General features: G+C 61.1%; 104 protein-coding genes, 1 tRNA gene and 3 pseudogenes (2 of these 108 cut by a window edge). 42 read left to right on the forward strand and 66 right to left on the reverse strand.

Going from position 1 to position 114277, the window contains the following annotated elements; genetic code table 11:
* A protein-coding gene (locus ACZ5Y5_RS08775) for a serine O-acetyltransferase (RefSeq protein ID WP_464810507.1) crosses the window boundary here: on the forward strand, positions 1-303 show its 3' portion. 129 nt of this gene lie to the left of the window's left edge; 303 of the gene's 432 nt are visible here — the last part of the coding sequence; its start codon lies beyond the left edge, outside the window; it ends in the stop codon at positions 301-303.
* A 316-nt stretch (positions 304-619) separates the two neighbouring features.
* On the opposite strand, the gene ACZ5Y5_RS08780 is transcribed toward ACZ5Y5_RS08775, so the two are convergent.
* Genes ACZ5Y5_RS08780 through ACZ5Y5_RS08795 form a run of 4 tightly spaced genes read right to left on the reverse strand, consistent with a single transcriptional unit; the run spans position 620 to position 4647 of the window.
* Positions 620-1426: a CpsD/CapB family tyrosine-protein kinase gene (locus ACZ5Y5_RS08780; RefSeq protein ID WP_464808268.1), complete on the reverse strand. Its 807-nt coding sequence runs from the start codon at positions 1424-1426 to the stop codon at positions 620-622.
* 25 nt (positions 1427-1451) lie between these two features.
* On the reverse strand, positions 1452-2891 hold the full coding sequence (locus ACZ5Y5_RS08785; RefSeq protein WP_464808269.1) for a Wzz/FepE/Etk N-terminal domain-containing protein: 1440 nt from the start codon (positions 2889-2891) through the stop codon (positions 1452-1454).
* Complete coding sequence (locus tag ACZ5Y5_RS08790) at positions 2888-4051, reverse strand: transporter (RefSeq protein WP_464808270.1); 1164 nt, start codon at positions 4049-4051, stop codon at positions 2888-2890. Before ACZ5Y5_RS08790 ends, ACZ5Y5_RS08785 begins: the two co-directional genes overlap by 4 nt.
* 17 nt (positions 4052-4068) lie before the next feature.
* Positions 4069-4647, reverse strand: coding sequence for a polysaccharide biosynthesis/export family protein (locus tag ACZ5Y5_RS08795; RefSeq protein WP_464808271.1), 579 nt, complete (start codon positions 4645-4647; stop codon positions 4069-4071).
* A 224-nt stretch (positions 4648-4871) separates the two neighbouring features.
* On the opposite strand from ACZ5Y5_RS08795, the gene ACZ5Y5_RS08800 reads away from it, so the two are divergent.
* Positions 4872-6344 (forward strand): tetratricopeptide repeat protein, encoded by a 1473-nt coding sequence (locus ACZ5Y5_RS08800; RefSeq protein ID WP_464808272.1) that lies wholly within the window; start codon positions 4872-4874, stop codon positions 6342-6344.
* A 48-nt stretch (positions 6345-6392) separates the two neighbouring features.
* Here the strand turns inward: ACZ5Y5_RS08800 and ACZ5Y5_RS08805 are convergent, their stop codons facing one another.
* The 4 genes from ACZ5Y5_RS08805 to ACZ5Y5_RS08820 form a co-directional block, all read right to left on the reverse strand.
* Positions 6393-7223, reverse strand: a complete 831-nt coding sequence (locus ACZ5Y5_RS08805) for a SurA N-terminal domain-containing protein (RefSeq protein WP_464808273.1) — start codon at positions 7221-7223, stop codon at positions 6393-6395.
* Positions 7224-7285: 62 nt separating this feature from the next.
* Positions 7286-7993, reverse strand: coding sequence for an exosortase-associated protein EpsI, V-type (gene epsI, locus ACZ5Y5_RS08810; RefSeq protein WP_464808274.1), 708 nt, complete (start codon positions 7991-7993; stop codon positions 7286-7288).
* Positions 7990-8883, reverse strand: coding sequence for an exosortase V (gene xrtV, locus ACZ5Y5_RS08815; protein WP_464808275.1), 894 nt, complete (start codon positions 8881-8883; stop codon positions 7990-7992). Before xrtV ends, epsI begins: the two co-directional genes overlap by 4 nt.
* An 87-nt stretch (positions 8884-8970) precedes the next feature.
* The gene (locus ACZ5Y5_RS08820; protein WP_464808276.1) at positions 8971-9207 is read right to left on the reverse strand and encodes an XrtV sorting system accessory protein; all 237 of its coding nucleotides are present in this window, start codon (positions 9205-9207) and stop codon (positions 8971-8973) included.
* A gap of 348 nt (positions 9208-9555) precedes the next feature.
* On the opposite strand from ACZ5Y5_RS08820, the gene ACZ5Y5_RS08825 reads away from it, so the two are divergent.
* Positions 9556-10212: a PEPxxWA-CTERM sorting domain-containing protein gene (locus tag ACZ5Y5_RS08825; protein ID WP_464808277.1), complete on the forward strand. Its 657-nt coding sequence runs from the start codon at positions 9556-9558 to the stop codon at positions 10210-10212.
* On the opposite strand, the gene ACZ5Y5_RS08830 is transcribed toward ACZ5Y5_RS08825, so the two are convergent.
* Together ACZ5Y5_RS08830 and ACZ5Y5_RS08835 are read right to left on the reverse strand one after the other, a co-directional pair.
* Positions 10178-10714, reverse strand: a complete 537-nt coding sequence (locus ACZ5Y5_RS08830) for a retropepsin-like aspartic protease family protein (RefSeq protein WP_464808278.1) — start codon at positions 10712-10714, stop codon at positions 10178-10180. The two genes, ACZ5Y5_RS08825 and ACZ5Y5_RS08830, sit on opposite strands and share 35 nt — an antisense overlap.
* Positions 10715-10791: 77 nt before the next feature.
* A complete protein-coding gene (locus ACZ5Y5_RS08835) occupies positions 10792-11649 on the reverse strand; it encodes a hypothetical protein (RefSeq protein WP_464808279.1) in 858 nt (285 codons plus the stop codon).
* A gap of 281 nt (positions 11650-11930) precedes the next feature.
* Here ACZ5Y5_RS08835 and ACZ5Y5_RS08840 point away from each other — a divergent pair, with 281 nt between their 5' ends.
* Positions 11931-12188 (forward strand): hypothetical protein, encoded by a 258-nt coding sequence (locus ACZ5Y5_RS08840; RefSeq protein WP_464808280.1) that lies wholly within the window; start codon positions 11931-11933, stop codon positions 12186-12188.
* Positions 12189-12434: 246 nt separating this feature from the next.
* On the opposite strand, the gene ACZ5Y5_RS08845 is transcribed toward ACZ5Y5_RS08840, so the two are convergent.
* Positions 12435-13058 carry a PEPxxWA-CTERM sorting domain-containing protein gene (locus ACZ5Y5_RS08845; protein ID WP_464808281.1) on the reverse strand — a complete coding sequence of 208 codons (624 nt, stop codon included), beginning with the start codon at positions 13056-13058 and terminating at the stop codon, positions 12435-12437.
* A gap of 160 nt (positions 13059-13218) precedes the next feature.
* On the opposite strand from ACZ5Y5_RS08845, the gene prsK reads away from it, so the two are divergent.
* Both prsK and prsR read left to right on the forward strand, forming a co-directional pair.
* Positions 13219-15348, forward strand: coding sequence for an XrtA/PEP-CTERM system histidine kinase PrsK (gene prsK / locus ACZ5Y5_RS08850; RefSeq protein ID WP_464808282.1), 2130 nt, complete (start codon positions 13219-13221; stop codon positions 15346-15348).
* Between the two features lie 2 nt (positions 15349-15350).
* Positions 15351-16712 (forward strand): PEP-CTERM-box response regulator transcription factor, encoded by a 1362-nt coding sequence (gene prsR, locus ACZ5Y5_RS08855; protein WP_464808283.1) that lies wholly within the window; start codon positions 15351-15353, stop codon positions 16710-16712.
* Positions 16713-17388: 676 nt separating this feature from the next.
* Here prsR and ACZ5Y5_RS08860 read toward each other — a convergent pair.
* Positions 17389-18282: a UTP--glucose-1-phosphate uridylyltransferase gene (locus ACZ5Y5_RS08860; protein WP_464808284.1), complete on the reverse strand. Its 894-nt coding sequence runs from the start codon at positions 18280-18282 to the stop codon at positions 17389-17391.
* A gap of 342 nt (positions 18283-18624) precedes the next feature.
* On the opposite strand from ACZ5Y5_RS08860, the gene ACZ5Y5_RS08865 reads away from it, so the two are divergent.
* Positions 18625-19302 (forward strand): choice-of-anchor E domain-containing protein, encoded by a 678-nt coding sequence (locus tag ACZ5Y5_RS08865; RefSeq protein WP_464808285.1) that lies wholly within the window; start codon positions 18625-18627, stop codon positions 19300-19302.
* A gap of 321 nt (positions 19303-19623) precedes the next feature.
* Here ACZ5Y5_RS08865 and ACZ5Y5_RS08870 read toward each other — a convergent pair whose 3' ends face one another.
* The 5 genes from ACZ5Y5_RS08870 to ACZ5Y5_RS08890 all read right to left on the reverse strand — a co-directional run bounded on the left by ACZ5Y5_RS08870 (position 19624) and on the right by ACZ5Y5_RS08890 (position 22158).
* Positions 19624-20253: a lytic transglycosylase domain-containing protein gene (locus tag ACZ5Y5_RS08870; RefSeq protein WP_464808286.1), complete on the reverse strand. Its 630-nt coding sequence runs from the start codon at positions 20251-20253 to the stop codon at positions 19624-19626.
* Positions 20241-20825 (reverse strand): S26 family signal peptidase, encoded by a 585-nt coding sequence (locus ACZ5Y5_RS08875; RefSeq protein WP_464808287.1) that lies wholly within the window; start codon positions 20823-20825, stop codon positions 20241-20243. Before ACZ5Y5_RS08875 ends, ACZ5Y5_RS08870 begins: the two co-directional genes overlap by 13 nt.
* A complete protein-coding gene (locus tag ACZ5Y5_RS08880) occupies positions 20818-21042 on the reverse strand; it encodes a helix-turn-helix transcriptional regulator (protein ID WP_464808288.1) in 225 nt (74 codons plus the stop codon). The genes ACZ5Y5_RS08875 and ACZ5Y5_RS08880 overlap by 8 nt, the downstream gene beginning before the upstream one ends.
* 329 nt (positions 21043-21371) lie before the next feature.
* Positions 21372-21989: a DUF2285 domain-containing protein gene (locus tag ACZ5Y5_RS08885; RefSeq protein ID WP_464808289.1), complete on the reverse strand. Its 618-nt coding sequence runs from the start codon at positions 21987-21989 to the stop codon at positions 21372-21374.
* Positions 21958-22158 (reverse strand): transcriptional regulator domain-containing protein, encoded by a 201-nt coding sequence (locus tag ACZ5Y5_RS08890; RefSeq protein WP_464808290.1) that lies wholly within the window; start codon positions 22156-22158, stop codon positions 21958-21960. Before ACZ5Y5_RS08890 ends, ACZ5Y5_RS08885 begins: the two co-directional genes overlap by 32 nt.
* A 239-nt stretch (positions 22159-22397) precedes the next feature.
* Here ACZ5Y5_RS08890 and ACZ5Y5_RS08895 point away from each other — a divergent pair, with 239 nt between their 5' ends.
* The 10 genes from ACZ5Y5_RS08895 to ACZ5Y5_RS08940 all read left to right on the forward strand — a co-directional run bounded on the left by ACZ5Y5_RS08895 (position 22398) and on the right by ACZ5Y5_RS08940 (position 29703).
* Entirely contained in the window at positions 22398-23135 is a 738-nt protein-coding gene (locus tag ACZ5Y5_RS08895) for a LuxR family transcriptional regulator (protein WP_464808291.1), read from the forward strand.
* A gap of 81 nt (positions 23136-23216) precedes the next feature.
* Positions 23217-23816, forward strand: coding sequence for an acyl-homoserine-lactone synthase (locus ACZ5Y5_RS08900; RefSeq protein ID WP_464808292.1), 600 nt, complete (start codon positions 23217-23219; stop codon positions 23814-23816).
* Between the two features lie 12 nt (positions 23817-23828).
* Positions 23829-24695: a phytanoyl-CoA dioxygenase family protein gene (locus ACZ5Y5_RS08905; RefSeq protein ID WP_464808293.1), complete on the forward strand. Its 867-nt coding sequence runs from the start codon at positions 23829-23831 to the stop codon at positions 24693-24695.
* Between the two features lie 5 nt (positions 24696-24700).
* Entirely contained in the window at positions 24701-25303 is a 603-nt protein-coding gene (locus ACZ5Y5_RS08910) for a GntR family transcriptional regulator (protein ID WP_464808294.1), read from the forward strand.
* A gap of 154 nt (positions 25304-25457) precedes the next feature.
* Positions 25458-25577 carry a benenodin family lasso peptide gene (locus ACZ5Y5_RS08915; protein ID WP_464808295.1) on the forward strand — a complete coding sequence of 40 codons (120 nt, stop codon included), beginning with the start codon at positions 25458-25460 and terminating at the stop codon, positions 25575-25577.
* Between the two features lie 76 nt (positions 25578-25653).
* A complete protein-coding gene (locus tag ACZ5Y5_RS08920) occupies positions 25654-26307 on the forward strand; it encodes a lasso peptide biosynthesis B2 protein (protein WP_464808296.1) in 654 nt (217 codons plus the stop codon).
* Complete coding sequence (locus ACZ5Y5_RS08925) at positions 26307-28088, forward strand: asparagine synthase-related protein (protein WP_464808297.1); 1782 nt, start codon at positions 26307-26309, stop codon at positions 28086-28088. Before ACZ5Y5_RS08920 ends, ACZ5Y5_RS08925 begins: the two co-directional genes overlap by 1 nt.
* A gap of 86 nt (positions 28089-28174) precedes the next feature.
* Positions 28175-28657: a hypothetical protein gene (locus tag ACZ5Y5_RS08930; RefSeq protein ID WP_464808298.1), complete on the forward strand. Its 483-nt coding sequence runs from the start codon at positions 28175-28177 to the stop codon at positions 28655-28657.
* A gap of 186 nt (positions 28658-28843) precedes the next feature.
* Positions 28844-29194, forward strand: coding sequence for an MbcA/ParS/Xre antitoxin family protein (locus tag ACZ5Y5_RS08935; RefSeq protein ID WP_464808299.1), 351 nt, complete (start codon positions 28844-28846; stop codon positions 29192-29194).
* An 8-nt stretch (positions 29195-29202) separates the two neighbouring features.
* Positions 29203-29703 (forward strand): RES family NAD+ phosphorylase, encoded by a 501-nt coding sequence (locus ACZ5Y5_RS08940; protein WP_464808300.1) that lies wholly within the window; start codon positions 29203-29205, stop codon positions 29701-29703.
* A 196-nt stretch (positions 29704-29899) separates the two neighbouring features.
* On the opposite strand, the pseudogene ACZ5Y5_RS08945 reads toward ACZ5Y5_RS08940, so the two are convergent.
* Positions 29900-30067, reverse strand: a pseudogene (locus ACZ5Y5_RS08945) (ATP-binding protein); the annotation flags it as partial.
* Positions 30068-30859: 792 nt separating this feature from the next.
* On the opposite strand from ACZ5Y5_RS08945, the pseudogene ACZ5Y5_RS08950 reads away from it, so the two are divergent.
* Positions 30860-31242: pseudogene (locus ACZ5Y5_RS08950) on the forward strand (secondary thiamine-phosphate synthase enzyme YjbQ).
* A gap of 71 nt (positions 31243-31313) precedes the next feature.
* Positions 31314-32192: a 3'-5' exonuclease gene (locus ACZ5Y5_RS08955; RefSeq protein ID WP_464808301.1), complete on the forward strand. Its 879-nt coding sequence runs from the start codon at positions 31314-31316 to the stop codon at positions 32190-32192.
* Between the two features lie 271 nt (positions 32193-32463).
* On the opposite strand, the gene vapC is transcribed toward ACZ5Y5_RS08955, so the two are convergent.
* From vapC to ACZ5Y5_RS08970, 3 genes are all read right to left on the reverse strand, one after another.
* A complete protein-coding gene (vapC, locus tag ACZ5Y5_RS08960; protein WP_464808302.1) occupies positions 32464-32856 on the reverse strand; it encodes a type II toxin-antitoxin system VapC family toxin in 393 nt (130 codons plus the stop codon).
* Positions 32853-33047, reverse strand: a complete 195-nt coding sequence (locus tag ACZ5Y5_RS08965; protein WP_464808303.1) for a type II toxin-antitoxin system VapB family antitoxin — start codon at positions 33045-33047, stop codon at positions 32853-32855. Before ACZ5Y5_RS08965 ends, vapC begins: the two co-directional genes overlap by 4 nt.
* A gap of 373 nt (positions 33048-33420) precedes the next feature.
* Positions 33421-34446, reverse strand: a complete 1026-nt coding sequence (locus tag ACZ5Y5_RS08970; RefSeq protein WP_464808304.1) for an IS110 family RNA-guided transposase — start codon at positions 34444-34446, stop codon at positions 33421-33423.
* Positions 34447-34708: 262 nt separating this feature from the next.
* Between ACZ5Y5_RS08970 and ACZ5Y5_RS08975 the strand changes: the two genes are divergently transcribed.
* A complete protein-coding gene (locus ACZ5Y5_RS08975; RefSeq protein WP_464808305.1) occupies positions 34709-36916 on the forward strand; it encodes a TonB-dependent receptor in 2208 nt (735 codons plus the stop codon).
* Here the strand turns inward: ACZ5Y5_RS08975 and ACZ5Y5_RS08980 are convergent.
* Positions 36904-37464: a tyrosine-type recombinase/integrase gene (locus ACZ5Y5_RS08980; protein ID WP_464808306.1), complete on the reverse strand. Its 561-nt coding sequence runs from the start codon at positions 37462-37464 to the stop codon at positions 36904-36906. The two genes, ACZ5Y5_RS08975 and ACZ5Y5_RS08980, sit on opposite strands and share 13 nt — an antisense overlap.
* Positions 37465-37788: 324 nt before the next feature.
* Positions 37789-38778 (reverse strand): hypothetical protein, encoded by a 990-nt coding sequence (locus tag ACZ5Y5_RS08985; protein WP_464808307.1) that lies wholly within the window; start codon positions 38776-38778, stop codon positions 37789-37791.
* 594 nt (positions 38779-39372) lie between these two features.
* Here ACZ5Y5_RS08985 and ACZ5Y5_RS08990 point away from each other — a divergent pair.
* The 3 genes from ACZ5Y5_RS08990 (at position 39373) to ACZ5Y5_RS09000 (ending at position 43340) form a co-directional block, all read left to right on the forward strand.
* A complete protein-coding gene (locus tag ACZ5Y5_RS08990) occupies positions 39373-40047 on the forward strand; it encodes a hypothetical protein (protein WP_464808308.1) in 675 nt (224 codons plus the stop codon).
* Between the two features lie 987 nt (positions 40048-41034).
* Complete coding sequence (locus ACZ5Y5_RS08995; protein WP_464808309.1) at positions 41035-42291, forward strand: IS701 family transposase; 1257 nt, start codon at positions 41035-41037, stop codon at positions 42289-42291.
* Between the two features lie 527 nt (positions 42292-42818).
* The gene (locus ACZ5Y5_RS09000) at positions 42819-43340 is read left to right on the forward strand and encodes a hypothetical protein (protein WP_464808310.1); all 522 of its coding nucleotides are present in this window, start codon (positions 42819-42821) and stop codon (positions 43338-43340) included.
* A gap of 197 nt (positions 43341-43537) precedes the next feature.
* On the opposite strand, the gene ACZ5Y5_RS09005 is transcribed toward ACZ5Y5_RS09000, so the two are convergent.
* Positions 43538-43999: an acyl carrier protein gene (locus ACZ5Y5_RS09005; protein WP_464808311.1), complete on the reverse strand. Its 462-nt coding sequence runs from the start codon at positions 43997-43999 to the stop codon at positions 43538-43540.
* Between the two features lie 133 nt (positions 44000-44132).
* On the opposite strand from ACZ5Y5_RS09005, the gene lepB reads away from it, so the two are divergent.
* From lepB to ACZ5Y5_RS09025, 4 genes are all read left to right on the forward strand, one after another.
* Positions 44133-45077 carry a signal peptidase I gene (gene lepB / locus ACZ5Y5_RS09010; RefSeq protein ID WP_464808312.1) on the forward strand — a complete coding sequence of 315 codons (945 nt, stop codon included), beginning with the start codon at positions 44133-44135 and terminating at the stop codon, positions 45075-45077.
* Positions 45078-45593: 516 nt separating this feature from the next.
* On the forward strand, positions 45594-45881 hold the full coding sequence (locus tag ACZ5Y5_RS09015; protein ID WP_464808313.1) for a hypothetical protein: 288 nt from the start codon (positions 45594-45596) through the stop codon (positions 45879-45881).
* 535 nt (positions 45882-46416) lie between these two features.
* Entirely contained in the window at positions 46417-46704 is a 288-nt protein-coding gene (locus tag ACZ5Y5_RS09020; RefSeq protein WP_464808314.1) for a barstar family protein, read from the forward strand.
* 748 nt (positions 46705-47452) lie between these two features.
* Entirely contained in the window at positions 47453-48199 is a 747-nt protein-coding gene (locus ACZ5Y5_RS09025; protein WP_464808315.1) for a hypothetical protein, read from the forward strand.
* A gap of 322 nt (positions 48200-48521) precedes the next feature.
* On the opposite strand, the gene ACZ5Y5_RS09030 is transcribed toward ACZ5Y5_RS09025, so the two are convergent.
* From ACZ5Y5_RS09030 to ACZ5Y5_RS09040, 3 genes are all read right to left on the reverse strand, one after another.
* Entirely contained in the window at positions 48522-48809 is a 288-nt protein-coding gene (locus tag ACZ5Y5_RS09030) for a hypothetical protein (RefSeq protein ID WP_464808316.1), read from the reverse strand.
* A 113-nt stretch (positions 48810-48922) separates the two neighbouring features.
* On the reverse strand, positions 48923-49399 hold the full coding sequence (locus tag ACZ5Y5_RS09035; protein WP_464808317.1) for a hypothetical protein: 477 nt from the start codon (positions 49397-49399) through the stop codon (positions 48923-48925).
* A gap of 248 nt (positions 49400-49647) precedes the next feature.
* Complete coding sequence (locus ACZ5Y5_RS09040) at positions 49648-51681, reverse strand: DUF3857 domain-containing protein (protein WP_464808318.1); 2034 nt, start codon at positions 51679-51681, stop codon at positions 49648-49650.
* 682 nt (positions 51682-52363) lie between these two features.
* On the opposite strand from ACZ5Y5_RS09040, the gene ACZ5Y5_RS09045 reads away from it, so the two are divergent.
* From ACZ5Y5_RS09045 to ACZ5Y5_RS09065, 5 genes are all read left to right on the forward strand, one after another.
* The gene (locus ACZ5Y5_RS09045) at positions 52364-52825 is read left to right on the forward strand and encodes a ferritin-like domain-containing protein (RefSeq protein ID WP_464808319.1); all 462 of its coding nucleotides are present in this window, start codon (positions 52364-52366) and stop codon (positions 52823-52825) included.
* Between the two features lie 150 nt (positions 52826-52975).
* A complete protein-coding gene (locus ACZ5Y5_RS09050; RefSeq protein WP_464808320.1) occupies positions 52976-53272 on the forward strand; it encodes a hypothetical protein in 297 nt (98 codons plus the stop codon).
* Positions 53273-53357: 85 nt separating this feature from the next.
* Positions 53358-53699: a hypothetical protein gene (locus ACZ5Y5_RS09055; RefSeq protein ID WP_464808321.1), complete on the forward strand. Its 342-nt coding sequence runs from the start codon at positions 53358-53360 to the stop codon at positions 53697-53699.
* Between the two features lie 96 nt (positions 53700-53795).
* On the forward strand, positions 53796-54194 hold the full coding sequence (locus tag ACZ5Y5_RS09060; RefSeq protein ID WP_464808322.1) for an MbcA/ParS/Xre antitoxin family protein: 399 nt from the start codon (positions 53796-53798) through the stop codon (positions 54192-54194).
* The gene (locus ACZ5Y5_RS09065) at positions 54194-54877 is read left to right on the forward strand and encodes an RES family NAD+ phosphorylase (RefSeq protein WP_464808323.1); all 684 of its coding nucleotides are present in this window, start codon (positions 54194-54196) and stop codon (positions 54875-54877) included. The genes ACZ5Y5_RS09060 and ACZ5Y5_RS09065 overlap by 1 nt, the downstream gene beginning before the upstream one ends.
* A gap of 30 nt (positions 54878-54907) precedes the next feature.
* Here the strand turns inward: ACZ5Y5_RS09065 and ACZ5Y5_RS09070 are convergent, their stop codons facing one another.
* The 5 genes from ACZ5Y5_RS09070 to ACZ5Y5_RS09090 form a co-directional block, all read right to left on the reverse strand.
* A complete protein-coding gene (locus ACZ5Y5_RS09070) occupies positions 54908-55108 on the reverse strand; it encodes a hypothetical protein (RefSeq protein ID WP_464808324.1) in 201 nt (66 codons plus the stop codon).
* 86 nt (positions 55109-55194) lie between these two features.
* Positions 55195-57303 carry an Atxe2 family lasso peptide isopeptidase gene (locus ACZ5Y5_RS09075; protein ID WP_464808325.1) on the reverse strand — a complete coding sequence of 703 codons (2109 nt, stop codon included), beginning with the start codon at positions 57301-57303 and terminating at the stop codon, positions 55195-55197.
* A 17-nt stretch (positions 57304-57320) separates the two neighbouring features.
* Positions 57321-59909, reverse strand: coding sequence for a TonB-dependent receptor domain-containing protein (locus ACZ5Y5_RS09080; protein WP_464808326.1), 2589 nt, complete (start codon positions 59907-59909; stop codon positions 57321-57323).
* A gap of 85 nt (positions 59910-59994) precedes the next feature.
* Complete coding sequence (locus ACZ5Y5_RS09085) at positions 59995-60987, reverse strand: FecR family protein (RefSeq protein WP_464808327.1); 993 nt, start codon at positions 60985-60987, stop codon at positions 59995-59997.
* Positions 60980-61528: an RNA polymerase sigma factor gene (locus tag ACZ5Y5_RS09090; RefSeq protein WP_464808328.1), complete on the reverse strand. Its 549-nt coding sequence runs from the start codon at positions 61526-61528 to the stop codon at positions 60980-60982. Before ACZ5Y5_RS09090 ends, ACZ5Y5_RS09085 begins: the two co-directional genes overlap by 8 nt.
* Positions 61529-62195: 667 nt before the next feature.
* Here ACZ5Y5_RS09090 and ACZ5Y5_RS09095 point away from each other — a divergent pair.
* A complete protein-coding gene (locus tag ACZ5Y5_RS09095) occupies positions 62196-62360 on the forward strand; it encodes a hypothetical protein (RefSeq protein WP_464808329.1) in 165 nt (54 codons plus the stop codon).
* Positions 62361-62796: 436 nt separating this feature from the next.
* On the opposite strand, the gene ACZ5Y5_RS09100 is transcribed toward ACZ5Y5_RS09095, so the two are convergent.
* The 12 genes from ACZ5Y5_RS09100 to ACZ5Y5_RS09155 form a co-directional block, all read right to left on the reverse strand.
* Positions 62797-63015: a DUF2274 domain-containing protein gene (locus ACZ5Y5_RS09100; protein ID WP_464808330.1), complete on the reverse strand. Its 219-nt coding sequence runs from the start codon at positions 63013-63015 to the stop codon at positions 62797-62799.
* Positions 63016-63025: 10 nt separating this feature from the next.
* Positions 63026-64255 carry a TraB/TrbI/VirB10 family type IV secretion system protein gene (locus ACZ5Y5_RS09105; protein WP_464808331.1) on the reverse strand — a complete coding sequence of 410 codons (1230 nt, stop codon included), beginning with the start codon at positions 64253-64255 and terminating at the stop codon, positions 63026-63028.
* The gene (gene trbG, locus ACZ5Y5_RS09110; protein WP_464808332.1) at positions 64252-65112 is read right to left on the reverse strand and encodes a P-type conjugative transfer protein TrbG; all 861 of its coding nucleotides are present in this window, start codon (positions 65110-65112) and stop codon (positions 64252-64254) included. The genes ACZ5Y5_RS09105 and trbG overlap by 4 nt, the downstream gene beginning before the upstream one ends.
* A complete protein-coding gene (trbF, locus tag ACZ5Y5_RS09115) occupies positions 65109-65933 on the reverse strand; it encodes a conjugal transfer protein TrbF (RefSeq protein WP_464808333.1) in 825 nt (274 codons plus the stop codon). Before trbF ends, trbG begins: the two co-directional genes overlap by 4 nt.
* A 3-nt stretch (positions 65934-65936) precedes the next feature.
* Positions 65937-67238 carry a P-type conjugative transfer protein TrbL gene (gene trbL / locus ACZ5Y5_RS09120; RefSeq protein WP_464808334.1) on the reverse strand — a complete coding sequence of 434 codons (1302 nt, stop codon included), beginning with the start codon at positions 67236-67238 and terminating at the stop codon, positions 65937-65939.
* A gap of 116 nt (positions 67239-67354) precedes the next feature.
* Positions 67355-68140: a P-type conjugative transfer protein TrbJ gene (trbJ, locus tag ACZ5Y5_RS09125; protein ID WP_464808335.1), complete on the reverse strand. Its 786-nt coding sequence runs from the start codon at positions 68138-68140 to the stop codon at positions 67355-67357.
* Between the two features lie 11 nt (positions 68141-68151).
* Positions 68152-70602 carry a conjugal transfer protein TrbE gene (gene trbE / locus ACZ5Y5_RS09130; protein ID WP_464808336.1) on the reverse strand — a complete coding sequence of 817 codons (2451 nt, stop codon included), beginning with the start codon at positions 70600-70602 and terminating at the stop codon, positions 68152-68154.
* Positions 70596-70871, reverse strand: a complete 276-nt coding sequence (locus tag ACZ5Y5_RS09135) for a VirB3 family type IV secretion system protein (protein WP_464808337.1) — start codon at positions 70869-70871, stop codon at positions 70596-70598. The genes trbE and ACZ5Y5_RS09135 overlap by 7 nt, the downstream gene beginning before the upstream one ends.
* Positions 70868-71203 carry a TrbC/VirB2 family type IV secretion system protein gene (locus ACZ5Y5_RS09140; protein WP_464808338.1) on the reverse strand — a complete coding sequence of 112 codons (336 nt, stop codon included), beginning with the start codon at positions 71201-71203 and terminating at the stop codon, positions 70868-70870. Before ACZ5Y5_RS09140 ends, ACZ5Y5_RS09135 begins: the two co-directional genes overlap by 4 nt.
* Before the next feature lie 2 nt (positions 71204-71205).
* The gene (gene trbB, locus ACZ5Y5_RS09145; RefSeq protein ID WP_464808339.1) at positions 71206-72219 is read right to left on the reverse strand and encodes a P-type conjugative transfer ATPase TrbB; all 1014 of its coding nucleotides are present in this window, start codon (positions 72217-72219) and stop codon (positions 71206-71208) included.
* A gap of 126 nt (positions 72220-72345) precedes the next feature.
* Positions 72346-74376 (reverse strand): conjugal transfer protein TraG, encoded by a 2031-nt coding sequence (locus ACZ5Y5_RS09150; RefSeq protein ID WP_464808340.1) that lies wholly within the window; start codon positions 74374-74376, stop codon positions 72346-72348.
* Between the two features lie 201 nt (positions 74377-74577).
* A complete protein-coding gene (locus tag ACZ5Y5_RS09155) occupies positions 74578-75573 on the reverse strand; it encodes a HEPN domain-containing protein (RefSeq protein ID WP_464808341.1) in 996 nt (331 codons plus the stop codon).
* Between the two features lie 298 nt (positions 75574-75871).
* On the opposite strand from ACZ5Y5_RS09155, the gene ACZ5Y5_RS09160 reads away from it, so the two are divergent.
* Positions 75872-76996: a hypothetical protein gene (locus ACZ5Y5_RS09160; protein WP_464808342.1), complete on the forward strand. Its 1125-nt coding sequence runs from the start codon at positions 75872-75874 to the stop codon at positions 76994-76996.
* On the opposite strand, the gene ACZ5Y5_RS09165 is transcribed toward ACZ5Y5_RS09160, so the two are convergent.
* The gene (locus ACZ5Y5_RS09165) at positions 76935-78317 is read right to left on the reverse strand and encodes a methyltransferase domain-containing protein (RefSeq protein WP_464808343.1); all 1383 of its coding nucleotides are present in this window, start codon (positions 78315-78317) and stop codon (positions 76935-76937) included. The genes ACZ5Y5_RS09160 and ACZ5Y5_RS09165 overlap by 62 nt on opposite strands.
* 422 nt (positions 78318-78739) lie before the next feature.
* Between ACZ5Y5_RS09165 and ACZ5Y5_RS09170 the strand changes: the two genes are divergently transcribed.
* Both ACZ5Y5_RS09170 and ACZ5Y5_RS09175 read left to right on the forward strand, forming a co-directional pair.
* On the forward strand, positions 78740-80101 hold the full coding sequence (locus ACZ5Y5_RS09170) for a sulfotransferase family protein (RefSeq protein WP_464808344.1): 1362 nt from the start codon (positions 78740-78742) through the stop codon (positions 80099-80101).
* A 170-nt stretch (positions 80102-80271) separates the two neighbouring features.
* Positions 80272-81672 carry a hypothetical protein gene (locus tag ACZ5Y5_RS09175; RefSeq protein ID WP_464808345.1) on the forward strand — a complete coding sequence of 467 codons (1401 nt, stop codon included), beginning with the start codon at positions 80272-80274 and terminating at the stop codon, positions 81670-81672.
* 116 nt (positions 81673-81788) lie between these two features.
* On the opposite strand, the gene ACZ5Y5_RS09180 is transcribed toward ACZ5Y5_RS09175, so the two are convergent.
* From ACZ5Y5_RS09180 to ACZ5Y5_RS09190, 3 genes are all read right to left on the reverse strand, one after another.
* The gene (locus ACZ5Y5_RS09180) at positions 81789-82880 is read right to left on the reverse strand and encodes a hypothetical protein (RefSeq protein WP_464808346.1); all 1092 of its coding nucleotides are present in this window, start codon (positions 82878-82880) and stop codon (positions 81789-81791) included.
* 46 nt (positions 82881-82926) lie between these two features.
* Entirely contained in the window at positions 82927-84189 is a 1263-nt protein-coding gene (locus ACZ5Y5_RS09185) for a polysaccharide biosynthesis/export family protein (RefSeq protein ID WP_464808347.1), read from the reverse strand.
* Positions 84190-84299: 110 nt separating this feature from the next.
* The gene (locus tag ACZ5Y5_RS09190) at positions 84300-85508 is read right to left on the reverse strand and encodes a glycosyltransferase family 4 protein (protein WP_464808348.1); all 1209 of its coding nucleotides are present in this window, start codon (positions 85506-85508) and stop codon (positions 84300-84302) included.
* Positions 85509-85708: 200 nt separating this feature from the next.
* On the opposite strand from ACZ5Y5_RS09190, the gene rfbC reads away from it, so the two are divergent.
* The 4 genes from rfbC to rfbA are packed head-to-tail and all read left to right on the forward strand — an operon-like array spanning position 85709 to position 89159.
* A complete protein-coding gene (gene rfbC / locus ACZ5Y5_RS09195; protein WP_464808349.1) occupies positions 85709-86275 on the forward strand; it encodes a dTDP-4-dehydrorhamnose 3,5-epimerase in 567 nt (188 codons plus the stop codon).
* A 4-nt stretch (positions 86276-86279) separates the two neighbouring features.
* Entirely contained in the window at positions 86280-87350 is a 1071-nt protein-coding gene (gene rfbB, locus ACZ5Y5_RS09200; protein WP_464808350.1) for a dTDP-glucose 4,6-dehydratase, read from the forward strand.
* Positions 87350-88234 carry a dTDP-4-dehydrorhamnose reductase gene (gene rfbD, locus ACZ5Y5_RS09205; RefSeq protein WP_464810508.1) on the forward strand — a complete coding sequence of 295 codons (885 nt, stop codon included), beginning with the start codon at positions 87350-87352 and terminating at the stop codon, positions 88232-88234. Before rfbB ends, rfbD begins: the two co-directional genes overlap by 1 nt.
* 31 nt (positions 88235-88265) lie before the next feature.
* Entirely contained in the window at positions 88266-89159 is an 894-nt protein-coding gene (gene rfbA, locus ACZ5Y5_RS09210; protein ID WP_464808351.1) for a glucose-1-phosphate thymidylyltransferase RfbA, read from the forward strand.
* Between the two features lie 46 nt (positions 89160-89205).
* Here the strand turns inward: rfbA and ACZ5Y5_RS09215 are convergent, their stop codons facing one another.
* From ACZ5Y5_RS09215 to ACZ5Y5_RS09285, 15 genes are all read right to left on the reverse strand, one after another.
* Positions 89206-90327: an AGE family epimerase/isomerase gene (locus tag ACZ5Y5_RS09215; RefSeq protein WP_464808352.1), complete on the reverse strand. Its 1122-nt coding sequence runs from the start codon at positions 90325-90327 to the stop codon at positions 89206-89208.
* A 29-nt stretch (positions 90328-90356) separates the two neighbouring features.
* Positions 90357-91607 carry an HAD-IIIA family hydrolase gene (locus ACZ5Y5_RS09220; protein WP_464808353.1) on the reverse strand — a complete coding sequence of 417 codons (1251 nt, stop codon included), beginning with the start codon at positions 91605-91607 and terminating at the stop codon, positions 90357-90359.
* Between the two features lie 34 nt (positions 91608-91641).
* Entirely contained in the window at positions 91642-92724 is a 1083-nt protein-coding gene (locus ACZ5Y5_RS09225) for a GHMP family kinase ATP-binding protein (RefSeq protein WP_464808354.1), read from the reverse strand.
* Positions 92705-93664 carry a GDP-mannose 4,6-dehydratase gene (locus ACZ5Y5_RS09230; RefSeq protein ID WP_464810509.1) on the reverse strand — a complete coding sequence of 320 codons (960 nt, stop codon included), beginning with the start codon at positions 93662-93664 and terminating at the stop codon, positions 92705-92707. Before ACZ5Y5_RS09230 ends, ACZ5Y5_RS09225 begins: the two co-directional genes overlap by 20 nt.
* 24 nt (positions 93665-93688) lie before the next feature.
* The gene (locus ACZ5Y5_RS09235) at positions 93689-97879 is read right to left on the reverse strand and encodes a glycosyltransferase (protein ID WP_464810510.1); all 4191 of its coding nucleotides are present in this window, start codon (positions 97877-97879) and stop codon (positions 93689-93691) included.
* Between the two features lie 418 nt (positions 97880-98297).
* Entirely contained in the window at positions 98298-99632 is a 1335-nt protein-coding gene (locus ACZ5Y5_RS09240; RefSeq protein WP_464808355.1) for a WcbI family polysaccharide biosynthesis putative acetyltransferase, read from the reverse strand.
* A 59-nt stretch (positions 99633-99691) separates the two neighbouring features.
* Positions 99692-100948 (reverse strand): class I SAM-dependent methyltransferase, encoded by a 1257-nt coding sequence (locus tag ACZ5Y5_RS09245; protein WP_464808356.1) that lies wholly within the window; start codon positions 100946-100948, stop codon positions 99692-99694.
* Positions 100949-101099: 151 nt separating this feature from the next.
* Positions 101100-101861 carry a glycosyltransferase family protein gene (locus ACZ5Y5_RS09250; RefSeq protein ID WP_464808357.1) on the reverse strand — a complete coding sequence of 254 codons (762 nt, stop codon included), beginning with the start codon at positions 101859-101861 and terminating at the stop codon, positions 101100-101102.
* A gap of 2 nt (positions 101862-101863) precedes the next feature.
* Positions 101864-103429 carry a hypothetical protein gene (locus ACZ5Y5_RS09255; RefSeq protein WP_464808358.1) on the reverse strand — a complete coding sequence of 522 codons (1566 nt, stop codon included), beginning with the start codon at positions 103427-103429 and terminating at the stop codon, positions 101864-101866.
* Positions 103426-103803 (reverse strand): HAD family hydrolase, encoded by a 378-nt coding sequence (locus ACZ5Y5_RS09260; protein ID WP_464808359.1) that lies wholly within the window; start codon positions 103801-103803, stop codon positions 103426-103428. Before ACZ5Y5_RS09260 ends, ACZ5Y5_RS09255 begins: the two co-directional genes overlap by 4 nt.
* A 98-nt stretch (positions 103804-103901) precedes the next feature.
* Positions 103902-104843 (reverse strand): WcbI family polysaccharide biosynthesis putative acetyltransferase, encoded by a 942-nt coding sequence (locus tag ACZ5Y5_RS09265; protein WP_464808360.1) that lies wholly within the window; start codon positions 104841-104843, stop codon positions 103902-103904.
* A 171-nt stretch (positions 104844-105014) separates the two neighbouring features.
* Complete coding sequence (locus ACZ5Y5_RS09270; protein ID WP_464808361.1) at positions 105015-107081, reverse strand: glycosyltransferase; 2067 nt, start codon at positions 107079-107081, stop codon at positions 105015-105017.
* A gap of 30 nt (positions 107082-107111) precedes the next feature.
* Positions 107112-107771, reverse strand: a complete 660-nt coding sequence (locus ACZ5Y5_RS09275) for an ABC transporter ATP-binding protein (RefSeq protein WP_464808362.1) — start codon at positions 107769-107771, stop codon at positions 107112-107114.
* Positions 107768-108574 (reverse strand): ABC transporter permease, encoded by an 807-nt coding sequence (locus ACZ5Y5_RS09280; RefSeq protein ID WP_464808363.1) that lies wholly within the window; start codon positions 108572-108574, stop codon positions 107768-107770. The genes ACZ5Y5_RS09275 and ACZ5Y5_RS09280 overlap by 4 nt, the downstream gene beginning before the upstream one ends.
* Positions 108574-109758, reverse strand: coding sequence for a KpsE/RkpR family capsule polysaccharide export protein (locus ACZ5Y5_RS09285; protein ID WP_464808364.1), 1185 nt, complete (start codon positions 109756-109758; stop codon positions 108574-108576). Before ACZ5Y5_RS09285 ends, ACZ5Y5_RS09280 begins: the two co-directional genes overlap by 1 nt.
* 645 nt (positions 109759-110403) lie before the next feature.
* Between ACZ5Y5_RS09285 and ACZ5Y5_RS09290 the strand changes: the two are divergent.
* Positions 110404-111117: pseudogene (locus tag ACZ5Y5_RS09290) on the forward strand (IS256 family transposase); the annotation flags it as partial.
* A gap of 231 nt (positions 111118-111348) precedes the next feature.
* On the opposite strand, the gene ACZ5Y5_RS09295 reads toward ACZ5Y5_RS09290, so the two are convergent.
* Positions 111349-111422, reverse strand: a tRNA-Gly gene (locus tag ACZ5Y5_RS09295).
* Positions 111423-112018: 596 nt separating this feature from the next.
* Between ACZ5Y5_RS09295 and ACZ5Y5_RS09300 the strand changes: the two genes are divergently transcribed.
* The gene (locus ACZ5Y5_RS09300) at positions 112019-113356 is read left to right on the forward strand and encodes a hypothetical protein (RefSeq protein ID WP_464808365.1); all 1338 of its coding nucleotides are present in this window, start codon (positions 112019-112021) and stop codon (positions 113354-113356) included.
* Here the strand turns inward: ACZ5Y5_RS09300 and ACZ5Y5_RS09305 are convergent.
* Both ACZ5Y5_RS09305 and ACZ5Y5_RS09310 read right to left on the reverse strand, forming a co-directional pair.
* Positions 113330-114055: a class I SAM-dependent methyltransferase gene (locus tag ACZ5Y5_RS09305; RefSeq protein WP_464808366.1), complete on the reverse strand. Its 726-nt coding sequence runs from the start codon at positions 114053-114055 to the stop codon at positions 113330-113332. The genes ACZ5Y5_RS09300 and ACZ5Y5_RS09305 overlap by 27 nt on opposite strands.
* Positions 114028-114277: the final stretch of a glycosyltransferase family 2 protein gene (locus ACZ5Y5_RS09310; protein WP_464808367.1), read on the reverse strand. It continues 764 nt past the right edge of the window; 250 of the gene's 1014 nt are visible here — the last part of the coding sequence; its start codon lies beyond the right edge, outside the window; the stop codon is at positions 114028-114030. Before ACZ5Y5_RS09310 ends, ACZ5Y5_RS09305 begins: the two co-directional genes overlap by 28 nt.

The following is a 114277-nucleotide window of genomic DNA, read 5'->3' on the forward strand; positions in this document are numbered from 1 at the left end:
GAACATCAGGGCGGGATTGTCGTGCATGGTGCAAGTCAGATCGGCGACGACTGCATCATTCGGCAAAATTGCACTCTCGGCATCAGGCGGCTTACTGAACTTGACCAGGCCCCCACATTGGAAGCAGGCGTTTCCGTCGGCGCGGGGGCCGTTATCATGGGCGCAGTCACGCTCGGGGAGGGCTGTGTGGTGGGCGCGAATTCAGTCGTCCTATCCGATGTTCCTCCAGGGGCTCTCGCGGTTGGCGTTCCGGCGCGGGTCGTCGGGCGTCCCACTCGAGAGCAGACTAGGATCGTCAGGTGAGAAAGCTGCTGCCCCAGCCGCACGCAACGGCGAATCGTGCCCAATTTTCTGTGCGCGTCATACCGTAAGGCAAAACGGCATATTTTCGATTGCCGCCGACCAAAGAGTGTACAAGATGCAGCTGCGAGCTATGCTCATTCAGGTGTCGGAACTCCGAGCAATAATAAAGTGGAAGGTGGCAACATCGTCTGCGGGCCCGCCCGGGCTTTGAGATGATTTGGAGCCAGCTGGGTAGTATGGCTTCGCCAAGATTTGCTTCGATTAGAACGCGGCGACTCTTCTTTCCGTCGACTAATCAACAGAACCTGCCATCACATTAGCTATAATAAGCCGCATAGTCGCCATAGCTTCCATAGCCAAAGCCGTAATCATCGCCAGCAACGCCTCCATGATAACGATTGAGCACCGTACCCAGGCAGGGAGCGGGGTGCAGCACGTCGATCGTATCGCTGACCTGCCGAGCTGTTGTTTTCCCTTCCTCCACTACCAACAGATAGGCATCGATCTCGCGGAGAATGATCGCAGCATCATCATTGGCGAAGGCAGGCGGCAGGTCGCAGATGCAGATAACATTTTCGGGCAGGCTGCGCATGGCTTTGACCAGCGTTTTGAAACGGCCGCCCGCGAGCAATTCAGCGGAAGGCTCTTCACTGCGGAACGAGGGGAAGATGGTCAGACGAGTACCGACCACTTCGCGCGCAGCATCGTCGAGACTCGTCACCTCGCCAGCCAGAAAGTTGTTGATGCCGAGCCCCTCCTTGATGTCGAAAGTCTCGGCGATCGACCCCCTGCGCAAATCCAGATCGAACAGCAAGGTGTGAGTGCCGGGAATACGCGAGAGAGAGGCAGCCAGATTGGCAGCCATGAAGGATTTCCCCACGCGCGGCGTGGCTGATGTCACTCCAATGATCTTCCACTTGCGCGCCTGCGTGATTTTCAGAACCTGAGCGCGAAGGAGATTGAAAGGCCGGGAGCGGCTGTCACGACTGTTGAAGCCGAAGACCCCTCGTTTATCCCAGTCGAGCTGTTCCAGCGGTTGGGCCGTTCCTTGCTGCGAGAAAATCTCAGCCGGTGAGAGCGGCTGCTCCTCCGGTTCATTGTTCCAGGCGTTCGACTTAGACACTAGCAATTCCTACTGCGAAAAGCTCTTAGACGGGCTGCTTTTTCCAGAACAGCAACCGGCGTGGCTTGCCTTGCTGCGACAGGACCGGAACGACGGCAAGCGGCGGCGCGCCGACCAAAGACGTGAGTGTTTTGACGCTCCTGATCGGACGCAAAATCAACTCGACGAGCAGCGCGAGAACCAGGCCAACTGCCAGGCCGCCGAAGATGCCGCCCAGGACGATCATGCGCCGGTTCGGCTTGTCAGGCGAATCCGGCGTCACCGGCGGATCGACCAAGGTCAGCCGCTCCCCTCTTTGTTCGGTTGTCAATTTGGAGACAGAGCGAGCATTGAGAAGGGCGCTCGAGACCTTTGCCAGGTTCGCCCTGAGCACATCCGCCCTTGCCTGCAGCTGGGCGACCTGCTGTGCGACCGCAGGACCGCGAGCCTGCGCGGCAGCCATTGTCGCGGCTCGCGCCCGCTCTACGGACCGGGCCTGACTGAGCTGACCGATGGCGGCGTTGTTTGCGGCGATCTGCCGCTGCACTGTTGCAGAGACGCTATTCGCCTGAACAGCAGCCGCTGCGGTTTTGGCGGCGGAAAGGCGGCTTTCCGCCAATTGCACATCCGGATGATTATCCGCATAGCGAGCGCGCGCCGCTGCAAGCTGCGCTTGCGCAGCGACGACGTTAGCGTCGCTCTCCACTGCCGCCGATCCGGTCTGCGCTGCCAGTTCTGCATTTTGACGCTTCAGCTGTGCGATCTGACCTTCATAGTCACCCCCGCCGCCCAGGCTGAGCATGCCTAGGCCGCCTGCGCTCGCCAGTGCTGCGCCATTTTGCCCTGTGATCCTGTTGATCTGGGTCTCCAGCGCGCTGACCTGCGATTGAAGACTGCTTTCCTGATCCTCCAGGAAATGCACGTTGGTTTCAGCCTGCCCTTGCGTTGCCGAGGCATCAAGCTTCAACAGGCGATCGACGAAGGTCTGCGCGACAAGCTGGGCTTGCGCTGCCTGAGGATAGTCGAAGGTAAGCGAGAAAGCGATCGAGCCTTTGTTCCGTCCCTGGCCGGCCGAAGCGATGTCCGCATCGACCGCACGGATATCCGTTGCGGCCCGCATTTTCTCGACCAGCTCGGACAACGGCTGGGAGCGGCTGGCCGCATCGTACAGATTGTTAGCCTGAATGAGCCCGACAAGGTCAGGTCGGCTCAAAATCTGCTGCCGGATTTTCGCCATCCGACGGTCGATCACCTCTCCGAGCGGCGCGTCCGCTTCCATCGGCAGATCCTGCGATTCGACGAGCAAAATAGCCTTTGCCTGATAGGAGCGCGGCAGAAGGAAGGCCGCTGCCAGTGCGAGAACGCTCGCGATGACGAAGGGAATGATGATCAGCCAGCGACGCTGCCAGAAGATGATCGGAAGACTGCTGAGAAAGCCGGAAGACTCTTCCTTCTCCTCTGTCATGGGCAGCGGATGTTCGTTCATCTCAAATCTCCAAAGCGCACGGCTACGCCAAGCTGCCCGCCTGCGTCGGCCTTCCTGGCAAGTCCGCCACCGAAAACGTCGCGATAGAAGGCGCTGGCTGTAAGCCGTACCCGCTGCCGGATCTGGCGCTCGTAACTGACGCTGCCTCGCACATATTCATTGGCGTTCGCAGCATTGGCTTGCGAGTTTTTCGTGGTGCGATAGTCCGCAGCGAAGCCGAGCGTGCCATATTCGCTGAGGCGATAGCGATAGGTTGCGCCGCCACCGGTTTCGATTTGTGTACCGAGGGTTCCGGTTGGCAAGACAGAGCGTCGTCCGGTCAGGCACAGCGTTCCCCGCGCATCCTTGCGGCAGAGCGACAAATTGCCGGAATAGGTGATTGTCTCGCCCGCGCCTTCCCGGTCGATGAAGGAAGCGCCGATCGCTCCCGAGGCCGTCCAACGAGAATCAAACTGCGTCGAGATCGTCGCTTGCGGGGAAAGGATGTGCGAATCATTGCCGGCGATCGCATAATTGTAGCGCGCGTCGGTTAACTGAACGCCGACCTGAGTATTTTGCGACAGCCGGCGCGAATAGGACAAGGTTGCGCCATAAGCCTGATAATCTCCAATTCCCGATATCCCTGAATAGGAGCTATCGAGAAAAAAGACGCTGCCGCTGACCAGATCGCGCTCCGACAACGATAAAGACAGGTCGCCGCCCAGGTTGAGCGATTGACGACGCGCGCGCGTGCCAAACAGGCCTATGTCGGTTCCTGGAACGATCGAAGGGTCCTCTCCTTCGACCGCGCTGCTGCCGGGGAGTAAAGCGCTCTGGTAAGAGCCGATAACAGCGCTGGTATAAGCGAGGTTCAGATGGGTGCTGAGCCGTTCGGATGGCCGCAAGCGATAGTCCGCTTTCGCCTCGTAATTTTCGATCCGTGAGTAGTGATCGAGATATTGCTCAAGCGCTGCCACACCAGACAGCGTCAGAACACTCCGTTCCCCTACCAATCTGAAAACAGGCCGAACCTCTAGCTGGGCTGAGCCACTGTCCGTATCGCGCCCGCTCGCGGAATAGGGATTGGTGGAATAGCCAAGACGCGCCGAAACATCGGCTCCGAAATAGTGTTCATCGGCCTGTGCGGCGAGAGGCGTCGCGCATGCAATCACACTGGCCACATGCAAAATGGCCCCTTTCACGGAACGATCACCGTGTCGCCGCTTTCCAGTTGTGGCAGGCCCGCAAGATCACGCGAACTGGGCGATGCCTTCATGATATCGCTGAGCCTGACCTTGAGCACGACGAGGCCATCGCCGGATTTCCGCAGGATAGCCACATTACCGACGTCCGCGAACTCGGCCGGCCCGCCGGCCATGGTAAGCGCCTCGAGCACATTGACATATCGACCGGCATTGAACGCCCCGGGCGTCTTCACCTTCCCAGCGACGCTGAACTGCAGGCCACTCGGAGCCCTTACCGAGACCGTCACCTGGGGAACCGCTTCGCGATATTGCGACCGCAGCCCGCGCGAAATCACCTCTTCAATGTCTGCAGGCAATTTGTTGAGCGCATCGATCTGACCCACAAGCGGAAAAGAAAAAGTCCCGTCGGGCAGCACCTTCACGGCCCGCTGCAGCCGCTCTTCTCCCCAGACATAGATTTCCAGCTCGTCGCCAGGATTGATCCGGTAGGCCTTCAATTTAGGCGCCGCCGAGAGTCCCCCCAAAGTCGTCTGGGCATGAACGGGAGCGGCCGCTTGCACGGCGAGCAGCATGCAAAATACTGAATTGATCGCCCACCGATGCATGTTAAAGCCCCCAATAACCCTCAATGCCTGGCCTCAGCCTATATAGCAGAAACTGAGCGATACAAGATCGACAGGCGTACCAAAGTTATACACAGTTTGATTAACGAACTTGTCATGTCTAACGATCGACGGAAAGGCTCCAGCTTCGGATCGGCACCGAATCGATCGGAAGTGTTTGGATGGATTGCCCTATGATTTCTTCGCCCTTCAGGCTTGCACTCGCGGGTCTGTTGCTCTCCGCTGCGCTGGCTGGCTGCAGTTCAAAGGATCAGCAGGCCCAGGCGGCGGCGGCACAGGCTGAAACAGAATATCAGCAAGGGCGGTATAAGGCGGCGCTTCAAAGCATCCAGACTGCTCTTGGGGCACGTGATGATGTGAGCGACTATTGGCTCATGGCAGGGCGCATCTCTCTGGCGCTGCAGGATTATGCCGGCGCCTTCTCCGCTTTCCAGAATGTCTACCAGATGGACCGCAGCAATATCGAAGCGCTGCGCCAATTATGCCAGCTTGGACTCAACGTTCAGCGGCCGGATCTGGTCGATGATTATGCCGATCAACTGCTTCTTCTCAATCCGGGCGATCCGATGCCGCTCGTCATGAAAGGCGGAGCAGCGCTGCAACGGGCCGATAGCGTCAGCGCGCTCGACTTTGCCGAGAAGGTTCTTGCGGCCAACCCCGCCGATCTCAACGCACTCATCCTCAAAGGCCAGGTTTTAGCCTCCAGGGGAGAGGATATGGCTGCCGCCCGGATCATTGAGCCGACGATTGGCTCAGGGGGAGATCCGGCGGCGCGCCTGGACTTGCTTCGCCGCATCTATAAGAAAAGCGGTGATCAGCGCGCCTATGAACGGGTGATGCGCATGCGCGCCCAGACGAACCCAGATGAGCGGCAAGCGCAACTGGACTGGGCCGACTGGCTCTACCAGACGAACCGGTCGGATGAAGGCCTCCGCGTCCTCGAACGGCTCATGAAGAAGCGGGCGCATGACGCGGATCTTTCCAGCCTCATCGTCGAGCTCTGGCTCGATGCCGGGCCAAAGGCCCTCTCATCGGCTCAGATCATGGACGGCAGGAATGTTTCGGTGGAGATGAAGGCGGCCTTTGCCCGCTATGCCAATGAGACCAACCGGCCGCAGCTGGCGATCGCCCTGCTCAACGGTGGTCTGGCTTCGGCTACCCCGTCGCCGGCCAATTCGGATGCGTTGGCGAGCCTTGCTTATGCTCTCAGCCTTCATGGCAGGAAGGAAGAGGGCCAGAAGATCATACAGGATGTGCTGGAACGCGATGAGGGGCAACCGCTTGCCCTGCTGACGCGCGCCCGGCTACGCCTTGCTGCAGGAAAGCTTCCGGGTGCGCTCGCCGACGCCCGCAAGCTGGTGGCGGACAATCCGCTCAACCCGACCGCGCGCCTACTTCTCTGCACCATATTGCTGCAGCAGAAGGAAGATATTCTGGCGGAGAGCAGCTTGCGCGAGGGGCTGCGCGCTCTTCCCGACAGCGTTCGTCTGGCAAGCCGCCTCGCCTCCCTCCTCGCTCGCAGCGGACGAAAAGATGACGCGCAATCCATCGTGCGCGACTTTGGCCGGGCAGCTCCCGTGAGCCCTCGCGCCCGGGAGCTGATGTCCCAATATCAGGTCACACTTCCCTCCCCATCCGCAGCCTGAGCCAAGGGCTGCGGATGGGGATGTGAGCGCGATACCGGCCGCGCCGACTTACTTCTTCGGCTGAGCCGGGGCGAAGCCCGCCTGATAGTCGATCTTCGCCGACGTGCGAGCATCGGTAAGTTGCTTCTGCATCACCTTGGCGATCGCCTGGCGGCGCAGCAGTTCAACTGCAGCCGGATTGGCCTGCTGCACCGGGGTTGGCGTCGCTTGCGCCGAGGTAATCACGCGCGCGACCAGCTGGCCGTTCTCAGGCATGATGAAGGGCTCCCCTGCCGGCAGCGTGCCGATCTTGTTCGCTGCATCGGGCGGGATCATGGCTGTATCCAGCTTGCCCTTGACCCGCGCGAACTGGACGTTCGCCGTCGTCAGGGTTGCGGCGATGGCATCGAGCGAATGGGCCGGTTCGAGCTGCTGCAGCACGGCGGCGTTGCCGGGGGGCGCAAAGATGATCTGATCGACATCATAGCTTTTGCGCCCGTTGAACAGTGTCGGATTGGTACTGATGAATTTGCTGACCTCTCCGGTGTTGGGGAGTGCAATGTTCTTCGCGGCCTTGCTCGTCAGCAGATTGATGGCAAGCATGTCTTCGGCCCGGCGAATCTGCTCCAGATAGACAGGAGACTTGTCGATCCCTTCCGCCTTCGCCTTCTGCACCAGCAGCTTGCGGTCGATCACACGCTGCAAAAGCTGAGCCATGATCGCCTTCTTGTCGGCATCAGGCGGGATCTGCGCGCCCTGGAGCTCGGCATTGAGATCCTGCTGCGTGATCTCTTCGCCATTGACCACAGCGACGACCTGACCTTCGGCCTTCTTCTGACAACCAGTCGCGGCAAACAGCAGCAATCCGGCACTTATAATGAGCTTTGCGTTCTTCGACATGCTCGCTTCCTAAACAGCCCGGCGCGGTGCGGAGGGCATGGTTGATATCGTCCTGGCCAGGCTCATGGCTGACCCACCAGAATTTCCTTCATATGAGTGCCGACAGCCTGAAACAGATCGGCTGCAAAGCCGCCGAGCAGGTCTCGTGCATCATCCGGGCTCACCGTGGATATGCGAACGAGCACGCCGTCCGGTATCGTTCCTTTCAGATTTTCCTCGATTACGCCAAGCTTCTGCTCTGACCATGATCGGGGAAAGCTCTGCCCAAGCCGCGTCCAGTAGATCAACTGCTCTCGGCGTAGGCCGCCTTCCGCCACGATGTAGCGCGAAGGGATGGCGAGACCGGAAGTCAAGGCTGTCCGCTGATCCTCCACCGTCGCTAGCCGGAAACCGCTCGCAGGATAGCAGACTTCCGGGCGGTGGACCTGAATCATGCCACCTTGCGATCCGCCATAGGCGATGAGCAGCATCACAGCGGCCCCATCAGCGCGCGAATAGACGCGCGTCAGCAGCTGCTGATAGGTCCGGTCGCGCAGCTGATCGGCGGGCGGCAGCACAAGGCCGCTGCTTGTCTCGAACGTCCAGCGCCCCAGTCTGGCAGGCACAAGATCCTCAAGCTTCGCCGAGCCAAGCGTGCCCTGACGGTGGCGAGGCTGGAGGAGCAAGGCCGTTGCCGCAGCGGCCAGCAGCCCCCCGCCCAACAGCAATTCACGGCGCGTTGGCTTCGCAGCGGCGATTGCGGCGAATCTTGCCTTGCTGTTGGCAGTCATGCAGCCGCTCCATCCTTCGCCCAGCGCTTGCGCAAGGGGGTGGCGATCCAGTCGAGCGCAAAGATGCCCAGCAAAGCGGCTGTAAACATCGTCATGCCTGCCAGGTCATGGAAGAAACCCTGCCCCGCCGCTTCGCCAAAATGATAGGTGATGAGCAGGAGCAGCAACACGCGCACCAGATTGGCGGCGATCGCGATCGGCACGATCGCGCAAAGCATGAGGAGCATATAGCGCCAGTTGCTCCGATGCTTGATGTAGCAATAGAATAGTCCCAGCGCCGTGAGGCTCAGCAGCGAGTTGAGACCGGCGCAGGCGGCCGCCACCAGCATCTGATACTGACCAAGCTGAATGGTCACGCCCGAAGCTGCGATTGGGTAGCCAAGCGCATGCAATATGTCGACAGACCATTGTGAAATGGCAATCTTCAATGGCTGCGTCAGCGCCGCAAACAACGTGTCCGGGGGCGGAAAGACGAACAGCAGATAGACCAGCGGGAATGCAATCTGCCTCAGCGAAGCCCAGCCGAAACAGGCATAGGCGACAAGGATAAGCGCGGCGTAGAGAGCGAAGCCTTCCACCTCAATGATCGAGGTAATCCGCGCCAGCGTGAAGAGGATGAGAATAGGCGCGAGCAGCGCCGCCGACAGCGACAGGCGCCCGGGCTTCGCCGCTTCGCGCATGGCCGGCCATCTGCGGGCGATGAGCCACAATCCTGTCGCCAGGACAAGCGGACCATGCGCGCCCTGCTCTGTCGACCAGCTCTCCCGGGCAACATCAAACATGGTCGGCACAAGGAATGCCGCAAGGGCAATGACAAAGAAAAGGCTCAACTGAACACCGACGGGAGACCGCGAGGCGAGCTGCTGTGGATCCGATGTCTTCAGCAACATGCCGACATCCCAACGCGCGCGCGACCATCCACGGTCATGAGGATGTTCATCGTGAAGGCCCCGCTCCTGCGCATACTGCAGACCTGATCAGCGCTGCAGCGGCTTGAGCACGACCCAGCTGTAGCCGAGCGTTGCAACAAGGGTGACGATCGCGAACAGATGGAGATCTTTATTGCCCAGAAAATTGGCGATAGCGCAGCCCAGCGCCGGAGGGGCATATTGATAAAGATGGTCTCTGGGTTCCTCAGCAGTGGACCGCTGAAGAAACAGCACGACCAGCCCCGCAAATATCGCGAGGGTCAGCCAGTCATAAACGGTCTCCACTTAGCCCCCAATTCCGACAGAATCACCCAGCCCATCGCAGGTCATAGGATATATGGCCATCAGTCGTAAATGCCCCCTTAACTAGCCATGAGGCGCGATTTAGCTAATTCCCCCATATCGGTTCTCCATCTGAGGATAACTCGAAGCCTTTTTTACAGAAGGGCACAGGCACCGCGTCCGGCCTGATGCTTGCCGCAAGGCGTGCTCCCAGAACATCACCAAGCCCGATACACAATAACGCAGCACCGGTCGCGGGTATTTACCATCAAACATAGTAAACGGCTGCAAAAAGACAATTTTTCTTAGTCTTAGGCTCGCTTTCTCTTAAGAATCGAGCTAAGCGGCGGCATGAACAGTTCGGAACTGGCAATCTGGCACCGGGTGCGTCGTGAGCGGAAGCTCCTTGCGGTTGGTTTGGGGCTGACCGTGTTCGCCGCATCTGCCATACCGACCAATGTCCGCGCGGTGTTCCTGGATGACGGCCATCGGCTTCCCCCCAAGGCATTTGTGGCGCGCACGACACCCGGGCGCGTGTCTTCGAGCGTTATCGGCCCCGCCTCCGCCGAGCTGTCGACCGGCGAGGGAGTAGCAGCTGCGACCGGGCTTCCTTTCGCCGCGCCTCCGGGCAATCCCTTGGCTGAGAATACGCCGCCCGCCGTGCCACTGATCGACGAGATCTTCCCTGATCTGGGCAGCGAAACCGGCGCAAACCCATTGGCGGTAACAGGGATCAACCAGCCGGCGCCTGGCCGTCTCGTAGCTGCGCCCAATTTTGTGCCCATCAGCGGCGGCGTTGCCGGTTCCCTGCCGTCTGGTTCGACCACACCGGCTGAACCCGAACCTCCGACGGACCCCGTTTCGGCCGTCCCCGAGCCGGGAAGCTGGGTCATGCTATTGCTTGGCTTCTTCCTGATCGGCGGCACCCTGCGCCGCAGGAGCGAACGGACTCTACGCGAGCCACTGGCCGCCTTCAACCGAAGTGCAGTTCGTCGCCCGACAACGTGATGGGGCCAAGACGCGAGAGAAGATTCTGGCCAAGCAGCGACACGCCAAGGCCGCGCTCGATGATCGCGGCCTCGACCTGATCGACATCCCGGCCAGCGACTTCGACACTGCCGAGCACGAGAGAACGAACCTCCGATGAACCAGCGGCCGTTTCCATATGCTGGGTCACGCTTGCGCCATTGGCCGCAATGCCGATCCTCCGAGCGTCCGCCGGAGTGAGGACCACCATCGTGGCGCCTGTATCGACCAGGAACCGGACAGCAACGCCATTCACGCGTGCGGTGACATAGAAAAGCCCGTCGTCGGACCGGCGGAGCCGCTGGCCACGTGAGGAACCCAGCTGGTCGCTGCCGGGCGCAGATTGCATGCTGGTCACGCGCGCCACATGGGCCGATGGCGGCGGCCAGGCGGCGCCAGCGCCTGTCTCACCCGGCTCGGCCGCCCAGGCGCAGGCGATGCCCGCAACGGCTGTGATCATCGAAAAGGTGGTTGCGATGTGCATGGCCACATCTGTGGCCGACAACCTCCCAATAGCTGGTAGGCAGGCGTGGCTAATAGCGTGTTAAGATTGTTTCAGGTCTATGCCGCGGCCTGTCGACGCGCGCGCCTGCGCGCATGGCGTTGATGGAGACGCTGTGCAGCAGCGCCGAGCAGAAGGAGCAGACCCATCGAGAACCAGAAGGTGCTGTCGCGCCGATAGGGCCAGCTCATAGCCGCGGGCGATCGGAACAGCAGATAATGGTCAGGCGCTACCGTGAAACCTGCTGACCGATAGAGATGGATCAGCTCGCCAGGCAGCGCATTTTTGCGCAGGATTCCTGCCTGGACCCGCGCGGATGATGTTGCGCTCAGATCGGACTCGTTCGGCAGTTCGATCCAGAAGCGGACCGGTGCGCCGTCGGCGCCCGAAGCAATCACAGGCGCAACGCGTAGCTCCTGGCTCATAAACCACAGGTCTTCCTTCAGGGCAGCCGATCGGTTCTGAAGGACCTGCCCGTGTATGACAACCGGGCCCTCGCCAAAGCGGGCACTCGGATCAGCTGCGTCAACCTGACGGACCGGCCCCCTCCCCTCCGGCAGAAAAGCGATCTGGCCCAGGCAGAAGAGGGAAAGGGCAAAGCAGGCGGCGGCCGAACCTAGCAGCCAGCGGAAATAGCGATTCGACGCCCAATCGGGGTTGCTCCTGAACGCAGGAGCCGCCTTTCGAAGGCGCTGATCAATGAGCAAGGGGATGCCGGTCAGCAATGCTGTGAAGACGAGAAAAGTGAAAGCTGGACGGTAAGCGCCAAAAAGACCGAACTGCCATTCGGCGGATAGAGCAATCAGGCCGCTATAGCTGGCAGCCTGCCACAGGAAGGTCAGCGATATGACAAGCGACCAGGCGAGATACACGGCCGGTCGGACACGCGGCGCCTTGCGAACAGTGTCGTTATTCATGAATTTCCCCCAGTTGCGCTCGGGGATCAAAGCCTGTTTGAGGCAGCAACCACGGAACGCGGCAGCTCCTCACGGTAGTAAAGCGAGCCACATCAACGGCCGCGACATATGCCCCTGACATACTCTCTGACTGACCCATGCTGCCTTTGCTCAAACTAAGTAACGGCGGTGAAGCTGCGCCCATCATCTTGGTGTTGAACATGAGAGCTACTCCATTTTACAATATTGAAAGCATTCTCAGGCTATCGCTATAGTGGCATCTGCCGCAGTGGGGATTGAGCGTGAAGGCCAGTTTCAGCCAGAGAGTGTTGGCCATTCGAGCAGCAGACTCATCGACCGATGGCAAAGTTGTGACGATTTTCTTCGGGACGCATAAAGTGTCCTGCCGCGCACTCAGCGTAAACAAAACCCCTCGTTCCCTGCTCCTGCTCGGCACCGCTGACAACGGGGACGATATTGTGGTGGACGCGGCTGAGTTGCTGGCGATCAGCATCGAAGCCCGCTCAGACGGTAATCCGCACGGCAATTGCCAGTTGTAGGGCGCCTAATGTTCTGCCGTTCATAATCAGCCCCGCGTCCATGTCGCGCGCGATGAGCCATCCAATGGATCAACGCCCTTACAAGCAATCCTTGACCTTCAGGCGGGTCAATATCGGCACTCTTCAATCGAAGGAGCCTCAACCATCAAGCCTGCCTTGCCGTGAGAGCGCGCCGATGCATCTAAACATGATGCATCGGCGCGCTGTTTTCTGGATGCACTCGTCCAAGGGCTCAGATGCTGATCCTTACGCGGCAGCCAGTGCAAGCGCCCGCCGACGACGCGAACGCAGCGCACCACCCATCATCGCGAAGCCCGTCAGCATCAGCGCCCAGCTCATCGGCTCCGGCACAGCGGTCGCGCTGAAGGAGAACTGGCCAAGATAATCGCTCGTATCGCCACCCGGGGTGGACGAGTGCGCGCTCACCAGGTTGAAGAAGGGATAGCGACCCCAGGAGAAGCTCTCCATCTTGTACAGGGTGTTGTTCACGATCGTCGAGGTCGGGTTGAGGACCGAAGGGCTTACGCTGCTTCCGAACACGCCCGAAATCGACGCACCATCGGCGAAATTGAGCGTCAGCTTGTAGAGCGGGTCCGTCGAATAGCCTTCACCCATGATCACGAACGCATTGGTTCCAAGCGCCGTGGGATCCGCCACGGCCTGGTCCGCCGGATTGAGCGTGGTGCCAAAGGGCTGCTGCAGAAACAGGGTATAGTAGCCATCGGCAGAAGAGGTATTCCACACGCGGCCCGTCGCGGGGCCAGTTACCGACGCGACGCTGTCGATCTGCGCGCTTGTGAGCAGCGCAGCCGCATCGGCAGCGTGGGGCGCGGCGATGGCGGCCAGTCCGGCAATAACATATTTCAGCATGGCTTTTCCCTTATGCGTATATCCAACGATATGGAAAGCAACATCCATGCCAATGGCGGAAAACTGCGCTTTTCTAGAAAGTTGCGCGCCAAAGTGTAACGCTGGCTGACAGTTTGGCGCCAGCAGGTCCCGTACGAAGCAGCGCAAAAAGGGCGGTCAGATGCCGCGCTTGGAAGAAGAGATGCGTCAAAAAGCTGTACTGGCTGCTCTTGCCTACTCAACCCAGCCCTTTATGCATTTGACCATGGCATCTTTCACCTATTGGGTTCTGGCGGTCGTCGCTATTGGCTATTCGCTGCTTGCAGTCTGGCGCTATTCTGTCGAACCGGGTAACAGACGCGCGCACTTCCTCGCCTTTGCTTTTCTCAGCATGGCGATTGCCGCTGCCGCCGCGCTGATCGACCGGCTCGAACTGATCGCCTTTCGCGAACTGCTCCGCAATTTCGCCTGGCTCGCCTATATTCATGTCGCGACCCGCCTCGCCACCTCTGGCCGGCAGCATCACTGGCTCCTGCGGTTCGAAATTGCGCTTGGGCTGCTCCTGCTCCTCTCCGCCTTTGCAACCATCGCACCATTATTGGGGCCGGGCGGCCTTGTCGCCGCCCCCACGGTGATTGTCCTGGCGGTCGCCTTCAGGTTGGGATTTTCCCTGCTGGCCATCATCTTTGCGCACAATCTCTATCGTGCGACACCGGCGGACAATTCGGGATTTCGGCTCATCCTGATAGCTGTGGGCATTCTGTGGGCCTGTGACGTCAATCTCTATACGCTCACTCTGCTGGGTTATGACCATACGCCCCTGCTCCTGGTAGGCCGCGCGATGCTATCGCTTCTGTTGCTGCCCGTCTTCGCGCTGGCCGCCCGCCGTAGAGAAAGCTGGCAGATCTCCCTGTCGCGGAAGGCGACATTTCAGTCGCTCACGGTCGTCAGCCTGGGCGGCTATTTCGTCCTGATGTCGGTCATTGCGAGGACTGCCGCGCTGCTCGACAGCGACTTTGGCACCATGGCTGCCCTTTGCGCTGGTCTCGGGGTCACCGCAATGGGCGCCTATCTGCTTGTCTCGGCCCGTGCGCGAGCATGGCTCAAGGTGATGGTCACCAAACACCTGTTCCAGCACCGCTATGACTACAGAAGCGAATGGCTGCGGTTCAGCTCGACGATTGCCGGAGAACCGGGCGACACGATGGCCCTCGAACAACGGGTGGTCAAAGCCACGGCTGACATTATGGAGGCAACAGGCGGCCTCCTGTTCCTCGCGGACAACCCGAACTCCCACTATCTCGCCGGGCGCTGGAATTGGGCTGGGCCCCTACCCGCAGATGAAGAACTCCACCTTCCCGACGATCTTGTTTTCCAACTCCAGAGCGGCCGGGTGCTTACCGCCGCAGAGTTCGACGCGGAGAGATCTGAGGGCTTACAGCAGGCGGAGACCTGGTTACGTAACGAGGCGTGGGTCGCCATGCCGCTCATCCATGCGCAAGCCCTGATCGGTCTCGTGATCCTGTCAAGGCCCATCGTACCGCGAGAGCTTGATTGGGAAGATTTCGACCTCCTGAAGCTTATCGGCCACCAGGCAGCCGTCCACATCGTGGTCTCGCATAATCAGGCGCGACTGGAGGAGGCGAGCAGGTTTGACGAATTCAACCGGCGCTTTGCCTTCATCATCCATGACGTGAAGAATGTCGTCAGTCAGCTTTCGCTCCTTGCAAGCAACGCCCGGGAGCATGGTGCCAATCCCCAGTTCCAGGCGGATATGGCAGAGAGCCTCTCCAATGCCGTTCATAAAATGAATGGTTTGCTGTCGCGGCTTGCTACTGACCGCTCGGTCCCCTCTTCGCCGGCGCACTCTATCCCGGTCCATGAGCTGCTGCGTGATGTAGCGAAAGAGAGAGCGCGCCAGCATCCCGTCATGCTCGACACAGTGGAGGATATCTGGGTGGTGGCGAATAAAGAGAAATTGGCGACGTCCCTTGAACATCTGATCCAAAATGCCATTGAGGCGAGCGACGCCACATCGCCGATTTACCTGTCATCTCGGGCACAAGACGGAAAAGGCTTCATCGGCGTCGCCGATCGCGGCCACGGCATGTCAGCCGAATTCATCCGCAAGCATTTGTTCAAACCTTTTGTGTCAACAAAGGCGGGCGGCTTTGGTATCGGCGCCGCAGAATCCAGGGCTTTGGTGAACAGCATGGGGGGAATATTGACGGTGAACAGCGCCGAAGGTGAAGGATCGCTCTTCACAATAGCTCTGCCCTTGTCCCAGGAAGGCGGCAAAGAGCAGGCATGACCATGGCTGATCCGGCAATCAAGCCCAAGCTCCTCATCGTTGAGGATGACGCTGACCTGCGGCGCCAGCTTCAGTGGGCCTTCTCCGAATACGAGGTTTTCGTCGCGGGCGATCGCGAGGCTGCGCTTTCGGCGCTCAAGAGTGAGCGCCCCGCTGTTGTAACTCTAGACCTTGGGCTGCCGCCCGATCCTGATGGCACCTCCGAGGGATTCGCCACGCTTGAAGCCCTGCTCGCGCATAGCCCGACAACCAAGGTGATCGTCGCCTCGGGCCATGAAGCACGCGAAAGCGCGCAGACGGCGGTCGCCCTCGGAGCCTATGACTTCTACGCCAAGCCGATCGAGATCAACGATCTTAAGCTGATCATCAAAAGGGCCTTTCACCTTCATAGCCTCGAAGAAGAGAACAGGCAGCTGGCCGAGCAGGCGTCCAACCAGAGTGCCGATGGCGTCATCACCGCTGCGCCTGCGATGCTGGCGGTCCTGCGCACTGTCGAGAAGGTCGCGGCCTCCGACGCCTCGGTGATGCTTCTCGGCGCATCGGGCACAGGCAAGGAGCTTCTTGCACGGGCTATCCACGACAAAAGCCCGCGCAAGCGCGAGAATTTTGTCGCCATCAACTGCGCGGCCATCCCTGAGACCCTGCTCGAAGCCGAGCTCTTCGGCCATGAGCGCGGGGCGTTCACTGGCGCTGTGAAGACCAATGTTGGGAAGATCGAAATGGCCCAGGGCGGCACCTTGTTCCTTGACGAGATCGGGGACGTGCCGCACGCGATGCAGGTGAAGCTTCTTCGCTTTCTGCAGGAGCGTGTGATCGAACGAATCGGCGGTCGCAAAGCCATTCCGATCAATGCCCGGATTGTGACGGCGACCCATCAGGACCTCACCACGCTCATGCAGGACGGGCGGTTCAGAGAGGATCTCTATTATCGGCTTGCCGAGATGGTGATCCGCATTCCCTCGCTTGCGGAACGCCCCGGCGACGCCGTGCTGCTGGCGAAGCATTTTCAGCGGAAATTCCGAGCCGCAAAGCAGGGTCAGGCAAAGGGGTTCACGCCTTCAGCGCTGACCGCGCTGGGGAACTGGCCCTGGACCGGCAATGTACGCGAGCTTGAGAATCGGGTGAAGCGCGCGATGATCATGGCAGATGGTCCGCTGATTACGCCCGCCGATCTCGATCTCAATGAACCCGCCGATGGCGAGATGAAGGATCTAAAGACTGCCCGGGAAATCGCGGATCGGGCGGCCCTGGCGACCGCACTTGCGAACAATGACGGCAATATGTCTGCCACAGCGCGCGAGCTCAACATCTCCCGGCCGATGCTATACCATCTTCTGAACAGTTATGGCATGTCGAAGAAGTGAACCGCGTCGCCTCGACCGTCGCACCGCCTTGCCCCTGAGTTGCGTTTCGAAACTAGGGTGGGAGAAATTGGTCTCAATCAGCTGTGAACTCGCGTTGATCTAGCCGCCGCCCTGCGGGAATCACTGATGCGCTTGCGAAACATTGCTAGCTGCAGCGGAAATGGCCGCTCGGTGGGGCGGCCATCCAGGTCGTCAGCTTATAAGGACCTGCCGCGTGCCGGCCTCCAACAGCTAGGCGATCACCGCTTTGCCTGGCACAGCATCGAAAGCGGCGAGAATCGAACCAAGGTCAATGCCTGGACACCCAGTTCGGCGGTCCTGAGGAGCGCGAGATTTTTAAGGTGCTATCACCCTCGGCAACCAAGCAAGCACCTCCGGACAAAACAGAGTAGACGCCCCGCAGGAGCTGGACGAACTCTCCCGGCTGCGTGCGTCGACGCGCGCGTTTGGCATCAATTGATTCTGCCGACCCAACAGATCACCACAGCAATTGTCTCGCATTTGAAATGCGAGACAATTGCTCCATGAGAGTGGAGCCGCCGATCGGCGGCTCGGACCAGATGCTTGGGTACCTGCCCCCAAGTTCTGCAACTTCGTTGGACATCGCTTCTCAAGCGACGCCCCCCGCACAACGGAGCGGAAATTCTCCAGAACTCCATTATTCAACTCTCTACGGCTAGGCAGCCCGCTCAAGCCTCGAAGATTGCAGCTCCGCAACCGCGAAGCGACGGAGCTGATCTCCGATGTCAGCCCGCTCGAAAGCAAGCGCGATATTGGCTTCGATATAGCCGGCCTTCGACCCGCAGTCGAAGCGGCGGCCGTCGAAGGTGACGCCGTGGAAGGGTTGCTGGCCGATCATCGACGCCATGGCGTCCGTCAGCTGGATCTCGCCGCCTGCGCCCTTTTCCTGAGTTTCTAGGATTTTCATGACCTCCGGCTGCAGGATATAGCGGCCGGGCAGGATGAGGTTGGAAGGGGCGGTGCCCGGAGCAGGCTTTTCAACCAGGCCCTTTACTTCGGTCAGCGCGCCGTCTCGCTTGCCCGGATCGATCACGCCGTAGCTGGGAGTTTCGGACATCGCCACTTCGAGCGCGCAGACCAGATTGCCGCCTACCTGATTATAAGCGTCCACCATCTGCTTGAGGCATCCCCTGCCCGGCGCACCCTTCATGAATTCGTCGGGCAACAGGATAGCGAAGGGTTCGTCGCCCACGATTTCGCGGGCGCACCACACGGCGTGGCCAAGGCCCAGCGGCTCCTGCTGACGCAGGAAGACGGCGTTGCCGGGCGCCAATCTTGTGCCATCCAGGGCGGACAGGTCCTTGCCGCGTTCGCGCTGCGTCGCTTCGGCCTCGAAGGCCATGTCGAAATAATCCTCGATCGCGCCCTTGCCGCGACCGGTGATGAAGATCATCTGCTCGATGCCCGCCTCGCGCGCCTCATCGACGGCATATTGGATCAGCGGGCGATCGACGACCGGCAGCAATTCCTTGGGAACGGACTTGGTTGCGGGCAGAAAGCGCGTACCGAGACCTGCAACAGGGAACACGGCTTTGCGTATCGGCTTCATCAACTCCCCCTTCTCCCAAATACGTTAATATGAGTGTCTGCATCAGACTAACGCCGTTTCGAACATCTCACTTTATAAAATTCGACCGAGCTTGCCTGAGCCGTTCGCATGTCTGAAGCAGCTGGAACCGGTGCTGCCGAACCAAAGTTCTGACCTAGCGACCTCGACGACACCTCGTCTCAAAGAAACGCCAACCTGCGACACAGGCTTGTCCAAGAACCAGGCGTCAACAGGCATTACACTTCCGCCGTTGAGCACAAGGAAAAATGGCGGAAATCCGCACTTGGCACGGTCGTTGCTTCTACCCAGATAGCAGACAATTCTGTCTGATGGGGCAATGTAATGAAGAAACTGCTAATGCTCGCTGCAGCCTTCACCGCGACGGTGACGTCGGTGAATGCAAACGCCGCTCAAATCATTCAGTCCAACACCTTCTCGGCAGCGCCGAATGGCACCAACGCAACTGTTTCGGTAAATCAGTTCGACACTTCGTTGGGCATCTTGGACAGCATCACGCTGCTATTCTCCTCGAATTTGTCGGTTTCCGGAACGCTCAACAATGGCTCCGGCGCATCACATGACTACCTGCTCACTCCGGGCGGAACCGCCACCGCGACAGCGAGTGGTTTCAACATCTTCGAAACTCTTTCTGCGCCAAGCACGACGCTCACCGTCGCACGCAGAGCTTCACAGCCCTTCCCAACTTTGACGGCGTCCGCGTCGGGCGTCCAGCAAGAGCTCACCAGCGGTTTCGCTCCCTTCCAAGGCAGTGGATCGGTCGACCTGAGCTTCAACAACATTTCTCGGTCTTTGACATTCTCTCCCACCGCAAATTCGTCCCTTTCTAACTTGAGCTGGCTTTTCGGCGGGACCTACACTCTCACGTACAACTATACTGAGGCGTCGATACCCGCAGTCCCCGAACCTGCAACTTGGGGCATGATGCTTCTGGGCTTCGGCATGATTGGCTTCGCTGCTCGCCATCGTCGGCGCCACAAGACCGAACTTAAGTTCGCATAAGCATTCCTTCACAGGAAGAAGGGCCGCCGCTTCGCAACGAGCGGCGGCCTTACTCTTTGCAGGGACGGCGCGGTCCCGAGGGCTGCGCCCGACTTTCCGCAGCCGACGCAGCAGGAGCCACTGACTGGCTCAGAAGCTGAAAGCTTCCTTCGCATAGGAGCCGCATCTGCCGACGACGATGTCACCTGGCAGTTGGGAAGCTCTAATCTGCTCCGCATAGCGAGCGACCGATTGTCGAATTCGATGATTGCCCAGCAACTTCCCATTCAGGTCCTGCTGCTCCCGAATCAAGATTCCTCTACGTAGGCGCTGCACGCGCCATTAGCGGCGTGCGCAAAAGGCGAAGAGCCTGTCCGGAGTCCGCTCCGGGTCTTGCAGATGAAACGCGTCGCCAGCGCCGTCAGCCCATCGGAGCGCCACAAACAGCGCTTGCGGCGGTTGCGCATGGGGATGTGCGGGCAAGCTGAAGGAGGTTCCCGTCACATCAGCAACATAGGCACGAGTTTCACCCGGCAAGGGCCGCCCTGAAGCAAGGGAGGCAGCATAGCGCGCCGGTCCGGCATTGTAGGCGGCGAAAAGGCCAGGGTAGCCAAAGCGATCGTACATTGCGCGCAGATAGGCAGTCCCCGCCAGGATGTTCTCGCGCGGATGATGCGGATCGCTTCCCAACCCAAGCGCCGCCCGCATCTCCCGCCACGTTCCCGGCATCAGTTGCATCAGGCCCATCGCCCCTGCACGCGAAGTGATCGGACGTCCGCGCAACCTGGTCATGCCGCCGCTTTCCGCACGCATCACTTGCTCGATCCAGGCGACCGGCACACCAAACCGTTCCGAGGCCTCGGTGACTTCGGCGCTCCATCGTGACACCGGATCGGCAGCCGCTATGTTGGCGGCGGCAGGCGAGGCGACCAGGAGGGAGGCGAGAAGCGGAAATGCCCTCAGCGCAGCCACAGCGGAAACGCTCTGCCAATGACATCGCGTGCCTGTGTCGGCCCGAAATAGCGCCCGTCGAACGAGCTTTCGGACGCCGACATGAGCAGCAATAGCGCGCGATCGTCAAGGCGGACACAACCCCGCCAGGCAGGGAGCGGCCGGCCCGCAGCATCGGCCGCGCGCCGCAGCGCGACCGGCCTCCCGTTCACGGTGATGGTGCGATCGGCCGCGCAGATCCTGTCGCCCCTTGCGGCGGCAACACGCTTTACCAGCGGCACGTTGGAGGGCAGGTAGCGGCGGCGTGCCGCCAAGCTCCGGGCCCGGGCCGGCGGCCAGGCAACCGCCATTTCGCCGCGCATTGGCGCAACGCCTGGCGACACCAGATAGAGGCCAACCGGCGCGCTAGCGCTCGCATTCCAGATCAGTCGGGGTGCTGGCGGAAAAACAATCGTGACGCCCAGCCCGGCAATGCCTACGCCCACCAGGGCGGCGCGCCGCTGCAACCGTCTGCGACGGGCACGCTCCGCGCTGCGGACTTCGAGCCAAGCGAACAGAGGCAAAGGGCGGTGGTGAGCTGCCGCCTTAATCATGGCCGCCTCCACGCGTGCGGCCCACCGACCATCTTTCGATATCGTCGATGTGATAGCGCCATGTGCGGCCGTGCAGCCGACACCTGGGTCCCCCACCCGTCCGGCGCAGGCGCTTCAGCGTCGAGTAGGCCAGCCCGAGGTGAAAGGCGGCCTGCTTGGCAGTAAGGAAGGGACAGGTTTTGCGTGCGAACTGCGCCCGCAGTGCGGTGTCGTCCATGCTGTCAATCCTATGAATTTCCAGCGCCTGCTGCGCCGGGATGGGACGCGCAGTCTGGATCGCATGAGGCATGTCCGACACGGTCGGAAATCAATGGGGGCGAATTGCGACCCGCTGTAAGCGTTCCCTCCAGCCTGATCGCGGTCGCGCTTGTTGTACCGGGCGATGAAAAACCTTGGCACTGGCGCCCAGGCCAGGCGCCCCGCTGGCTTCGGACGTCGCTCATAGCGCCCGATGCCGAGACTTTGAGAAGACGCCAGGCAGGCTGCTTCCCCTACAATTTTTGTGTTTGGTGGGGGCGGTGCGCCAAGAACAAGCGCAGGCTCAGGCTAATGCCGCCGCAGGAGCAGACGATAGCCCCCGCTTGCCATTGTCCGGGCGGCCTTCACCAATCGGCGGACCCGCTGGCGTAGATAGTCGGAGTGGCCCTCCCATCCGGACCGAACGGCATCTGCGCCAAAAAGGTGGGTAGCGATCTCGCGCTGGCTCGCCCCTGCGGCGCGCGCATCCTGAACTCGCAACAGGAGCAGGCCCTTTGAAATCGCGGGGTCCGCCGGATAAAGGGCCGCGCGAAACCGCCCGGTCCGCACAAGGTCGAGAAATCGTTCCAGGGTGCGCAAGCGGCGGCGCGCCGCAGCGGCGCCCCAGATGTCATAGCGGAGCAGCACCGCCCCCGAGGAACCGCCCAGGCTGCCGCCGATGATATCGAGCCTGAGATGCCGATGACCATCCGTCAGGGACGCATATTCCCGCCCTGCAGCATCGGTCGCGATGCGCAGCCAGGGCGCGAGCAGCGCCAACTCGATGCCATCGTCGGCGGGTACGGAATGTCGTTCAACCGAAACCGGCAGCGCTGTGGGATCCCAATCGGCATGCCAGATGATCTGCGCCTCCGTTGCCGGGAGGGCGGGACTTTCAGCGAAAGTGCAACCCCCAATTGGAAGCATCGGCCAAGCCGCAGGTGACCTGGCTTGCCTTGGCATGCCAGGCGACATAATCCGAATTTCTTCGCAGCCATTCCCACATCAGTCCGGCCCGGTCGATGCGGCACAGCGCGGCATAGGCGGCAGGATCCCGCCAGTCCTCTCGAAAAGGAGCGCGATCTGCGGCAGTCATGCATTGCCGGCCATCTGGCGCGAAGCGCGGCTGAGCGTGCATTCCGCCCCGCCTCTCCACGCAATGCTCAGACACAGCCGTCCTATGCCGAATCGCGAAAAAGCATGATAGGACAAGAGGCTGACACAATCTGCCTGCAGGCGGCGTGAGGAACCGCCGGCTGGCAACAGCCAAAGGGAAAGGTCGGCTGGGGGACTGACGGCAGCTTGAGATGCCGCCCGTAGCCGGAGAGCGTGCAGATGGGCATGCTTCACGAGGCGATGCAGTTCTACCACTGCATCAACAAGGCAGCGACGCCGGCCGATATCGCCGAGATCATGACGGACATCACCCAGGCGCTTGGCTTTCAATATTTCGCGCTGACGCAGCATGTCGCCGATCCTGGACGACAAGCTATCCACATTCACAATTATCCCGAGCCCTGGGCCGACATCTACGCGGCGGACAGGCTCAGTCTCTCCGATCCTGTGCACCGCGCGTGCGACCGGACTAGCTGGGGCTTCCAATGGGCGTCTATTCCAAGCTTGGTCCCCATGAGCCGCAGGGACAAGGAGCAATTGCTGCGCGGCCGCAAGGCGGGAATCGGCGACGGATTTACCGTGCCGGCCGGGGTAAGGGGAGAACCGCCAGGCTCCTGCACCTTCGCCAATGCGAGCAACGTCCCCCTGCGGCAGGACATGCTCTTCGTCGCGCAACTGGTAGGCTCCTATGCCTTTCACATGGCGCGGCAGCTCATATCGGTGAAGTCCGCTTCGACCGGCACGGTGACGATCACCGATCGGCAGCGCGACTGCGTGCGCTGGGCAGCGCGCGGCAAGGGCGACTGGGAGATCAGCCAGATATTGGGTATCAGCAAGGAAACGGCGACGAGCCATGTCAAAGGGGCCTGCGCTCGCTACCAGGTCAACAAGCGGATCGCGCTCATCGGCCCGATGCTGGACGATGGAACCCTCACGATCAGCGATCTCTTTCCCTGACGAAATCCCCATTTCTGGTGATTCCCGCGACTCGCCGCGGTTGCGCACCCTCGATCGCTCACGACCCAGGGAGCGAACCCCATGTTGCACATTGTCAAAGAGCCGTTCCGTCCCGTCCCCAATGCGGTGCTGCGTGCCATGTTCTCGGCGCGCAAGTCTGTGTTCGTCGATCTTCTCAAATGGAATGTTCCGGTACTCGACAAGCGGTTCGAGGTCGATCAGTTCGATGACGAGCATGCGCGCTATGTCATCCTGTCCGAGCGGGACGGCAGCCATCTTGCGTCCGCGCGGCTGCTGCCCACGACAAGGCCGCACATTTTGGCAAGCTTCTACGCCGCGCTGTGCGACGAGGCGCCACCCCAAGGGGCCGACATCTTCGAGATCACGCGCTTCTGCCTCGATCGCAATCTCCGGGCGGCGGAACGGCGGATGGTCCGCAATCGCCTCGTGACGGCACTTGCCGAGCATGCCCTGGAAAACAGGATCGGCCGCTATGTCGCTGTCGCCGAACTCAGCTGGTATGAGCAGATCCTCGCCTTCGGCTGGCAGTGCCGCCCGCTGGGGCCGCCGCGGCTGCTTGATCGCTCCATGCTGATCGCCTTGGAAATCGAAATCGCTGGCGACACCCTGGCGCGGCTCGCAGAGGCAGGCATTTACGACCAGGCGCCATTGGCAGCCTGAGGGAGGATGATGATGACCGCGTATACTCCCATCCATTCCGCTGCGCCAGGTGAGCAACTGAAAAGCGAGGGCTGGTGCATCATCCGCCAGGCTCTTCCCCCCACAGTGATAGCCGCACTCGACGCCGATCTTGCGCCGCGCTTTGCCCAAACGCCATTCAGCACGGGCGCTTTCTATGGCGAGAAGACAAAGCGCTTCGGCCGCATTCTCCACCGGTCAGGCCAGGCGGCTGCGCTGGTTCAACATTCGTCGATCCTCGCCATTGTGCAGGAAATTCTTGGCCCCTGGTGCGACTGCATCCAGCTCAATGTGGGCCAGGCGATCGCCGTCCACCCAGATGCGCCAGCGCAGGCGCCGCATAGAGATCAGGATATGTGGCAGGCACCCAAGGGAGAGGCTGAATATCTGGTCAATGTCATGTGGCCGCTGACGCCTTTCACTGCGGAGAATGGCGCAACCCGGCTCTGGCCGGGCAGCCATGGTCCCCAAGCTCTGTTGGACGAAGGCGCAGGGGAGCCTGTGGTTGCGGAAATGGCGCCTGGCGACGCGCTGCTGTTTCTCGGCTCGACCCTTCATGGGGCAGGCGCCAACCGCACCGACAAGCCTCGACGCGGCGTCGTCATTGGCTATTCGCTAGGCTGGCTCAAGCCCTATGAAAATGCATGGCTTGCCTATCCCCCAGACATCGCGCGCAACTTTTCGCCAGAACTGGCGGCGCTGGCAGGCTATCGCCAGCATCGCCCCAATCTCGGCAATTTCGAGGGGCAATGCCCCTCAATTCTGCTGACCGGCGACCCCAACCGCCCTCTGGCCGCCATCGACGCGCTGCGTCCTGAACAGCAGGCGATGGTCGAGGCTCATGCCAGGCAGCAAAGCTAGCTCAGGTGAGCGCCGGCCCCACCTCCGAACGCGTTCACCAGGGGCTCAGGGAGCTGATCATGGCGAAACGCTATCGGCCCGGCGCTCGCCTGGAGCCTGCCGAACTCACCAGCCTCCTCCTCGCCAGCACCACGCCGGTCCGCGAAGCCCTGAACCAGCTGGTCGGCGAAGGCTTGGTTGAGACCCGCAGCGGCGGAGGGTTCCATGTTCCGCTCGTCGACGAGCCTGGCCTTAAGGATCTTTATGCCTGGTCGGGCGAGATCATCCAGCTCGCCCTCCGGGCCATCCATCTGTCCAAGCTTGCAGCCATTCAGCTTAGATCTGAGGACAATGTTGCTGCGGCAGCGACCTTCCTGCTCCAAGACATTGCGACCGCTTCCGTAAATCGGGAACATGGGTCGGCGATGACGCGGATCAACGCGCGCCTCTTCGCTTCTCGCCTCGGCGAGCAGCAGATTTGGGACGATGCCGAGAAAGAAATTGGCGCGCTGGCCGAACTGGCGCGGCGGGGAGATGTCCCTGGCTTGCGGCAAGCCTGCTCCGCCTATCATCGCCGCCGCATCCGGACGACAGCCAAGCTTCTCCACCACCTCTATCGCGAAGAATGACAATGCGGCTGGCTGCTGGCCCGGCGCTCGAACCCGGTCTGAGCCCTCCCCCTATATTCGCGATGTCGGATCCGTATCAATTTCAGATAGCCTCCCGCATTTCCTAGGTTGTGATCGCTGCAGCTTTTTGCAGTCAAGCCAAGGAGTGCACATCATGGAACGCAATGATGACGTGATCGAACTGGGCGCAATCAGCGTCGAGACAAAAGGTCCTGGCGGCTTTACGGGCGACGTGGGCCTCAACGAGATCCAGGCCGGTCTTTCGAACGACTGACACAGGGTGGCGTGCAACCTCTGGGCTGCGCGCCACCATTTTTGCGCCTGACGATTAAGCTGCCGGGGATTGCGCCATGACGGGTTTCGCTCTGCGCGAAGGTCTCAGTTTCTGCTGCACAGAAGGCCACGCTGTGTTCCTTGATCTCGAGGCGGACCGCTATTTCGGCCTCAAGCCAGCGCTGGATCAGGCTTTCTCGGCCGTGATCGAGACTGCGGAGCCCGGTGGAGAGGCGGTGCGCGCGCTCATGGCCGCAGGGATCCTTGTGCCTTCAGCCCAGAGGGTGCGCCCCACTCCCTGTTCCCGCGCCGGGCCTGCCACCCCTCTCGTGCTCGAGACGATGCGGGGTTCGGCACCCGATATCCTCAGCGCCTTGTTTCGGCAAATCCTGTGGCGGGCGCGCCTCCGCTCGCTCCCATTCGCACAAAATGTCCGTGTGATAGGGAACCGCAAACAGGCGCTGCGCCCTGGCCTCGCCCGCCCTGCGGTCGTCGCCCGTCTCCACCATGCCTTCCGTGCATCGGCAAGGATCCTGTCGCCGCGCGACCAGTGCCTGGCGACGTCCTTCTCCCTCGCCGCCTGGCTCATCGAGCGTGGTATCCGGCCTCACCTGATCCTGGGCATCAAGCTCAATCCGTTCCAGGCACATTGCTGGGTGGAAGTCGAAGGGACCGTCATCGGAGACGAGCCTGAACATGTGCAGCCATTCACACCCATCTGGATCGAGTGATGCAGAAGTTCCTCGCCATTCTCCGCCCTGATGGGCGACAGGATCGTCCCGTCCGCATCAGCGACGCGTTAGCCCAGTTCCCTGGTTTCTCGGTCTTGGTTGAGCAGAGGGATTTCTGTCTTGCCGCCAGTGACGGCACCCCATCACAGATTCTCGGCAAGGGGAAAGCGGCCCTGATCGGGCAGGCATTTCGCGCAGGAACAAGTGAGCCCGCACGGCTGCATCCGGACTTTGCCGATCTGCCCGAGGACCGGGCGCTGCGGCAGCTGTCGCAGGAGCTCTGGGGCAATTTTCTGCTTCTCATGCGGGACGAGCCAGGCTCGGGCTTTCACATCATCCGTCCGCCCTTTGGACATCTGCCCTGCTTCTATAGCTGGATGGGCGGGCAACTGCTGCTCGCTTCCGACACCGACTTGCTGAAACTTGCCGGCTGGTCTCCCGCGGGTCTTGACTGGGGGGCCATCGCACGGCGCGTTGCCCTGCGAGACATTCCCTCAACCCGAACCTGCTTGGAGGATGTGCATGAACTGCGCGGCGGATCGCGCCTCCATGTTACAGGCGGCGCTGTCTCTATCACGCAGACCTGGACACCGTGGGACCACGCTGGGCGCGATCGATGGGTCGAACAGCAGGAGGATGCAGTGGACTGCGTTCGCCAGGCCATATCCACCGCGATCCGCGCCGCAACCGTCGGGGCAAAACGCGCCCTCCTCATGCTGTCAGGCGGCATTGATTCCTCTATCCTCGCCGCCTCGCTCGGCACACATGGCTGTCCCTATACCTGCCTCAATCTGACAAGCGCCGGGGCTGCCGGCGATGAGCGAGCCTATGCCCGCGCGGTGGCCTCGCACCTGGGCGTCCGGCTCATCGAAGCGCAATGGGATGTCACAACCGTCGATATCTTCCGTTCTGAGGCGCGCAATCTGCCCAATCCGATTGCCCGCAGCTTCATGCAAGGCACCTGTCGCCGTCTCGCCCAGGCCGTAGAGGCGAGCGAAGCCGACCTCACCCTTGATGGCGGCGGCGGCGACAATATGTTTTTTGCGCTGCGATCGGTGGCGCCCGTCACCGACGCGCTGCTCTGGGGACGGAGCATCGCGCAATGCTGGTCCACAGCTCGGTCGATCGCAGAGCTGGCGCAGGTCAGCATGGCGACGGTGTTGCGGCGCGCGGGGGCGCGCGCATTCCGTTTTTCCCCCGCCTATCGCTGGCAGGTCGAGCATAATTTTCTCGCGCCTGACATTCTCCAGAGCGAGGATCTCCAGCCGCGCCATCCCTGGATTGAGCCTCCAAGAGGCGCAGAAACCGGAACAGCCGCGCACATCGCCCTCCTCACGGCCGCGCAGGGATGGGCGGAGGGAAATGATCTTCACAGCCCCGTACGTCATCGCTCGCCGCTCGCCTCGCAGCCGGTGGCGGAAGCCTGTCTCAAGGTCCCAAGCTGGTGGTGGTTCAAAGAGGGAATCAACCGCATCATCGCGCGGGACGCGTTCCGTGAACGGCTCCCGCCTGCGATCCTAGAACGCAAGGCCAAGGGAAGTCCCGACAGCTATATCGGAGAGATCTTCACCGCCAATCGACACCATATACGCTCGCTGCTGCTCGAGGGCGCTATGGCGCGCGCTCATCTTCTCGACCTTCCCCGGCTCGAACATGCCTTGGCAAGCCAGGAGTTGGTTCAAGGTACCGACTATCACCGCATCATGGCGCTTGCCGATGTAGAAGCATGGATTGCCGCACAGGGTTCCCCGCCGGAAAAGGCCAGGGTCGCGGCCAAATGATCGGCCAGAAAAGGGAGGACACAAGGCCCCAGCCCAAGGCATCCCGACAGTTTCCTTGATTTCGCGGGCTTGCTAAGATCGGCCAGATGATCGGCGAACAGCCTGATGAAAACCCTAGCCGCATCGAGCCTACGCGGATCGAAACGTTAAATGGAGACTTGCCCGACCCGACTGCCGAGGTAGCGGCCAACGCAGAGCGCCTTGGGCGTTCGCTCCATCCTACGACCGCTTCGAACCTGGCCAACCTCATACGGTTGATGAACACCTATTACAGCAATCTGATCAAAGTCCACAACACACGTCCGCCCGACATCGAGCGAGCACTGGGGGGCGCAAGGGACGAAGGGCAGCGCGATCTGCAGCAGGAAGCCGTTGCCCATGAACTTGCGCGATCTGTGCTCCGCCAGTTGCCCCGAACGCAAGTGTTGATCATGTCCGGTTACGCCGATGCTACCGGCATAGACCCCGACCTGCCACGCCTGACGAAGCCTTTTCGTCAGGCGGATTTGCGCGCAGCTCTTCTCCAACTGTCAAACGCTTGCAGCAATTCAGCTCTGGCTTCTTCGTAGAAATCGGAGGAGCGCGCGAGCGGCGAGCGGCCAGGCCTCGGCACATTATGTTAACAAAAGGGCGGGAGGTCACTCTTCCAAGTTCCTCTGAAAAGCGAGCAGAATGTCAGCGCTCGCGATGCCACCCTTGCATGCCTCTCTTTCTGACGCTAAATTGCGTCAAAATGATTGCGTCTGGATTGTTATATGGGCCTGCAAGAATATGCTGATCACGGGCTTTTTGCCCCCAGCAAAATCGCAACGGCATTCCGCACGACCAGCGAGGAAGTTGCTCGTTCGGCGGGCTTAGGTCGCGACGCCGTTCAACGTAAAGAGAGGCTGCGATCCGATAAAACCCAGCGGCGCCTGAGGGAAATGGTCGAAATAATAACCAAGACCAGCCCTCGCTTCGGATCTCCTCTGATCGCTTATGCCTGGTACAGGGCTGAGCCACTGTCGGGATTCTCCGGCCAGACGGCGATGCAGCTCGTGCAAGCCGGGCGGGCAAACGAAGTTCTGGAATATATCGACGCCATCGACGCAGGCGTTTACGCCTAACCGCCCCCATGCATTATCAAGGCAAGCTCTACCGGGCGCTGAACCCGATCTATGCACGCGAGCCACTTTCAGGCCGAGGCGCTGCGTCATACGGCGGCCGTTTTAACCCAAAAGGAACTGTCGCTCTCTACCTTGCAACCTCATTTCAGACCGCCATCAGGGAGGCAAACCAGGTCGGCGATCTCCAACCCACGACCATCGTCGCCTATGATGCCGATATCGAGAATATCTTCGACGGGCGCGATTCTGCTGAATTGAATAAATTCAACATGACCCTGGCCGGGTTATCCGACCCGAGCTGGCGCGACCAAATGAGGGCTACCGGAAAGGCCCATACCCAAATCTTCGCCAAATCCCTCATCTCCGAGGGTTTCAACGGCTTGCTTGTTCCCAGCTTCGCTCGCGGGGCCAGCGAGGGTGATGTTAATCTCGTGCTCTGGAAGTGGAGCAATCGACCACCGTCGAAGATCACGCTCATCGACGATGACGGACGCCTGGACAAGATTTGAACTTCAGACTTGGCCTGCTGCCGGTTCGGCGGACACTGAGATAGGCTCAATCGGGCTACACCAGCTTCTCGTGCGAAATCTATGGGACTGAGATAGCCGAGGGTCGAGTGCCGCCGGATCTCACTCGAAGCCGTCATTGTTGATTACCGTTGAGAAGTGACCCGGGATTTCCACCGCGAAGTGACCCGCCTGACGGTTATGTTTCCGATGTCATATGTGGGTCAAGATGCGGGTTTCTCCTTTCTGGGTTTAGCTTGGCGGGCAGAGCTGTTTTGAACCCGAAGCCGTCATTGCCGGTCTCCAGTATATGGCAGTGATGGGTGAGCCGATCTAGGAGCGCGGTGGTCATCTTGGCGTCAACGAATCTCCTTTCCTACATGAGAACAAATGTGGAACATGCCTGCCAGGAAAGGAGTCGGCAATGGTGATTATCGACGGTTCGTTCTTGCTTGGGGTGGCGGCCATCCTGACGAGCATCGCAACCCTCTGGCGGACGGCGAGGTCAAAAAAATAGGTGGGCAGCCCCATCCATGCGTCAGCCGTAGAGCCAATGCATGGATGGGTCGACCCACTCTGTGAACATCGGCATGGGGAATTCAATTATGGGCCGCGCCTTCCGCCACCGCTTTGGTGAAGTGCGCCGTTGGTCCGGCGCATTGTTGTTGGCATTATCGAGATTCCAGATTCTGTTGTCATGACCCAGCTCGAGCTGGGCGCGCTTTATACGGGCTTGGCCGGGTGACAACAGAGGTTAACATGAGACCGCTGAACAGCGGCACCAAGCCAGTTTGTTTGGAAGATGAAAGAGGGCGGGGCTGGCACAGCTCTGCTCCGGACGGTTAAGCTCGCCGTCGCGCCTTCCCGGGAGAATTTCTGACCAATTGCGATACCGCCCATGATGATCAGATTGTCGCTATGTCCCTGATCCGGATCACGCCGGTCAACGTCGCTCTGCCTCTGGACCATCATATAGTGTCGCTGGCTTAAGGGGAATGCCGTCCATCTCCCTCCGCTGCTGGCAGATTAGACTGAACGGACAGCCTGACGCCGTGCATGCGCACGGCACCGAAAGGGCGACACCGACGCAATCGCCTAGGCTCAGATCAAGCGCTTCCTTGACCAAGAAGTTCATTCTACATGCGCAAGCAGCTCCGCGATACGCTTCTTCTTTTTCGAGATCACCAGCCGGATCATAGATTGGGCTAAGGCTGCGGCATCAAAGAAGGGCTGCTGCCCCTCTTCTGTCAGCACATCTCGGCCTCGCTTCTGATCCAGGAGAATGCGGCGTCGGAAGTCCGCACCGATCTGCAAGCCTGGTTTGAACGGGCCGTACCTGAGGATCCCAACCTCTACGCACATGACGATGAGGGTCTCAACGACATGCCAGCGCATATCCGCAGCGCCCTCACGTCCGTCCAGCTCTCCATTCCGGTTTCGGGCGGTCGACCTGCCCTTGTCACGTGGCAAGGCATCTACTTGTTCGAGCATCGCAGGCGCCCGCATAGACGTTCGATTGTGCTGCACCTCATCGGCGAGTAGGCGCTCCTGCGAGGCCCCACTCGAAGTTCGTCCGCTTCCCTGAGTTTACTGATTATTCTATCAAGCTGACGATGAGCCACCTGTCGCTTGATGAGCACGCCCAAGCTGCCGAGATATTGTCGGGCCATTCCGACTATCGCGTGTTGCGCCGACTGGTACCGTTGACGAAATTTCATGACGGCCCGTCGCTGGGACGCTGTCGCGTAGGGGTAGCATTAGACGTGGAAACGACGGGGCTCAACCGAGACACCGACCACATTATCGAGCTTGCGGTGCAGCGCTTCCGCTTTGATGAAGCTGGACGTATAATTCAGGTGGGCACCGCACGTGTCTGGCGCGAAGATCCTGGCATTCCCCTGGAGCCGCGGATCACTCAGCTCACAGGCATCAGCGATGAAGATCTCGCCGGCAAGATGATCGACGAGATGGAAGCTATCGAGATATTAAGCTCGGCTGACATTATCGTGGCGCATAATGCCGCTTTTGATCGCCCCTTCATCGAAAAACGCCTGCCAGCTGTCGCCGGCAAGCCATGGGCTTGTTCTATGGCAGAGCTGGACTGGCTGGAGCTTGGCTACGACGGCCGGGCTCTTGCGCATCTGGTCGCCCAGTGTGGCTGGTTCTATGAAGGACATCGCGCGGAGAACGACATATTGGCCCTTCTCTATCTGCTGGCGCAGGGCTGTGCTGATGGCGAGACGATCCTCACTAAGCTTATCGCCTGCTCGGAAAAGCCGACCTACCGAGTCAACGCGATTGACGCGCCATTCGATGCCAAGGACCGCCTCAAAGCGCGGGGCTACCGTTGGGACGGGGCACTGCGCTTCTGGTGGAAAGACATTCCCGAATGTGATCGTGAAGCCGAACAACTTTGGCTGCTGAGCGATGTCTATGCGGGTTTTGGCGAACCCGCGTTCCTGCCCGTCAGCGCGGATCAACGCTACCGCTAGCCAAAGCTCGATCAGCGGCCCGGCATGTCCATCTGAGGCCAAGCAGAATGCGCCGCATCGACTGGATCCCGGCAGCCGTGGCGCTGACAGAATGTCGCGGCCCCCAGCGCCGGCCGGGCGGCTCTTGGCCGATTCCGGAATGACGGTTTGGCGGCGGGCGACTCAGGAAAGCTGCCTTGGCTTGCTCGAGAAACCCGCCGCGCCGCACACGACCACGGTCCGCCGTTTGAAACAGACTGGGCGAGTTGTCGCCGGACAGCCGGCAAGGATTTCAGTATACGGACTCAAGCCCCAGATGTTCGGTAAATGGATCAAAGTCACGGTCGCTATGAAGCAGGGCCAGGCCAGCTTCGATACATCGGGTTGCGATCAACGTGTCGATCGTCTTGCGAACAGTGACACCTAGCCCCCTGAGCGTGCGGAAATTGCGAGCTGCCCGCACTGCGATATCTCGGCCGCCGATCTCGATCATTTCGAGTGATCCAAGTAGGCGATGGCCCTGATTGAAATCGCGCTCGCTGGTGAAGCCTTGCAACACCTCGACCAGAATGAGATCACCGATCAACAGCGGCTGTTTGCCGAGCAGTGAATCAAGCAGGTCCGCCTGCGGAGAAGCCGTGCCGCGGAAGAAGTCGATCCAAACGCTCGAATCTACAAGGATCATCCGTCGATTCGCATAGTATCGAGATTCCCTTCCCAGGCGAGCTTGCCGCGAGCGCCCCGAAGTTTGGCCTGCGACTGGAGCGTAAGGAGCAACCTTAACCCCGCCTCCACCGCCTCGCGCTTTGTTTTCAAGCCAGTGGCACGAAGCGCCTTGGTCATAAGATCATCGTCGATCACGATATTGGTCCGCATAATGTGTATCCTTTTCCCGATTCATACACATAACGCATGTTGGACTGCGGATCAATCTGATCAGGCAGATTCGCTCAGGCCCGGCCCCACCCGCATCTGAACGAACGACCGTGTGTGGACGCCCCACCGGATACAAGGGGGTATTCGGGAGATTTTCGCGCGCAGGTGCAGGTGCTTCCGTGTGTCCGGCCTGTTGATGCAACCATCATCACGGCTGCTGGCCTGTATGGAGATCGCGGATCGGATCCAGACCGGTTTCGCGCGCTCGAAGCGCCTGGTCATTTCACTGGTTTTCCCGACCCCGTCTTCTGACCGTTGCGCCATACCTCTCTACTGACCTTCCTTGCGTCCCTGACGCCTCAAGCTTTGACGGTCACACCGCCGCAGCTGGAGCTCTGTAGGAACCGCCGTGGGCCATCAATGCCCAGACGGTTCTCGCCATCTTGTTCGCCAGCGCGACGGTGATCAGCATGCGTGGCTTGCGCGCCAGCATGCCGGCCAGCCATGCGCCAGCTTTATCAGGATTGCGCGCCGCAACCTTCGTCACCGAGCTCGCGCCAATGATCAGAAGCCTGCGCAAGCTACGCTCGCCCATCTTAGTTGTCCGCCCGAGGCGCTCCTTGCCACCGCTGGAGTGCTGTCGGGGTACGAGACCGAGCCAGGCCGCGAAGTCGCGCCCACGACGGAAGGTGCTGGCCGCGGGCGCCAGCGCCACCAGTGCGGTGGCGATCACCGGGCCGACGCCGGGGATCGTCATCAGCCGCTTCGCTACGGGATCAGCTTTCGCACGGTTCGCAATTTCGCGGTCGAGCAGGGCGATCTGCGTCTGAAGCGCTTCCAGCCCTTGCGCGATCACGACCAGCACGGGTCGCGCCTGAGCCGGAATGTCGGATGCAGGATCGCCGACGATCTCGACCAGCTTGCCGACGTGCCCGACACCCTGGCGAACGATGTAGCCGAACTCGGTGAGATGGCCGCGCAAGGCGTTGATCAGTTGGGTGCGCTGGCGCACGAGCAGGTCGCGAGTCCGGAATACGACCGCCGATGCCTGCGCCTCCGCGCTTTTGCCTTGAACGAACCGCATCGTCGGGCGCTGTGCTGCCTCGCAGATCGCTTCCGCATCAGCCGCGTCGTTCTTCTGCCGCTTGAGGAACGGCTTCACGTACGCGGGCGGTATTAGCTTCGTGTCGTGCCCCAATGCGGCAATCTCGCGCGCCCAGTGATGAGCACTTGCACATGCCTCCATCGCCACCGTGCACGACGGCAACGTCGAGAAGAACGCCAGGACTTCGTCACGCCGCAGCTTCTTGCGGACCATGACCGCGCCGCTCGCATCCGCGCCGTGAATTTGAAAAACCGATTTGGCCAGATCAATGCCGACTGTGCTAACCTCACCCATGGACGCCTCCTGCAGTGGTGCTTCAACACCTCCACTCTGGCACATCGATGCCGTCAGGGGGCGTCCACCCCAACGGTTTCAGGAATGAGGTAACGGCACTGTCATGGCAAAAAGTGGCGCTCAGCCGAACGGCCGCTGATCGGGCTCGATCAACCGCGATGACCCGCGATCGCCAGAACCGATCCAGAGCCAGACTGGCTGCGAATGACTTGCATTAGTATATTTGATCCATTAGCGCGCGCAGCAAACTAGGGGTTTGTTCATGCGCATCATCAGTTCTACTCTGCTCTCTACGACAGCACTGTTCTTGGCCACCACCGCAAACGCGCAACCTGTGTCTGAAGCCGAGTCCGAAGGACCGATCGTCGTCACTGCCGCCCGGAGTATTCTGCCCGCAAACGCACTGCCGCTGACGATTGATGTGGTGAACAAGGAGACGCTCGACCAGCAGCTCGCGATTTCCGGTTCGGTAACCGACGCCGTAGCAACCTTGACACCATCCTTCTCGCCCACCCGCCAGAAGCTTTCCGGCGCGGGCGAAACCCTGCGCGGTCGTTCGCCTCTCTACGCGATCAACGGCATTCCGCAATCGACCCCGCTGCGCGACGGCGCCCGCGACGGCTTCACCATCGACGGCTTCTTTATCGACCGGGTTGAACTGATCTACGGCTCCAACGCGCTACAGGGCATCGGCGGCACCGGCGGCATTGTTAATCAGGTCACGGTCGGCGCCCCGACCGAAGAGGGCCTAGGCGGCCGGGTTCTGTTGCAGGGCACGGCCGACAACAGCTTCCACTCCAACGGACTCGGCTGGAAGGCCGGCAGCCTGTTCCAGTATAAGGCCGGCAATTTCGACGCGACGATCGGCGCCACCTATGAAAAGCGCGGCGTATTCTATGACGGCCAGGACCGCCGCGTTGGCCTGAACCTGACGCAGGGCGAGACGCAGGACTCGCGCACGACCAATGTCTTCGCACGCCTTGGCTACGCGACTTCAGCGACCGGCCGGATCGACCTGATCGCCAGCCGCTTCGAGCTGAAGGGCGACGGGGATTTCGTAGCGGTCGCGGGCAACCGCAACGCCGGCCTGCCGACCAGTGCGGTCCGCGGCGCTCCTCCGGGCGATCCGGCCGCCAACCGCACCGAAAGCATCGCGCTGTCCTACACCGACACTGATCTGCTCGGCGGCAATTTCATCAGCCAGATATTCTTCAACCGCTCGCACGATACGTTCGGCGGTGAGATCGCGCCGATCGCGACCTTCCAGGACCCGGCTCTCGCGCCCGTCAACACGCTGTTCGACCAGTCGCAAAACCGCTCGCGCAAAGTCGGTGCGAAGTTCAGCTATGAGCGCGCGATGCCGGGCTTCGAGGCACTCACCGCGACTCTTGGCTTCGACGCTCTGTGGGACAAGACCGAGCAGCGGCTGATCGCCACGAACCGCGTCTGGGTGCCCCCGGCCGAGTTCCGGAGCCTCGCCCCCTTCGCCCAGGCCAATCTCAAACTGCTCGACGGTCTGGTGCGCATCGCTGGTGGCGCGCGCTGGGAAAATGTCCAGATCAAGATCGACGATTATCACACGCTGGCGTCAACAACCTTTGTCGCTTGCTCCGCTGGCCTGCCGGCCGGGACGCCTTGCGGCACGTCGACCTATGGCGGCGTCGCCGTTGCGGGCGGCAAGCCCCAGTTCGACGATCTTCTGCTGAATGGCGGCGTCATCATCGAGCCATGGCAAGGCATCCGCGCCTACGCCAGCTATGCCGAGGGCTATACCGCGCCGGACGTCGGCCGCATTGCCCGCTCCGCCAATCTGTCCGGCGTCGACATCGACAGCTATCTCGCCATTGAACCGATCGTGTCGAACAACCGTGAGATCGGCGTCGAAGCGAAGCGCGGCCCAATCGACGCATCGGCCACCTATTTCTGGTCGTCGAGCGACAAGGGTCAGCTCCTTGTCCCCGGCCTCGGGCGCAACTTCGACGTGCAACGTCAGCGCATCGAGATCGAGGGCATTGAAGTCAATCTGCGCAGCGAGACACCGATCGAAGGATTGAAGCTCGGCATCGGCTACGCCCATATCGAGGGGCGCTACGACAATAACGCCGATGGCGTGGTGGACACCGATCTCGACGGCGTGAACATCTCACCCGATCGCGTCAACCTGTCTGCCACCTTCAATCGCGGTCCGGTTTCGGCGATCCTGCAGACGCAATATTTCCTGTCGCGCACCTTCCATGCCGATCCGGGGCTGACGCAACCCGACCGGCGCAATAATTTCGGAGGCTATCACGTCACCGACGCCAGCCTCCGCTATCAGACCGGCTTCGGCGGGCTGCGGCTGAGTGTGCAGAACCTGTTCGACAAATTCTACATCGACTATAGCAGCGACACGCGGCTGCCGACCGACAACCTCGCTTATTTCGCGGGACGCGGTCGCACCTTCACCCTGAGTTGGGATTACAGTTTTTGAGGACGCTCGACCTCCTGCATCGCTGGCTTGGCGGATTGATCGGCCTTGTTCTGGCGGTGTTGGGATTTTGGGCGCCCTGCTGGTGCATAAGGACGCCTGGATTCTGCTGCCGCATGCATCCGACGCTCAGGTGCAGTATATTGGCGCGTGCTAATGTGGTTTGTATGATCGGTACGGCTAGGGAAGGCGTGATCCTCCAGGGCGCCGCCCCTCAATTCCAGCCATCGCAGCAGGCTGGTACGGGCATCGTCCATCAGTTCGAACTGAACAGGTCTCCCCGTCTTTTGCTGAACGACGATAGCCCGCGTCCGAATTTTCCGGTCACAAACGATGTCGCCGATCTTGATCTTCACCAGGTCACAGCCGCGCAGCTTGCTGTCGATGGCGAGGTCGAAGAGCGCGCGATCTCGGATCCGTCCATTCTGATCAAGAAAGAAGCGGACTGCCCAGATTTGACGTGGTTTCAGCGCACGCTTTGCACCTACCTTGCGCCCGGCGTTCCACGACACTCGTTCGCGTGCGGCGGGATCAAATTCTGATAATCCCATGACACTTCTCCTCGGGCCGCGATGGCCCGACCGCACAACGCTCGAAGTTAGGTCGACCCTTATCGGCCATTCAACAGCCGATTTTCCGTTCCCAGCTGCGGCTCGTCCGCTTCCCCGCCCTGGATGCCCATGATGGCCGATTCCAGAACGACCGGTCAGCGGCAAGCGACTCAGGACAGCTGCCCTTACCCTTGCGAAGGAAGCCATCGGGCAGCAGGCGACCAGCTTCAGACACCTATTTCCGTTGCTTCACGCCCCAAAAGCAGACGAAGACGGGCGCAAGGCGAATCCGATCAGGGGATTTGATGGACTGCCACGGACATTCTAGCGGTTGGAACTCCCTCTTTCGGCAGCTTTGGTCCAGTTCGTCATATCGAGCCAGTCTCTGGGCGGGATCAAATCGCTCACCGACACTCTTCCAACCGTGATCGACTTTGCATCAAGGTGCCCAACGGAACTGACGTAGCGATTTGAACTCTTCAGCAGCAAACCATCAGAGGTGCGGCACTCCCTCGTATCCCCCTCGGAGGCATCAATGGTCACGCGCCAACCGCATCGACGCCCAAGCAATGCGTCATACCCAATCAACGGCCGATCCGCCGACCACATGGAAGGAGGCGGCCCCGCCTCTGTCCGATGAACGTTCAGGGTCTTGAAATTCCCCTTCTCATCCTTCTCGAAGGAAACGGTAGCGTTGCTCCACATGACCCGCTGCCGCAGCTTCTCTCCGCTGGCATCTGAAACAGATTCAATGTGGCCCAGACGGCGAATCGTCTGCCGGACGCCCCGGCCGTTCCATTCATTGCCTTCAAGGATAACTTGGTCATTGGGCTGTGAACCGCGCTTCCCATCACCGGCATCAAGCCATCTTGACCAATCAAGCAAATCGCGCGGAATAGCTATCTCGTCCGGCTCAACCCGCCGCCGCGTAAGGGACACAACCCTGGACTCGCTAATCTCCACGCCTCCGGAGCCGATTTGCTTTTGCCACAAGATGACGCCGTCCGTCGTGAGGCACTTTTCGTGCGTCACAGGATCATGATAGAACGACCAGACAGTGCATGGCTCGCCGAGCACCTTATCTGTCTGGTCGGTCTGGCGAACCTCCACCGGCGAAGCAGTCACCGCACCCCACACTGAAAATCCCCGGCGCACAGCTTCAGAACCAGAGAAGCTGATCGATGCCCCCGATTTTATATCTGAAATCGAAGTATGTTCGCGCCCGTTCTCGACGACGTCCTCTCTAAGCAAATTGGCCGACCGATAGACCTTGACCTTATAACCGTGACTCTTCTCCCAGCCTTGACCTTCCATGACCGCAACTTAATCGACGGCGGCTGGAGTGGCGAAGATCGCATTCGCTGGTTGTCGAAAATGGATAACCTTGTCCTTGGGCCAGACCTCATAACGAGCGTCTCTAACAAAGGACGAGGCACCGTGCTTCTCAAAGAGCAGAGAACTGTCACAGGCGGAAAGGAACAATAGCAAGGTCGCTGCTAGTGGTCGTGGTGTCATGCCCGTCTCACCTCAGCAAAATGCAAAGTTTTCATCCCTCAGCCAATATTGATGCCAGAACGAGGGCTGCTAATCCCGGCTAACCGCCGTCAACATCTCGAAAGCCGCCCGTCCGCAATCCACCCGGCATCGTCGCTCCCTGCCCGCGAATCATCCCGTGCCGCCGATAACCTGCTGGTCGGTTTCGCACTTAAAAGCCGCCCAGCGGCAGCCGACCAAAGCCAGTCATTCAGTAGCTAAATTTCGACACTCCGAAGTAGACATTGAAGGGCGGGCGGTGCGCTTGTGTCGCTGGTTACCGCCGAATAAACGGGATGGATGAATATTCACCCAAGGCTTCCTGCGCTTACTCTCTTCGCTATCATTGTGGCGGGAGGATTCGGGATCGCGCGCATGGCACTCTTCCGCCACGACTTGCTCGGATTATCGAGCATCATTGTCGCGTTGGCTCTAACGGCGGTCTACAAACGTCTTGCAACTTCGAAGCGTCCTGATTTCCGCGGGGCCATGGACAATCCCCAGTCGAAATGGCCAATCCAACTCGCTTCAGCGGCGACTGACAGCTTTGAAATTTTTTTAGGCCGACCGGAAGGCTATATCGGTTATACCGATTACACCGCGATGAGTGTCGATGTTAATGATGATCTAGCAGCGCGAGAGCCCGCTCAACAGTATGCGCTATTGGGCTTCGGTACTGGTTTTCTTCAAGAAGTCTGGAGCAGGCTCCCTGAAGTTGAAGGATCCGGCCGCATCCTTTTCCGTGTCTTCGATGCCTCTCAGCGTCACACGGAATCGATCGGCTGGTTAGCTTATCTCCAGCGGTCCGGCACGGACAACGCGCCTCCCTCCACTGAAAACCTTCGTTCGGTCGTCCGATCCGTTGCATCGGCCGTTGTCTCCAAAGGACCGATCACAATGAAATTCTGGGACAAAGTGCACAACAAGCGGAGCGAAAGCCTTGATGCAAGTGGCGCATCGCCTGAAATGCTTAAGGAATGGACAAGCATCTATGAGACGGCGTTTGTAGAGGGGCAGCAACAGGCGCGCGGTGCAGCCGTTATAACTTAAGCCAATCTAATCGGGATCGCGGCTCTCCTGTACTTGCTGCCGGAAAGCTGACGGACGGGAATCCACCCCTCCTAGGGCACAAGGTCGGTAGGAACGTCACCGTCAAGAACCGTCGGGCAGCAGGCGACTAATTTCTGTCGTAGGTTGTGGTATTTCGCGCCGCTGTTACCGGCCAGTGTCGATCCTCTCTTTACGGTCCAGCAACCTCACGCACCGTAGCTGTCAGTTATGAATAGACTCAGTCAGTTGTTGCCGGTCGCGAGCATCTTAGGCTGTGGGGTGGCTCAGCCACCTCCCCTTGCAGCATTCGGCATTGGCCTATCAATGACTTGCTTGAGCTTTTGGATGGGTCGCAAATGGCCTGATCCTAAACCGACATTTGTGCCGGTTATTTCTCGGCCCGACGCTAAAACTCTACATGAGGAACGGCGCTCAATCGCCTTCGTCGCCGGAGCGATGATTGTAGGCGGCTTGATATGTCTATTCCTTTTGCCGCCAATCCTGCCCGTTACCATGTGGACCTTTTTTTGGCCTCCGATGGGCGCTCATGTCATTGGGCAAGGGGTCGGAACTCTCATTTTGGGATGGATCGCTGCACCTAAGGACGTTGCAGAGCACAATGCGTGGTTGGCAAAAATGGGCAGCAACCCTCACCGCAACTAATCTTTGTCCGCTTCCTACATGTATTTGTTGGAAACCCGACCTTCCGCAATCCACCCGGCATCTTCGCTCCCTTCCGACGAATGCCGCTATGCTTGGGATAACCTGCTGGTCCGCTGCGGGCTTGGAAAGCCGCCCAGCGGCAGGCGACCAAAGTCAGCCGTCTAGCCTGTTGCTGGTGTATCCCAATTTGCGACGGAAAAATGCGTCGGCGGCTTCAACCGCGCATTTTGCTCCTAGCACTACTTTGGCAGAAGTATGATTTTTGGGATTCCCTTGGCGTGAAATGCGTGATTCATGGGGAGCCAGCTTTGACGGAGGCTGGCGATGGACGAGGATTGGCAGGCGGACCTTGAGCGGTGGCTTGCCCCGTATCTGGAGGGGCTGGGTAACAAGACGCGGCGTCGGATGTGTCCGGCCTATATCGCCGGTCTGATTGGGCCGGGTGATCGCAAGAGCATCCAGCCTATGGCGGCCCGCTCGGAAGCCATCGCTTATGATCGGCTGCATCATTTCATCGGGGCAGGTCTGTGGGACAGCGCGCCGCTGGAAGCGACCTTGTGGAGCCAGGCGAACGAAATGGTCGGCGGTGACGGAGCCTGGCTGATCATCGACGACACCGCGCTGCCGAAGAAGGGCAAGGCGTCGGTTGGCGTCGCACCGCAGTACGCCACGGCGCTGGGCAAGAATGCGAACTGCCAGACGCTTGTGTCGGTGACGCTGGCCTCGGGCGAAGTTCCAGTCATGCTGAGCTTGCGCTTGTTCCTGCCGGAAAGCTGGACGAGCGATGTTGCGCGCATGGACAAGGCCGGCGTGCCTGCGCCCTTGCGTGAGTATCGCACGAAGCCAGAGATCGCGATTGAGGAGATCGATCGAGTTATTGCGGCCGGGGTGCGCTTCGGCTGCGTGCTGGCCGATGCCGGTTATGGGTTGTCCGCTCCGTTCCGGCAGGCGCTGAGCGCGCGCGGCCTTTGCTGGGCCGTCGGCATTCCCCGGCACCAAAAGGTCTACCCGGCCGACGTGCAACTGATCTTCCCGGTGGCGGGTCGCGGGCGACCGCGGGTGCGGCACGTGCCGGACGTCAAATCCCGGGCCGCACACGTCATGCTCGAGGACGCGAAGTGGCGTCAGGTCAGTTGGCGCAAGGGGACGAAGGGGCGCCTGGCCGCGCGCTTTGCCGCAGTGCGTGTGCGCATCGCCGACGGAACGCCCCAGCGGATCGGTTCCGCCGGAGCGCAGCACATGCCGGGAGAGGATGCCTGGCTGGTGGGCGAGCATCGCTCGAATGGCGAACGCAAATATTATCTCTCCAACCTGCCTGCCGACACCCCGATCAAGGCTTTGGCCGGCGCGATCAAGGCGCGCTGGATATGCGAGCAAGCCCATCAGCAACTCAAGGAAGAACTCGGCCTGGACCACTTCGAGGGCCGGTTCTGGACCGGGCTCCACCGCCACGCCTTGATGACGATGATGGCCTATGCCTTTCTGCAAAGCCGCCGGATCGCTCAGGCGGGACGGAAAAAAAAGAGTCCTCGGTCCGCCGCCGCAACCCAGCCTGCCAGCAGTGCGCCAAGCCATTCTTGACCACCTGTCACGCTCTCCCCCGGACCATTGTCCTCATTGCGGATGTAGCCTCACCAGACCCCCGTCCGCACTTCTGCCAAAGTAGTGCTAGTCGACCGAGAAAATGGCGTAATCGGAGCGTTTCAACGTAGCACCTTTTGAGGTGTCGGCCGTCGGGGACGGCTGCGGCGTTAGTCGACCATCTGAGGACATTTGGAGTAGCGCTGCGTTCGGCCGGTAGCGGACATGGCTCTGAGTGAAATCTTGTCTGTTGACCGTCCTTCACCTATGCGTCGCGAATGGTGCAGGATATCGTCAAAGAGGTGCTGTCCTTGTTCGTCGGCGATGTAGCTCGATATTTTTCGCGTCTCATCTGCGGTGGTGTCAAGCAGCCAGCTAAGGCAGCGAAGCCGTCACCTGCGCAAATCAAGCGAGATAAGAGGCGAGCAGCACGCCAGGCCCGTGCCCGCAGTCGAGCAGGTCGATAACGACCAGTTTTGGCTGTTTTGCGCCCTCGCGTCCGTTACCGATTGCGGACATCCATCGCGATGCTAGAAGGTGTTATGTCCGCGTGTTCAACTTGGCTCGATGAAGTCGTAATCCTCAATGACAGCGACGGCACAAGCATAGAAGAAAACATGCCGGGTGACGTTTCGATATATCGAAGCGAAGGCGATGCGCTTCGTCAATTAGAACCGTGGGCTGTCGAACAATCGCAGGTATTTGCCTTTAATGCCGCCGGGAAGCGGCTTATTTTGGGCTTTGGGGCGGCTGGACAGGTGATTATTGTACGGCGAGAAGATTGCCCCGATGGCCCTGAGATTGTTTTGAGGTGGCTCACCTCTTTGGCTCAAAATACGGTCGATGCGAGGGTCCGAGTTGCTCAAAACGGTAGGGCGGTTCTGAGTGGGTATGAAGAAGATGGAGCGTTGCCAACGACCATTGAAGGTCTAATTGCTTATATTGGTTTCCCATGGACCAGCCCCCGGAATTGGATCGAGCCGGGATGCTTACTGCTGCTAGCCTTGAACGCAGCGCTTTGTATTGTCCTTCTATTAAAGGCGCTTTGAAGGTTGGATCATACCAACGTCTGCTTACCCATCTTTGTGGTCCAAAGCCGACATTCCGCCATCCACCCGACACCGGCATTCTGGGCCTACGAATCGCTCCGCGCCGCCAATAACCCGCTGGCCAGGTTCGAGATTAGCAAGCTGCCCAGCGGCAGCCGACCAGTTTTCAACGCTTAGGGGATCAAATCACTGCCCGGTTAGCGGACACTGAGAGGATCGTCAGGCCACTTACCAGCTTGAATGATTTCAGCCAGCCCGCCGACCGTCACCGGGTGAAGGCCCTTGCCGAACCATCGCGACCACGCCAATCCCCCGCCGACGAACAACGCAAGGGCTAAGGCCAAAGCTATTAGCTTCGGCCATTGCAGCCATGCCACCAGCACGCCAGCTAAGCCACCGCATAGAATGATCGCCGGTATGCCGATCAAGATAGCGCGAGGGCTTGCCCCTTCGGTATTGAAATAATTCCGCCACTGCCCGTCTAAAGCCGTCAAATCTGTGCCGAAGGCGGCTTGGAGATCGTGGAGCAGTTCGGCCGCATCATCGCCATCAATACCCAAATCGTAAACGATCCGTGCGCTATGCTCAATATCCGAAGCAGGTACGCCATGTTTTTCGATCAGCAATCTGGCCAGTGTGTCGCTAGGGGTTTCGATCATGAGATTTCTTAGCAAGGATAAGCGAGGTAACAAGCGACCAAAGTCAGACACTAACTCAGAGCCTCGCATTGTTGGAAAGCCGCCGCTAGACACGTCTGCTGGTGCTATTGAGGGGATGCGGAGCGTGTCAGGCATGGACGAGGCATCTTACGATCGAGAAGATCGTAGAGGATATCTGGCGCGAGCCGGAATTACGGCTCTCAACTTAATCGTTCCAGGTCTTGGACTTCTTCGTGTCGGCGAATGGCGTGCGGGTGCTTTGCTTTTGATCGCGCCCTTCATCCTGATTCTGCTGGTTGGCCTTGGGATGGGGTGCCTCCCTATCACGAGCTTTGGTCATGCGGTGCTTGCTCTCGCCGCGGTTACTGCCTCAGTGGCTGCACTCTATGTCATATCAACCATCTTAACGTGGCGCAGAAGTGGCCTCCGCTCGCCTCTGCAAAGGTGGTTTCGCTGGTATTGGTTGGTTGCAGTAGCGATTGCGGTCCTGGTTCCGCTCAACCTTATGGCACCGCTGATGCACCGGCTATACAAGCCTTTTTATGCTCCATCAGAAAGCATGGCGCCAACGATTGGTAAGGGAGACAAGTTCATTGCCGACATGCGGTGGCAAGGACCATACAGGCGTGGTCAGATTATCATTTTCAAAGGGCCTAGTAACATCCGGGTAAGTCGGATCATCGCGATTCCGGGAGACAGGGTTGCCGTGCGGGACGGCGTCCCAATCGTGAACGGCAAATCGGCTGTTCAGTTGCCTGGCGGAAGAATGAACATTCTCGGCTACGATGGGCAGCGATCGGTCATGATGCTGACTGAGCGCCTTCCGGGCGAGGCTTCAACACATCAGGTTCTCGATATGGGAGCCTTCAATTTAGATGAGATGGCTGAGATCAAGATACCGGCGAACCGCCTGTTTGTCCTAGGGGATAACCGCGATCGTTCCGCCGACAGCCGCGTTTCGCCAGAAGCATCTGGCGTCGGTATGGTGTCGATGAATTCGGTAATCGGCCGGCCGATGTATATTCATTGGAGCGATGATCGCCAGAAAATCGGTATGCGGTTAGACGATCAGCAATAGGTAGCATTCCGTAGTTTTCAGCCGAAAGCTGACCGCCCCCTTTCCGCCCGCCATTGTCGTTCCCAGCCCCCGAACCACGCTGCGCCGCCGATAACCTGCTGGTCCGATTGAGATTGGAAAGCCGCCGAGCGGCGAGCGATCAGAAAGCGCCGTTCGCAAGTCGATTGTTGGTGCCACTAGCGGACACTCGCTCGCTTGGTAATATCGGCGGATGCGTGATGGTGGATACCGGGGTGGTGGAACGCGGGGTGGTAAGTGGGGCTGCGGCATTCGTTGCTCATCACGCTCCCCATCTTCACCATCCTCTTAATGGTCGAAGCGCTGGGTGACTGCGCGCCTGATATTCCGTGCGGCAAAGGTTTCTGGTCCCACGTTGTGCTGCCGTCTGCATCGGTCGCGCTCATAGTAGGGCTTGCGGTTCGATGGCTGGTAAATCGGATAGTTGGTAAGGGCGAGTAACGACGATTTCTTACTGATCCTGATTGCAGGCATCATGAAAGGAAGTAGGATTTTGAAATGATCAATGTCGCCGGATACGCGTTTCCAGAAAATCGTGCGTCAATCGTATGCACCCATGTGTGGGGTGGTCTGCCTGTGCTTCTTTTTGCGCACGACAGCGAGGGAGACATCCAGTTCTTCTGCGGCGAGAAAAACCATTCCGCGTCTGAGGCCTTGGTGCTGTGCTTGGCAGAGATAAAGAGGCATTTGCGATCAATGGAAGGTATGCCCACCGTCGATCCCGGATGCTGCGCTGAACGCGCCACCGTTGGAGGCGCTTGGACTGTGCGGAACATGGAGGATTGAAAGTCCGCTATCCGCCGTTGTGTCCGTAGAAGTCGACCGTCTAAAATCCACCCGCCGCAGTTGTGACCGAACATCACAGACAATTACCACTTGCGCAGGCGGCGAGCAGTACGACAGCAGAGCCGACCGGGTAAAGCACAAGCGGGGCGGTGACCAGAACCCACCAAGCGCGATGCTGCCTAATAGCTGAGATAGTCAGGACTCCCCAAGTCAGGACGGCAATCCAGAAGAGCCATGCATAACCGCCGAGGGCCATTTCTAGCCATCCATAGCGAAACTGCGCTTGCCAGACGGGCAGTGCGATCGCAATAATGAACGGCAGCGAAAGCCACCAGCCGCGGCGCAAATTCAAGAGGGGGTGCATTGGGTCAAGTTACACAGCTGAAGTCCGTTTTCCAACCTTCCTGCGGGCACTAGATAGGTGGGAACGCCTTTGCTGAATGCGCTCAGCGCGCAGACGACCATTTCTTGCCGTTGCACCTTGGTGAAGATATCCCGCATTGCGGACACCCGGCGACGGTGACACCCTATAACTATGAAGCTGATCACGATCGATGGTTCAATTTGGACTTCCGCTGAAGATTTCTACTCCGCATTATTGCCTGCGCTCGATGCGCCGGATTGGCATGGGCATAATCTGGACGCCCTCTATGACAGCTTATCCGGGGGCATAAACGGGGTAGAGCCGCCATTCCACGTGGTCATTCAAAACAGTCGCCACCTGCCCAATGACATGGCGAGCTTCCTAGGGAAGGTTGTCACTATGTTCGAGGACGCGCGCCGCGAATTTGACGCCGACATTTCGCTGAAGATCATCTCATGAATGGGATGAAGGTCGGCAGGATGCGACCAATTGACGACGAGAGCCTTCCCGTTGAGCGGACCCATTGGCGGACGAACCAAAGACATGATACGTGCCTGATATGGACACGTCACCTGGCAGCGTTGACCCAATTGCATCCCGTAAAAGCGAACTTGAACGCCGACCTTTCAATTGGTTGCTGATCTGCGTCGTTTGGCTCTGCATCGCTGGCATCTCTCTACATTCCCTAATCTTAGGAGTCGCCGTGCTGCCTGCTGCGGGCCTAGCCTATCTGATTGAAAATAGGACACGTAGGCCTCTCCGTTCCTTTCTTCGGCTAGCGGAGTTGGTAACCCTGCTATTTTTTCTGTTAGTGGTTGGTGTCGCCAGTTGGGGCGGTAACATCATGCTTAGTCTTATCACGTGGATTGGTATGACTATTCTGGGGCTGATTTGGGTCATCCATTTTGAACGGACCGAACCCACGCGCTGAGCGAATGTCTGTTTTGTAACTTATTTGGCCTCAAAGCCGCCATTCCGCTCTCCACCCAGCATCGTCGTTCCCGGTCCATGGGCGCATCGGACCGCCAAGAAGCCGATGGGCTGCTTTAGACAGCTGCCCGGCCGGTTTCGACGGACCGGACTGGCTGGTTGTGGGCCGAGACCATCTGAATTTCGTCCTGCTACGTCCGGGCTGGGTGGGTATCAGACGGTCTGGTTTTAGTCGATCATCTATGGTTTGCTGACATTGGAACATTATACGCCGGTGATGAGCATGGCCATTGCTGCAATGAATAAGCTATTGCCGAGTTTGGTGATGGAGGGCGTTTTGAATAGGCGACAGATCATAGCAGGCCTAGTTGCTGCGCCGTTGATTGGCTGCACTCGCAGCCTACCCACTTACCGCTTTCGTCTCTCGGTCCACGTTGATACCCCGCAAGGCGAGCGAACGGGCGCGAGCGTTATCGAGGTCCATACTGTGGACCAAGGTAAAGGATTTCCCGGTCCGGAAGCCGGAGGCATACGCATTCGGTTTCGTGGCGAGGCTGCATCTCTAAAAATGCCAAACGGCGTGTACGTTTTCGCTCTGTTGCGCGGCAAAGAAACCCATTCCGCTCAAACTATTGCTGCCGCTCCATTTGCCGCCACTAGAGCGCGAGTAATAGCCGGGGAGAGCTATGACGACCGCTTAGGAAGGGGGGTGGCAGGGGCGCATGAGCTACCGCTCTCTTCCTATCCCCAGTTCGTTTATTTCAAAAACATATCTGATCCTGCTTCTGTGCAGGAGGTTCTACCCGACGACTTTGCCAATGTCTTCGGAGACGGGATATCGTTAAGGGGCGTCATGACCGAGATTGTCGATGACCCTGTGAAGTTCGAAATCCCAAAAGTCCTACCGTGGATCGAGAACTATAAGAACGTGTCGCTGGATGGGGAGCAATATACAAGGCCTGCCACCTTAGCTGGTTCGCTGAACTATCTCGATTTCTATCGTCCCGTTCCATATTCAGCGTGAGTTAATCACAATGACACACGCCCATCGATTTTGAGTGCATCCGCGGGGTTACTCGGTATGAAATCGAGTAGCGTGCTACGCCAGTAAGCCGATAGGGCGTCCTGATTGTCACAGCAGGCGTGGGTCGCAACGGCAGGTATCAAGGTGACGGGTCGCTATTGGGAACGGCTAGAAATGGTCGTCTGCCGATGGACGGCTTACCAAGCTCAAAGCGGACCAGCAGGATATAGGCGGCGCAGGCGGCTTTGCAGGCGGGAATCGACGATGGCGGGTGGATTTTAGACGGTTGGCTTCTACGGACACAACGGTGGATAGCGGACTTTCAATCTTCCATGTTCCGCACAGTCCACGCGCCTCCAATGGTGGCGCGTTCTGCGCAGCATCCGGGATCGACGGTGGGCATACCTTCCATTGATTGCAGATGCCCCTTTATCTCTGCTAAGCCTAGCACCAAGGCCTCGGACGCGGAATGGTTTTCCTCGCCGCAGAAGAACTGGATGTCTCCGTCGCTGTCGTGCGCGAACAGAAGCACGGGCAGACCGCCCCATACATGGGTGCATACGATTGACGCACGACTTTCTGGGAAGGCGTATCCGGCGACATTGATCATTCCGTATTCCTACTTCCTACTACGATGGCTGCTATCGGGTGGAGGATCGGCGCTAGTCGACGCTGCGGTGAAAGTGATATTATACTAAACGGCAAAAGCGGACGCTGAGAGCGCTAGACCGACATAATTGCGTCGATCATGACGCTACGCCATTCACGTTTGATGAACAGCCGCAACTCAGCAGTGCGCACGTTTTCTCCCTTGGCCACCATGACGCGGACGCGAAAGTGATCCTGCCCAGACAGTGTGTTGAGTGGTGGCAATTCAAGCCTACAAGGATACCCTTCGGCAAGTCTGTTTGGGGAACAGGACAATCCTGACGCAATGACTGTCCCGGAGCGAGCGGACACAAGCGTTGCGGCGTACGGTCGCCCCTGTGGCACACCGGCGCAACTTTCCACGAAAACACGTATATCCAGGGGGTAAGCTACCCGAGAAGCCCCTGCCTCTTCGCGCCAGCCGCCGTTGCTGGTCGTGTAAATGGCGCAAACCGTTTCGTTCGCTGAAACGACGCTCTCTATTTTTTCCGATCGATAGGGCCAGAGCAGGAAAGCTACCAGCAGAATGCCGATTGAGGCGCTGGCTACCATGCATCCTCGATTTGAAGACATTGTTACCCCTGCGCTTCTTGTGCCCGCGCTGACTGCAGCAGGATAATGTAGAGCATAGCGTCGGCGTCAACGTCAGCAACCAGGTGCAGCGGATGCACTTCTCAATGGCAGTTTGTGGCGCCAGCCGCTGGTCAGCTTGCCAACCTGTAAGCGGATGAGCGGTGCGCAGCGTCGATCTCGCCGTCTCCGTCATTTCACTCGCCGCCACGGAGGTTCAGTCGGAGGACTTAGCTCCCGGGGCTGGAAGCTAAGCACGGCGCATTGTCGGCAGTCCAATCGATCTCAGTTGTCGTTGGGACTCGCTTGCTTGCCTGCGTATCGGCGTTTTTGCCATTCGGATTGTAGGTTATCCATGCCATGCTGTTGTCAAACAGGGCAATGCGGCCGTTGTCACGCTGAGCTTTGACGGCATCGACTTCCTTCTGTTCTATCCTGGAGCCGCGGACCATGCGCAACGAACCATCATATATGTCAAAGGCGCGGTAATAAGCCCGACCGAACATCCGGTTGTTGATATCGTCCTTATGGGACCATTGCTCCGCCCTTGTGGTCGATGGCAGCCGGACCGTCGTGACGTAGCAGCTAAAATCCGGCTTGTTGTAGAATGGCAATGCCTGATCCTGCTCTGTCGCGCGTATCCGCTTTTCGGGCGGATTAAAGCCGCCGCCCGGCAGGGAGAGCGACCTTACTCCATCGCCATCATCATCCCATGCGATCGCCCCCGTGCCGACGACGGTCAGTATGCTGGCCTGCGACTTCACATCATAGCGCCACTGGACATCCTCGATGGTCTGCCAAGTGTCTCCGATCGCATTTTGGCGAAAGGCGCTCAGCAACTGCGCCGGGGTTATCGCCGAAAACTGCATTTCCTGCTGCAAGCCATCAATCCCGCGCTTGATTGTCGTATTGGTAATCCGGGCAGGCTTGTCGAAGCCAGCGCGGGCATCGATTTCGAACAGCGTAATCTCATTGGGTCGCGAATCAGGGGTCCAGGCAAGTTGCTCAAGGCCCTTTCCTTGTTCGGCCAGAGGAAGAACCCACTGATAGGGGATGACCGGCGCTACGGCAGGCTGGACAACAGCAGGCAGCGTGCCATCAAGCCAATAACTCTTCCCATCAACGCGCGCCCGCACCAGCACATGGTCGAACATCCGCGGACTGGGCAGCCGCTCATTGAGGCCATCATCAGTGCCACTGTTGTTAACCAGCACCGCCTCGGCTTCGACGCCCAACTCACGCAACAACGCCAACAGGAGAACGGTCTTAGCCTTGCAATCGCCGTAGCGGCGTTGCCAAGTCTCATCGGCCGCTGCTGGGGTCAGATTGCCGCCGTTCAGCCCGACATAGATGTAGCGGACATTCTGTTGCACCAATTTAAGTGCAGCGGCAGCACGGTCCAGCGGCTTCGCATATGTTGCAGCAATACGTGCTGCCTCCTGCTTGAGCGAGGAGTTGGTGTCCAGCGTAGAGGCATTGGCAAATAGCGGCGCGAAATGGCGCGATATGCCCTGCCAGTCACTGAAACTGCTATATTCGACTACCCGCTGCCACTGGTAACGAGGGGGCGCATCCTTGGGCGGCGTGATGACGCGGGGGTTATCAAACCGAAAGTCGACTGCATTCGCGCCATGCTCTGCCACCATTGACATGTCGGTGGTCATCTTGACAGCGGGCTTATTCCTTTCCTCCCAACTTAGCCGAAGATGGTATCGGCCGGGCGCAGGCTCAGGGAGGAGGAAAAGCAGGCCGGCATCGTCCTTGCCCAAGGTTGGGTCGCTGGCGCGGAGCGTTGCCTCAAACTCGATTTCGTCCCCAACCCTCAGGTCAGGCACTCGCAAAACCGCCGTCAGATTGCCGTCCAACCTTGCCGCTTCAAGCTGGTCTTCTCGACGAAGTATCTCAAATGACGCCGTCTTCAATACATCGATTGCCTGGCCTTCACGATGGATCTTGATGGCATGGACGACAGGCGAACCAGCGGCCGGGTTCCAGGTCAGCGATAAATTTCCCAACTGCAAAGCGTTGGGATGGAGGATCTTTATGCGGTATCCATTATAGAGCAGCTGCCCCCTGCCATCGAGATGGACCTCCGTGTCCTGACGGCGGATGAAGACCGCTCCTGCGGCATCGGCAGGTACCGGCATGGGCTGCGACTGGACGGCCCACCTTGGAGCAGGTCCCTTCTGGATCGGGCTTCCAGCAGCATGAACGGTGGCTCCGGCAAGCAGGCTCGCCAGGCAAGCAGAAATCAAGAAACGCACAACACCCCCTTAGTTTCGCGCCATAATGTCTGCAGATCCTGCATAAGCAAGTGTTTGATGACGCTCACAACCATCGTTTCTTCAAGCGAGTTTTGCTCGGCAGCGCGTGCATCAAGGCTCCTGCAGGCTAATCTGTGCGTCGGCTACGGCGCGGAATAGCGGGCAGTCTGCACCAAGAGGAATTCAACTCCAGCCTGAGTGTCTACAAATGGCGCGTTGCGGCTACTGCTATGTGCGGCGAAAAATAGCACGGCCGAACATTGCGAAGGCGGCAATAAAGGCCCATCGAAAAGCGAAGGCCAGCACCTCAGCGGGCCAGACCGGTTGACCCGTATAGCGCGCAAGCGACAGGGCCAGAGACGCTAAAGTGACGAGCGCCAACAGGGGCCAGATGGGGCGAGAATGCATGCGGCGCAGTGGCACGGCTGTCGACAAAATTCCAGATCGCATCGCGCCATCTCTTTGAGCAGCGCCTCCGTCTCCAATGCACATGATCATCACATGAACATCTCTGCTCCCTCCGGCTGAGGCAGTCGCATTCCGCCCCTGCAATGGGTTTTGCTGATGGCCTTTGTCGGGAGACGCGAAGCGAGCCCCGGAGCCCGAGATTTTCCGGCTCCCGCTTGGCGGCATGTGGACCGGGCGGACCTTTACGCCGGGGTGACCGTTGAGAGGGCGCCATATGAAGCAGACCGCCATGAGCATGGAAAGCAGCATCACTAGTCTCAACAGTCTCATAAAGACGACGCTCGACAGTATGAAGGGGTTCAAGGACGCTGCGCAGGATGCCGAGAGTACCCAATTCTCCTCGATGTTTGCCGACTTCGCACGTGAACGCAGCGAAGTGGCGACCGCATTGCAGGCTGAGGTAAGGCGGTTGGGCGGCAATGCTGAAGACGACAGCAGTTTCCTCGCGGGCGCGCACCGCACTTTCATGGATCTGAAGCAGGCGTTCACCGGCAAGGATGACAAGGCTATCATCCAGGAGGTTGAACGGGGTGAGGATTACATCAAGGGCAAGTTTGAAGCTGCCCTGCGCGACGCTGATCTTGACCCCAGCTCGCGAGCAGTGGTCGAGCGCGCCTACCAGTCCATCAAGGCCGGGCATGATCGTGCCAGCGCCCTCAAGCACAGCCTGGCATGAACAGGACGGGCCGCCCGAGCGGGCGGCCCACCTCATTGGACAGCAAGTCGCGCATGTTTCTGTTGCTCATAGTGCAACACATCACCCAAAAGACCATGTCGTCCACCTGTCCGCACGAGAGACCCTTATTCGCTGGAGATCAACGACAGCGTGATCTACGCGGTGGAGAAGCATAGTTCATCGGAAATGCACGACCGGCTGGTACACAGCCTCGCCACTTTCGAAAGCGAGCTGGCGAAGGGTCCGCGCATCTTCACGCTGGGCCTGCATCCCCATTTGATCGCTGTCCCGCATCGCTTCATCTGGTTCGAACGGATGCTCGACCTGCTGATGGCGCGTGGCGACGTCAGCTCCATGACGGGCAGCCAGATCGCGGACTGGTTCGAAAGTGTGTGCGACCCGGCGGAAAAGGACAGGACAGCGGCTTATGAGGTAAAGATGCGCTGATTTGCCTATCGTTGCGCAAACTCTCCACGCCAGCGCTACCCGGCTTGCAGAGCTGGTCGCGAAAGCGCGACGGCGCACGGCGCTGATGCGCGAGCAGCTGGAGCACCTGCGCTCGAGCGCGCGGGCACCGCAGGTGTGGATCCTGCTCGCTGGTTTTGCGCCGCTAGGACTCGATCAGATGACCTCGGCGTTCTGGGTCAGCCGGCGCGGCACCTATGCGATCGGCGACGCGCTAGTCACAGCGGGCCTCGCGCGGCGCGCGAGCATCAAGGGCAAGGTTCTGCTGGTCGCCGAAGCGCCGCGAAGGGAGCGATTGTCGGCACCCCTGGACCAAGCACCCGCGCTCTCCCATCCAGCGCTCGCCGAGTTCGACGCGGCGATGGGCGAGATGGACCGGCTGCTCGCCGGCAGTTCTGGCCATCCCTGACGCGGCCTCGCGCGCATTAGGCGTGTATGAAAACTGATCTCCTCTTGACGTTATGTACAGATATCATACATAGACGGAGAAAGAAGGAGATGGCCAATGGCCACAGCTGCCCATTCCGGCGTCCCCGCCAAAGCGCCTAGCCGCAAGGATCTGAGCGGTCCGGCGCTGCGCACCTTTTTCCGCATTACCGACGCCTGGGGCCTTAAGGAAGCCGAGCAGATGAAGCTTCTCGGGCTCGACAGCCGCTCGACCTTCCAGACCTGGAAGCGCGGCGCCGTCGCGGCGATTCCCAAGGATGCGCTGGAGCGCATCTCCTATGTCATGGGGATATACAAGGGGCTTAAGATGCTCCTGCCCCGTACCGCCAACGAATGGGTACGCAAACCCAATGAGGCGCCGCTGTTCGCCGGACGCCCGGCGATCGAGCGGATGACCTCGGGCAATGTCGCCGATCTCTACGTGGTGCGCCAATATATCGACGCGCAGCGCGGCTGATGGATGCCATTGCGACGACGCAAGTGCGGTGGCAACCGTGCTATCGGATCGTCGCAAGCCGGTTCCCGCCCATATCGCTGTTTGAAGACGTCGCGAATCCGGCCGATTTAGAAGCGGTATATGCGATCGAGGCGATGACCAACGACCGGCTTCGCGACGAGGTCGGGGACCTCGCGCTCGTCCCACCGGAGGACCGCGTATCAGGACCCGGGACGTCGGCGATCATGGCAGCGTTTACCCACCTAAACCCAGATGGCAGCCGATTCTGTGACGGCAGTTTCGGGTTGTTCTATGCTGCCAACACCATTGAGACTGCGGTTGCCGAGACGAGCCATCACCGAACCCGTTTCATGGTGTACACCCAAGAACCGGCGCAGGAACTCGACATGCGCGTCTACGCGGTCGACCTGGACGCCATGCTCCACGATATTCGCGGCCTGCGCGATGAACGCCCTGCCCTCTACGCCCCGGACAGCTATGCCGCCGGTCAGGCGCTTGGCCGACACCTGCGTGAGCAAGGTTCGGATGGCATCGTATACCAAAGCGTGCGCGACGCCGACGGCGAGTGCGCCGCGGTATTCCGCCCTCGCCTACTCGCCAACTGCCGACAGGAGCGGCACCTGTGCTACGTTTGGGATGGCCGGGCGATTGTCACCGTCTACGAGAAGAAGACATTCGCCTAAAGGACCTCTTTCGGCCTCGAGAGACGCCTGTCAGGAATAGACCCCGACAGCCATACGATCGAGATCTTCCATGACGATATCGATATCGCCATTCGCAACCAATTCCGCAGCCGTTTTCCGAACTCCAGAAAGGGGTTGATGCTTGAACCAGATAACCGCCTTGCCTTCTTCGCCTGCAAGTTCTGCCGCTCGCGTTATAACTCGGGCTATTTCCTCCAGTTTAGTCTGCACGGTCGGGGCCGAGGGGCTTCAACATCGCTCTCCGGCTGCAGGAAAGCCTGACAGCTGCGCCAGACCGTTTATCGAGACAGCAGGCGTTATGGCGCGCGTGGCGCCTCCCCTTGGGGGCGAAGTTGGCGCCACAGCCTATATTGCTCCGCCTTGTGGGGAGCGGGATCAACCTCGTCTCGCAACCAGAAACGGAACCAGTCCAGATTGCGATTGTAGATTGCGAGCCGGTGAGCGGGTTGCCATTTATTGTGCAGCTCATCGGGAAAGACATACATGTCTACCGGCTTCCCCTGTTCGCGCAGGGCAGCGAACACATCAATGGCGGTCAGATATTCGCGATCGGCAAGTTGCATCAACAGTGGCGTGTCGATGGTGGATGCGTTGCGGATGAGCGAGCCCGGCCGCCAGAAGTCCCAATCGTCAGCCGTGGCCGGCGGGAAGCCCTGCCTGCGCATCATGCGCGCGAACGCCGGACCGATCGTTGCGTTCACGGTCCAGGGCTCAAGGCAGCATGTACTGACCGACGCCGCAGCAAAGAGCCGGCTGTTGATGAGCGCGAAGCCGACCGTGCTTGACCCATCGCTAAGGCCGGTAATGCCGACGCGCCTGGCATCCACAAGGCCGCTGGCGATGAGTTTCTCGACGCCGGTCACGACCGCACTATGCATATTCCACCGCTCGGCCCAGTCCTTGTCGTTGGCGGCGCGCAACTTCACCGGGTCCGTCTCCTCCGCTTGCGCGGCCGCCATCTGCATCGGACGGTCAATGCTCAGCACAGCAAATCCGTGCGCGGCGAACAGATGGATGGGATATTCATTGCCTGTCCCCCCGCGCAGAAAGCCATTGCTGCGATAGGTCGTGACAATGAGCGGAAGGCGCTCGCCGTGCTTGTAGCCGGGCGGGAGCACGAGATCGCCCGCTACTTCCAGGCCTCGTGCATTGCGCCAGGCGAGGCGCTCCACCGGTCCCAGGCGAATCGCGGCAAATTCGGGATTGGGATCATAAAGCAGAGCGCTGCGTCCCGTCTGCCCGTCAATGCGAACGATGCGCGGGGGCGTCGTGGCATTCTCGCGAAGGCATAGCAGCGCCCGCTCGGCCCGCACGCAGCCGCTGAGGAGATCAGTGGTCGCCAACAGCTTGCGCGGCGCACCCCGCCCCGGCTGCCAGCGATACAGAGCCGAGGCTCGCAAGTTCCAGCCCTCGCGGCGGAGAAAGAGCAGAGGACCGCCCCCCGGCATCCACCAGAGACCCGTAAATTTGCCGCGGCACGGATTGGCCGTGCAGGCTACGCTTTTGCCAGGGCCGCCCCGTACCTCCAAGATCTGAGCACTGGACGGATTGGCCGCGATCCGCCGCGCGACTGCTTGGCGATCCCCCTCCCCCTTCGCGACCAGTGTCGGTGCGGCATAATAGAGGGGATCGGGCGGCAACAGTCCGAGATCTACGGGGTCGGCCGCGCGGATCTTTCCTCCGACCGGATCGACCATGAACGCCGAGAGCGGGATGGATGCGCGCGGCATGGGGGCGCTGCCCATCATCGGCACATAGCGGTCATCATAGCGATAGCCAGTCAGGCCCTCGCGGGCGAGGTCTGCCCGTTCGGCAATCTGGCCGCTGCGGCTGGTAAAGAGAAGCGCCGAACCATCCGGCTTCCATGCGAACTGCTCGATATCGACCGCGGATCGGGTGAGCGGGCCGACCGCTCCGTTTTCGACGGTCAGCAACCAGAGCTGGGTGACGCCCCGGTCGCGGCGAAGAAAGGCGATCCAGCGACCATCGGGAGACCACGCCGGGGCCGTCAGCGCCGGGTAGCCGGTCGGCAGGATCACGCCGCGATAATCGCCCGCCCCCATGATAATCTCTCCACCCTGATTGACGAGCCGCGGCGCGGAGCCTGTGCTGATCGGCATCAGGGCAAGTCCGATGCAATAGCTGTTGGTGACCGGGTCCGGCCGGCTGAGGAGGAAGGCCAGGCGCTTCCCGTCGGGAGACACCGCAAGCGGACTGCGATAGCCCGTGAGCGCAGCATTGAGGCCGCCATCGGCTGGACCGATATCCCGCAGCCGCGCAAGATCAGAGGCCGTGATCCCCCTCTTGTTCGCAGGCGCTGCCGGCTGCGCCAGCAGGTCCGCGCAGGTCGCGCTCGCCCCCAAGGGGGCGAGCAGCCAGGCCAGAACAGCGCACAACCGCGCCACTTTGCGGACGCAGTTCCTTACCATCGCTTGACGAGATCCACGGCGATGAACCGGCCGACCGGCGAATAGTTGGACGAGTCATAAGGGGCATCATAGAAAAGGCGGGTCGAGATGATCTGGGGATAGCGGTTGAGCAGATTCTGCACCGAAAGGCCCAGTTCCAGTCCGCTGAGCGAGCCCCGCCCCTCGCCGATACGATAGCGGCTGCTGATATCCAGCGTCGTCATGCCCTCGACCTCAATGGATGGCGTGGTGCGCACATCCTTCACGCCGCCAATATGGCTGAGGGTCGCGGCAGTATTGAACCCGCCCTTGCCCCAGCTCAAGGTTGCGCGTCCGCGCCAGTGCGGCGGATTGAAGAGCCGGCCCGCGAGCCTCTCCACCGGCCCGTCGCTGGCAATCTGTTGTCTGCTGTTGAGATAGGTGAGGCTGGCCGTGAGGCCCAGCTTCCCGCCCGCGAGACGGTCCTGGTAGCGTAGCTGGGCGTCGATGCCCTTGATGATCTGGCGTCCGGCATTGATGTTGGCGCGATTGAGAATGGCGGCCACGCGCGCCGGGTCATAAGGCGCGCCCGCGCCGTTGAGGAACTGGTCCGCACCCGCGATCGCCGCGGTAAGCTGCTCGGGACTGGGGGAGAAGGTGATGAAACCGCGGTAAATAGGATCGACCAGGGCGCGAGCGACACTGGGGATCGGGTTCACGATCCGGTCGATATAGCGGGTATGAAAATAGCTGATGTCGAGGCCAAGGCCCGGCAGAGCCGGTGGGTGCAGCGCCAGCGTCGCCGACCAGCTGCGCGCCTTTTCCGGTTTGAGGTCAGGGTTGCCGCCTCCCACGAGCAACGCCGTGGTGCCCGGCGGGTAGCCCGTGCCTCCGAAGGTGGTCACCGGATACAGGACAGCCTGCTCGATCGCATAAAGCTGGAGAAAGCTCGGCGCCTTGAAGGACCGGCCCCAGCTGGCTTTCAGATCGACAAAGTCGGCAGGCGCATAGATCAGCCCCAATTTGGGCGTGACCACATCCCCAATCCGACGATAGCGCTCGTATCGCAGCGCGGCGCTCAGATCGAGCCGGCGCAGCAGCGCGATGCCGGAGCTGGGGCCGACGAGCGGAAAGCTGGCTTCGCCAAAAGCATAGACGCTGTCCTGCGACGGCTTCGCATTGTTGACGTCGCCCGCGCCGCGATAGATTTCGAAGTCATTGGCGCGGACCCCCACACCGACCGCCAGCTTGGCATCGCCGCCGGGTAGCGCGAACAGCGGCCCATCGCCCGAAAGCTCACCGCTCACGGTCTGGTTATTGTAGCGACCAAAGGCTCTGCTGGTGAATGTGTCATTGCTGAAACTGTCTCCCTGAAAATAGGTCCGACCTTTGCCGAAGGTGGCGGCCAGGGTCAGGTCCCAGGGCCCCAGTGCGAGGCGGGCGGCGCCTGCAAGAGCAAGCGTACGGCCCTTGTAGCTTTGGGTGATGCGCGCCACGGACAGATTGGCGGCCGCGCTGGTTGGATAGGAAAAATGCCCGGACCTTGCATTGTAAAGCCCATCCAGTTCGAGGCTGAGCGTCTCACTGAGCTGCTGGTGAACGCTGCCCGCAAAGGCGTGGCGCTCGCTTGCGGGCAGCAGGGTGACATTGGGCCTGACGCGGCCGAAGGGCCGCTGGTTGGTCGTGAGCGCGCTGTTGCGGGCATATTCATAGGTGAGAAAGCCCCCGCCGCCGGTCCAGCGGCGGCCAGCGAGCAGACTATATTGCTGTTGGAAGTTGCCGCCGTCGGGCGAACCGCCGATCCGGGCGCGCGTCTCCACACCCTCATGGTCGCGCCGCAAGATCACATTGACGACCCCGCCTACGGCGTCCGATCCATAGATAGCCGAGGCGCCGTCAGCCACCACCTCGATACGCTCCACGGCCGACAAGGGTATGGCGGAGATGTCGACCCCCTGCCGCGCGGAATCATAGGGCATGCGGCGGCCATTCAGCACGGTAAGCGTGGCGTCACTGCCAAGCCCGCGCAGATTGACGGTCGAACCGCCCCCGACATTGCCGCCCGTGCTGGAGGGCACGTTGAAGCCGACCCCCGGATTCTGACCGCCACCAAAGCTCTGCGGCAGGCTTCGCGCCACATCTCCCAGGTCCGCAAGGCCCGTGTCGCGGATCATCTGATGATCGAGAATGGTGACGGTCGAGGATAGGGGCGCCCCGCGAATGCGGCTGCCGGTCACGACGATGCCCGTCCCCTCTCCCTCGGCCGACCCCTCCTCCTGCCCTGTCTCGGTGGGGAGATGCGGGCCCCGCATTATGGCAAAGCCTGCCCCCGCTGTCTCGACCCTCAGCCCGGTTCCCGCAACCAGTCGGTCAAGAGCCTCTTCCAGCGTGAAGGCGCCGCGCAAGGCAGGCGCCGCATGATTGGCGACAAGCGCCGCGTCGGCGATGATGGTCCTGCCCGAGAGCAGGGCGAGATCGCGCAGCGAAGCAGACAAAGCCTGCGCGGGAAGATCGACAATGATCTTGGCAGCCTGCTGCTGCGCCAGCACCGGCGAGGCACCGGCCGACAGGGTCGCGACCATGAAGCCGGTTGAACAGACAAGTTTGACAGCGTTGCGTGACATTGAACACTCCCCCAGCCCGATCCAGCGGGACAGGGGGGAAGACGCGGCTCCGCGCAATCACCCTACATTTTTTTTCACCCGCTCTTCAGCGGCCCGGAGCAGGCGGCGCACTCAGGACAATGCGGTCCTCCGCGCGCCTGACCCGCAGGCCGAAGCTGCTCGCGACCGCATCGGCAAAGCCTGAGGGATCCCGCAGGCGAAAGGCGCCGGTCACACGGCGCTGCGCAAGCGCGGCATCGACAAGGCGAAGCTGGACATGATTGTAGCGGTTGATCGCCGCAATGGTCTCGCCAAGCGGCGCATGGTCGACGCTCAGCATGCCCGACACCCAGTCGGGCCGGGCTGAGATCGTCTTGCGCGATAGCACATCGCCCAGGCGCATGCTCTGCCCGGCCTGCAGCTGGCGGGGCGCGGACGCGGCGTTTCCGGCTTGAAGCTGAACCAAGCCTTCAAACGCCGTTACGAGGGGGGCCTTTTCGATCAGGCTGATCTCGAAGACGGTGCCGCGCGCGATCACCTCTCCAGCTGGCACCTGCACCCGGAAGGGCCGGCGGGGATCTGCCATGGTGGTGAAACGCGCCCGACCGGCCTCGAGCGCCACGCTGCGATCGGACGACGTGAACCCCACCCGCAGCCGGCTGGCGGTATCCAGTATCGCCTGCGAACCATCGGGGAGCGAAATGGTGCGGATCTCGCCCCGCGCCGTTTCATAGACGGCAGCCTCCGCAGCAGAGCTCCATGCCATCGGACCGCCGGGCCGTAAGAGGCTGACGGTGACAAGGCCAAGCGCGATGGCAAAGCCTAGTCCGACGGCGCCTGCCCGCACCTTCTGCCGCATCCAGAAAGGCGCGCGCGGCAGGGAGCGGTTCCGACCGACGGCGCGGTCGCGCAGCAGCATGCCCAGCTGCCAGTCCTTCCGGATCTGTTCAAAGGCGGCAGCATGGCGGGGATCGGCCGTCATCCAGCTCCGAAAGGCGCGCTCGGTGGCCGGGCTCGCGCCGGCCTGCAGCCGGTTCAGCCATTCCCCGGCCGCGTCATGGATCGCGTCGGGAATCTCGCCCTGCCGCCTCTCAGTCATGGGCCCGCAAGTGCCGCCCCAATATCTTGATCGCTCTGCTCATCTGCTTCTCCACCCCTTTCACGCTGAGGCCGGTGCGCTCGGCAATTTCGGCATAGCTATAGCCATCGATGCGGCAAGCGAGGAAGATCTCGCGGGTGAGTGGCTTTAACCGCAGGACCGCCTGCTCAATGCGCGCGAGCCGGTCCCGCGCTTCGAGCGCCGCCACCGGGTCGCTGCCCGCAAGCGCGATGTCGTCAATGTCGACATGGTGGTGCGCGCTGGTGCGCGTCGCCATTCTTGCTTCGTCGCGCAGGATATTGTGCGCAGCCTTTCGCAAATAGGCGGCGGGCGCGTGCATGAGCGATTCTTCGGTTGCGGGTCTGGCCGCGAGCCGGTTGAATATCTGCTGGACGATATCCTCCGCCTTGTCGCGACCTGTCCGTCGGGTGAGGAAGCCCAGCAAGGAGGACCGCTCCTGGCGATAGAGCGTGTCGAGCCTATCGCGCTGCTCCCCCTCGCAGCGCGCGCCTCTGGCGCTTATTCCGGCCTGTGAACCCACCGCCCGCACTCCCTCGCAACGAACGAGGCAGTGCCCGCATGAGCCGGGCGTTGAGTCGCGCTTGAGACGCGTGCCAATGCCTTTAGCCAGAAAACTGGCCTGGACATAGCATCGGCCACCCGGCCGCAATGCGGCGAGTTAATCTTTCTCAAGCGAGGAGCTCAAACCTCGGCGTCTTCAGATAAAGACGCGAACCCAAGCTAACATATTGAACGATCAATGCAACAGGCTGGAGGAAGCCTGGCTGCGAGAGGATCATCACCAACCTATTCTTCGCCGTTTCGGCGCTATAGCCGCAGCGTCATGCCCGTTTGACTGCGATAATAGTGAGAGGCGGCGCAGCAGCATTGCCAGCCTATCTTCGCTATGCTTTGGACCGCGGCGGCGAAGGCGCCGAGGCCTGCTGCTGGCCACATCGCTTGCCGGTTGCGAGGGGCGGTAGCAGCGACATTGGCCCGGCCAGTCCCGCTATGGCAACGCCGCCCGCAGACTGCGGCATTCTCCGTCACGCGGCGACCGCCGCCTCGGCTCGGTTCGGCGCGCAGGAGCGGCGGCAAGCGCCCGGTGTCACGTGTCACGTGCCACGTGCGTTAACGCTCTTTGCGATGAACTTCTCGGGCTCGAAAGCTTTTGGCACAGTCCAAGCGTTGAGGATTGTCAAGCGACCATGGATCTCCCTAACCGAGCACGTCTGAAGATCATGCTCAAGCGCAACCAGGATCTCGCCGCGCGCGCGGAGGATCCGAACATCCGCGCCGTTCATGAGGCCTGGGTCAGCTTCTACATGCGGTTGGCGGACATGGCAGCGCGGCCCTCCCTCTCTTCTCTGTGACCGCGCAAAGCATGGTGCAGACGGAGGCAGCTGCGGGCCGGGTATAACGTCGCGCGCGCAGTCGCTCCGTCTCGCTCGTGCTGGAAATCGCGCTGATTAACGAGGGCATGAATTACCTCTATCATGGGTCATGGCGCTAGGCCGACACGCTCTCCGACATAGGGAAGACGCTCTTCTGGCCTTCGCTATGCGTGACCGTGGGGAGATATCGCCGGTGGCGCTGACCCAGAGGCAGCGCCAGAGGCGGCAGGCGATTGTCAGCGGCAGCGGTTCAATTGGCGCCCTGCAGCCGGTCAGCCACGCGCATGCTTTAGCCGCCTGAGGCAAACTCCTCCCCCCTGCTGATCCCGCCTGGCCGGGCGACCAATGCTGAAGCTGCCGCCGATCGCGCAGCGGGTGCTGGCGCAAAGGGCGTGCCGCCTCTTTCCCGGGGCGCCTATCCCGATCGACCGCGGAAGCGGCGAAATGCCCTGTCGCTGTCGAGAAAGGCGCTCAGCATCGCCGGAACAAGCGCGGCGACCGGCTCCTCGCGGCCATAGGCCGCGGCATAGAGTGCGGCATAGTCGTTCAGCCTCTGATGCAGATCGGGTGGGACAAGGATCTGCAGCCTGACTGGCGTCCGGTCGGCCAACCTCGGAAGTTTAAGCTCGGGCATCAATCGTCTCCTATCCGCGCCAGGGCGCAAGTATGAGATCATGGTGCAGGATCAGCCGGACGGGGGCGCCGGGCCGTATCGTGATCGTCGGCTGGATATCGAGAGTGCGCGCGGTGATCTGCTCGCCGGCGCGGGTGACATTCTGCTGGCTTGCCTCCCGGATCGCCTCGACCAGGTCGCTCTCTCCGGACAGGCTCAGATTGGCGCCGACGCCGAGCAGCGTGGAGATGGCGGCGCCCTTGAGCAGCTTCCAGCCATGAAAATCCACCCTGTCGGCAAGCCCCGCATAGCCTGCCGGATCGGCTCCTGGTTCATTGTCGAGCCGAATCGCGCTGCCGTCGGGGAAGATGATCCGCTGCCAGACGATGAGGGCGCGGCTCTGCCCGAAGGCCACCTTGCTATCATAGCTGCCGATGAGGCGCGCACCCTGGGGAATGAGGAGGATAGTGCCGGTCGCGCTGTCAAACACCTGCTCGCTCACCTGGGCGATCACCAGCCCGGGCAGGTCGGACCGCAGCCCCGTGATGAGGCTTGCGGCGATGATGCTGCCCGCCGAGAGCAGGTTCGCGGAGGGCGCCGGCACGAGGCGGTGCGGATTGACGTCGCCGCCCTTGTCCAGCGCGGCTACAAGGTCGGCCTTGCTGCCCTCCTGGTCAAGAGCGCCGCCCGGACAGCGCGCGAGACACGCTTCAGGACCGGGCGGGACGCGAGGAGCCTCGGTCACAGTTGCGGCAGGCGCTTCCCCTCCGCCGACGGGTTCAGCGCGGCCGCCCGATTGTACCAGCAATCCCGACTCCAGCGCGGCCCTGTGCTGGGCCGCCTGCCGCTCCCGCTCCGCGGCAGCCGCCTGCTGCGCTGTGGCTACCGCCGCGTCCCCGGGGGCCAGGTCGGCGCGCTCCCGCGCCAGTATGGGCCGCCCCAGATCGCCGGGCAGCGGCGGGCCAAGCTGCGGAACCTCGCCATAGCTTCGCGGGAGCCCGCTCAGCGCATCGGACGGGCTCTTCGCCGCCAGCGCCTGGTCCTCGCCTTTCACGGCACGCTGCAGCGCTGTCGGCTGCAAGGCGAACCAGGCCGTGCCGACCAGGCCGGCCGACAGCAGCGCAGCGAGACTGACGATGGCGCCTCGCTTGAACCGGATGGCCCGCCCTGGCTGGGCCCGGAGCGCGAGGCTCTCGGGATCGACCTTCGGCGGAGGCGGCGGGCTCCCCACCCCTCCAGAAGCTTCCCCTGACGCGCTCACGCACCCCTCCGCCCGCGCGCGACGCGGTTGATCCGAACAATCTGCTGGCGCTTGGTGCCAAAACGCAGTTCAGCGGCATCGAAAAGCCGGTCGACCACATAGAAGCGCCCCTTGAGGCGATAATTGACGAGCTGCGCCTCTCCTCCCGCGCCCAGCAGGAAAAGCGGCGGAGCGTCTCCGACCGCGAGCGTCGCGGGAAATTCTATGAAGGTCTGGCGGCCATCGTCAAAGGCGCGCAGCGGCCGCCAGGTTGGCCGATCGCCGGAAACAACATAGTTGAAGTGGAGCTGATCAAGCGAAACGCCGGCGACGGGCGCTGCAGCGTCCGCATCCGCCGCCGCGCGCTTCATCGCGAGCAGCGCGTCCTGCGGATAGGTCCAGGAGAGCGCGACCACGGCGGTGCGCGCCACGCTGGTCATCGCGATATGGTAGCTGCGGCGATCGGTCGTGATCACCAGATTGGTCGAAAGACCGGCGCTGAAAGGCTTCACCAGCACATGGGTGCGCTTTTGCGCGCTTGCCCCGGCAGCGCCGCCCGAGCTTGTATCGCCGATCACCCAGCGCACCGTGTCGCCACTCGCGACCGACAGCAGCGTCTCTCCAGGCTGGAGCGCGATGTCTGTGACCCGCTCAGGCGCTGCAATCAGCTGATAGAGCGCGCCTTCGCTGAAGGGATAGACCTGCGCGCCGTTGATGAACTTGCCCGCGCGCAGGCCCATGGTCGCTGCGCGGTTGGCCTGTGCCAGCAGCACAAGATCCTCGGCTGCCTTGCCGGGCCGGGACGATGCCGCTGCGCCCGACGCGGCGAGCAGAAGACCGGCGCTCAATAGGCACGCCTTGACATGATAGTCTTTCATGGCTGGCTCTCCGAAGATGCGAGGGATGAGTTGGCGGGCTCCGGATTCGACGGGAGCTCGGTCGGAGGGGTGGCGAGCGGCGGCGCTACAGCGGGAAGCGGCGCTGCGGCAGCGCGGGGAAGCGCTCCCGTCGCAGGGGGATCCAGCTCGCGGCTCCAGTCGATCGCATCGACATAGATGCCAAGCGGGTTCTTGCGCAGGACATCGGCCGAGACCGGGGTCCGGATGACGATCGTCAGAATTCCGGTCCAGTGCGCGGTCCCGGCTGCATTACCCCGTTCATAGGCCGCCTCGGTCCATTTGACCTGGAAGGAGCGGTCGGAGGCGCGCACAACGCTCGTCACCTGCACGGCGATGGTGCGCTCGCCGATGCGTGCAAAGGGATCGGCGCTGCGCGCGTAGTCACTGAGGAACCGGGCGCCGCGCTCGGTCGCAAAATCATAGGCCGAGAGCCAGTCTCGCCGCATCAGTACCGGATCGAGCGATATCGAGCGCACAGACTGGATGAACTTCGCCAAATGCCAGGCGATCTGCGGGTCCGTCGGCTGATAGGCGCGTTCAGCCTCGCTGACCGCCCGCGCCTCGCCCAGCCTGTCGACCTCGACCACATAAGGGGTGACACGGCTCTGTTGCGATTGCCAGAGGAGACCAGCGGCCATGACGCCGCCCAAGCCAAGCGTGCCGAAGGCCATCAGCCGCCAGTTCCTGGCCTGGACGCGGGCCGAGCCGATCCGATCGTCCCAGAGCTGGCCGGCGCGCTGATAGGGGGTTTCGGGCTGCGGGGTGCGCCCATAGCGCTGGACGGCGCGCTTGAAGATCATCGCTCAATCCTCCTTTTGCTTGATGTCGGGAAGGGCCCCACTGCCGCCACGATCGCCCTCCTTGAGCGCCTGAAAGGCGACCTGCCGCTGATGGCGGGCATTTTGCTGGCGTCGGAGCGACTGCGCCCAGGCGGGTGGCCCTTCTGCCGGTTGGCTGGCAACGGGCTCTGCCGCTGCCTTGGCTTCGAAAGCCTCCCGCGCCGCGCTGCGTCCACGCGCGGCGGCCGCCTCCAGGCCGGTAGCCCGGGATGCCTTCTGCCGAAGCGCATTTCCCGCGCTGCGCGCCATGCCGCCGAGGCCAGCGCCGAGGGTGGAGGATCCTGCGGCCGACTGGCCAAGCTGATAGGAGGTGGAAGCCGCAGCGCCCATGCTGGCACCGGCGCGGATCGCGCCCAAAGCGGCTCCGCCTGTCGCGCGCGCCGCGCCGAGCGCCGCGCCGCCGCCGAGCGCGACCGCACCGGCTGCGCCAACGCTCGTCCCGAATGCGGCGCCGGCTCCGAGCTGCGGGGCCCCCGCCACCAGACCCGACGCGATGGCCGGGCCGAACATGCCGAGCCCAAGCAGCGTCAAGGAGGCGAGCACAAGGCTCATGGCCTCGCCGATGTCGGGCTCCTGCCCCTGAAGCCCGCCGGCAAATTCCTCGAAGATATGGCTGCCGATGCCGATGATGACGCTCAGCACCATCACCTTGATGCCGGACGAGATGACGCTTCCCAGGACGCGTTCGGCCAGAAAGCTGGTCCGGTTCCAGAGCGCAAAGGGCACCAGCACGAAACCGGCAAGCGCCGTCAGCTTGAACTCGACGATGCACACGAAAATCTGCACCGCGAGGAGGAAGAAGGCGAGGATCACCAAGAGCCAGGCGAGGAGCAGCACCATGATCGTCAGGAAATTGTCGAAGAAGGTGGTGAAGCCGAGCAGCTTGGAGACCTGATCGAGCAGCGGCCAGGCTGCGGCGAAGCCGGCGCCCGCGAGGCGCCCGGGCTTGAGCAGATCCTCTGCAGCCAGCGTGCCGCCGCCGGCGGCGAGCCCCGCGGCGGCAAAGGAGCGGAAGATGATCTCGCCCAGGCTCGCGAAGTTGTTGAGGATGAATGCAAAGGCGCCAACGGCGAGGATCTTGCGCAGGAAGCGGCCGATCACGTCATCCTCTCCGCCCATCGCCCAGAAGAGGCCGGCAAGGGTGATGTCGATGCCGATCAGCGTGCTGGTGAGAAAAGCGACGTCGCCACCCAAAAGCCCGAACCCGCTGTCGATATAGCGGATGAAGTCCGCGAGGAAGCGGTCGATGACGGTAAGATCATTCATGGACATTCGTCCTTGTGACAGGTCCGCTTGAGGCCGGCCTGGGGAGCGGGACCGACCTCAAGCGGTGGCAGCGGCGGGAGGGGCATGTCGCCGCTGCTCAAGGGCATGCCTCGCGCCTACCGTTGTGGGTAGGCAGAACCCGAGCCGAGAAAACGAGCGGTTGCAGCGCGCGCGTCGATCTGCGCCTGGAGCGCCCGCGCCTGCTCCATCGCCTGGGCGCGATATTGCGCCGCCATCAGGCTCTGCAGCTGGAACTGCTGCTTGGCGGCGAGCGTGAGCAGCTGGTTTGTCGCCTGTCCGACCTGGAGCGCGCCTTGCGCGTCCTGGCTGCGGGCGACGATCGCGCTCAACGTCCGCGCGTCAGCCTCGACATTCTCCACCACCTGCGCCTGGACGGCCATTGTCTGGCGATAGGCCTTCATCTGGGTCTCAAGCCGGGTTCGTGCGGCGACCACCTGTTGATTGAGGGTGAGCGCCCGGCTGAAGTCGGTGGGAAACAGCGCGGCGAACTGCTGGTCGAGCCCGGTCACGCGATATTGGATGCCCTTCGCCTCCCCCATCAGCGCGTCAATCTGGCGCAGCGTCGCGGTAACCGCCTCGATTTCGGGAAAGCTGATCCTGCTGAGATTCTTCGCCTGATTGAGCAAGCTCTGCGCCTCATTCTGGAGCGAGCGGATCTGATTGTTGATCTGGCTCAATGTCCGTGCGGCGGTGAGCAGATTTTGGCTGTAGTTGCTCGGATCGAACACGGTGATGGCGCCGGCAGGCGCGCTGGGCAACAGCACTGGCAACAGGATCCCGGCGCTGAGGACAAGGCGCAGCGCGCCTGCGGCAGCATAGGGGGCAATGGTCCAACGACTGACCTTTGCAGCCTTCTGGCTGTGAATGGACGATGCAGGCATGGCGATCACTCCTAGGGTTGACGGGAGAGCGAGGCGTCGGAGAAGCGGTCGAGCAGCGGCCCCGCCCAATCGAGCCCGGCCTCAGAGAGGAAGCGGACGGCAAAGTCTGACGCGTCATGTTGCGCGAGCAGGGCGTCGATCCGCTTCTGCGTGGCGGGATCGGCGGCGCCGCACAGGGCCAGCGCCACAGGGCCCAAACCCAGTTCGAACAAGCGATTGCCGCGGGCGGACTGGAGATAATAATGACGCTTGGGCGTCGCCCGGCTGATTAGTTCGATCTGCCGGTCATTAAGGCCAAAGCGGGCATAGGCCGCCCGGCCTTGCGGCTCGATGGCCCGGTCATTGGGCAGCAGGATCCGCTGCGGACAGCTTTCGATAATGGCGGGCGCGATGCTGGAGTCAGCGATATCGGCAAGGCTCTGCGTCGCGAAGAGCACCGCGACATTCTTCTTCCTGAGCGTCTTGAGCCACTCGCGGATGCGACCGGCGAAGAGCGGATGATCAAGGAAGATCCAGGCTTCATCGAGGATGAGCAATGTCGGCCGGCCGTCGAACCGCTCCTCAAGCCGGTGGAAGAGATAGGTCAGCACGGGCGCAGCCACGCCAGTCTGGCCCATCAGCGCTTCGGTCTCGAAACAGTGCACGTCGGAAAGGGCCAGCTGCTGTTCTGAAGCATCCAGCAGCCGGCCATGGGGACCGTCCAGCGTATAGGGGGCAAGCGCGGTGCGCAGCGCATTGGACTGAAGCAGCATGGCAAGACCCGTCAGGGTGCGTTCCTCGACCGGGGCTGAAGCGAGGCTGCCGAGCGCGGACCAGAGCGCATCCTTCACGTCGGGCGTCACCAATATTTTCTCATGCGCCAGCAGACTGGCGATCCATTCGGCTGCCCAGCTTCGCTCGTCCGGCCGGTCGATAGCGCGCAGCGGCTGGAAGGCGAGCGCATCCCCCTCCCCTGCCCCGAGCGGATGATGCGCGCCCCCCATCGCCAGCACCGCAGCACGGGCGGACCAGCCCTTGTCGAAGAGGAAGAGCTGCGCGTGCCGATAGCGGCGGAACTGAAGCGCGATCAGCGCCAGAAGCACGGACTTGCCCGCGCCCGTCGGTCCGACAACCAGCATATGGCCGACATCGCCGACATGGGTGGACAGGCGGAAGGGCGTTGACCCGCTGGTCTGCGCATAGAGCAAGGGCGGCCCGCCGAGATGGCGGTTGTCGGCCGGTCCAGCCCAGACCGCCGACAGGGGCATGAGATGGGCGAGGTTCAATGTATGCACGAGCGGCTGGCGGACATTGGCATAGGCCTGGCCCGGCAGCGAGGACAGCCAGGCCTCGACCGCATTGAGGCGCTCGCGCATGCAGGTGAAACCCAGGCCATGCACCACCCGCTCGATAGCGCGAACCTTTTCCTCGGCGCGCGCACGGTCGCTGTCCATGACGGTGATGGTGGTGGTGAGATAGCCAAAGGCGACATGGTCGCCGCCCAGCGCCTGCAGCGCGACATCCGCATCCGCCACCTTATTGTCGGCATCGCTGTCGAGAAGCTGCGTCGGCTGATTGTACATCACTTCCCGCAGCAGCGCGGTGATGGATTTGCGCTTGTTGAACCAATGCCGCCGGATCCGCGTCAGCACCCTGGTGGCGTCGCTTTTGTCGAGCGCGATGAAGCGGGTCATCCAGCGATAGCCAAAATCCTGCGCATCGAGCGCCGACAGCATGGCCGGCCGACTCAGGGCGGGGAAACCGAGGATCGTGAGCGTACGGAGATGCGTGGCCCCGAGCTTGGGCTCAAGGCCACCGGTCAGCGGCGTGTCGGCAAGCAGCGCGTCAAGATAGATGGGGGTCTCGGGCACTCCGACCAGCTGCCGATGGCAGGAGACGGCGCCGTGCAAATAGCTGAGGGTTTCGCCGTCATCGAGCGCCCGCACATGGGGCATGAAGCTCGCAAGCAGGTCGAGCACCCGATCGGTTTCGGCGATGAAGCGGGCAAGATCCGCGCGCCAGTCGCGGCCCTCCCGTCCCGGAGCCCGATCCTCCATCCGCTCCACGAGCGCGCGGCCCGCTTTCTCGCTGCTGTCGCCGGGCGGCAACCACAGAAGCGTGGCATGAAAGACGCTCTCGAAATGCCGCCCCGCGCTTTCAAAGCCGGCGCGCCGCTCCTCATCCACCAGCCAGGAAGCGGCGTCGGGAAAGCGGCTGGAAGGATAGCCAAGCGCCTCGCGCCGCTCGGCTTCGAAGAACAGCGCCCAGCCCGAGCCAAGGCGCTTGAGGACATTATTGGCCCGCGCACAGGTTCCTACCAGTTCGGCCTGGGTCGCGCTTTCCAGGTCCGGTCCCCGAAAGGCGAAGGAACGCTGAAAGCTGCCATCCTTGTTGAGGATGATGCCAGGCGAAACCAGTGCCGCCCAGGGAAGATGATCGGCGAGCCGGTCCGCGCGGGAGCGATATTCGGCAAGGTTCAGCATGAGAGATGCCCCTTCTGCCGCAGGTGGCGCAGCAGCACGGGCGCGAAGTCAGGGTCGCGGCGCGCCGCGAAGACAGCAACGCTGTGGCCCCCCAGCCAGAAAAGGATCCCGACCAGCCATTGCTGAAGACCAAGACCCAGTGCAGCAGCGATCGTCCCGTTCAAGATCGCGATCGCGCGGGGCGCGCCACCCAGCAGAATGGGCGATCCCAGACTGGCATGGATCGGCGTTTCGAACCCCTCGACCGGGGCGGCGTGCGGGACGATCATGCCACCAGCGCTCCGCCGGCAAAACTGAAGAAGCTCAGGAAGAAGGAACTGGCGGCAAAGGCGATCGAGAGGCCGAAGACGATCTGGATCAGCCGCCGGAAGCCGCCCGCCGTCTCGCCAAAGGCCAAGGTCAGACCCGTGGTGATGATGATGATGACCGCGACGATCTTCGCCACCGGCCCCTGGACCGACTCCAGCACCTGTTGGAGTGGCTGTTCCCAAGGCATGCCCGACCCGCTGGCATAAGCCGTGCCGGCCGTCGCGATGCTCAAGCCCAAGGCGATACAGGCAGCCAGGGCATGGCGGCGGAGAGACAAGCAGATAAAGGACATGATCAGGCTCCTTCCCTATGCGGGCAAGCGTCGGTGATGAGATCGATGAGGCGGTAGGCGCCGTCGGGATCGATTCCGGCGACCCGCACAATGGTCTCGACGCGCCGCTCGGCGCCGCGGCCGGCGATGTAGACAATGAGGTCGATGGCGTCGGCGATCAGCGGACGCGGTACCGTCACCACCGCTTCCTGGATCAGCTGCTCCAGGCGGTAGAGAGAGGAGGAGGCGCTGTTCGCGTGGATGGTGGCGATGCCGCCAGGATGGCCCGTATTCCAGGCCTTGAGCATCTCCAGCGCCTCCGGCCCGCGCACTTCGCCGACAATGATGCGGTCAGGGCGCAGCCGGAGGGTCGAGCGGACGAGGTCGCCCATGGTCACCGCCCCCGGTCGGGTGCGCAGCGCCACCGTGTCAGCGGCAGGCGACTGCAGCTCGCGCGTGTCCTCGATCAGGATCAAGCGCTCGTCGCCTTGTGCCATTTCGGCGAGCAAGGCATTGGCGAGCGTGGTCTTGCCCGAGCTGGTCCCGCCCGCGACGAGGATGTTGCGGCGGGCGGCGACCGCCTCCCGCAGCAGCCGCGCCACCTCGCTCGCCATGATGCCGTCAGCGACGTAGTCGTTCAGCCGGTAGATGCGGGCCGCGGGCTTGCGGATCGAGAAACAGGGGCCCGTGGAAACAGGCGGCAGCAGCCCCTCGAACCGTTCGCCCGCGCCAGAACCATGGGACGGCAGCTCGGCTGAGACGATCGGATGTTCGCGGTCGATTTCGAGGCGGGCATGCGATGCGACCAGGCGGATGATCCGCTCGACCTCGGCCGCGCCCACCCGCACCTCGGTATCGGTCCGACCCTCACCCAGAATATCGACGCGCAGCGCGCCGTCCGGATTGACCATGATCTCGATGACGCGAGGATCTGAAAGGGCCGCGGCGATCGCCGGCCCCATCGCCGTGCGCAACATGCCGCGGCGGCGGGTGTCGGAACCCGGGACAGCTTCAGGTATCAAGACGGTGTTTCTCATGCCAGACCTCTTTACTCGCAGCCAACCTGGTCTTTGTTCTCGCGCGCACACGATCAAACGGCCCTTCAGTCGCACCCTTGAGATTGCGGTGGGCGAGGAGATGCGGCAGCGGTTCCATGAAGCGCCTCACATCCCAGGAATGACGCCGCGATCGGCGCTCTCGTTGATCGCATAGCCGCGGGCGAGCGGACTGAGGCCTTGGGCCTGATCCATGACGCGCTTGTCGGCCGCGACATCCTGATCATCGTCTAGGAGGTGCACGTCGCCAGCATCGGCTGGGTCGGCACGCTGCTCAGACTGCTCTGCAAGGCCAGGGTGACGCTGCTGCTCCATGCCGCCACCCTCTTCGTCTCCGATCCACTCTTCTGCCGGCCGCAGCCGGTTGTCGGGTCCGCGAACATGATCAGACCAGTCATCAACCTGCGGTTTCGGAGAGTCCGCATAGCGCACCAGCGCCGAAGCCAGCCTCGGGGCGGGCGCAAGGCGGCGCGTGAAATTGCTGTCGCGATAATAGCGCAGCTTGCGCGCCCGGATCGGCGGGACGCCGGCGACCAGCACCAGTTCGTCCTCGGCGGGCAGCTGCATCACTTCGCCTGGCGTCAGGAGCTGACGCGCAGTCTCCTGTCGGCTGACCATCACATGGGCAAGCCAGGGCGCAAGGCGATGTCCGGCATAGTTGCGCATCGCGCGCTGCTCGGTCGCGGTGCCAAGGGCGTCCGAGATCCGCTTCGCCGTCCGCTCGTCATTGGTCGCAAAAGCTACGCGGACATGACAATTGTCGAGGATTGCATTATGCTCGCCATAGGCCTTGTCGATCTGGTTGAGGCTCTGGGCGATCAGAAAGGCGCGGATGCCATAGCCCGCCATGAAGGCAAGACTTGTCTCGAAGAAGTCGAGGCGGCCGAGCGCCGGAAATTCATCAAGCATCAGAAGAAGCTTGTGCCCTGACGCTCCCTTACCCACGTCGTCGAGCTTCTCGGTGAGGCGGCGACCAATCTGGTTGAGGATGAGACGGACCAGCGGTTTTGTGCGGCTGATATCCGAGGGCGGAATGACCAGGTAGAGAGAACAGGGGCGCTCGCCTTCGATCAGGTCAGCGATACGCCAGTCGCAGCGGGAAGTGACCGCCGCAACGGTCGGGTCGCGATAGAGGCCGAGGAAGGACATGGCAGTGGAGAGCACGCCGGATCGCTCATTCTCGCTCTTGTTGAGCAGCTCGCGCGCGGCCGAGGCGACCACCGGGTGAACCTGCGGATGCTGCTCATCGCCCAAATGATTGGTGGCCATCATCTGCCGCAGGGTTGCGACAAAGCCGCGCTGCGGGTCCGAGAGAAATGTCGCGACCCGGGCGAGTGTCTTTTCCTCCTCCGCATAAAGTATGTGGAGGATCGCGCCCACCAGCAGCGAATGGCTGGTCTTTTCCCAATGGTTGCGGCGTTCAAGCGCACCCTCGGGATCGACGAGAATATCGGCGATATTCTGAACGTCGCGCACCTCCTCCAGACCGCGGCGGACCTCCAGCAGCGGGTTATAATGGGCTGACGCAAGATCCGTGGGACTGAAGAGGAGACAGTGGGAGAAGCGGCTGCGCCAGCCTGCGGTCAGCGCCCAATTCTCCCCCTTGATGTCGTGAATGACGGCCGAACCCGTCCAGGACAGCAGGGTTGGAACCACAAGGCCCACCCCCTTGCCCGAGCGTGTCGGGGCAAAGGCCATGACATGTTCCGGACCATCATGACGCAGATAGCGTCCGCGAAACGTTCCAAGCATGACGCCTGCGTCGCAGTGCAGCCCGGCGCGGCCGATCTCGCGCTCGCTGGCCCACCGCGCGGATCCGTAGGTCGTGACGCGGCGCGACTGCCGCGCGCGCCACAGAGAGCCGAAGATGGCGGCGCCGCAGCCAACAAAACCGCTCGCCGCCGCAAGCGCGCCTGCCTTGTCAAAGACAAGCGGCGCGTAGGCGTCATAATGGAACCACCAGCCGAATAACGCCCATGGGCGATAGATCGGCGTCTCACCCAGAAGGAACCAGGGCGGCCCCAATTGCGGCTGATAGGCGAGCATTGCAGCCGCCCATTGCGTCCCGGCCGATAGCCCCACGAGGACGATCATGACCACTATCAGGATCTGACCGAGCAACAATTTGGTGGGCGTCATCATGAGGCTCCCGCCCCCTTGCAGGATCGGCTGGGGCGGCCTTACAATCCCTTACGGATGTGGAAGTTTGAAGGATGCTGATGGGGGCTGAAGGGCTCGCGCGGGTTCACGCGGTACGAAACCGCGAGCCTCAGGGGGAAGCCCAGCTGTCGTGTCCGCACTGCGACGAGTTTTAGAGAATGTTACTGCAGGCAAACTGGCCTAGGCGGCCTGGGCGAGGCTTTCGATCCGGCGTTCGCAAGCCTCCCGCACGAGGCTCTGCAGCAGGGCGACGCGCTGCGCAATCCAGTCCAATTCTTTCTGGGTGATATGGTATGCACGCGAATAGCGGGCCTTGATATACGCGTCGCGCAGCAGCGCATAGCAGCGCTTCTCGAACCGACTTTCGCGCGGCCAGACAGTTTTAAGCGACGGGTCCAACTCCTCGGCCAGATCGCGCAGCCGATTTAGATTATGGCTCTTGGGGCTATACAAAGTGCGGACTAAGAATAAGCAGTGATAGAAGCGCTCAGTGGCTTGGTGGAAAAGGAACGCCGCTTCCTTGTTCCATCGACGTGCCGCATTATCCGTCGCGTTGATCAAGAAGCGTTCCGCACTCTCGAACCATTCATCGAAATAGTCCTGCGTCTCCTTCAGCGCCTGATCCGGCGATAGTGGCTGCGGCTCGACAAAAGGGTGGTTCGGCTCCTCGAACAAGCCGATGCCATCGCGCAAAATATCCATGAAAAAGTAGCGCCCGAGCCGCAGCTTATCATTCACATCATCCAAGCTGTGATAGATGAGGCTAACCGGCGTGCGCAGGATCGTGCCCGCCGAAAGGTCGGCGAGAAGCTGCGCCTCCGTCTTTTCCCAGAATTCGGCAATGTCGGTGAGATCATCATGATTGACGACCACCAGCAGATCATAATCGGAGTAATAACGGCCCACCGGATCTTCGACCCAGTCGCCTCGCGCATAGCTGCCGAACAGTATGATCTTGAGCAGCTTGCCCTCGCGATAGCGCGGCTGAGTGCGCTGCGCCTTGGCCCGCGCGAACCCCGCTTGCACGGTCTCGACCACATGCGCGAGCTCGCGCTGCTTGCCTTCGGGCAGATGATTGAGGCTTGTCCTCATGCGCGTAAGAATCGCGGTTTTTACTCGCAATGCCAAGAGGAAAACCAAAATGCTTCCGAGGTGTTCGCCTTGCACCAAAATCATTGTGAGTGAAACTGGCCCCAGCGAACCCAAGTCCGATCGTGAAGTACAGAGGTTTAGACTGAACCCACTGCTTGGGTACACCCGAACATGAGACTCCGCGCGGTAGAGAGGATCGTCCACCGAGAACCAACTTGCTCCAAGTTGCTAACTCTCAGGTCCTTTACAGACTACGCGCGGGAAACGCTGCGCGCGATGACGAGATGGCGAATTACGGGACTATCAACGGCAATGTGTATCTGAGCGAAGGCGACGATTGCTTCACCCATGGCCTGCGTGCCACCCAGAACGGTATCGTCGATTGGCGGCCCGGGCTCCGACGCGCCGATCATCGACGTCAGCAGCGGCGGCCTCCTGGATCAGGCGATGCTCGACAAGATCGTCAGCTTCGAAAGCGAGTCGCTCACCAGCCAATGGCACGATCACCACCAATGGCCTGCTCAGCATCGACAGCCTGATCCTACGCGACGCGCAGCTGACGCTGGACGTGGGCCAAACGCCGCAAACCGCCAGCGATACCAGCACCGTCTTTGCCGAGGGCACGAACAGCCTCACCAATCTCGTAACCATCAAAGGCGCGCTGAGCTTCGCGGGCGGCACGAACAGCTTCATCAATCGGGGCGGCATCGCCGGTCCCGTCACGCTGGGCAGCGGCAGCAACAGCTTCACCGTCAGTGCGGGGGCCTCTGTCGACGGCCCAGTCATCGCCAACGGCAGCGACGATCTGCTGATCCTGGCGACGGGCGGCACGGACGCCGCCCCGCAGGAACTGCGCGTCGCTGGGTTCACCGGCTTCGAACACACCCGTCAGGACAGTGGCACGCTGGCCCTATCAGGCGATTTCACGACCGGCGCGCTGACGATCGCGGCCGGCCATGGTTCGCCCGAGTCGCGCCTGAGTCCATGGCTCTCCGCCGGTGTTCTGCACCAACTAAGCGGCAACCGGACATGGGCGGTGACGGCCTATGCGGGGGTGCCCGATGAAATGACCGTCCCCGGCGTGCACCGCAGCGGCACGCTCGCCACCGTGAAAGCAGGCGCAAGTGTGAAGCTATCGCAAATGGCGGCTCTCTTCTTTGGAGCAGACAGTGAATTTGGGGCGGATAGCAATGGGCATGGCGCCACATTGGGGGGTCAGGATCCGCTTCTGAGGAATGAAACGCTCATGCCTAGCGCGACATGGTTACGCACGATATGCGCCCGCAACTCTGTCCTTGCGTTCATCCCCGTGGCGGGCGCATTTTTCTACATTGAAACGGGTTCAGCGCTGAACGTGAATGTCGGCCACACCCCTGCCAGAAGGCCGAAACTTGCGCCCCGAACCGCGCGAAGCCGGACGCATGGTCCCCAGCTTCGCGCTTACATCAAGGCTGAGGCGCAGGGTCATTCTTGCAGCCATAGACGATCACCCTCGACCCTCGTTTGAACTGTTCATAATCATTCTGAGCGAAATTCAAGACGTGAACATCGGCAAACCCGAAATGACGCATTAGAAACACCAAGCCGTTCAACGACGGAATGAGCGCGATATCTGTGGAGCCGCCTTCACGGGACGTGGGATAGTCGGGAGAGATCGCAAACACGCCTTCCACGCTGCGCATCCAGTTATAGGAGCCGTCTTCAATCGGCCCACGGATGTCGTAGGGCATGATCTGCGTCTCGATCAGAATATGCTTGCGGCTCAGTCGAGAACTCAAGCGCAGGACGTGTAGCGGATTTTCGACATGATAGAGCAGGCCATATAGCAGAACGAAATCAGCCCTCTCTTCCTCCTCAAGGGTCGCCTTCTGCAGGTCCACCTGGCCGAATTCGACATTCTGGACGTCCTTGGCCCTGGCAATCAGGCGCGCCGCGACAATGCTCTCCTCGCGGATTTCCATTCCCTTCACCGCCGCGAAGTGACGCGCCAGTTCCAGACTGAAAAACCCCTCATGCGAGGCCAGATCGATCGCGAGGGTCCGATCCTGCGGTGGCACGCGCTGCTCGATCACCTCCCGCAACTTGTTGAGACGGGTCTCGTGGATGACCGCCACAGCGGGGGGAATGTCACATTCGGTCCGACTGCCGTCGGGCAGATCGAATTCATAGAACCATTTTCTACCCTTAACCTCTTCGAGGTCGGTCATGCTATTCTCCCTCTTGTCCTGATGCGATCCATGGGGGGCGAAGGGCGCCGGGACGTCCCTCCCTTCGGCCCAGGCGATGAAGCCGGAAACGTCGCCGCTGAGAAGGCGATGCAGGCCGGCATCGATCCGGTCCTTCGGCCAGTTCCACCAGGCGATCGATAACAGGGCCTCGATCTCGGCCGGAGGAAAGCGCATCCGGATCAGCTTCGCGGGGTTGCCGCCGACGATGGCGTAGGGCGGTACATCGCGGGTGACCATCGCTCCGGCCGCGATGATGGCGCCATCGCCGACCACGACACCCGACAATATAGTGCTGCCCGCGCCGATCCAGACGTCGTTGCCGATCACCACATCGCCGTTAGTCGAGGGATGCCCCGCTATCTCCGCAGCGACAGGCCAGTCGTCAAGGACGCTGAAGGGGTAAGTTGTGACCCAGTCAGCGCGATGATTGCCTCCCAGGAACAGCGTCACGCCCTCGGCTATCGAGCAAAAGCAGCCGACCTTCAGCTTCGCCGCCTCCCCCCACCATCGCACGGCAGGGACGCCATAACTGAACTCCCCGACCTGCGACCCTGTCACGGCGATCAGATCCGCCAATGCGTCCCGCGTAAAGACAACCATTCCGCTCCGCCCCCACGCGACCAGCCACGACGAAAGAAATTTGAACGGCCAACGAGAAAGAAGCCGCCGAGCCTGCCTCCCTTTATCGGCAAGCGCGGGCTGACGCCATATGCATCATCAGCCTGCCAACATTCAGCGGCGTCCCTGGGTATGGTATCGCAAGGTGGTGCAATGCCCCGCGAAAGCGGCCAGATCGAAGGGCCTCCGCACGGGCGCGATGGCAGGCATTGTCGGTGATGATCGATTACGCAGCCAACGGAGCCGGGAGAAACGGTCGAGCGGCCGGCCTATGGTGGCGCGGGAAGGGACGGCGCGCTTCTTCCGACCTTGGCAAGATTGTCCGCATCAACAAACGCTATGCAGCGCACCGCATCCTTTGTACGGGCGCTCTCAAGGGCTATCGTCAATTTGGGAAGTGGTAAATGGTGTGCAACGGGCGAGCGTTCGAACGCAGCTTCGAAGTAGGGAACTGGACGGACGGTGATATCTGTGTCGATCTGCCTCGCTCCGCATGCCTGCTGCTTCAACCTACCCCTTCGGCCAATCAGATTAGCCTGGAGTTTCAAAGCCTCGACCGCGACGCCTACCGATATTTTCCCTTTCTTGTACAGGTGATGGTGAATGGGACACTCGCGCATTGTTTCGAGGTTGAGGAGGAACGTGAGACGCATCGGATCGACCTGACCGTTCCTGCCGTCGGACGTGGTCCGTTGCGCGTCGAAATTCTGTCCGAAGTGGGGCCCCGGAGTTCCGGCCCCGATGGCCAGGAAACGGTGGTCCGCCTCGTAAAGATGCGTTGCGGCCTTGGCCCCGTGTCCCGACGGTCGGGATTTTCGTCCAGGTCCGCTGCTCTTCCCACCCGTGATTTTTTCGACGCACCCGCGGCCCAGCCGATCTTCGTCATCGGTTCCTATCGGTCGGGTACCAGCATTGCCACCTGGGCGCTGGGCCAGCATCCCAACATCACGCCGCTCGAAGAGACCAACTGGCTGACAATGCTCTATCTGAGCGCGGTGTCCGCCTATGAGATGGCGCAGAAAGACCAGGGTTCGGCCCCAGACATCTATAATCTCGACAAGGCCGATTTTCTGCGTTGGCAGGGGTGGTCGATCGACCAGCTGCATCGCGCCATGAGCGACAGGCGAATTCGCGAAGTCGATACCATGCGCATCGGCCGGATGGACGAAGGCTATGATCACCGCTTCGCCCTACGCCGGTCGCCTTCCGCGCCCAAGAAGCGGTGGGTCGATGGAACGCCGGAAAATACGGGGATGGCCCTGGGCCTCGCGCGCATGTTCGAGCGCGCGCAATTCATCTTCATGCTGCGCGATCCCCGGCAGGTGATCCGGTCCCTGATGAAGCACTCCAACGCTGGCGGTGTCGATCAATCGGCATCAGAGGCAGTACGGATATGGGAGACCATGTCCAAAAACGGCTATGAAACGCTTCAGCGGCTGGGGCCGGCCCGCGTCATGCTGACCCCGTTCGACCTGCTCCAGAAAGAGCCCGCCCGGCTGGTTCGCCAGTGGTTCGATTTCCTGGATGAGCCCGGTTACGCGCAGGCCGCCCGGACGATGGGAAAGACCATCAACAGTTCGGGGGATACGAGCGGGGTGGGCGACAACATTCTCGAGCAGGAGGAATGGTCTCGCCTCGACACGCTTTATCGGGGAATGTTGGAAGGAGAGCCGATGGACAAACTCCCCTGGACCGACGCGGCTTGGCCATTCGAAGAGCGCGAGCGCCATTTCACGACGCAGTTAAAGGCTTGTATCGGCGGTTGAGGCCGCATCCAAATCGAAGACGATGGATTAAACCTAAATCCTCCAGGTGAACGCTCATGAACGTTCGTCGATTAAAATAGACGACTCACCTCATGATTCATAGTGATTGCCCCTCATATTGCTGCCATAAGGCGCTCCATTTAATCATCTGCGTGATTCAAAGGGGCAAAATGAAACTCGTATCCAGCGACCGCTATGGCGTCGTGTCGCTTCCGTATCTGTTCAATCACGAACGATACCCATGCATGATCCTGTCAGACGAAGCACCGATCCGGGGCTTCCTCAGTCATGGACAGTCTTGGCGCTGCCACACCTTGCCGCTTTCGATCGAGACCGTCCTGCGTTCCGCAGGCAACGGCCACGCTCTCGCACTGCGCACGGGTGGCCGCAACGAATTTTTGGCGCCGGTTGGGACGGAGTATTTTGCCAGCATCGCCAATGATTTTTACAATCTAGGGACTGAGGTCACGTCTAATGGCGAGCCTCAGAATGCGGGCGGCAACATCGGCTGGTCGGCCGCCCAGAATCTACTCTCATTCGGCCGCCGCGCGGGCTTGCCGGAGCGACATGCCCTTGATATTTGCGGCGCCTATGCCGGCCAGATGTGGCCGGCACTCAAGCCAGGTGGCTCAATGGATGCAGGCGGCAAGGTTTGGCATCCCTGGACAGCGCTGCTCATGTATAAGGCCAAAGCCGAGCAAATCGCGCATCGCTACGGTAAGAAGATCCGTTGGGAGGGATTTGGCTGGACGCATGGAGCCTATGACGACGACAAGCCAGATCAGGAGGGCAACTTCAACTATGCTGTGGTGTTGAAGGAGCTTATCGACGCCATCGAGGCGGAAGATTTCAACGGTGACGGGTCGATCATCCCCATCTTCATCGACCAGACGGCGCCAATGTCACGCCGCACAAAAAGCGAAGACAACATCTTGCGCCAACTTACCTTCGCGCTGGAGCATAGCGATCGCGTTCACTTCATCGGGCCACGCTATCCTTACGCCTTCATTGACGATGTCCATCACACCGGCGACGCGAATTTCCGCATTGGTGAGCTTGAAGGATACGTAAAGCACCTGGTTCTCGATTTGAAGGAGAAGTGGGAGCCCTTCTACATCAAGGACGTGCGCGTTGATGGCAAACATATCATCGCCGACCTTTCCACGCCGCCCGGGTTTGGCCGGGTCGAAATTGATGACAGATCTTTGGTCGAAAAGCAGGTTCAGCATGGTCTACGGATGAAGAATACGGCCGCCGATGAAGAAGTTCGACTGAATAACATCCGCATCGACGGCGATACGATCGTTTGCGACATCGACGAGACGCTGGAACCGGGGATCGATTACGAATTCACCTATGCCTTCTACGGTAAAGGCGCCGTGGCTGGTGAAGGCGACGCACACCGCAACGTTACCCGCCCCGGCTATTCCGGAGTCAGAGGTAATGTGAGGCGGCTAGGTCCGATCTCCAACGTCTTCACAGACGAAACCGTTGATGTCTATCTCGCCGCAACTCGGCACATCATCTCGACTCAGCCTAAATCTCGCTCACGTTTCTCTCTTTTCTCCTGAGAGATTGTTCCGTGCGGGGCCATTACGCGCTGGCGCCGCCGATCAATTGTGCAGTTGAAATCAAAAGGGCTCTCCACCTCTCCAAAATGGCAGCCTCTGTGGATCAGCCACACTCTTTATCCGACCAGCGAGATGCGCGTCGAAATCAGCCTAATCCCCTCCTGGACGATTTCGGGGGCGCATCGGTTGGGCAGATCCGGCCACCGCGCATCCAGTGCGCCGCAAAGTTCATCGCGCATCCGCTTGATGACCGCGTCATCGATACCGCTCCTGTCCAGCATCGCAAGGCAGCTCGCATCCTCGAACGTCAACGGCATTGTGAGCAGGTCCGATGGCAGGAAATCGGCGACGCCCATCCGCAGCCCTATGAGAGGAGCGGCGATGGTGCCAGGCATTGACAGGTCCATGTCCAGCATGGCTTCCCAGTTCAGTCCCGCTAGACTGATCCTGCCGCTCCCCGTTTCGACCTGGCCGGTCAAACCGATCGTGAAGGAGGATTGCAGGCCGTCTACATATTCCCGCAAAGCGTGGCAATAGAGCGGGTTTCGCAGCAGAAAGCCGTAGATCTGCTTCGACAGCTCAGGATCGCCATGCTGAAGCCCAGGATTGACGGAGAAGAACGCTTCCGCGCAGGGCGATGTCTGCCGGAAGGGTGAGAAGAACAGGATCTGTTCGGTATTGAGCAGGCAGTGGTTGCGCACATACCATAGATCATGATGGGCGATCGATCGCAGATCCCTCGCTCTGCCAGCGAACATCATGTCGTTGACGAAGAAGGGCTGGAACAGATTGACCCCGGTCACCAGAAGCCTGTCGGAGAGGGGGGAACCCTTGCCGACCGGGCGCTGGCCGGTGATGCGTCGGGTCACATCCCTTATGTCGAAGTCGAGCGCAACCTTGTCCGTGCGGCTTTTGAGCACCCAGTTGTCGGGATGAATGCGCGACAGGCCGTAGTGGAGGTTCTTGGCCTGGTGCAAGGTATAGCCGAAGGACTTGATCAGTGGCTCCTCGGACAGCACCACGTCGATGCCTTCGGCCGCCATGGCCTGCAAGAGGTCCCGATGCGCGCCAAGATCGCTGGTCCAGCCCGAAAAGACGATCTCGGCGACCGCCTCCTGCCGCCGCCATTCCAGGTAGCGTTCGAGGTCCCGTTCGAAGCCCGCACGATCTCGTAACTGGCCGCAAATCAGCAGCGACACCCTGTCCATCGCATCCCCCAATGAAAATCCGTCAGCCCGACCGGCGCCGCGTCCGTCAATTGCTCAACGAATTTTCCAAGCTGAGGATCGGGAAGATCGACGAGGAAATAAGGTTGACGAATTTCTGGATGTCGGAGATCGGCGCGGTCGAGACATAGAGAATGTCCTTGTCGCGCATCGGGAAGTTACGCGCGGCGAAGAAGGTGGCGGCATCGCGCAGATTGACCCGATAGATGACTGGCACGCGGCCATCCGCGTCCAGGCTCACGCGTACTGGCCCTTTCGCCGTGTTGCGCACCGGATTGCGGGGATCAAGGCCCAGCAGCCGCGGATCCTCCAAGCGGAAGATGAAGGCGCCCGAAGGATTGGCCCTCTGCTCATCCAGGCCACCCGAGCGGCCCAGCGCTTCGGCCAGGGTCACGCCCGTCGCCTCGAACGGCACTTCTTTGTTCTGCCCGGTCGCGCCCAGCACAGTGAAGCTGAGCGGCTGATAATAAGCGGTGACGACGTCGCCTGGCGCCAACATGACATTTTCCAGCGGATTGCGGATCACCGTTTCCAGCGGCATCGACGCAACCGTGCCGCTGCGGCTCAGCTGAACCGTCATCTTGTTGACGGGCTCGCGCGTGCCGCCGGCCTGGGCTAAGGCGTCAAGGATGCGCTCACCCTTGGCGGTCAGTTCCACCATGCCGCTCTTGGCGACTTCGCCGACCACCGTCGCCGTTCGGGTGGCGTTGCGGGAAAAGGCGACGTCGACCTGCGGCAGATGCGCCTTGCCCCGCAGACGGCGGACAATTTCCTGCGCCACCTCCTGCGTGGAGCGGCCAGCGGCCTCGATCCGGCCGGCGAAGGGCACGGTGATGAAGCCATCGTCATTAACCACCTGATCGGGCATCGAGCTGGACCGGGCGGTAGTCGAATTGCCCGCCTGCGACAATGCCGACATATTGTCGGAATAGCTGCGCCCGCCCAGGCTCGATGAGCCGAACAGCGCAGCGGGCGGCGCTTCCCAGATCGTGATCGCAAGCGTATCGCCGCGTCCGATCACCGTTCCCACGGGCCGCGCCCCGCCCATGGTGTCCGCGAAAGTGGGCGTGCCGCTGACCGACCGGGCGCGGTTGGCAAGGTCCATCGTCAGGTCGAGAAGATAGGCGGGCGCGCCGCCCTTTTGCTGGCCAACCCGCTCAATCGCATGCGTGGACGGTCCTGCCCCGCCCATGGCGCTACAGGCCGAAAGGGTCGCGCAGACACCGGCGAGCACAATCGGCAAGATCGTCCGGCGACGCAGAACGGCAGCCGGGCAAAACGTCTGGTTCAAATGAAACTTCCCTTAATTTCGGCGCCGTTACGACCGATCTGGCACGTTGATTAAATATCGCATTCAATGCCGCGTTGTTAGCTGCTCGCGATCCCCAGTGAAAGCCCCGATCACGATAAGCGCGCAAAGAGATTGGCGATCCGAGCCTGATACAGTTCGGGTGAAAATCGCCCTGCCTGCTCCAAGCCCTCTCGCTCCATGTCCCGACGGCCATCGGGATTTGCATCGACCAGGCGGATTGCTTGACTGATCGAGTCGATCGACCGCGGGTCCACCAGCAGGCCAGCCTTGCCAACAATTTCCGGCAAGGCGGAAACATCGGAGGCGACGACCGCCGTGCCCAGCGCCATCGATTCCAGCACCGGCAGGCCGAAACCTTCATAAAGGCTGGGAAACAGCGTCGCGCGCGCGCGCCGGATCAGTTCCACCAGTGACTCACGCGGCAGATAATCCTGAAGAATGACCCCCGACAGCGGGTCTCGCGCCAGAGCCTGAAGCCGGCGGCGCTCGGCTTCGCACCCCCACCCGCCGGCCGCGACGACGAGCAGCGGCGTGTCCACGCCGCTGCGCGCATAGGCGTCCAGCAGGCGACCCACATTCTTCTTCGGTTCGATCGCGCCGAAGAAGAGAAAATAGCCCTTGTCTACCAGTTTCCATCGGTTGAGCACAGGGTTCGGTAGAAGCGCTGCCGTATCCGCGGGATCGAACGGCTGATAGCAGTTGGTGACCTGTTCTTCGGCCACATCGAACATTGCGATGATGTCGCGGCGGGAACATTCCGATACGGTAACAATGTGCTCGCCCCGGCGTGCGATGGCAGCGCAGATACGGCGATATTCCTCCACGCCATTCTTCACCATCGCCGGGAAGAGGAGCGGCACGAGATCGTGGATGGTGTAGATATTGCGGGCGCCGGGCACGAACAGAGGCAAGGGATAGGTCCAGTGCGCGATATCGATGCCGGGGATGTGGACGGGCGTGAACCGTCCAGTCCGTCGAAAGGCGCCCTTGGCGGCGCGGAACAAGCGGGACCGGTTCCACACCGCATCAACGGGGGGATAGCGGTGGGGCGCCACGGCCAGAGTCCCATCCGCGCGCGCGGGGTGAAATCCCAAGGGCGCCCTCATGAAATCGGCGATCTTCCGCAACTCTCGACCCAGCGGGGTCAGACTGCCGGACGCCGGCGACGCCTCCTCGCCGAACAGCAGATGCGCCTCATGGCCCAGCCCGCGCACGGCTCTTACGAAGGCGCGTCCGTAAGTGGCGACTCCCGTGCCATGCGGCAACGCCATATTGTAACCGTCGGTGATGATTTTCATGCCGCCCCAATCGCCCCTTATGCAATGGACCGGGGGCATGCGCGCCTGCAGGTCGCCAGACAGGCCGCTCTATAGCGCAGCCTACAAGGTCCTGACCAGACAGATGATATTCGGTGGCCGCCCGAATATAAGGAGTAGCGCAGCGATCTGACGGCGGCTATCCGACAGTTTCTCTCTTTTGTTGGAACAGACAGGCGCCAGTGCAGATTCAACGCTTCGACATCCCGGATGTCGTTCATTTCGAACCCAGGAAGTTCGGCGACCATCGCGGCTATTTCTCGGAAATATTCCGGCAGGACTGGTTCATCGAGAATATCGGCCAATATGATCTGGTTCAGGAAAACCAGTCGCTCAGCACCACGGCCGGCACGGTGCGCGGCCTGCATTTCCAGACCGCTCCGTTCGTACAGGGCAAGCTGGTGCGGTGCCTGTCGGGTGCGCTGATTGACGCCATCGTCGACATCCGCCACGGGTCGCCGACGTTCGGACAGTGGATGAGCGTGGAACTGACGGCCGAGCGTGGCAACCAGCTCTGGGTTCCGCCGGGCTTTGCCCACGGTTTCTGCACGCTCCGGCCCGACACCATATTATGTTACAAGGTCACCGCCTACTACAGCGCGGGAAATGACAAGGGCCTCGCCTGGGATGATCCCGCGATCGGCATAAACTGGCCCACGATCGCGGATTCGCACCTGCTTTCGCCCAAAGACAAGGTTCAGCCCAAGCTGGCGGAGTTGCCACCTTATTTCACATATGGAGCCTGTTGATCAGATGCGCGTCGTTGTTACGGGGGGAGCAGGTTTCATCGGCTCGGCTGTGGTTCGTCACCTGGTGCTCGAACGGGGCTATGAGGTTCTGAATTTCGACAAGCTGACCTATGCCGGATATCTGCCCTCGCTGCGCAAGGTGGATGGAAGCGGCCTCTATCGCTTCGTTCAGGCCGATATCTGCGACGCGGCGGCCGTAACGAAGGCGATCGGCGATTTCCGTCCCCACCGCATCATGCATCTGGCGGCCGAAAGCCATGTCGACCGCTCCATCACCGGCGCGGCCGAGTTCGTCCGGACCAATGTCCTGGGTACCTTTACCCTGCTGGAAGGCGCGCGGGCCTATTGGAACAACCTCTCCGAACCGGATCGGTCCGCCTTTCGCTTCCTCCATGTTTCGACCGACGAAGTCTACGGCTCACTGGGCGAACAGGGGCTGTTCGAGGAAAGCACCCCCTACGACCCCAGTTCTCCCTATTCCGCTTCCAAGGCGTCGTCGGATCATCTGGCTAAGGCGTGGGAGCGGACTTACGGCCTGCCGGTTGTCGTCTCCAACTGCTCGAACAATTACGGTCCCTATCATTTTCCTGAAAAGCTCATTCCGCTCACCATCCTGAATGCCCTCGCGCACAAGCCCTTGCCGGTCTATGGCAAGGGCGAGAATGTCCGCGACTGGCTGTTCGTGGAGGATCATGCCCGCGCGCTCGACCTTATCGCGGAACAGGGACGTCCGGGCGAGACCTACAATGTCGGCGGCCGCAATGAGCGGCGGAACATCGACGTGGTCAAGACGATCTGCGCTATCCTGGATGAGTTGCAGCCGGCCGACACACCATATGGCGACCTGATCAGCTTCGTGACGGACCGGCCGGGTCACGATTCGCGCTATGCGATTGACGCGACCAAACTGGAAAGCGAGTTGGGCTGGAAGGCGCTTGAGAATTTTGACAGCGGCATCCGCAAAACGGTAAGATGGTATCTCGAAAATGACTGGTGGTGGCGCCCGTTGCGCGACCGCTATGACGGCGAGCGCCTAGGCACCATCATCCCGACCGCGACAGAGGCGCAACCATGATCCGGATGGCCGTCACCGGCCTTCAGGGACAGGTGGTGACGTCGCTGATCGAACGCGCGAGAACGGCCGGTGCGGTCGAAATCGTCGCGCTTGGAAGGCCCGAACTCGATCTGGCCGATGCCCCGAGCATCGACCGGGCGCTGACCAGGGCGGGGGCCGACATCATCGTCTCGGCCGCCGCCTATACCGCCGTCGATCGCGCGGAGAGCGAACCGGATCTGGCGATGGCCGTGAACGGCGCGGCACCGGGCCTGATCGCCGCCACTGCTGCCAGGCTGGCCGTGCCGGTCATCCATCTCTCGACTGACTATGTGTTCGATGGCGCCAAGGCCGAACCCTATTGGGAAGAGGACGCTGTCAATCCGCTTGGTGCCTACGGCCGGTCGAAGCTAGCCGGCGAGCAGGCGGTGCAACAGGCGACGGCCGATTACGCCATCCTCCGCACCGCATGGGTATACAGCCCGTTCGGCGCGAATTTCGTAAAGACCATGCTGCGGCTCGCCGCGGATCGGGACGCGATCAACGTCGTTGCGGATCAGCAGGGGTCGCCAACCAATGCTCTTGATATTGCCGATGCAGTGATCGCGGTCGCTCGTCAGATGCTCGACCATCCGGGCGATCCAGACAAGCGCGGAGTTTTTCATCTGAGCGGCACCGGCTATACCGATTGGGCGAGCTTCGCCGAGGCCATTGTCACAGCTTCCGCCGCGCGGGGCGGCCCGGAGGTGCATGTCAATCGCATCACAACGAGTGAATATCCGACAGCGGCGCCCCGTCCGGCCAATTCTCGGCTCAACACCGAGAAGCTGGGCAGACATTTCGGCATAGCGATGCCCGACTGGCGCACCTCGCTTTCCCCCGTCGTTCAACGCCTGCTCGCCTGACAACGCGCTCACCAATTTTTTTGGAGATGACATGAAGGGAATCATTCTGGCTGGCGGCAGCGGCACGCGCCTTTATCCGATCACCCAGGCGGTGTCCAAGCAGCTGATCCCGGTCTACGACAAGCCGATGATCTATTATCCTTTGAGCACATTGATGCTGGCGGGGATAAGAGAGGTGCTGATCATCACCACCCCGCATGATCTGGCTCAGTTTCAAAAGCTGATCGGCGACGGCTCGCAATGGGGGATGAACATCGAATATGCCTCCCAGCCTAGCCCCGACGGGCTTGCGCAGGCGTTCATTATCGGGGCCGAATTCATCGGTGGTGGCTCATGCTGTCTGGTTCTGGGCGACAATATTTTCTTCGGTCACGGTTTGCCGGAACTGATGGCATCGGCCGCGCGCCGAACGCAGGGCGCCTCGGTATTCGCCTATCATGTCGCCGATCCGGAACGCTATGGGGTCGTCGAATTCGATCCCGCGATGCGCGCCGTCAGCATTGAGGAAAAGCCGGAAAATCCCAAGTCCAACTGGGCCGTGACCGGCCTCTATTTCTACGACGAGCAGGTGGTGGATATCGCCGCCAATCTCAAACCTTCGCCGCGTGGCGAACTGGAGATTACCGACGTCAATCGCCATTATCTCGAGCAGGGCACGCTCAATGTCGAATTGATGGGTCGCGGCTACGCCTGGCTCGACACCGGGACCCCCGACAGCTTGCTGGAAGCGTCGGAATTTGTCGGGACATTGGAAAAACGGCAGGGCTTCAAGATCTGCTGTCCCGACGAGATCGCCTTCCATCGGGGCTTCATCGATCACGAGGGGTTGGAAAGGATCATTGTCCGGCTGGGCAAAAGCCCCTATGGGCAATATCTACGCCGGATCGCGCAGGAAAAGGTCAGAGCCCCCGCTTTTCCTGGTTGATGATGAAGGCAGGGGCTGCCCGGACAGCCCCTGCCTTGCTACGGATTTAAAGCGCGATGCGGGCCAGTTCCCCATACGCACAACTGATATGATAGAGCGAACTGCCAGGCGCGAGTTCCTCGATCCAGCCGCCTTCAGGTGTCAGCTTGTCCCGCCAAAGCCCCGGCATCGCTACATCCAGATAGAGGTCCAGCCCGGCGGCGGCGGCGGCGGCTTCGGACGCTTCCGCTTCGCTCCCGAGCCGACGATAGCGGGCCACGGCAGCCTTGGTGCGTTCCGTCTGCGGCCATAGGCGGGCAGCGCCGTTATGGACAGTGCCGTCGGTCAGCACTTCATTGATCGTAACGCCGCGCCGGGCGCAAATGCCGGTAGAGCGGGCGAAATGGGTCAGACGGTCGGAAATGACCGGACCATCCGCCCACCCGAGCAAAGCGAGGATTTCGAACAGCCATGCCCATTCAAGGCAATGGCCCGGCTCGACGATCCGCCCAGCCAATCCGTCGGCCGGAGTCCAATCGTCCTGAAAATATTCCAGCAACGCGCCCGTTTCGCCATCCATGAAATGCGCCTTGCACAGCGTGCCGATGGTGACCGCCGCATCCATGAAGCGCTGCCGTTTGCTTGCTTCGGCCAGGGCGATGAAGGCTTCGAACAGATGCATGTGCGGATTTTGTCGCCGCACGCTGGAGTCGACCAGTTCGCCTTCAGTAAATCCGCCAAGGGGGTGCGCCCATTCGGCCTCCAGCAGGTCGAGCAGGCGCTCGGCTTCGTCGAACAGGGCCGGCCGATCCAGCGCCTCGCCCGCCTTGGCCAAAGCCAGCAGAATGAACGCCTGGTCATAGAGGTCGGCGCGACTGTCGAGATGCGCCGCATCCCCGGTCAGGCGATGAACGAAGAAGCCGTCCGGCCTGCGGGCTTTCGCGAGCAGGGTATCCACCGTTTCTCCAACCAACGCCCGCCAAGGGCCGGTCCAGCCCATTTCTCCCGCCTCGATGAACGAAAAAACGTGGCGGGCCTGCACGAAGGTGCGAAAATAAGTGGCGTCGGGCACCCCCGCGAGCGTCATTCGCTCGGCAAACAGGCCGCTGGCGGTGCGCCCGCGCCCGGCCCATAGAGGCGCAGCCACGTTCAGCAGCCAGTCGCGCGCGCGGGTTGCGGCGCGCTGCATCTCGGCTCCCGGGCCTGTTACGTCCAAAGTCATTCCATGGTCCCCAAAGAAGCAGTATCATCGACCGTGCAGTCACGGCCTTCAAGAAGCGCGGCGATGAAAGCGCGCAGGTCACCGCCGGCAAAGCGGACAGAGCCGAGCCCGGCCGCTGTGGCGGCGGCGATATCGCTCTCCTGATCTCCCACCATCAGGCTTTTCGGACGATTCACCGACCAATGATCCATCAGGTCGAGAAGCATGCCGGGTGCGGGCTTGCGCCAATCATGAACGGCACGATAGGCATCCAGCGCACCTTCGGGATGATAGGGGCAGTAGCGCCAATCGTCGATCCAGGCTCCTTCCTCGCGCAACTCCCCTGATATCCAGCGGTGGAGCGCCTTTACATCCTCCTCACTGTAAAAGCCGCGCGCCACCCCCGCCTGGTTTGTGACGACGAACACATAATAGCCCAGATCATTCATCATCCGAATCGCCTGTTTCGCGCCATCGGTCCAGCGGAACCGCTCGATCGATCCGACATAGGCGTCGTCATGATTGAGGACGCCGTCGCGATCGAGGAAGAGCGCCGGCCGACGCCGCTGCGCGGGAATTTCCACCTGCGCGGCTTCGTAGGTTTCCGGGACGCCGATATCGATGAAATAGCCTTTATAGACCTGGGCGCGCAGTTGCCCACGTTTGACCAGTGTGGGAAGCAGATCCTGCTCCAGCGAGAATTTGCCGGAAAAGCCGTCGAGATCGGACTTGCCGAAGCAATAGACGCCCGCATTTATGAGGCAATGATCGCCACCTGCCTCGCCCCTGGGCAAGATCGCGGTGACATGACCGTCCGCCTCCAGCCGCAGGCTTTCATAGCGGTCGGCTACCGGCACACGCCGCGCCGCGACCGCCGCGGCCCCGTTCCGTTCAGCCAAGAGCGTCAGGTCGAGCCAATTGAAATCGAACCAAGTATCGCCGTTCAGCAGTATGAACCTTTCGTCAAGCAACGGCAGGGCGTGGATGAGCGCGCCGCCGGTGCCCATTGGCTCGGGCTCGATCGAAACGGTCACGCTGTGATCGTCCGGCAATCGGGCCTGCAGTTCCTCGGCATAGCGCGTCACTACCTCCGACCGATATCCGGCCAGCAGCAGGAATTTGCGAAAGCCGCGCCTTGTTGCTTCCCTCACCAGCACGTCGAGAAAGGGCGCCCCTGCAGCCGGCAGAAGCGGCTTGGGCGTCTCGCGTGTGAGTTCGCCCAGCCGCGTGCCAAGGCCACCCAGCAGGATCACACATTGATCGATCATGACGGCTTCATTCCTGTCGCCTGCGCCCGGGCCTTCATTCAGGAACGGCCCAGGCTTCGACGCCCTCGAAGGTCAGCTTCACCGCGCTGGCTTCGCCGCCCGCTTCATTGAGCGTGCGGATCAAACCGAAGCGCTTCTCTGGATCGGTCAGCAGCATGATGAAGCCACCGCCGCCCGCACCCGATACCTTGCCTGCCCAGGCCCCGGCCTGCATCGCGACGTCGAGCAAACGTTCGACATTGGAATTGCTGACCGAGGAGGCCGTTTCCTTTTTCGAAAGCCAGGACTGGCGTAGAACATCCGCCGTGCTGCGCACCCGTCCGGCGAGCAGGAGCGACTTCATCTCGGTGGCATGCGCCTTGATCGCGTGCATTGCGTGGATGGTGGCGTCGTCCAGCTGTTTAAGGCCGCCGACCTGCTGCTTGATGATATCCGCCGATTCCCGCGACTGGCCACTGAAACAGATGACGAGCGAGGATTCGAACTCATTGAGATAGGAGGTGCGCAGGCGCAAAGGATTGACGATGACGCCGACGCCCCCTTTTAGGAACTCAATGAAGTTGAAGCCGCCGAAGGAAGCCGCATATTGATCCTGCTTTCCGCCCATCAGGCCCAGTTGGACGCGTTCGATCTCGAACGCGAGTAGGGCGATGTCGTAGGGTCCCAGCGGCAACTGCATCGCGACGACGAATGCTTCGATCAGGGCGACGGTCAAGGCGGAAGAGGCGCCTAGCCCCGATCCGGCGGGCACGTCGATCGTGGTCGTGATCGTCAGCGGCACCGCCCTGCCGGCATTATGATGCAGCATCATGTGCCGATAGACGGCGCGATGCAGCAACAGCCCGTCACGAATGTCGAAATCGAGATTGCAGGGCAGCATTTCTTCCCGGCCAAGATCATCCGCCTTGAATTGAATCATTTCATCGTCGCGGGCGCTCAGATGCGCATAGGCATAGCGGTCGATCGTCGCGTTGAGCACCACGCCGCCATGATCGTCACAATAAGGCGCAAGATCGGTGCCGCCACCGCCCAACCCGAGGCGCAGAGGCGCGCGCGACCGGACATTGGAGTGCCGCCAGGCCGAAACGGGCCGGGCTTCAGGCTGCATGGCGCTCATATTGGTCCTTCTCAAATGCCAGAACGTCCGCGATGGTCTGGCGAATATCAATGGTGGGCGCCCAGCCGGTATCCCGTTTGATCTTGGCGATGTCCCCGAAGATGATGGGTTCGTCGGACGGGCGCAAAAGGGCGGGATCGACTTCAGCCGGGAAGCGCTGCCCCGCCGCTTCGAAATACATTTCCAGCACTTCGGAAATGCGGAATGCCTTCTCGGCGCAGATATTATAGACATCGCCTGCAGTGCCGCGACGGGCCAAGGCTATTAGCGCACGCACCATGTCGCGCACATCGATGATCGCGCGCTGCGTTTCCAGATTGCCATGCCGGACCGGGGTGCCCTCCTTCATGGCCTTCACGATTGCCCGACCGAAATCGGACACCACGTCGTTGCGCTTGCGAGGACCGGTGCAGTTGAAGATCCGGGCTCGAACGCAGCGAAGCCCATGATTGTAGAAATATTGAAAGGCCAGCAGGTCCTGGCCCACCTTGCTGACTCCATAGGGATGGAGCGGCAGAAGAGGGGCATCTTCCGTCACCGGCACGCGATCAGGCGTCAGACTTGCGCCATATTCGGCGGACGAGCAGGCGACCACCGTCATCGGATCATATCCGGCATCCTCGACCCGGATTTCCTTGATCGCCTCGAAGATGTTGATCGTACCTTCGATATTGGTTCGCGCAGTTCGCCAGGGATCGGTCCAGGACACGGTCGGCAGGCTCTGGGCGGCGAGATGATAGATTTCACTCGGACGATGTTGCCGGATGAAATCACGTACGGCCTCCCGGCCGCAGACGTCGAGCGGCGTGAAGGAGATGGCCGGATCGACGGTGTCCATGTTGATGGTCGGCTCGAAGAAGGTGGGCAGTACCTCCCTACCCTCCGCGCGCAGCACCTCCGCAAGATGCGAGCCCATCATGCCACCGGCGCCCGTTATCATAGCAGTCAAACTCGTCTCCATGGATCAATTGATTAGCCGCGCGAACATGTCCTTGAGCGCCTTGCTGGAATAATTTTCCTTGATGAACTGAAGCCCGGCGTGCGTGCGGCGCGTGGCTTCGTCGCGGTCCTGTAACCCTTCGGTGATCGCGCGTGCCAGTTCCGCCGGACTGTCGCCCAGGAACAAGGCTCGATCGCCGACATCGATGCCCTGGGCGCCGATCGACGTCGTCGCCATGGGCACGCCGCTCGCCATCGCCTCGATCACCTTACCCTTCACCCCCGCGCCGTACCGGAGCGGCGCCACCGCCAGCCCGGCTGCGGCATAGAGCTGTTCAAGATGGTCGTCCGAAACATAGCCCAAAACATTCACTCCTGCGCCAGCCAGTGCCAGCACTTCGGATGGCGGCTTGGAGCCGGCGATATCCAACGTGACGTCAGGGAACCGCTGCCGGACGATCGGCAAGACCTCTTTGACGAACCAGATGATTCCTTCACGATTGGGATAATGGTTGAAGCCGCCGACGAACAACAGCCGCGCATCATGGTTCCGCGCGATCCGGGGGAGGTCCACCTCGGCCTGAGCGACCTGCGCCTCCGTATAGACGAAGACCGGATTGTTCAGGAATATGCGGTCACCACCGATATCCTCTTGGATCTGCGCCACTTCGGCGGGATCGGGATAGAAGATGACGTCGCATTTGCGGCAGACCGCCCATTCCAGTTCACGGGTGCGAGCGATCTCTTCCTCGCTGCCTTCACCGTTGAGCTCCATATTCGCCTGCATTCGGCGATAATGGAGATCATGGCCATAATAGAGGATGCGGGCGGAACTGTGGGCGCGGATCGCGTCCAGATAATTGATCGCGACATGCGGTCGGCTGAGGAACACGGCATCGTAAAGATCCGCTCGCTCTCGCATGAAATCGGCGAACCGCTCGTGGAAACGGCGACCCCAGATGACCTCGACACCCATTTCCTCAAGCATGGGCGTGTAATGCGGATCGCGCCAGAGATTGTCCGGCCAGAAAGTCACGCAATAACCCATATCCAGGAAGGACTGGATATATTGGTAGATGGTCCGCGATCCCGCATCCTGATCCCACTGCGGGATATAATGATCGATCAGCAAAACATGTTTTTTATAGCGGGACCGGTCGCGCGCCCGAAACACATTCTGGGCGTTGGGATAATGGTCGGCGCGCAGAGTCGGTCCCCAGCGCTCCAGCAGCTTGGCGTTGTTGGCGACCTGATAGGCTTTGATGCCGGATGTCACGTCGCGGCCGTGGCTGCGGCCCTCATGATGCACCACTTCGGAGAAGGGCTGGTAGAGGGTGCGATAGCCCGCCTCGCGAATGCGGAAGGCGATGTCCGAATCCTCGCAATAGGCCGGCGTGTAGCGCGGGTCGAAACCGCCCAGTTCCTCCCACAGCGATCGCGGGATCGCGATCGAGGCGCCCGAACAATAATCGACGTCCTTGAGATAGTTGAACTCCGGCGCACGCGCATCCTGGTTGCGACCGAAATTCCAGGCTGAACCGTCTTTCCAGAAGATTCCGCCCGCTTCCTGCAACGTGCCGTCCCAGTTGATCAGCTTCGATCCGGTGAACCCGACCTTTTCGAACTGGTCGAACGGTCGCAGCAGCGCATCGAGCCAGTCCGGCAGAACTAGCGTGTCATTGTTGAGCAGCACGATCTTGTCGCCGCGCGCCTGCTTCGCCGCCGCGTTGCAATTGCCCAGGAAGCCCAGATTATGGGGCTGGCGCACATAGCGCACGGCGCCACCGATGGCGGGAATGAGCTCCGCCGTCGCGTCATTCGATCCGTCGTCGGCGACGATGATCTCGAAGCTCTGCTCGCCCGCCGTTTCCAGCGCCGTCGTGATGCACAGCAGCGTGTCGAGGATATTGTTGTAGACCGGCACTATGATCGACGCGTCGATCCCGCCTGTCTGGCCGGCGGCTCGGGCGGCGGCCAGCGCCCGCACCCTTGCCAGAATTGCGTTACAGGATGGCGAACCTGGAAATTCGTTATGCCGCTCCTGATAACTGTGCATGACAGAGCAGAGATACAGGTAGAGGTCGATCACCTCCTCGCCATGCCCGTCGATGATCACGTCGCGCAGCGTTTGCGGGAGCCAGTAATCGTCCAGCCGTTCGGGCGGCCAGGGTGCGGGCGTCCCATCGGTGGGGATCACCGACCGTGGCGGCTCTGCCCTTGCCGGTTCTTCCCCGACCGAAGCCACTTCCGCGCGCAGGAGATAGTCCATCATCGACCAGCCGCGCGCTTCTGCGGGCAGCGTCGCCGCCAGATGCTCGATCGCCCGAATCGGCACCTCCCGCTGCTCATGTCGCCCATGGGCGACATAATGAGTCAGGGGCTCCATGCCCTCGCGATCGACGTCGAGATAGCGGTCGAGATAGGCGCGCGGGTCGAACACAGGATTCGGCCACCGCCCTTCACGCCAGCCAAAGGCCAGATAATGTTCGAGCGGATTGACGCCCGTTTCCAGAACGTCAGGATTTTGCGCCAGATACCAGTCGTTGGCGAAGAAGGGATGCGGATCGCGCCCTTCCCGCCAGCCATGTTCCAGATAATGCCATAGGGGATTGATGCCCGCCTTCGCGACGTCGGGATTGCGGTCGAGATAGAAACCCGCGTCGAACAGCGGATGCGGGTCGATCCGGTGCAGGGCCGCCTCGTCCAAGTAGGTTTTCCAGGTGACGTCCGCACGGTCGGCATGATGCGCGGCGATCCAGCCTGCGTCGAACAGCGCCGTACCCGGCGCCGCCGCACGCCGTTTCTGGAACATCCGGCGGTGCCAGCTTTTGGGTGAGCCGGGCCGCATAGGCGGTGAGGCGGCCGGCGCCAATTTGCCGACCACCAACCCGTGGGCACCGTCAAGATGATCGAGAACCTTCTGGTGCACCTGCGCGAAACGACGCCGCCCTTCGGAAACCCGGGGACCGGTGCGGGTGGCCGGCGTCGCGGCCATGTCTCCGGCAGGCGCGGAGGATGACTGCACGGCCCTCTCCAGCCGCTCCCGGGCTGCTCTGACCTCAGCGACTTCCGCCTGCAGGGCGCTGACCTTCAATTGGAGCGAGACCTGTTGCGCCCGGTAGCCCGCAAGTTCAATTTCGGCAGTGGCCAGCGCCTGCGCCTTTTGTTCCCACGTCGCCTGATGCGCGCGCAGTTCCGCCATCCCGGCCTGCGCCGTGGCGAGGGCTGCATCCTTCTCGGCGAGGCGAGATTGCAAGGCAGCGAGCCGCGCCATCTGCGCCTTTTGCGTCACGATCCTCTCGTTGAGCGAGAACATCGCCTCGATCATCTCCATTGGATCGGACGCGACGTCGCCGCCGGTCAATCGAGACAGGAGCCGCGCCAGGGTGCTAAGGGACTGTATGGTGTCCTTGCGCAATATGGCATTCTCCGCCGCCAGACGCGCCACCTGCTCATCCGCCACGTGCGATACCGGACCGCTTACGGCGGGTTCCATCGCGCCCCGATCCGGAACGAAGACCGATGAGGGAAAGGAGGGTGCGTCAATAACGCCGCTGGAGCATGTCGCGACGAGACTGGTGGGGGCAGGAAGGTCGATCTCGCCATTAACGACTGCGGGCGCTCCGCCGCCGGCCAAGGCCCCGACATAGATTTTGGCGGCCGCCTGGTTGAGCTTGCTCGACCGTCCCTCCAGATCGAAACTGACGGAAACTTGCGCCATGCGGGTCGCCGAAAGCTGGACATTCGGGAAATGCCCCTCCAGCATTTTCTTGAAAGATGCCGCGATTGCAGGCGTCAGGACGCCACCCGGGCCATCATCGTTAGTGGCGACGAGCAGGAGGCCCTGCTCGGTCAACACCCGCCGGGCCTGAACGATCAATGGTTCGGCGTCGCCCATTTCGATGCCGTCGAGCACCACCACGTCGAACGAACCATTCTGGAACGGCAGATCCCTTCCATCTGCCACGCTGTAGCGAAGATTGTCCGCGCCATAACGCGAACGGGCTTCGCGGATGGCGGCCGCATCGCTGTCGATAGCGATGACTTCCCGCGCCGTTTCGGCCAGAAGCGCCGCCCCCGCCCCGTCACCGGTGAATATTTCCAGAACCCGCTTGTCCGAAACATGATCGCGGTACAGCGCGTGACGGTGAAGGCGTCCGGCCTCGTTCACTCCCTGCCGCTCCGTCATCGTGAAGCGTTGCAACTCTTCACCCATCTTCACTCATCCATCACTGTTGCAATCCGCAGCTGAGCCCGCAGGCGCTCAGTTCGACGGAGGGGTTGCCGATATAGGCCATCTACTGAAAGCGGAATTGGAATTTGACGTCAATCCAGAAGGATTGCCGTTCTCCCCCCTCCCGACTGTAACGCCCCCGGCAATCCTGTCAGGATGAACACACAGGCACCAACGACCGCCATTATTTTCCGATACCCCATCCCTATAGAATTCCAAGCGAAAGGTCATCCATCGGGAAAACTTATCTCGGAAACGAAAAAACTTGCCTTCTATCGATACTGCGCATGAACTTGGCAAGACATGGATCAAGGAAAGTGAGGACAACGGACGCCCGTATTTGGCATTTCCTGCTCACGGCATCGGCTTGCCCTGGTTCGAGAGGGAGGCGCGACGCGCTCTAGCCTGCCTCTACCCGGGCGCGCGCCGCCCTCTCACCGAGTTCGAACAGGGCGTCGAGAATCGCAGCGGCATCGGCAGATACATCGCGGTCGATCAGGCGAGCGAGCAAACGGGCAATCGTCACCGACTGCCGCTCGGCATTGCCCTTCACATGCTCTAGTTCGTCCATCAGTCGGGCAATCGTCGGAGCGCCCGTACTCGGCGCTTCGGCGCGCAGGGCGGCGATGAGATCAATCTGCTCGTCGAGCAGCAACTTCACAGCCTCCAACTCTTCCCTGAGGCGCGCTGCCTCCTCGTCCGCCGGTTCGTCTTGCGGCTGGACCGGCGCCAGCGCATTGGCGGGGGGAGGCACATGTATCGCTACAGGCCGCCTCTCTTCCTCCAGCAGATGTTCCAGGTCGATGGACGCCTGATGGCCTAGGATCATCCGCCCCTGGTGGCTGTCCCCCAGCAATTCGCGGGGCAGACTTGCGAAAGCCTGCAGCTCTCCTTCGACGAAGCGGTGCAGGTTCATCGTCACCGCTGGCGTATCAAACTGGGTTTCAGGCTTGAAGCTGTAACTTGCTTCGTAACGCACGCCCAGATGGGCGGCGATTTCAGGATAGACAGGATAGATAGCGGAAAGGCCGAGATGGTTGGCGAGCAGGTCCGGACCGCCCGCCCAGCCGGACAACTTCACGCCATGCCCCGCGGCGAGATGAGCGGCGATCTTGCGGCAATAAGTCCATATCAGCGCCGATGTCGGGTGATTGACGGACATGAACAACGGCACGTCCCGCATCATGGCCTCGATCAGCGGCGCCACCGCTACGTCATGGCGCGCATCCCGCCGGTGCAACTCGGCTATGGAGCGGTCATGGGCACTGAAAAAATCGAGCTTTTCATAAATGCCTGCGGAAAACATCCGCATGATCATGTCGGCGGGGTAGCCGCGCAGATAGCCCGTCAAGGCGACCAAGCTGTGATAATCTCCCAACGGCCCCGCCAGCCTGCTGGCCATGCCGCCGATATAGGTGAGATCAGGATGCAGGCCGGTGTAGAAGATGTTGGAAATGAGCGTGACGGACTTTCCCAGGAAAGTCTGCCTTATATTGTCCAGCGACAAGGGCCCGTAATCGTCCGAAAGGCCAACCGAAATAATGTGATCATACTGGGTCTGCGCAGTCTCAACAAAACGGCCGATGTCGCCTTCTCGGTCCTGACCGAAGAGATGAACCGACAAATTATCGAACCGCAGATCCTGGCATAACAGGCTAAGCGTATGCTTGAGGGGCTGCGATTGACAGTTGCCGATAACAACGGCGCGCGGTTCCGAGATGCCTTCCACCTTCACTCCCCAAAAATGACGGACCCGGCCACCTCCAAGGCTGCCGGGCCGTTCACAAACCCTTATCAAACATGGACCGGGGTGGCGTCCATCCTGGCCTTTTGCATCGCGATGGTTTCGTTCAGCGCGAACAGCGCCTCTATGATGGCGATGGAACTGGCGGCGACATCCTCTCCCGTCAACCGGGTCAGCAGGCGCGCAGTGGTCGACAATTGCTGGTCGGAGTCGCGTCGCGCTTCGGCGAGCTGGTCCCGCAGGCTTGCGCTTTCCGCCGATTTTCTGTCGGCAAGCGCCTCGATCGTCGCCATTTCCTCACGCAATTGCCGCAGGTCTTCCGCCAGTGCCTGCTCGCTGTCGGAGCAAAGCGCCACTTGCTCGCGCAGCGCCTCGACCTCGCGGCCGAGCGCGGCCACCTGCGCCTCGAAAATATTTTTCTGTTCGTCCGCGCCCGCCGCTCGTTGACGCAGCGGCTCGACCTCCGCCTTCATCGCGGCAACCTGAGCCCGAAGAACTTCGTCCTCCTCGTGCAGTTGCGATGCCCATGCCATGATCTTCTCATGCTCTATCCACAGGTCATCGGCCTTCGAGAAGAAGAGCGAGGAGGGATATTTGCTCCTGGGGATCGGCGCGTCCGAGCAGATGGCGAGAATATATTCCGGGTCTTCCAGCACCACGTCCCTGTTGTCCACCTGAGGACGACCGGACAGGCCCATGTCGCTGCCATAGATTTTGGCGACGCCCTTGCCGGACGCATGTGCCTTGTCATCCAGGCCGAAGGCCATGGACACCAGAGCCATCCGGGTCCCGGTCAGTTGCACATGCGCGAACTGCGCCTGCAGCTCGCGCCCGAATTCGGCCAGATTCACCTCCGAAATATGAAAGACATTGGGTGTCCGGAAGCGGTTGTAGACAGGCTTGTTGGGGGTGGAGACCAGCAAGGCCCCGTCGGTCGCCAACACCCTTTTGGCTTCGCGGATCAATGCCTCATGATCCGCGACATGCTCGATCATCTCGTTGGCGACGACGATGTCAAATGTGCCATCCGCGAAAGGCAGGGCAAAACAGTCGGCGATCTGGTAGGTCAGGTTAGGCAGGGAAAAACGGGATTGGGCAATCCCGACCGCCTCCGCGCTGATATCGATACCCACCACCTCGGCCGCGGACGAAGCGAGGATCGCCGAACCATATCCGGTTCCGCAGGCGATATCGAGGACGCGCTTTCCTCTTACCTGATCCTGGCAGATGGCATAGCGGTGCAGATGCTCATAGGCGATCCGGCCCCGCTGCTCGCCCGGATCAAAACGTTCCAGTTCCTCAACCATGCTTCACTTTCCCGTGGATCATCTGCGATGATCGCGTTCCTCTCATTGACGCTCGGCCATGGGGTGCATGACCCAGCGCCCCGCCCCTTTAGATCGCGTGTCGGCCTTATAATGCCTCGTCCTCTGGCGATTGCCACCCCCCCGAGCCGCATCAGCCATAATTGAAGGGCAAAGCCTCTACGAAATCGTGATATTCGGCCGGCGTACCGCTGAAGCGGATATCCTCCCCCGCGATCTGGCGGTAGCCGATCTTGCGCCCCTTTTTGATCAGCTGATTGTACAAGGGGGCGATATAGCGCTCCTTGCCGGGCAGATGATCGACGGCGACGCCCTTGATCTCCTCGAAGGCGTCCAGGAACAGACCCGCTTCCCGAAAATGATAAAGGCCGGTGGAACAGAGATGAGAGATGCGCCGCTTCTCTGTCACTTCACAGGCGAAGCCCTGCTCCTGCGCCTCATCGAAGGGACGAACGAAGGACCAATGATCGCCTTCGGCCTGAAAGACGTCCAGATAGCCGTCCACCGACGGGTCGAAGGCGAAATCGGGCTGCCAAAAGGTCCGATACATGGTGTCGATGTTGAAGATCGTGATCGGCTCTTTCCGGGCGACGTTCGCGATCGCGAGACCTTGCGCGACCGTCGCCGCCTGGCCGTCGGTGGGTGCCGGAAGTCCCGCCAGCCTCACATTGTCCGCAGGCAGGCCGCGCCGCTCGCATCCTTCAAGGATGAAGGACGGATCGAGGATGTCGGCAAGGTAGATGAACAGGAAGGGCGTGCTCTCATAATAGGCGCTGAAGCCGCTGATCGAATGTTCGAACAAGGACCGGTCGCCTGCCGGAAGCATATATTTCGGCTGCGTGAAGCCCGCCGCGGTGAACCGGCTGCTCAGACCGGCCATGGGGAACAGAAACATGGCTAAGCCTCCAATTTCAGGAACAGGCGGGCGGCATTGGCCAGGAAGCCTTCCTGCCTGCCCGGATTATCAGCATGGAGCGGCAGCATCGACAGGAACAGCTGGACGAGGATGGCGATGATCACGCGCGGGGAGTGGCGGTCCATCAGCTTTGCATGGTCGAAAGCCGTGACGATGTCGCGCCACCGTTTATCCGACAGCGCGCCCATGTCCAGTGACAGATGGCCCTTGTCGCACCGGCCCTTCACCCGGCCGGCGATGATCATGTCATAGCCGCCGATCACGGAATGGGCGAGCTTGGCGACGTCATAGCGCGGATCGCCATAAATGCTTTTGGCGCCGTCAGGCGCTAGACCACGCGGGTCGATCAGCTTGATGGAGCGGCTGCGGAAATCGTAGAAGATATTAGAGAAACAGAAATCACCATGAATGATGCCGGGGGCGGGTGGCGGCGCCGCTTCGATGATGCCGCCCGATATCCGGGCCATGTCGAGCATGGAGGGCAAGTCGCGCCCATCATAGCATAGGAGTTCGTCGATCGGATGAGGCGCGGCGCCAGCGAACATGCGCAGCCGCCTTTCCGTCTTGCTCTGATAATAGCCGGAGAGATCCACGGCATCGCTGCCTGGCGGCGATAGAGCGCTCGCATCCACCAGAAAGCGTCCGCACGCGTCGAAAATCTGCGTCCAGGCGTAGACATTGAGATGCCCGAAAACGGCGAGGTTGGCCAGCGTTGCTAGATAGGTGTTAGCTGTCCTGTACCCCGTCCCTCGCTCGGTCGATATCCGGCCAAGGAAAGGCGCGGTATAGCCGCGTAGGGCATAGGGGATGGTTTCCAGCCAGTTCGCCTCGGCGTCCATCTTGTGATGATCGTCGCTCAGCTTTTCCACCCAATTGGCGGAAATGGAGATCTGGTTGAAGGACCGCTGGGTGGTGATGAGACCGCAAGAGGTGTAATAGGTCTGGACATGGCCGAAGTCATACCATTGGCCGTCCTGCGCCGCAGTCAACGGCCTTTCGCGGTCATAGGCGACCAGCGCCGAAAGGAACCGGTTATTTTCCAGGGCGATGCTGCGCAAGAGCAGGGGGATGTCGGAAAAGGAGAACAGGCCGGAGACAACCATTCGCCCTTCGCCCGCCTCCATCGGGTCGCCGCCGATCGGCGCCGCCGCCCAAGACTGGTGATCATAGGCCGCATGCATCGAATAGGCGTCGGCCGGCAGCGCGCTGTCCTCGATCAGGGTATCGCCATAGAGGACGACGAGGCGCCCATCATAGGCTCCGATAATGTTGGCGCACAGGGACAGCGCCGCGCCGATGCTGAGCCCCGGATTGGTTCGGATGATCTGGACGCCGAGGTCCGCCAGCGCCGCCTCGTCCGCCTCGGGCACGGCGTAGCCGTCTGGAAGCGAGATATAGATGTGGTCCCCATAGCGACGCAGCAATTCGACCTGCCGCATGTAGAGGCGCCGGTTGCCGAGCGGCAGGAAGCTGGGCGGGATATTGCCGAACTCCGCCGCCAGCCCCTCGTTGACGAACTGCCCGGACGCGATGAGCGCAACCGTCATTGGGGCGCGTCCACGCCGACCAGCTCGTAGATCTGCTCCAGCGTCAGACGCTTGAACTCGTCGGGCCTGATTGCCTTGTCATCGACATAGAAGCCCTCATGTTCGCACCAGGGCTTACCGACATGAATTTCATCATAGGGAATGTTGTTGCGGTCGAGCCATTCGATGATTCCCGGGAGGGTCACCGCGTTGATCTTTCCCAGATTGCCCGCATAGGTGCGCATGTTGCGAGCCGTGTAGATGGCGATGGTGAAGCCTTGGGCTCGATAGTGGCGCAACCTATCAACCAGTTCATGATCATAGTCGCTTTCGCCATAGCCCTGCCCTTCGCGCGGCTGAGTGATGGTGCGGTCTAGGTCGATAACAATTTTCACTGCGGCTCCGTGTAGCGAATGTGGGGGCGCGCGTTCGCCCCGGCCCATGTTGAGGTAAGCAGTGCGTCAGATCGGGAGGAAGAACAACCCGCTCCGGATCAGAGGCTGAGATCAAGGTGAGCCTGATGCTCCAATATCTCGATCCCCTGGTGACTGCGAGAGAGCTCCTCGAACGATATGCTACGGAACGCCGCAATCTCGGCGTCGACAAACTCATGCAGGTCCAGTGTTATCACCGGCGTGTCATGGAAGGTGTCCGGCTTGAAGCTGTAGGATGTGGGATAGGTGACGCCGAGATAGGCCCCGATTTCCGGATAGACCGGAAAGACCGATGCATTGCCGAGATGGTTGACCATCTGGTCCGGTCCGCCGGCCCAGTGCGACAGCCGCACGCCGTGGTGATCAGCCAGATGCATGGCGATCTTCTGACCATAGGCCCAGATCAGGTGCGAGGTCGGATGATTGACCGACATGAAGAGCGGCCGGTCACGCACCATCGCCTCGATCAGCGGCACCGCCGTTACATCGTGCCGCTCCTCCCGGCTGCCCAGCTCGGCAATCGAGCGGGCATGCGCCTGGAAAAAGCCAAGCCTGTCGTAGATCGACGCAGTATACATCTGCCGGATGGTCTCGACCGCGTAGCCGCGCAGGAAGCCCGTCAACGCGACGCGAGAATGATAGTCGCCCAGCGGACCGGGCAGACGCTGCGACATGCCGCCGATATAGACGATGTCCGGATGAAGCCCGGTATAATAAAGGTTGGAAATCAGGGTCACCGCCTTGCCGGCGAAGGTTTCGCGGATGCAGTCAACCGCCAGCGGACCCCATTCGTCCGACAGGCCGACCGAAACGATGATGTCATATTGCGCCCGCGCCCGGGCAACGAACTCGGTGATTTCCCGCTCGCGGTCAGGTCCCATTAAGTGAACCGACAGATTGTCGAAAAGCACGCCCTTGCAGAGCAGGCTGAGCGTATGCTTGAGCGGCTGCGCCTGACAGTTGCTGATGACGACAGCGCGCGGCGGCAATCCCTCACTCACCACAATTTCCTTTCCTTCGCGCAGGGGGGGACCGCGACGGCCTGTCCCTCGCGTCTTTTTGATCCATCTTTTCGCCCGTCGCCAGGACATCAGCGATGCTCGCCCATATTGTTAAACGGCTGATCGGCTGTCTTGAAGAAGCGGTGCGCCCGTTTTGCGACATTTTCTTCGTCATCCGGCACGGCTGACCGCCCAAGGACAATCAGACGCGCTGCGGCGAATATGGGCCTGCACCTCTGCGGCGGCAGGATGGCGATAGCCATCGAACGGATAGCCCTGCCGGGTATAATGAAGATTATAGCCTGGATCCTGAAAGAGCGCCTGGCCCCACCGCCGGTGCAAAGCTTCCAGTTCACCGCAATCCCAGGCGACCATGTCCCTCGTCAGATCGGCGCCGCGCGAAATCGATTCATGGTGGATGAGCGTGATGCGTGGATCGTAAAGCACGATGTCACCGGCCTCCCGCGCGCGCAGACACATGTCGATATCATTATAGGCAATGATGAAATTTGCCTCGTCAAAGCCGCCCAAGCGATCGAAGAGAGTGCGCGGCATGGCCATGAAGGCGCCCGTTACGGCCGAGCAGGCACGCACGCGCTTCCAACGCGCCAGGGGACCACATGCGTCATTGCTCTGCCAGCGCGCCTCATGTTCCGGACCCCCTTCATTGACGCCCATGACGACCCCGGCATGCTGGATTCCGCCTTGGGGGTAGAAGAGCAGCGCGCCGACCACGCCTGCCGGCTGCGATCCGACAAGGTCGGTCCGCACGAACGAATCCCACTGATCGGAGAGCATTTCCGTGTCGTCGTTGAGAAAGAGCAGCAATTCCGCGCTGCTTTCCCGCACTGCGACATTATTGGCGCGTGACCAGTTGAACGGCTCGTCGAAATTGAGAACGGTGGTGGATGGATCCTGCTTAAGCTTTGCGAGCAGCGCGTGGGTCTCCGCCTTGGCGCTGCGGTTGCTGACGATGACGATATCCAGCAGGTCCGGCCGGGCCGCCTTGTCGATCAAGCTGCGGACGCACACCGACAGCAAGGCGGCATTGTCGCGCGTGGGAATGATGACCGCGATCCGCGCCTCCCCGCCTTTGGCGTCTGCATCGCTGAATGGGGTGGCGGTCGGCCCGGGCGGGGATGCGTCCGCAAGCCGTGACGCCAGGATTTGCGGAATATGCGCGACCGGTCGGGACGACATGCGTGCAAGCAGTTGTACGGGATCTACCTTGCCATCGACGTCCGATCGCCGGACCAGCAGCGCTGCCGGCCGCACCTCTTCATCCGCGAACCAATAGCGGTCATAGACCGGCTGGAGCACCGGGTCATGATAAATCGGGCCATATTTCCAGTCGAGCGTAACATGATCATGGTCGCAATAAGCAGCGACACAGGCGGTATCGCTCGCCGTCCAGGCGAACCAGTCGAGTGCGTCGGGCGCAAGGATCGCTCCCGCCTCGACCAGCAGCAGCCAGTCCGTCGGTTCTTCCCGGTCCTCATCCGTGAAACGGATCCGGGGGTCCACATGGCAGAGGCTGCCGACCGGATGCTCCCTGAGCGTTTGCGGCGCGTCGATCCGGGCCCGCCATTCGCCGTGCGTCTGCCTGAGGAGGCTTTGGACAGTCGCTCGCAATTGCACAGGTGTCGCCGCAGCGGCATCGATGAGGACAGTGAAGTCGATGCCGGCCGCCGCCTCCGGCGCAGGCACCCAATGCAGTCGGCGAAAATGCGCATAATCCTGCAGAGGAAAGAGGGAAGCCTGGGTGAAATCTCTCTGCCAGTCCCGCGTCTCACGCAGCGAAATCGCAAGCCCCGCCAGCGCGTCGGCCATCGCCAGTCGACCATGAGTCGGTTCGGGCTGCTCACTGCGCCCGCCATAGAGCAGAAGTTCGTTGCGCGCCGTTAGCGCAGTGGGATCCAGGCGCAGCGCTTGGGTGAAGGCATCCATCGCCGAAGAGCGGGCGCCCTGCGCCTTCCAGGCGATGCCCAGCCCCACCCAGGCGCCGACCAGGTCAGGTTTCAAAGCGATGGCCTTATGATAGGCGCCGCAAGCCTCCGCCGACCGGTTCGCCCGCCTCAGCGCATGTCCATATTGGACCCAGACGCGTGCAATGAACGGCAGATTATCGACAACACGATGCCAGGCATCGGCCGCGATCTGCCAATCGGCGCGGCTCAGCGTGCGCTTGGCGCGTCGCGAGGCACGCAGCGCGCGACCGATCGAGAAAATACCGATCATGCGCAAACCGACCGAAGCGCCGCCATCAGATCAGACATAGCCCGCGACCTCATTATAATGGTCGTACGCCAGATCGATATCGTCGAACACGGTGAGCTTGCCCGCGGAGATGACGCCGATCTTTGAGCAGTGCGCGCGGATATAATGAGCGTCATGCGAAACGATGATGATCGACCGGTCCGCCCGCTTCTCGAACAGTTCAATGTGGCATTTTTCATGAAACCGCTGGTCGCCGACCGCGATGACCTCATCGATCAGAAAGCAGTCGAACTCCACCACCATCGAGATCGCGAAAGCCAGTCGAGCGCGCATGCCCGAGGAATAGCTCTTGATCGGCTCGTTCAGATAGCGGCCCAGTTCGGAGAAAGCCTGAACATAATCGATCTTGTCGCGATAATCGACATTGTAGATGCGGCAGATGAACCGCAGATTGTCCAGCCCGGTAAGGGTGCTTTGAAAAGCACCGCCAAAGGCCAGGGGCCAAGACACCGTCATATCGCGCCGGATGAACCCCGAGCTTGGCTGCTCCACCCCCCCCAGCAGTCGGATCATAGTGGACTTCCCCGCGCCATTGCGGCCCAGAATGCCAACCTTCTCGCCTCTCTCGACGCGAAGATTCGCCTTTTCGAGGACGGTCGTCTTCCCCTGCGCAGTCGGATAGACCTTGGAAACGTCAATCAATTCTATCACTGGGGGATAACCTTCCTCGCCACCACCCGCACCTGCATCAACCCAAATGCCGTCAGAAATAAATTGATCACGAACATATAGGTAAGGTCATGGATCGCATGCACCTTCGACCCAAAAAAGCCCTCGCGCATATATTCCGAGGCGTGCACCATTGGAAAGGTCAACACGACGTCCTGTAGCGCCTTGGGCATGGCGCTGACGAGCGCGGCGGCCCCGGAAAAGGGGAAAATGAGATAGGCCGTGGGGTGCCAGAGCTTTTCGATGAGTTCGCTCTGCTCGCTCAATGTTCCGATAAGAATGCCGAAAGCCGCTCCAAACCAGGCCAGCATCAGCCAGCCTATGATCACCTTGAACACATCCTCCGGGAGGTCCATCCAGCCGAGAAAACTAAACAGCAGGGTCAGGATCACGAAAGAGCTGGTCGCCCCCATCACCTCCAATGCGATGCGGGCGAGATAGATATCGATAACCCGCACATTGCGGTGATACATAAGCGAGGCGTTGGGCTCAATCGCCATGACGCAGCGGTTTGGGACGTTACGCCATACCAGAACGCCGGAATAACCTGTGACCGCAAAGGCTACGATCGGGAGGTTGCTGCCATGGCCCATGCCGGTAGCCGTCCAGATCGCCGTCACCCCCAGCGTGAAGAGCATCGGCTCGACGAACAGCCAGAGGAAACCAATATTATGCCGCCCGAAGCGGGTGAGCGCTTCGCGCATGAGCAGCGCGAAAACCACCCGCTTTTGGATCCCGACAGACCGGGCCAAGTCGCCCGCGCCTCGGCGCGTGAAGGCCTCCATTACTGGCGATGCTCCCTTACGCCGGCAATAAGCATGGAAAAGACGGCATAGAAGACCAGCCCTAATGCCAACGTCGCGAAGATACCCTTAATCCGCTTGGGTTCGACCGCCTTGTCGGGCTTGTTGGGCTGAACGATCCGTTCCAAGTAAATTTGCTGCCGGCGCGCTTCATTCTTCGCATCCTGCAAGGACGCCATGGCAGCGGCCATTTGTTTGCCTGCGAACTCATTCTCGATTGAAACACGCTCATAACCGACCGCAGTTCCGGCAAGCGAACTGGAATTGCCGGCGATCTTGCCGGTCTCTTCCTGGATCTGCCGCCGTATGCTGCGCACCCGCTCGCGTGCGACCGCTACCTGCGGATTGTCGGGCGTGAACTGCTGCAACTGCTCGAGCTGCGTTTCATTGGCGATCAGTTCGTCCTGCAGCTTAGAAATCAACTGGATCTGAACGGTTGCCTGACGTTCCGGATCGACCACGCCGCGATTGTTGCGATAGCGGGACAAGGCTGCTGCTGCCTGGGCGGCCTGTGTCTTGGCCTCATCGACTTCGCGCTCGGCATAACGCACGAGATCATTACGGCTGCGTTCATTGAGCTTATTGACCAGTTGCTCGCCAAGATCGAGCAGACGAGCGTTAAGACGATAGGCATCCTCGGGCGTGTAAGCCTTGACCCGCAACACCGTGACCGCTTTGGCCGTGTCGTAGGAGGCCGATATATGCTTCTTGTAATAACGGAACAGCTCCTCTTTTGAGCCATCCCCCAGCACGCCTTGGAACCTATCAAAAGGATCGATAAAATCACGGGTATAGGCTTTCGTCAGGAAGCCATCGCGGTTCAACCCACCCACTGCATCGCGCGAGTTCATAAACTCTTCCACGACGTAAATCTCGTCGCCGGCAGAGGGATGACCCGCACTTGAAAACAAGGCGGAAAGACCCGTCGAAACTTCTTTCTTGGGTGTCCTGACAACAAAAGAAGATTCGGTAACATACACATCAGTGGCAAGAAAACCGAAATAGATAATCGACAGGATCGTCGGAACTATCACAAGAGCAATAAAAGACGGCTTCAACTTCCGCACTTTTCGAACCACCTCGTGATTGGCCCAGGATTCGTTGAATTGATTCTGGATGTGTAACATATGCCTGCTTTTCGCTTGCTGACTCCATAGCGCGTCCATGCATGACATTTGCGCGCAGACAGAGGTTTTCCCATTCGCCATGATCCAAAACCCACGAAAAGTCCATGACCCTCAACCATGACGATGCGAAATCGGGAGGTAGTGTGCGGCAGGTTCTGCAAAATCCATTGAGGATCTGAACGGCCATGTAGAGGCTGATGATGTTCAACGTCACCAACTCCAATGGAGTCCCACCATGACCAGGAGCGAGAATAAGCCATCGATAGCCGCCGAGGAGCGCGGGAAAGCCGCGTGCAGGGCGAAGGGAAGCAGGGAGGCGGTAGACTTGCAAGACGGCGGAGTGATCTGTGGACATGGATCATCAGGCCGATGCGGCTTGGGTACTCTGCGTTCAGCGCAAACTTTACCAGTGGAGCAAGGAGAATCCCGACGATCAATGGCGGGACATGTGGGGTAGATGAGCGACCTCGCGCACTTCGCCATGCTTGGCTGCGGGTGACCGAGCAACATCTGCTCGGTTGGACCCCGGTGTGTCGCTATCGCCTTGGCTGGATGCGGAAGCCTGACTTCACCGTGTCTTCTGGAGAGCCGGATACGTGACGAATGACGCACCTCCGGTTCGGCGAGAGGCGATACGAAACCTACGGCCGCAAGGAGGTAAGGCGCGTGTCGCCAACTCCACCGACCTACATTAAGGTGCGGCAAGCTGGGCGAATCGTCTCGGTGGCGGTCACCATCGCGGTCGGCGTCAACAGCGATGGTCGCCGCGAGGTATTGGGCATGGCGATTGGCGCGTCGGAGGCTGAAACCTTTTGGACCGACTTCCTGCGCAATCTGGCGCGGCGAGGCCTGCGCGGCGTGAAGCTTGTCATCTCTGACGCGCATGAAGGCATCAAGGCAGCCGTCTCTCGCGTGTTGAACGCGACCTGGCAGCGCTGCCGCGTGCATTTTGCCCGCAACGCCACTGCTCATGCCGGGCGGAGCCGGAACCGGGTGGTCTCCGCGCTGACCGCCACCGCTTACGCCCAGGACACCACCGAGGCCGCCAAGCTCCAGTGGCGCAAGGTGGCCGATCAACTCCGGCCTGCTGTGCCCAAGCTGGCCAAACTGATGGACGACGCCGAGCAGGACGTGCTGGCCTACATGTCCTTTCCACCCCAGCGCCGCACGAAGTTGCACTCGACCAATCCGCTCGCGCGCCTTAACGGCGAAATCAAGCGGCGAACCGAGGTGATCGGCATCTTCCCCAACGAGGATGCCATCACCCGCCTCGTGGGAGCTATCCTGCTGGAACAGAACGACGAATGGGCGGTCCAGCGAGCCCGCTACATGAAACTGGAAAGCGTCGCCCAAATCGGCGATGATCCGTTAGTCACGCTGCCTCCCCTGGCTGCGTGATCAACCCGGTTCTAGCCCGAGATCGCTATGACTATGCCTGCGAACCTACACCATGCGGTGGGACGATCGCCTTCAGCAGCGATGTTGTAGAGGAACCGTCCCTGTGCCTCCCGGTTTCGTGGATCGGCAAGCTAACAGAAGACAGGCCGACTGGACTGCAGGAGAGCTGTCGGTGACCTAGCTGGAACGCGCGTGCAAACCGTTCGTTGGGGTCAGCGCGCCTGAGACTGTTGGAGCGGGTAGCGGGGATCGAACCCGCATCACAAGCTTGGAAGGCTAGTGCTCTACCATTGAGCTATACCCGCCCGTCAGGAGGAAGCGCCCTGCCAGTTTTACACGGCAGTCGTCAATCCCCAAAGCATCAAGCCTCCGCCCGAATCTTTCTGCAATGCCTTGCTATTCAAATCCCGTTTCTTCGTTATCCGACGTCAGAGCGTGTCGCTGGGCGAGACCCCTCCGGAGCAAGTGGCTCACACCAACTGAGACGCCCGAGGATCGAACTCCGCAAGTCCAGCATTCTAGCCAGGTCGGCCGCATTAGCCAGTCGCCATCCTGCTACATCTTTCTGGTCTTCAGTTACGGATGCGAGGGTCCATTTTTGCCACCTCGGCCAATCACCTTCCTTGTCGACGTTTGAGACAAAAGCCTCTAAGCCCGACGCATGGGGGAAGCGTCAGCCTTGGCTCAAGTGTCAGAGCCGTCAAGCAACCCTGTTTCACCCCCTTATTCGGGCCGCAGATGGTGTGTCCCAGCTGCACCGCTGGGATGGATCTGGACCATTCTGATTACCTGGTTGGGTTGCAGTCAGCTGCTGCTCTGGCGGTTCCTCGATATTGCGCCCGGCTGGGCGTACATTGGGGGGGGCATGGTCGTTGCCGGGCTTTGCTTCTTCGCCGTCCGGATGACCAAAGACTGTCGTGCTATTGGCCTTGGCACCTTGCTAACCTGCTTTCTGGTTGCGCTAAGTTTGCTGGTGCTCAGCGGCGAGGGCCGGTTCTTCTATGCCAATGTGGATTGGCAGGTGCGCTTTGCCGTTCTGCGCGACATGGGCATCAATCCCTGGCCGTTCGTCTACACGGCTCGGCCTGACCCTGACCTACTGCGCGCTCCGATCGGCATGTTCCTTGTGCCGGCGCTGGTTTTCAAGGCCGTTGGGCCGCGCGCGGCGGATGTCGCCCTGCTCCTTCAGAATGCGACCCTCGTGGCTCTCTTATTGGCCCTCGGAAGTCAGCTTTTCGGCAACCGTCGCTCACGCCTGGTTGGCCTCACGATTTTCATCCTCTTCTCCGGCATGGATGCAATCGGCGACCTGCTCATGCAGGGGATGCTCACCGGGCACATGGAAGATTGGGCCGAGATCCAATATTCCTCGACCATCACCCTGCTGTTCTGGGTGCCGCAGCACGCGATTGCCGGCTGGGTCGGCGCGGTCGGCTACATGCTGTGGCGGGAGGGTCGCCTCCCTCTTGCGCCATGGCTGGCGCTGCTGCCGTTGACCGCGCTCTGGTCCCCTCTCGGGCTGATGGGAGCCATGCCCTTCGTTGCCCTGGCAGGGGTGAAGACGCTGGCCGCGCGTGGGCTTCGCCTGCGCGATTTCCTGGTTCCCGCCGCTTCGTTTCTCCTCTGCCTACCCTCGCTCGTCTTTCTGGGTGCTGCATCGGATGATGTGGGCTTTCATTTCCAGCCAATCCCTTTTGTCCAATGGCTGCTGTTCCAGTCCTTTGAAACACTACCCTATCTGATACCCCTGGCGATCGCTGGCCGATCGACCCGGTTCGGGCGGGACAGCCTTTGGCTGGTCTTCGCCTGGCTGATGCTCATCCCTTTTATCCAGATTGGCTGGTCGACAGACTTCATGATGCGCGGTTCGATCACGGCGCTGGCCCTGCTCGCGGTGATGGTCAGCGATCATGTAACGCAAAGGGGGGAGAGGCGACGCTGGCTCATGGCGGTGCTTGCCATCGGCAGCCTCACCGGCCTTGCCGAGATCCGTCGTGCACTGGTCTATCCAGCAGCGCCGCAAGTGCGCTGCAGCTTCTTCAAGGCATGGGACCAGACCTTCGCGGCCTTCCCCAAAGGATCCTATCTGGCTCCTGTGGAAAAAGTACCGGCGCTCGTCCGACCCAAAAATCCGGCTCATGCGCCATCAAGCGAACCGGGCCGCTGCTGGGACGGGCCTTGGGATCTGCCTTATGATCCCCGCAATGCCCCGTCAGGCCGAGAGGACAGCGTAAAGTGACAGACCCATGGGGAAGGGAATACGGCCAAGCAAGTGCCGCTCTGCCGCGAATACCCGCTGAAGCGCGGCGTTGACAAGTGGCGAAGGATGCGCGTCGAGCGGCGTGTCACGGCGCAACAACTGATGGGCGAAGCGCTGCGCCACCGCGAGCGGGAAGAGCAAGCTGTTGAAATAGCCTGACACCTCGACCTTCAATCCTGCTGCGTGGACCACTTCCAGCAGGGCATCATGGCTATAGCGGCGCTTGTGGTGATGCAGCACGTCATGGTCCGACCACAGCCAAGGCGCAGCCGGAACGGTCAGCAGCAGCCGGCCATTGGATGCCAGCCGCGCCCCCAAGGCGCGCAACGATGCTTCATCCTCATCAACATGCTCCAGCACATCGAGCAGGGCGATCAGATCATAACGCCTCTCGCCAAAGCCGATCGCGTCGGGCAAAGCCCCCGCCTCCACCCGGCATAGATCGCGTGCCATAGCCACAGCACGAGCATCGGCATCATATTCCATAGCGTCAAGCGCGCCATATTGCGCGAGCAGGGCGAGGTTGCCTCCGGTGCCACAGCCCGCTTCCAGGATATGGGGGTTGGAAGGCAGCGGAATATGGGTGCGGACCAGGCTGTCGATGATGGCGCGGCGAGCGACGAACCACCAGTGATCCTGCTCCTGCGCGCTCATGCTCGCATAGGCTGAGCGGTCCATTTTTCTTCCTCCGGATGGGGCTGGATGACGGGCAGCGGGGCCGCCTCGCTTTCCTCAGCCACGACATAAAGTGGCCTGTTGCGCACTTCTTGCGCAACGCGGCCCAGATATTCGCCGATGATGCCAAGGCTCATCAGGTTGAGGCCACCCAGCATCAGGACGGCGACCATGATCGAGGCATAGCCTGGCGTATCCACCCCGGTCAGGAGCGTATGCAGTACC

It is taken from the genome of Sphingobium sp. TomTYG65, from assembly GCF_055395525.1.

What these genes read in the sequence shown, in the direction of transcription:
- ACZ5Y5_RS08785 (WP_464808269.1), bottom strand. Translation starts at nt 2,891, where the DNA reads ATGAACGAACATCCGCTGCCCATGACAGAGGAGAAGGAAGAGTCTTCC.
- ACZ5Y5_RS08795 (WP_464808271.1), bottom strand. Translation starts at nt 4,647, where the DNA reads ATGCTGCTCGCCGTGCAAGCGGCCGCTCCCGTTCATGCCCAGACGACT.
- ACZ5Y5_RS08800 (WP_464808272.1), top strand. Translation starts at nt 4,872, where the DNA reads ATGATTTCTTCGCCCTTCAGGCTTGCACTCGCGGGTCTGTTGCTCTCC.
- ACZ5Y5_RS08805 (WP_464808273.1), bottom strand. Translation starts at nt 7,223, where the DNA reads ATGTCGAAGAACGCAAAGCTCATTATAAGTGCCGGATTGCTGCTGTTT.
- epsI (WP_464808274.1), bottom strand. Translation starts at nt 7,993, where the DNA reads ATGACTGCCAACAGCAAGGCAAGATTCGCCGCAATCGCCGCTGCGAAG.
- xrtV (WP_464808275.1), bottom strand. Translation starts at nt 8,883, where the DNA reads ATGTTGCTGAAGACATCGGATCCACAGCAGCTCGCCTCGCGGTCTCCC.
- ACZ5Y5_RS08825 (WP_464808277.1), top strand. Translation starts at nt 9,556, where the DNA reads ATGAACAGTTCGGAACTGGCAATCTGGCACCGGGTGCGTCGTGAGCGG.
- ACZ5Y5_RS08830 (WP_464808278.1), bottom strand. Translation starts at nt 10,714, where the DNA reads ATGCACATCGCAACCACCTTTTCGATGATCACAGCCGTTGCGGGCATC.
- ACZ5Y5_RS08835 (WP_464808279.1), bottom strand. Translation starts at nt 11,649, where the DNA reads ATGAATAACGACACTGTTCGCAAGGCGCCGCGTGTCCGACCGGCCGTG.
- ACZ5Y5_RS08845 (WP_464808281.1), bottom strand. Translation starts at nt 13,058, where the DNA reads ATGCTGAAATATGTTATTGCCGGACTGGCCGCCATCGCCGCGCCCCAC.
- prsK (WP_464808282.1), top strand. Translation starts at nt 13,219, where the DNA reads ATGCCGCGCTTGGAAGAAGAGATGCGTCAAAAAGCTGTACTGGCTGCT.
- prsR (WP_464808283.1), top strand. Translation starts at nt 15,351, where the DNA reads ATGGCTGATCCGGCAATCAAGCCCAAGCTCCTCATCGTTGAGGATGAC.
- ACZ5Y5_RS08860 (WP_464808284.1), bottom strand. Translation starts at nt 18,282, where the DNA reads ATGAAGCCGATACGCAAAGCCGTGTTCCCTGTTGCAGGTCTCGGTACG.
- ACZ5Y5_RS08865 (WP_464808285.1), top strand. Translation starts at nt 18,625, where the DNA reads ATGAAGAAACTGCTAATGCTCGCTGCAGCCTTCACCGCGACGGTGACG.
- ACZ5Y5_RS08875 (WP_464808287.1), bottom strand. Translation starts at nt 20,825, where the DNA reads ATGATTAAGGCGGCAGCTCACCACCGCCCTTTGCCTCTGTTCGCTTGG.
- ACZ5Y5_RS08880 (WP_464808288.1), bottom strand. Translation starts at nt 21,042, where the DNA reads ATGGACGACACCGCACTGCGGGCGCAGTTCGCACGCAAAACCTGTCCC.
- ACZ5Y5_RS08885 (WP_464808289.1), bottom strand. Translation starts at nt 21,989, where the DNA reads ATGCTTCCAATTGGGGGTTGCACTTTCGCTGAAAGTCCCGCCCTCCCG.
- ACZ5Y5_RS08890 (WP_464808290.1), bottom strand. Translation starts at nt 22,158, where the DNA reads ATGACTGCCGCAGATCGCGCTCCTTTTCGAGAGGACTGGCGGGATCCT.
- ACZ5Y5_RS08895 (WP_464808291.1), top strand. Translation starts at nt 22,398, where the DNA reads ATGGGCATGCTTCACGAGGCGATGCAGTTCTACCACTGCATCAACAAG.
- ACZ5Y5_RS08900 (WP_464808292.1), top strand. Translation starts at nt 23,217, where the DNA reads ATGTTGCACATTGTCAAAGAGCCGTTCCGTCCCGTCCCCAATGCGGTG.
- ACZ5Y5_RS08905 (WP_464808293.1), top strand. Translation starts at nt 23,829, where the DNA reads ATGACCGCGTATACTCCCATCCATTCCGCTGCGCCAGGTGAGCAACTG.
- ACZ5Y5_RS08915 (WP_464808295.1), top strand. Translation starts at nt 25,458, where the DNA reads ATGGAACGCAATGATGACGTGATCGAACTGGGCGCAATCAGCGTCGAG.
- ACZ5Y5_RS08920 (WP_464808296.1), top strand. Translation starts at nt 25,654, where the DNA reads ATGACGGGTTTCGCTCTGCGCGAAGGTCTCAGTTTCTGCTGCACAGAA.
- ACZ5Y5_RS08925 (WP_464808297.1), top strand. Translation starts at nt 26,307, where the DNA reads ATGCAGAAGTTCCTCGCCATTCTCCGCCCTGATGGGCGACAGGATCGT.
- ACZ5Y5_RS08930 (WP_464808298.1), top strand. Translation starts at nt 28,175, where the DNA reads ATGATCGGCGAACAGCCTGATGAAAACCCTAGCCGCATCGAGCCTACG.
- ACZ5Y5_RS08935 (WP_464808299.1), top strand. Translation starts at nt 28,844, where the DNA reads ATGGGCCTGCAAGAATATGCTGATCACGGGCTTTTTGCCCCCAGCAAA.
- ACZ5Y5_RS08940 (WP_464808300.1), top strand. Translation starts at nt 29,203, where the DNA reads ATGCATTATCAAGGCAAGCTCTACCGGGCGCTGAACCCGATCTATGCA.
- ACZ5Y5_RS08955 (WP_464808301.1), top strand. Translation starts at nt 31,314, where the DNA reads ATGAGCCACCTGTCGCTTGATGAGCACGCCCAAGCTGCCGAGATATTG.
- vapC (WP_464808302.1), bottom strand. Translation starts at nt 32,856, where the DNA reads ATGATCCTTGTAGATTCGAGCGTTTGGATCGACTTCTTCCGCGGCACG.
- ACZ5Y5_RS08965 (WP_464808303.1), bottom strand. Translation starts at nt 33,047, where the DNA reads ATGCGGACCAATATCGTGATCGACGATGATCTTATGACCAAGGCGCTT.
- ACZ5Y5_RS08970 (WP_464808304.1), bottom strand. Translation starts at nt 34,446, where the DNA reads ATGGGTGAGGTTAGCACAGTCGGCATTGATCTGGCCAAATCGGTTTTT.
- ACZ5Y5_RS08975 (WP_464808305.1), top strand. Translation starts at nt 34,709, where the DNA reads ATGCGCATCATCAGTTCTACTCTGCTCTCTACGACAGCACTGTTCTTG.
- ACZ5Y5_RS08980 (WP_464808306.1), bottom strand. Translation starts at nt 37,464, where the DNA reads ATGGGATTATCAGAATTTGATCCCGCCGCACGCGAACGAGTGTCGTGG.
- ACZ5Y5_RS08985 (WP_464808307.1), bottom strand. Translation starts at nt 38,778, where the DNA reads ATGGAAGGTCAAGGCTGGGAGAAGAGTCACGGTTATAAGGTCAAGGTC.
- ACZ5Y5_RS08990 (WP_464808308.1), top strand. Translation starts at nt 39,373, where the DNA reads ATGGCACTCTTCCGCCACGACTTGCTCGGATTATCGAGCATCATTGTC.
- ACZ5Y5_RS08995 (WP_464808309.1), top strand. Translation starts at nt 41,035, where the DNA reads ATGGACGAGGATTGGCAGGCGGACCTTGAGCGGTGGCTTGCCCCGTAT.
- ACZ5Y5_RS09000 (WP_464808310.1), top strand. Translation starts at nt 42,819, where the DNA reads ATGCTAGAAGGTGTTATGTCCGCGTGTTCAACTTGGCTCGATGAAGTC.
- ACZ5Y5_RS09005 (WP_464808311.1), bottom strand. Translation starts at nt 43,999, where the DNA reads ATGATCGAAACCCCTAGCGACACACTGGCCAGATTGCTGATCGAAAAA.
- lepB (WP_464808312.1), top strand. Translation starts at nt 44,133, where the DNA reads ATGGACGAGGCATCTTACGATCGAGAAGATCGTAGAGGATATCTGGCG.
- ACZ5Y5_RS09015 (WP_464808313.1), top strand. Translation starts at nt 45,594, where the DNA reads ATGATCAATGTCGCCGGATACGCGTTTCCAGAAAATCGTGCGTCAATC.
- ACZ5Y5_RS09020 (WP_464808314.1), top strand. Translation starts at nt 46,417, where the DNA reads ATGAAGCTGATCACGATCGATGGTTCAATTTGGACTTCCGCTGAAGAT.
- ACZ5Y5_RS09025 (WP_464808315.1), top strand. Translation starts at nt 47,453, where the DNA reads ATGAGCATGGCCATTGCTGCAATGAATAAGCTATTGCCGAGTTTGGTG.
- ACZ5Y5_RS09030 (WP_464808316.1), bottom strand. Translation starts at nt 48,809, where the DNA reads ATGATCAATGTCGCCGGATACGCCTTCCCAGAAAGTCGTGCGTCAATC.
- ACZ5Y5_RS09035 (WP_464808317.1), bottom strand. Translation starts at nt 49,399, where the DNA reads ATGGTAGCCAGCGCCTCAATCGGCATTCTGCTGGTAGCTTTCCTGCTC.
- ACZ5Y5_RS09045 (WP_464808319.1), top strand. Translation starts at nt 52,364, where the DNA reads ATGAAGCAGACCGCCATGAGCATGGAAAGCAGCATCACTAGTCTCAAC.
- ACZ5Y5_RS09055 (WP_464808321.1), top strand. Translation starts at nt 53,358, where the DNA reads ATGCGCGAGCAGCTGGAGCACCTGCGCTCGAGCGCGCGGGCACCGCAG.
- ACZ5Y5_RS09060 (WP_464808322.1), top strand. Translation starts at nt 53,796, where the DNA reads ATGGCCACAGCTGCCCATTCCGGCGTCCCCGCCAAAGCGCCTAGCCGC.
- ACZ5Y5_RS09065 (WP_464808323.1), top strand. Translation starts at nt 54,194, where the DNA reads ATGGATGCCATTGCGACGACGCAAGTGCGGTGGCAACCGTGCTATCGG.
- ACZ5Y5_RS09080 (WP_464808326.1), bottom strand. Translation starts at nt 59,909, where the DNA reads ATGTCACGCAACGCTGTCAAACTTGTCTGTTCAACCGGCTTCATGGTC.
- ACZ5Y5_RS09085 (WP_464808327.1), bottom strand. Translation starts at nt 60,987, where the DNA reads ATGACTGAGAGGCGGCAGGGCGAGATTCCCGACGCGATCCATGACGCG.
- ACZ5Y5_RS09095 (WP_464808329.1), top strand. Translation starts at nt 62,196, where the DNA reads ATGGATCTCCCTAACCGAGCACGTCTGAAGATCATGCTCAAGCGCAAC.
- ACZ5Y5_RS09100 (WP_464808330.1), bottom strand. Translation starts at nt 63,015, where the DNA reads ATGCCCGAGCTTAAACTTCCGAGGTTGGCCGACCGGACGCCAGTCAGG.
- trbG (WP_464808332.1), bottom strand. Translation starts at nt 65,112, where the DNA reads ATGAAAGACTATCATGTCAAGGCGTGCCTATTGAGCGCCGGTCTTCTG.
- trbF (WP_464808333.1), bottom strand. Translation starts at nt 65,933, where the DNA reads ATGATCTTCAAGCGCGCCGTCCAGCGCTATGGGCGCACCCCGCAGCCC.
- trbL (WP_464808334.1), bottom strand. Translation starts at nt 67,238, where the DNA reads ATGAATGATCTTACCGTCATCGACCGCTTCCTCGCGGACTTCATCCGC.
- trbJ (WP_464808335.1), bottom strand. Translation starts at nt 68,140, where the DNA reads ATGCCTGCATCGTCCATTCACAGCCAGAAGGCTGCAAAGGTCAGTCGT.
- trbE (WP_464808336.1), bottom strand. Translation starts at nt 70,602, where the DNA reads ATGCTGAACCTTGCCGAATATCGCTCCCGCGCGGACCGGCTCGCCGAT.
- ACZ5Y5_RS09135 (WP_464808337.1), bottom strand. Translation starts at nt 70,871, where the DNA reads ATGATCGTCCCGCACGCCGCCCCGGTCGAGGGGTTCGAAACGCCGATC.
- ACZ5Y5_RS09140 (WP_464808338.1), bottom strand. Translation starts at nt 71,203, where the DNA reads ATGTCCTTTATCTGCTTGTCTCTCCGCCGCCATGCCCTGGCTGCCTGT.
- trbB (WP_464808339.1), bottom strand. Translation starts at nt 72,219, where the DNA reads ATGAGAAACACCGTCTTGATACCTGAAGCTGTCCCGGGTTCCGACACC.
- ACZ5Y5_RS09150 (WP_464808340.1), bottom strand. Translation starts at nt 74,376, where the DNA reads ATGACGCCCACCAAATTGTTGCTCGGTCAGATCCTGATAGTGGTCATG.
- ACZ5Y5_RS09155 (WP_464808341.1), bottom strand. Translation starts at nt 75,573, where the DNA reads ATGATTTTGGTGCAAGGCGAACACCTCGGAAGCATTTTGGTTTTCCTC.
- ACZ5Y5_RS09165 (WP_464808343.1), bottom strand. Translation starts at nt 78,317, where the DNA reads ATGGTTGTCTTTACGCGGGACGCATTGGCGGATCTGATCGCCGTGACA.
- ACZ5Y5_RS09170 (WP_464808344.1), top strand. Translation starts at nt 78,740, where the DNA reads ATGGTGTGCAACGGGCGAGCGTTCGAACGCAGCTTCGAAGTAGGGAAC.
- ACZ5Y5_RS09175 (WP_464808345.1), top strand. Translation starts at nt 80,272, where the DNA reads ATGAAACTCGTATCCAGCGACCGCTATGGCGTCGTGTCGCTTCCGTAT.
- ACZ5Y5_RS09180 (WP_464808346.1), bottom strand. Translation starts at nt 82,880, where the DNA reads ATGGACAGGGTGTCGCTGCTGATTTGCGGCCAGTTACGAGATCGTGCG.
- ACZ5Y5_RS09190 (WP_464808348.1), bottom strand. Translation starts at nt 85,508, where the DNA reads ATGAAAATCATCACCGACGGTTACAATATGGCGTTGCCGCATGGCACG.
- rfbB (WP_464808350.1), top strand. Translation starts at nt 86,280, where the DNA reads ATGCGCGTCGTTGTTACGGGGGGAGCAGGTTTCATCGGCTCGGCTGTG.
- rfbA (WP_464808351.1), top strand. Translation starts at nt 88,266, where the DNA reads ATGAAGGGAATCATTCTGGCTGGCGGCAGCGGCACGCGCCTTTATCCG.
- ACZ5Y5_RS09215 (WP_464808352.1), bottom strand. Translation starts at nt 90,327, where the DNA reads ATGCAGCGCGCCGCAACCCGCGCGCGCGACTGGCTGCTGAACGTGGCT.
- ACZ5Y5_RS09220 (WP_464808353.1), bottom strand. Translation starts at nt 91,607, where the DNA reads ATGATCGATCAATGTGTGATCCTGCTGGGTGGCCTTGGCACGCGGCTG.
- ACZ5Y5_RS09225 (WP_464808354.1), bottom strand. Translation starts at nt 92,724, where the DNA reads ATGAGCGCCATGCAGCCTGAAGCCCGGCCCGTTTCGGCCTGGCGGCAC.
- ACZ5Y5_RS09230 (WP_464810509.1), bottom strand. Translation starts at nt 93,664, where the DNA reads ATGATAACGGGCGCCGGTGGCATGATGGGCTCGCATCTTGCGGAGGTG.
- ACZ5Y5_RS09235 (WP_464810510.1), bottom strand. Translation starts at nt 97,879, where the DNA reads ATGGGTGAAGAGTTGCAACGCTTCACGATGACGGAGCGGCAGGGAGTG.
- ACZ5Y5_RS09245 (WP_464808356.1), bottom strand. Translation starts at nt 100,948, where the DNA reads ATGGTTGAGGAACTGGAACGTTTTGATCCGGGCGAGCAGCGGGGCCGG.
- ACZ5Y5_RS09250 (WP_464808357.1), bottom strand. Translation starts at nt 101,861, where the DNA reads ATGTTTCTGTTCCCCATGGCCGGTCTGAGCAGCCGGTTCACCGCGGCG.
- ACZ5Y5_RS09255 (WP_464808358.1), bottom strand. Translation starts at nt 103,429, where the DNA reads ATGACGGTTGCGCTCATCGCGTCCGGGCAGTTCGTCAACGAGGGGCTG.
- ACZ5Y5_RS09270 (WP_464808361.1), bottom strand. Translation starts at nt 107,081, where the DNA reads ATGATCGGTATTTTCTCGATCGGTCGCGCGCTGCGTGCCTCGCGACGC.
- ACZ5Y5_RS09280 (WP_464808363.1), bottom strand. Translation starts at nt 108,574, where the DNA reads ATGGAGGCCTTCACGCGCCGAGGCGCGGGCGACTTGGCCCGGTCTGTC.
- ACZ5Y5_RS09285 (WP_464808364.1), bottom strand. Translation starts at nt 109,758, where the DNA reads ATGGACGCGCTATGGAGTCAGCAAGCGAAAAGCAGGCATATGTTACAC.
- ACZ5Y5_RS09300 (WP_464808365.1), top strand. Translation starts at nt 112,019, where the DNA reads ATGACCAAAGACTGTCGTGCTATTGGCCTTGGCACCTTGCTAACCTGC.
- ACZ5Y5_RS09305 (WP_464808366.1), bottom strand. Translation starts at nt 114,055, where the DNA reads ATGGACCGCTCAGCCTATGCGAGCATGAGCGCGCAGGAGCAGGATCAC.